The sequence below is a fragment of the Paenibacillus jepli genome (assembly GCF_047238105.1).
Lineage (GTDB): Bacteria > Bacillota > Bacilli > Paenibacillales > Paenibacillaceae > Paenibacillus_D.
The window spans coordinates 2,276,716-2,392,058 of the sequence record NZ_JBDFMD010000001.1 but is presented as its reverse complement, the minus strand read 5'-3'; the positions used below and the strand labels follow the sequence as shown (position 1 = coordinate 2,392,058).

The window sequence follows — 115,343 nt, the reverse complement described above, 5'->3', positions numbered from 1 at the left end:
ACGGCAAGGTGATGGAGGCGGCAGGTACGAGCGACGGAGCGGTGGTCAGGAAGTCCACGTACACCGGCTCGGCCAATCAGCACTGGAACGTGACGCACCTGGGGGGAGGCCAATATAGTGTCCGCAATGCGCAGAGCGGCCGGGCGCTCGATGTCGCAAGCGCTTCTCACCTGCACAGCGCCAGCTTCATCATCTGGAATTATAGCGGCGCGGACAACCAGCGTTTTGCCTTTCTGCCGACGGGGGGAGGATACTACCGGATCACGCCGGCGCATTCCAATAAACCCGTTGACGTGCCGGGCAGCTCTACAGCGGAAGGTGTAGCGCTCAAGCAGTGGAGATATATATTGGGCAGCAACCAGCAGTGGCAGTTGGTCCCTGTGCCTTAAACGGGGGAGTAAGCGTGCGCATGGAAATTCCGGTTGCAATCCGGCATAAGGGTTATTAAACTTAGACGACAAGAGACTGTAGCAAAGCGGGGCGAGAACAAGTGGTGCGATTGCTGATTGCAGACGATGATGATTATACGCGGGAGGGGCTCGTGGAGACCCTTCCGTGGGCCAGTCTCGGCATCTCCGAGGTGCTGCAGGCCCGGGACGGGATGGAAGCGATCCGGATCGCTGCAAGCGAGCGGCCGGAAGTCGTCCTGACTGACATCCGGATGCCCCGGTTGAACGGAATCGCATTCGCGGAGAAGCTGGTCCGGCTCTGTCCGGACAGCCGGCTGCTGTTCATGAGCGGGTACATGGACGTCGACTATCTCCGGAGCGCGATCAAGCTCTCGGCTGTCGACTTCATCGAGAAGCCGCTCAAGCTGCAGGAGGTGGAGCAGGCGATCGTCAAGGCGATCCACCAGTTGGAGACGCATCAGCAGCAGGACAGCATCAAGGAGGAGAAGGTAGCGCTGCAGCGGCGGCAGCTGGCGGCGCTGCTGCTGCGGGGCGCTGAGCGCGAGCGTATGGCAAAGCTCTGCAGGGAGACGGGTTTTCCAGCCGATCAGGCGTATACAGTTGTTGTACTGCGGGAGCTTTTCCCCTTCAACGGGGAAGCCGGCAAGCATGATCTGGCAGCCGGATTTTGGAGAGAGCACGGCTGCGAGGTCATCATGCATGATGAAGAAAATGGACAAACGGAGCTTATCGTCGCTTACGATGCCAAGGCTGGGCGGCGGATCGATTATCTGATGTCCGCCTTTGCCGTCGAGTTCCTTGACGCAGTGACAGGCATCGGTCAGACCGCAAGCGACCTGGAGGGCGTATCCCGGAGCGGCGAGACCGCACGTCAGGCAGCGGCGCTCGCTTTCTACGCACCGGAGCAGCGCTGCTTTCGCTATGACGATGGCGAGAGGGTGGAGGATGAGCGGCTGCCCAGCCTGCTGCCTGAGCTCTACCGGCTTATTCGCGATCATCAGGAGCAGTTGCCGCACTGGTTCGGGGAGCTGTGCGACGGGTTTGCCAAGCGGCGGTCGCCGATGCCGGACCGGGTCGCCGATAGCTGCGCATCGCTGGCGGAGGCGCTGCTGGAGGGATGCGTCCTGCTGCGCGAGCAGCCGGAATACAGCGATCCGTACACGTCGCTGCGCGCCTGCATGACGCTGGCGGACGTGCGCAGCTACATGTGTCAGCTGGCTGAGCGGTATGTGGCGGAAGCGGAGCGGCTGTCCGGCTATTCCCGGCTCGTGCAGGAAGTGATCCGGTATGTGGCGCTGCATTACAGCCGGGCAGACCTGGAGCTGGCCGAGATTGCCGGGGTCGTGCATCTGTCGTCGGCGCATCTGAGCGTATTGTTCAAGCAGGAGACCGGGCATACGATCAAGCAGTACATCAGCGACTACCGGATCGAGGCGGCCAGGAAGCTGATCGCGAGCGGGCACTGCCGGATGCAGGAGGTTGCCGGCCGTTGCGGCTATGCGAGTGCCAGCTACTTTGCCAAGGCGTTCAAGGCGGCGACCGGGTACTCGCCTGTCGAATACAAGAAGGCGCAGGAGTCATGAGAGCGCCTTCCTGGCTGCGCGATCTGTCGCTCAAGCGCAAGCTGATCGTCCTCTTCGCGGCGATCGGCATCGTGCCGCTCGTCATCACCTTCTTCATCTCCTACAACGAGATCCACAAGTCGCTGACCGAAGGTCAGAGCTACTCGGCGAACCGCAATTATGAGCAGACGCTGACTGCGCTCTCCAGCACCTTCTCGCATATCGAGGAGATCTCGTCGATGATTATCGTCAACAAGGACATTCAGACGGTGCTCTCGCGCAAGCCGGACGAGATGCGCGTGCCGGAGCAGCTGGCTGTCTTCGACAACATCTACTCCTATACCCGCATCCTCGAATCCAACACCGAGCTGGACAAGATCATCTACTTCGTCAACGACGAGTTCGTGGTGACGGGAGCAGATGCGCTGTTCCGACCGTATACGGCGATCGCCGATAAGTCGTGGGCGCACCACATCCATGCCAATCGCGGCAAACCGACCTGGGTGCTGTACGAAGAGACGAGGTGGGGCGGGGCGTCCAGCTATCTGACGTTGGGGCGGCTGCTATGGAATCCCAACAACTATACCGAATCCGTGGGAATCGTGGCGATCAGTATCGACCGCGGGCAGCTGAGCCGGACGATGAGCAAGTCGGTGCCGGAGCAGGTGGTCTATCTGGAGACGGAGACGCGCGAGGTGGTGGCCAGCAGCGGCGATGCCGAGCTGGCGCGGATGCGGCTGCCGGAGCGGCTGGACAGCGGCGGCCGGTTCGTCGAGGTGCGGCTTGCGAGCGGCACCTATCTGGCCCGGGAACAGCAGCTGGGCACGACGGGGCTCTACCTGGTGTCGGTCATGTCCCAGCGCTCGGCGATGGAGGCTGTTACCCATGTCCGGATGCAACTGATCGCGATCTATGCGGGCATCTGTATCGCCTTGCTGGCGTTGATCGTCATGATTGCCCGGTCGGTGACGAGGCGCGTCTTCCTGCTGATGAACAAGATGAGTCAGGTGCGCCAGGGCAGACTTAATCTGCTGGATATCGAGCCGCGCGAGGATGAGATCGGCCAGCTGGTATCCAGTTACAATTACATGATCCACAGCGTGCAGGAGCTGATGGACGAGCAGTTCCGGCTCGGTCAGGAGAAGACCGGGGCCGAGCTAAAGGCACTGCAGTCGCAGATAAATCCGCATTTCTTGTACAACACGCTGGACATGCTGAACTGGATGGCGCTCCGGGACGAACGCAGCAATATCCAGCAGGTCGTCTATGCGCTGTCGGATTACTACAAGCTCATCCTGAACAAAGGCGAGGACTTCGTCACGCTGCGGGACGAACTGCGGCTATGCAGCATCTACATGGAGATCCAGAACAAGCGTTTTAAGAACCGGATCCGTCTGGAGATCGATGTGGATGAGAATGCCATGATCTGCATGCTGCCGAAGATCACGCTGCAGCCGCTGGTGGAGAACGCCATCGTCCACGGGATTCTCGAGAAGCCGGAAGGCAGCGGCGTCATCGCGATCCGGGGCGGGATCTATCATGGGCGTCTTAAGCTGCAAGTGGCGGATGACGGCGTCGGCTTTGGATCAGGGGGGAGCGGGAGGCCGGGCGCGGCCCGCAAGGGCAGCGGGTATGGCTTGTCCAACATCGGCAAGCGGCTGGAGCTGTATTATGGCGAGAGCCAGTCCCTGCGGTTCGAGAGCAAGGCAGGCCAGGGCGCAAGCGTCTTGATCGATGTACCTGTCGTTCTTGACGAGCGGGAGAAGCGGGGATGAGGGATCCCCGCTTTTTTGTGTTTTCCGGGCGTGTTTTATCGCGCATTTCCTCAGTAAGTACAAGAAATCTTGGAATATTGCGATAGTCTCGCGGACGGACCAGCCGTAAAATAAGGATAGCGGAAAAACTTAGAGGAGAGGGGGAGTTACGATGGCGGAACCAACTGTGACCGTATCCGAGAAAGCGCTTCACCGCAGAGGACGGCTGTTAGCCGATCTGCGAGCGCACAAGACCTATTACATCATGCTGGTGCCGCTGCTGCTGTTTTTTACGCTGTTCAGCTATTTTCCGATGGTGGGCTTGTATAATGCATTTACCGATTATGATTTCAGCAAAGGGCTGTTCAGTCCGTTCGTCGGGCTCAAAAACTTCGAGTTTTTGTTCCGCGGCGGCATGGACTCGATCATATGGAAGCTGACGCGCAACACGATACTGTATAATGTCGCTTTTATCGTCCTCAGCAATGTATGCCAGATCGCGCTCGCCGTGCTGCTGCGGGAGCTGACCTATCGCAAGTTCGTAAGGGTCAGCCAGACGATGATGTTCATGCCCTACTTCGTCTCGATGGTCGTCGTCGGCTCGATTGCGTACAATCTGTTCAACTTCAACTATGGCGTGATGAATAATCTGATTACGACGCTCGGCTTCGAGAGGTTCGATTTCTACAAGACACCCGAGGTGTGGCCGTTCATCATCGTATTAGTCGAGGTATGGAAAGGGCTGGGCTACGGAACGGTCATCTATCTTGCGGCGATCATGGGGATCGACGAGAGCATCTATGAGGCGGCCTACGTAGACGGCGCCTCCAAATGGAAGCGGATACGCTACATCACGCTGCCGCTGCTCAAGCCGACGCTGATCATCCTGGTCCTGTTCGCGGTAGGAGGGATCATGCGCGGGCAGTTCGACCTGTTCTGGAATCTGGTCGGCAACAACGGGCTGCTGCTCAATGTGACCGATATTATCGATACGTATGTATACCGTTCCCTGACGGTGAACTTCAGTATGGGCCTCGGGACGGCGGCCGGCCTCTATCAATCGGTCTTCGGACTGATCCTGATCCTGACCGTCAATGGCATCGTCCGCAAGGTCGACAGAGACAACGCGTTATTCTGAATATACCGGAAAGAGTGGATCAACCATGGCACGATACTCAACCAACCGAAGCAATACGATCCGGATGGATGCGGGGACCAAAGTGTTCGACGCCGCCGCCATCCTGATCGTCTCCGTGGCCGCCATCTTGCGTGCTGCCATTCCTGCTCATGCTGTCGGGGTCGTTCAGCAGCGAGTCGGAGGTCGTCCTGAAGGGATACTCGCTCTGGCCGCAGCTGTTCACGCTGGATGCGTACCGGATCGTCTTCTCGACGCTGGGAGGTACGATTGCCAACGCCTACCTGGTGACGATCTATGTGACTGTCACCGGTACGGTGCTGGGCCTCTTGACGACCTCGATGAGCGGCTATATCCTGTCCCGGCCAGACTTCAAGCATCGCGATAAGGTGGCGTTCTACGTCTACTTCACGACGCTTTTCAGCGGGGGCATGATCCCGACGTATCTCGTCGTGGCCAATGTGCTGCAGCTGAACCACACGCTATGGGCGATTATCCTGCCGGGTCTGATGACGCCGTTCAACGTCTTCCTGTTCCGCAACTTCATCAAAGGGATCCCGCATTCGCTGATCGAATCGGCACGGATCGACGGCGCGGGCGACTTCCGGATCTACTGGCAGCTGATCGTACCGCTCTCCAAGCCGGCGATGGCGACGATCGGCCTGTTCCTCGCGCTGGGCTACTGGAACAACTGGTTCGGCTACTCGCTCTATCTGATCTCCGACAAGGATAAGTGGGGGCTGCAGTATCTGCTGTACCGGATGCTCTCGCGGGTGACCGACGCGGTCAGGGATTCGCAGGTCATCGTCGAGCAACTGCCGAGCGAGACGATGAAGCTAGCGACGGCGATGCTGGCGACGGGACCCGTGTTGTTGTTCTACCCGTTCGCGCAGCGTTACTTTGTCAGCGGACTGGTCATGGGCAGTGTCAAGGGTTAAGCGTCGGGGCGCGCGCCGCTCCGGCTGAGACGGATGTTTATCCCGCAGCGTCGTCCATCGGCGCCGAGCGGGCTACTCATAGATGAATAGAAGCGAATACGGAGGGGATTGTGTTGAAAGCAAAGAGAGGCAGCAGATGGATGTTGACCGCTGTGCTGGCTGCAGCGGTAGGGGTAACAGGCGCTTGCTCCACCGACGGCAATAACGGCGGCACGACGCCGGGAACCGACACCGGAGGAGATAAGCCGGCGCCGCCAGCGCAGATCGTCGAATTGAAAGCGATCACAATGGGGACCGAGCCGGCGAGCGGCATGGACAATTTCTACAAGCTGCTGGATGAGATGACGATCCGGGATCTTAATGCCAAAGTGAGGTTTGACTTCGTCCCGTGGGGGGACGAGAAGAACCAGATCAGCCGCGCCATCGTAGCCAAGGAGTACGACCTGTATGTCGGCGGAGCCTGGTCCGACTTCAGCTCCTTCGCAGCCAAAAACGCCTTTGCCGATCTGACGCCGCTGCTGGAGCAGACGCCGGATCTGGTCGCGCACTACAAAGGCTCGCTGGATCGCGTGCAAATCGACGGCAAAGTATATGGCATCCCGCAATACGGCAAGCCCGGGGCGGGCGGCGAAGGCATGCTGTACCGCGAGGACCTGCGCAAGGAGTGGGGGCTGCCGGAGATCAAGGACCTGGATACGCTGGAGCAATACCTGTACAAGGCCAAGGAGGCGTATCCGAACGTACCGATGCTCAACGACAAGCGGTTCGCCGACAACCTGTGGACGCTGATCGCTGGAGGTACGTACCATACGGTCACCCAATATTATGGCGTAGCGCCGATCGACGATCCTTACAATGTTGTCAGTATGTACGATACGCCGGAGTACAAGGAGGTCGTGCTGAAGGCGAAGCAATGGTACGAGGACGGCATCGTCGACCATGATATCCTGGCTGCGCAAGGCAATGAAACGAGCAAAACGCTGGAGCTGATGAAAGCGGACCAGAAGCCGCTGGAGTTCAACAATCACTTCGGTGCGGTGAGCAACGGGTACATCGGCGCGCTCAAAGCGACGTATCCGGATTTTGAATATGGCTGGTTCGATTATGTATTCGATATGTACCCGCAAAAGGTGTTCCTGCCGAAGATGTCGGCGGGTACGACGACGATGATCTCCGTCGGCTCGCACTCCGCGCATGCGGAAACGGCGCTGAAGCTGATCGAGCTGGCGCATACGGACCAGACGTATTACAATCTGCTGCAATTCGGCGTAGAGGGCGAGAATTACAGCTTCAAAGACGGCGCCGTTACCTTCGAGGGCATCGACGACAAGAACCGCAAGCCGGGCTGGACAGGACTTCATGACGGTTACATGCAGCCACAGGAGAGGTACCCCGGCGAGTGGCAGGCGATCTACAACAAGCTCGTCAACGAAGAAGGTCCCCCGCTTGCCGAGAGCAACGGCACCGACCCGTATGAGGGCTTCGTGTTCAATACGGCGAGCCTGGCCGCCGAGACGTCGAGTCTGGAGACCGTCAGAACCCAGTACATCCAGCCGCTCGCTTCCGGGATCAGCAACGATATCGACAAGGATCTGGAGGAAGTGCGAAAACAGCTGAAGTCGGCGGGCATGGATCAATACCTGGCCGAGCTGCAAACCCAATTGCAAGCGTTCCAGGCAGCACGGTAGAGCAAGGATCACCCGGCGCACGGCCGCAACGCGCCGTGCGCCGCTTATAAGGAGGGGAACGATGGCATCGCAAGCACTGCAAGTCTATGCCGTACCGCCGGGACTGCCGGTCAGTCCGGACTATACCGTGCGCGTGCGGAGTGCCGGGGGGTCATGGAGGGAAGCGGAAGCGATGAACGTCAAGGTGGACATGCACGACGTCCGTGAAGCCGCACTGGCTCGCTTTGACTTCGCCGGGGAGGTGGAGATCGAGATTGTCTGTCATCGGGACCGCCCCGCCACGGTCGAGGTGCGGCCCGCTGCCCGGGGCATCCGGCCGCATCTCGGCGAGGATGGCGTGATCCGTTTCCGGATGGTCCGTCCCGCGAAGCTCTCGGTGGAGATCGATGGGGACAGGTTCCACAATCTGCACTTGATCGCCAAGGCGATCGATGAAGATCAGCCGGATCCGACCGACCCTGCTGTCGTCCTCATCGAGCCTGGCATCCATCGGACGGACGAGCTGCTCGGACGGTTGTCCGGCGTACGGAAGATGCTGTACTTTGCCCCCGGGACGCACCATATCGAGGAGGTGCTGCTGCGGCTCCCGTCCGGTACCTCTGCCTATGTAGCGGGCGGTGCGGCGGTCGCCGGATCTTTCGTGTGCGACCGGGTCACAGACGTGTCGATACGCGGCCGGGGGATGATCTATCTGGCGGACTTCGGCCGCTATTCCGCGTTCCGCGGCATCCGGCTGATCGCAGCCGAGTCGATCTCCATCGGCGGCATCACCGTCGTCGATCCGCCGCATTACAGCATCTATCTCGGCGGGTGCAGAGGCGTGCGGATCTCGGACTTCGAGTCGTTCAGCACGCGCGGCTGGTCGGACGGCATCGATATGATGGCGTGCGAGGATATCGAGATCGAGGATATCTTCATGCGCAACAGCGATGACTGTATCGCCATCTATGCGGACCGCTGGGACTATCGCGGCGATACCCGCCGGATTACAGTGCGCGACGCGGTGCTGTGGGCTGATGTCGCGCATCCGGTCAATATCGGCACGCACGGGGATCATACGGGCGAGGGGGCCGTCATCGAACAGATCCGCTTCGAGAACGTGGACATCCTGGAGCATCACGAGCCGCAGGAGGATTATCGCGGCTGTCTGGCGATCAATGCAGGCGACAATAACCTGGTCCGGGATATTGTCTGCAGCGATATCCGCATCGAGCCGTTCGAACTGGGCCGCTTGCTGGATCTGCGTGTCGTCCGCAATCCGGCCTACAACCCGGTACCGGGCAGAGGCATCCGCGGTATCCGTTTCTCCGGCATCCGCTGCCGCGCCAACGGCATCGTGCCGTCGCTTATCGCCGGATACGATGCGGAGCGGCGGGTGGAGGATATCGAGATCGAGGACCTGTTCGTCAATGGCGTCAAGGTGACGGACCCGGCAACCGGCCATATCGAGATCGGACCCTGGACAGACAGCATTGCCATGAAATGAAGACAGCACATCAATCAGCCGCAAGTCCTAGCCGTCCAGGCAGGGCTTGCAGGCAAGAGAAGAGGGGAAACTGCGTGGAGCATCCAATTCGACAGTGGCTTATTCAGACTGGCGGCGGACGGCGGCTGGTACAGCAAGGCGGGATCGTCTTGCTGGCATTAGCACTGCTGCTGCAACCTTTCAGCGCGACACTGGCAGGGCAAGAGGAGCACGGGGATCGGGGGGCGTCCGTGAATCGTGCCATGGATGAGAACGGGCTGCTGGATAAGATCGATTTTGGCAATGAGCATTCTGAAAACGCTCACAATTTTCGGGGCGAATATACGACCGTCACGACAGGGCTGCTGGGGGAGCGGGCCCGCGTGTCTCATCCGCGCGAGCCTGCAGGCCCGCATGGGGGCGATCTGATCTTCACGATGCAGGTCGATCCCCATCAGCGTAATTACTTCACCGTCAAATTTGCGGGAGAAGCTGCTTCCGTCAAGACGATGCTGCTTATCAACGGGGAGCAGATCGGATTTATCTCCTACGGCGATCATACGGAGCTGATCAATGCGCAACTGCCGAACCGGTTCTATTATCATACCTCCCTGCTGCCCTTGCATGCGACCTCAGGCAAGGAGACGATCGAGCTGACGATCCGGCCGCTCAATCCGTCGGGCAATCTCACCGCCAGCACAAGGGGGTTCTACCAAGCCTATACCCATACCCAGGCCTACCTTGACGTGACAGGCGAGCCGCAGGGCTACAAGCTCACGCCCGAGCAGACGCCGGAACGGCTGCTCCGTCCGGACCCGACGACAGAGGCGGAGAAGCAGGCGCTGGTCGACGGATATATCCAGGAGCAGATCGACAAGTTCCTGGCGCTCTCGAGCAAGGTCGACGCGGGTCCGGGCGGCAAGCTGTCGATCATCCGATATCAGGATGAGTTGAAGTTCTATGCCAATGTATTGAAATATGATTGGTCGCCCGCCCAGTCGGCGGCGGAGAAGCGGGCTGCGCTGGAGCGGATCTTCAAAACGATCGACAATCATGTCAAGGATTACTACAACAATTACCGGCTGGTGCTGCGGGGCGGCCACCAGGGCGACTGGGGCGGCTATTACGGCGCGCTGGGCGAAGCGCTGTATATTGCGGAGAAGCTGATCTTCGATGAGGACGTGTACGGCCGGGAAGCGTTTGAAGCTTATCTGGACGAGCCGTTCGACGCCGGGACAGGCAGCGAGGATATCGACGGTGCGGGCGGCCGTCACGTACTGGCCAGCCTGGACTGGGAAGGCGGCGAGCTGACCCGGCGCGAGGCCTGGGAGCGGACGCTCAAGGCCAACTTCGATTTTGCCCGCACCCGTCTCTCCTACATCTACAATCAGATGCTCTACACCTATGAAGGGGCGTGGGAAGCCCATGTCGGGCTGGGCATCATCGGCTCCGACTTCTATGAGGGGCCGGAGCGCAGCCGCCAGATCCTGCTGGAATCGCTCGGCATCGAGCCGTTCCTGGGCGAGGAGGTGCTGGTCGGTCCGGCGGGCGAAGAGCTGGATCTGTATCATTCCTTGTTCCTTCACGACGGCACGGCGGAGTTCACGGACGATTATGTATACAAGATCGGCAAGGGACTGGCGCAGAGCAAGCTGGACGACGATGGCGAGGTGGTGAGAAGAAAGCCGTACGGCGAGCACTACTACGGTCTGACAGAGGGCGGGTTGACCCGTGAGAACGGCTTTGTCGCCAACTATGGCGAAGCGGTCAACTATCTGGTGTCCTACTTCTACAAAACCTGGAATAAGCCGGACGAGGAGGAGACGAATGACCGCATCCTGAAGGCGATCCTGAGATCTGCCCATGCGCGAGGGTACGTCCGGTACACCTCGCTGCAGGACGGATACCGAATAGCGGTTACCGAGCAAATGACGGACGAGCGCGGACCTTCCCTGGCGGGCTTCGCTGCATACAGCGCCAGAGTCGGGTCAGGCATAACCTTGCAAATGGCGTATCTGGAGAAGCTGATGGCCGATCACGAGGAACGTTACAGCGGACCAGAGTGGGAAGTGTACTGGGATTATGCCAGGGAGGCCGTCGGTTATGCGCAGCAGCAGATGGCGGATCGGCAGCTGATCCCGAGGAGGGACTTCGGCAGTACAGCTACGATGAGCGGCATCAACTATCTGCTCAGAGAGAGCTACCATTATATTACCGGCGGACGGGCCGACTACCCGCGCTTTGCAGGGCAGGCGCAAGCCGGCGTCGTGCTGCCGCATACGGATTTCGACTACTATGCAGCGGGGGAGCTCGTTGCACTCGGGGTGGAGTCCGCAGATTACGAACAATTCGCCTGGACGGATATCGACAACCTCTACGTCTCGATGCGGGACGGCGATGTACGGATCTTAGGCGCCTTGAACTTCCGCAATCGCGGAGGTTTAAGCAATGGCCGGCTCCATGTGGTCACCTCCGCGTATGATCGGATCGTGCAGGTAGCGACCAACAACAAGTTCCGATACGAAGATTATTCGATCCGGCCGCATAATGTCGATTGGGATTTCCAGATCGACAGAGCAGCCCATACGACCGGGGCGCAGCAGGCGCTGGTCGGCGAGGAGGTGCCGATCACCTATCAACCTGGCGTAGGCACTGTCGTGCGGGATAATCTGGAGGTCGATACGCCTTACTCCGGCTATCCCGATCTGCTCACGGCCCGCTACGGCGAGTACTTCTTCATCTTCAATACGACACGCGACACCTATGGCAATGAGGATGACTTCGAGGTCGAGCTGCCGTCTGATTTTGCGGGGAGCTCGGTGCTGGATCTTGTGTCTGAGCAGCTGGTTCCGGTGGCGGACGGCAAGGTGACGATCGGCCCCCGATCGACACTGGTGCTGAAGCTGGGAAGTACGTATGAAGCCGAACCCAAGCCGTCTCATGTCGACGTCGTCAACGCGCTGGCAGGCAACGGCTATGCCGGCCTGTCGTGGAAGATCGCGGCAGGAGCAGAGACGTATACCATCAAGCGGTCTGAGTCGGAGCAGGGGCCTTATACGACGATCGCCACGGGTGTGGAAGGTTTCTATTATAAAGACACCACAGCTCAAAACGGCAAAACTTACTATTATAAGGTGGCCGGGGTGAACCGGCATGGCGAGGGCTGGGAGTCGTGGCGCGCCAAGGCGGATCTGACGCAGCCGGCTTCCGGGGCGGTGCCGACAGGGTGGCGCGATGACCGGATCGGGACGACAGCAGGCAGTGCTGCTGTCCGTGACGGCGGATCGATGATCGTGATCACGGGCGCCGATGGCGACGGTCTGGCCCAGGGAGAGCAGTACGATGACTACCACCTGTTCAAGCGGGATATCCGCGACTCCCTGCATTATGTGAGTCAGGTAGCAGGCGGCAACAGCTCGATCAGCGCCAGGATCGACAGCGCCGACGGGGCGGCCAGCGGTCTGCTGCTGCGAGACCGTCTGACGACAGACCAGTCCCGCTACGTGTACTTCGGAGCCGATGAGGAGGGCCGGCTGGTGCTGCAGAACCGGACGCGCAACTCGTTCGTCACCTGGGCGGCTGGTACCATCAGTCCGTACGATGCCGGGCTGCAGGGGTATACTGTCGCAGACTATCCGCACCTCAAGCTCGCCTACGACTACGATACGCAGATGGCCCACGCCTTCGTGTCGGCCGACGGGGCGGAGTGGCAGTACGTCACCGGGCTGCCTACATTATTGACGCGAGCGCATTATATCGGCTTGGCGGCTGCGGGGTCTGCGAGCTTCAGCGAGGTGGAGACGGACGCCCCTCCTGCAGGCGGCATCACGCTGTTCTTTGCCAAGGAGCAGGATCGGGTCACGCTGCACTGGAACAAGCCGAAGCAAGCCTCACGGTTCCATTTGTACCGTACGGCGGACCCCGAGGCAAGCCTGCTCGACCCCGAGCTGACGCCGGGCAGCGCCGAGCCGGTGGAGGGCTCGCCATGGACACTTATTGCCCAAGATCTTCGCGACACGACCTACCAGGATGTCTTGCGTCACGGCACTGCCTACTACAAGCTGCTCCCCGTTCATGCGGACGGATCGGCCCAGCCGTTCTATGCCGCGGCGGTAGGCGCAGATACGCTGGAGGAGGTGCTCGCAAGAGCGGAGAGCTACCGGCAGAGGGATTACACCCGGCTCAGCTTCTATCTCTACCGGACCGAGCTGGCGCGGATCAAGACGGAGCTGGACGCACCCGGGCCTGATGTCCCGGCATTGGTGGAGCAGCTGTACAGGATCGCCGGGCTGCTGGTGCCGCTGGAGCAGACCTATCTGACCGAGCGCGATGATGCGGGGGAGGCAACCTTATTCGAGAAGCTGGCCATCAGCAGGGACATGGTCATCGCCTCTGCGAATATCTGGTCCAATCCCCCGGGCTCTGCGGATACAAGAGTAGAGAACGGCTGGCGTGTCTTCGACGGGGATCTGGCCACCGGAGCGGATACACAAACCAGCACCGGCTGGGTGAGAGCCGATCTGGGCAGCCCGCAGGCGATTCGCTATGTTCGCTTCCATCCGCGCAGCAATACGGTGAACCGCATCAACGGCGGTATCATTCAAGGCTCGTTAGACGGGAATAGCTGGACGAATCTGCACACCATCAGCGGTGTCACGCTCTCGCAGTGGTACGCCGAACCGGTGGAGGGTTCGACTGCCTACCGCTATTACCGCTATTATGATGGGCACGGAGGCCATACTAATATTGCCGAGCTGGAGCTTCATGCGGAGACGTACGACACGACGCTGCTCGGCTATCTGCTGGAGCAAGCGGAGGCGGCCGTGGAAGCAGGCGTATATACCGAAGCATCCTATGTCCGGCTTGCTCAGCAGGTGGAGGAAGCACAGGCAGCCCAACCGGCAAGCCAGGCCGAGGTGGATGAGCTGGCCGGCGCGCTGCAGGACGTGCTGGAGGATCTGGAGATTATCGAGGGCATGCCGGTCATCAAGCCCGTTCCGGATCGGAGCATTGTCGCCGGAGAGCCGTTTGCCTTGGCGCTGGAATTAGTCCATGCGGCGGGCGATGTCGAGTATCGCGCAGCGAACCTGCCAGAGGGCGCGGTGTTCGATGGAGCGAGGGGGACGCTGAGCTGGACACCTGGGTATCGTCAGGGCGGGATATATCCGATCACCTTCACTGCCCAGTCGGGAGAGCTGCTTTCGACAAGGACCTTCGTCCTGACGGTCGTCGGTGAGCCGGCGGTCGCGCCTCAAGAGACGAGGGAGCTAACGGCCAGACAGTCGTTCACCTACACGGTAGAAGCGTCCGACGGGGCCGGCAAGGCACTGGTCATGAAGGCGATCCAGCTGCCGGTCGGAGCGCAGTTCAGTCCAGTATCGCAGCGTCTGACCTGGACGCCGGGACAAGCGGACTACGGCAGTCACCAAGCCGTGTTCGAGATATCGAACGGCGTGTTCACAGTGACGCATACGCTGGATCTGCATGTGGCGCTGGATGTCCGGCGGGCTGCGGACTTCACCCAAGGCAGCTATCACCGTTATGCGCAGGAACTGCAGCGTATCGAGACAGCGATGCAGGCGCCCGGCGCCGACAAGCAGTCGCTTGCAGCCGAGCTTGCCGTGGCGGAGGGCGCGCTTACGCCGTGGGATACGCTCTATACCGATGAGAACAAGCTGACGATTACCAAAGCGATGGTAACCGCATCTTCGCGGAAGTGGGGTACGGGCGAGTCTGAGAATGACAATGCCTGGGCTGCCTTCGACGGCGATCCGGGAACCTCGCCCGACACGACCAATGCAGGCAATGGCTGGGTTCGGGTCGATCTTGGCGAAGGCCAGACAGCCCAGGTGGATGTCATCAAGTTCCTGCCGCGCAGCGGCAATCATGCCCGGATGAACGGCGGGATGCTGAAAGGATCTCTTGATGGCGTTAATTATACGACGCTCTACAGCTTCAGCGGTATTGACAGCGCGGTCTGGCATGCCGTCCGGGTAGCCGACAGTGCCCCTTACCGTTTCTTGCGGTATGAAGGACAAAATGCCAATGTGGCGGAGCTGCAATTTTTCAGCACCGTCACGGACAAAACGCTGCTGGAGCTGCTCATCGGCAAAGCCTCGGCCATCGACCCGCTCCGTTACACTGCAGCTTCGACAGCAGCAGTGGAGGCAGCACTGGCGCAGGCGCAGGCTGTCTACGCCGACCTGGCAGCGGGACAGGACGCTGTCGACACCGGGACCGGCTTGCTCCTCGACGCCCTCGAGCAGCTGGAGCGGCGGGGATTCCTTCTCCAGGGGCCAGAGCAGGCGGATCGGGGAGAGACGGTGGAGCTGTCCGTCAGTCTGCTGCATGTGACGGAGGATATCTTCGGCCAATCCTTTACTCTGACATTTGACCCCGGACAACTAAGCTATGTGGACTCGGAACTGACGACTGAGGCGTGGCCGGAGATGCGGGAGGATACCGAAGATGCCGCTGTGGGCAAGGTTGCTTTCGTATTCGGGACACGCGCCTGGTCGCAGCCGGAGCAGGCGCAGAACCAGCAGCACGTGCCCGTGGATGACGGGGCGGAAACGTCTGAGACGTCAGAGGACGTAACCGATCCAGAGGAGAGCGAGGAACATCACGCTGAAGCGGTTGCCGAGGCTGAGGCTGAGCAGCCTGCTGGTGAAACCGAAGTGTCCGATGCTGACGATGCGTCCGATGCTGCAGAGTCAGCTGCAAGCCCCGCTTATCTGCCAGGCGCGGATGGCGAGCATACGATCCTCAAGCTGCGGCTGCAGGCCAACGTCGATCTGACCGAGGATACCGCTAGCGTGATCCGTCTTGAGGATATCGTGGCGACGGGTGAGGACGGCAGCGTCATCCCGCTTTATGGCAGCGCGTCCTATGAATTGCAGATTCGCGCTGTCGGCATCGCCGTCACCGGCGTCTCGCTTAGTAGGGAGCAGCTGAAGCTGGAGGAGGGCGAAGCGGTGAGGCTCTCTGCCATCGTGCTGCCGGCAGGCGCGGCCGACAAGCAAGTCGTCTGGCATTCCAGTGATCCGGACATCGCGTCGGTCGACGCGGCGGGGCTGGTCACGGCCCATAAGGCTGGGGATGCAACCATCACCGCAACGACGGTCGACGGCGGTTACACAGCGCAAAGCACGGTCAACGTAACCGCTCGTCCGGTCGACCCGCCGGTGGATCCACCTGTACATCCGCCAACAGGTCCACCGACATGGATGCCGCCAGGGCCGGTCACGCCGCCGACAGAGCCGCAAGTTGAGGTTAGTGCTGTGATCCGAGTGGAGATTGTCCCAGGTGCGGATGGCGTCCCGGAGGCGACTGTAATGGAGCAAGATCTGCAGGAGGCGATCACGGCAGCAGCCGATGGTGTGGTGACGGTCAGCGTGGACTTCGGACTTGATCAAGCCGGCCTCCGCCTGCGGCTGGCTGTCGGTCCCGGTGTAGATCCGGAGGAACGTCTGCATAAGCTCTTGATTCAGACCGATGACCTGACGCTTGCTTTGGACGGAGCGGCGGTGCGGCAGTCAGCAGACAATGTCATGGTTATTCGTCTCGGCATTGTCGATCCTGACGCATTGCCGGGAGAGATGCAGCAGCTGCTGGGGGCGAGCAGCGCCTATCGTGTCGATGCAGCGCTGCAAGACGAGAGCAAGGGATCGTTGACCGACGGGCTGGTCCGTCTGCAGCTGCCGTATGTACTGGGGTCCGGGGAGGCGCCGGTTCAGGTTGTGCTCTATGCGGTGGCAGACGACGGCACGGCGACTGTCGTCAAAAACGCCTGGTATGATGCGGATCAAGGCTATATCGAGCTTCATGGCATGCGTAAGGGCACCTTCGCGGCGGTCCACCGCCCGGCGGCATTCGCCGATATGGAGCGCCTGAGCTGGGCCCAGGAGGCAGTGTCGGCTCTAGCCGCCAGAGATATCGTCCAGGGGATCGGCGACCGGCGCTTTGACCCGCATGGATCGGTCACGCGAGCCGAATTTGCGGCTATGCTTGTCCGTGCGTTTGATTTGCTGGATCTGGAAGCTGAGGCATCCTATGCGGATTCTCGCGAGGGGGACTGGCATTACCGGGCGATTGCTTCCGCAGCGAGGCTGGGACTCGTAAACGGGCAGAGGGACGGTTATTTTGGAGCCCAGGCGACGATCACCCGGCAAGATATGGCCGTTATGGTCGACAGAGCACTCACTTTACTGAACTTGCAGACCGGAACAGAACAGCATGCAGGCGACTTCACGGATGAGTCGGCGATTGCCGCCTATGCAGTCGACGCCGTGGCACGGCTGCGGCGGGAGGGGCTTGTGAACGGCATGGAAGACGGCAGCTTCTCGCCTTACGGGGAGACTACGCGAGCCCAGGCTGCTGCCCTCGTGTACCGTTTGCTGGCCTCAGCGTTCAGAGCGTAAAACCGCGTCTTTAGCGGTTCATGTACCGGCCGCGAAATGCGCCCGGCGTCATCCCTTCGGCTTCCATAAACTTCTTGTTAAAGTAGCTTAATCCGGGATAGCCGGAGGTGATGGCGACTTCTTTGATCGGGATGAGCGGTTGCTTGACGAGCAGATGCTTGCTCAGTTGGATCCGACACTTGGTCATATAGGCGACAGGCGTCATTCTCGTCACTTTTTTGAACAGCGTGCAAAAATAATTAGGCGTGTATCCGGCGCTCTTGGCCCATTCGTCCAGTACAAACGGCAGATGGGCTTTTTTTTGCATTTGCGGCAGCAAGGCAATAATCTTCTCGACATTATCGACGCTGCGATAGTGGGAAAAGGGGATAGAGTTGGTCAGAAACTCGATGAATACGCCATACGCGAGAGCGGCGATGCGGGAGGGGCGAAGGAAGCTGTGCTGATCAATCTCATCGAGCAGCTCGTCGAAGGCATGACGCAACAGCTCTCCGTCTTTGGTTATCCAGATGCTGGAGTGGTGAAAGCCGTTCTCCGCTGCAAACGTCGGCAGCATGCTGCCGTACAACTGCATCCAGTAGATGTTCCAGGGGTCATCGTCAGAGCTGTAGTAACGCATGGGCTCGTGCGGCACATGCCAGAAGGCGTCACCAGCCCTGAGCGGATAGACCTCCCCGTCAAGCTCCAGTGTGCCGCTGCCTTCCGCTATATAATGAAGACTGTAATCGCGCACGCCCTCAGGCCGGTTGACATCATGTTCCCGCTTGTCAGGCCGGTTGAAGTTGCCGACGGAATCCGGAAAGCAGAAAAACCGAAATTCGGAGAAGTTGGCCAGATAAAACTCGCGTTTCACAAACAAATGAACCACTCCACAATAAGAATATTGTTGTAATCAGTATAGCATGGAAAGGGGGATGGGAGATGTATCGATGTCGAAGATGTGCATGGGCATTCTAACCTGGTTCAAAAGTCCTATTTTTCAGATTTTGTATAGAATTTTTCCGGAATTTACTGGTAAAATGTAGCTATGTGCAAGATGAAATTGTACATGCAGGAAAGCACAGGGGGTACCGAGGTTGATAACCGGGCGCGAACCGCTCAACGAGCAGAAAGGAGAGGCTGTGTCCAACCGAATCGAGCTGCGCGATGCGACAGCAAGCGACAAGACGTTCCTGTACGAGCTGTACGCCGATTCCCGGCAAGCGGAGATGGAGCTGTGGGGCTGGACGATGGAGCAGGCCGAGCCGTTCCTGCGCATGCAGTGGGAAGCGCGTCGGGGTTCCTATGCGTCGGAGTTCCCAGGCGCTTCCGACCAGATCATCCTCTTCGCCGAGAAGGCTGTCGGACGCTGTCTCATCTACACGGCGGCGGATCATAAACGGATCGTTGACTTGGCGTTAGTCGAGGCAAGCCGCGGTCAAGGAATTGGAACCGCTATATTAAGGCGTGTACAGCAGGATGCCGCTTCAGAGCGTCTCAATCTGAAGCTGAGCGTCAGCAAGGACAATCCTGCCCGCCGTCTCTATGAGCGGATGGGATTTAGACTTACCGGAAGCAACGAGATGTATGGCTTTATGGAATGGGTGCCGGACGAGATGGACGATCCAAAGGAAGGGGAATATTGATGAGCGACCAGTATGTAGGAGAGATTCGGATGTTTGCCGGCAATTATGCGCCGCAAGGCTGGGCGATCTGCGATGGCAGCATAGTGAATATTTATGACAATGAAGCCTTATATTCGCTGATTGGCACAACTTATGGCGGCGATGGCCGGACGAATTTTGCTTTGCCGGATCTGCGGGGCCGGGTGCCCATTCATATAGGAACAGGGTATGCAATGGGTCAGAAGGCAGGCACAGAAAAGGTAACGCTGACCCAGAACCAGCTTCCGCAGCATACGCATGTTGTCCATGCCAGCAAGACGGCAGCCACCAGCAATTCACCTGAGAATGCATATTGGGGGTTGTCGACGGGAGTGACGAATTACCAGACTAACGTCGAACCCAATACGACGATGCATGCGTCCACCGTCTCTGCAGTGGGGGGCAACCAGGCGCATGATAACATGATGCCGACATTTGCAGTTAGTTTTATTATCGCCACCGAGGGGAACTATCCGTCGCAAGGATAGTTGAAACTTAATAAGGAGGGTTTTTGATGGCTGAACCGTTTGTAGGCGAAATTCGCCTTTTCTCATTTGGGGTTATCCCCAGTGGCTGGGCACCGTGCAACGGGCAGATTTTGCAGGTTAACCAGAACCAAGCCTTGTTTTCGTTGCTGGGGAACCGGTACGGGGGTAACGGTCAGACGACATTTGCACTGCCCAATCTGAATGGCCGGGCGCCGCTTCACCGTTCTTCCTCGATCCCGGTAGCAACGTCGGCTGGAGAAGCCGCACATACGTTGACGCTCAATGAGATGCCTCAGCATAATCATACGGCCAGCGGGAGTACGGATTCCGCGAATCAGCCCGTCCCTACGGGCAATACATGGGGGACGATGGCATCAAATCGTCAGATTTATGCTAGTACTGCCGACACGACGATGTCCCCAGCTGCTTTAGCAACTGCCGGAGGCAGCCAGGCGCATGACAACATGCAGCCCTACACGGTCGTTTCATTTTGTATTGCCTTGAACGGAATTTATCCCACTCAACATTAGGAGGTACCCACATGGATCCGTATGTAGGCGAGATTCGCTTGTTTGCCGGCAATTTTGCACCGACCGGCTGGGCGTTCTGCGATGGTGCGCAGCTGTTTGTGCAGCAGTATCCGGCTTTGTTCGCCGTTATTGGCAACCAATATGGAGGAGACGGCAGATCCACATTTCATCTCCCCAACCTTATGGGCCGGGTTCCGGTAGGGACGGGTACAGGTCCCGGTCTGACCCCGAGAGTCATCGCTCAAACGTTCGGCGAAGCCGCCGTAACGTTGGAGGAGACGCAGATCCCGAGTCATACCCATACGCCCCAAGGCACTACCGTTACCGCAAACGGCGTGGCGGACCCGACGAGTGCGATCTGGGGGAGTGAGGCGAATTCGGCGTTTTCCGTTAAACCGTATTCAGCTACGCCGAATACGCAGATGAACTCGCTTGCGGTCAATGCTGCCGGGGGTTCTCAGCTGCACAACAACATGCAGCCGTTTGTCGCACTTTCCTTCATTATTGCATTCGAAGGGGTATTCCCGCCCAAGCAGTGATCATAATTCAGGCTTATCTGTAACTAGTCGGTAAGCCTTCTTTTGAGGGAACAGGGAGGTGTTAAAGTGTGAGGAAGCGAATTTCCGGTTCAATGGTGTTTTTTATTTGCGCCCTATGGCTGCAATTGGTTGTGCCTCAGCAAGTTGCGGCCTTGGGTGTCAAGAGTCCTGCTTCACAGGAGATGGTTTGGGATACAGTTTCGGGGAGTGTACAGCCGCAGACTGATGGATTTAACTTAATTGGTTCTAATCAGAATCATAATATGATAACGGTCTTAAAATTCCCAGTTGACTCGACTCGTACCATTAATTCAGCGCAGTTGGTCGTCAGTTTTTATGAGCCGACGTTTAACCAAAATTTAATGATTCAAGTAACTGCTAAAGATGACTGGGTACCATTTCCAGAAATAAACAATGGGTTAGTTGTAAACCGGATCCTTGACAATAATTATGTAATCTCCCCATATACAGATCTAACACAATATTCAATTGATGTAACTAGTTTGTTGCAGATAAACTTTGATAATCCGAGTTATGCCTCGTTATTGCTTAGCAGCATGGGGGGATATTTAAATAGCGCCTCAATAATGTTAGCCGAACAAGGGTGCGCCGGGAACGCAGACTGCCAACTCGATGCTACGCCCCATCTCGTTATCGACTACGGCCCTGCAAATAATTCACCTACCGATATTTCGCTAAGCAACAACACGATTAATCAAAGCTCGGCTGATTTGGTTGTAGGTATCTTGACAACGACTGACCCGGACGCCGGAGATGAGCATGAATATTCCTTGGTATACGGGACAGGTGATACGGATAACAGCAGATTTTCCATCGTGGGGAATCAGCTCCGGGCCGTTCTGGCAGCGGAAATACCGGCGGGTACATATTCCGTGCGGATTCGTACGACGGACCAACTGGGCGAGACTTTCGAAAAACCCTTTACAGTTACGGTAATCGATGACGTCGCGCCGAACGCGCCGGTCATCACGACGCCATTAAATGGCAGTTATACGTCGGAAACGCCAACGATTAGTGGTACCGCGGAGGCGGGCAGTACGGTGCTGATCAGCATTGACGGCGCAGCGCAGGTAAACGCAACGGTGAACGGCAGCGGCTTCTGGTCGCACACGCCGGTCTCGCAGCTGAGTCAAGGGCCGCACGCGGTTAGCGCAACTGCGAGGGATGCTGCAGGCAATGTCAGCATTCCTTCGGCGACGGTGAATTTCATCGTTGATACGGTTCCACCAGCGACACCGGTCATTACCTCACCTGCGGACGGCACAACCGTGACGGAGAAACGGCCGGTCATCACCGGTACGACTGAAGCCGGCAGCACGGTCATGGTGTCGGTCGGCGGCGCGAGCGAAGCGGCCACAGTGCAGCCGAACGGCAGTTGGAGCTACACGCCGACCGCCGATCTGGACGAAGGCCCGCACACGGTGAGCGTCACGGCAACGGATGCGGCAGGCAACGAAAGCACGCCGCCAGCGACCGCAAGCTTCACGGTCGACACGATCCCGCCAGCCGCGCCGACGATCTTGGCTCCGGCCAACGGCACGGTTACCTCGGATGCGACGCCGACGGTCACGATCAGTGCGGACAGTGATGCCGTTAAGGTGACGGTGCTCCTCAATGAGATCGAAGTGGGAGATGCCGAATTTGTGGCTGGCGAGTGGACGTACACCCCATCTGCTCTGACAGACGGAACGTATGAAGTGACGGCAGTCGCTGCGGATGCGGCTGGCAATACGAGCGAGCCATCGCAGCCGGTCAGCTTCACGGTAGATACCGAAACGCCGGAAGCGCCGGTCATCACGTATCCGGCGAGCGGCGGCTACACGACGGCATCGCCGACGATCACTGGTACAGCGGAGCCGGACAGCACGGTGTTGATCAGCATCGACGGCGCAGCGCCAGCCAGCGCAACGGTGAACGGCAGCGGTGACTGGTCGTACACGCCAGCCTCGCCGCTGAGTCAAGGGCCACATTCGGTTAGCGCAACTGCGAGGGATGAGGCAGGTAACGAAAGCATTCCTTCGACGACGGTGAACTTCACCGTGGATACGGAGCCACCGGCGACGCCGGTCATTACCTCCCCTGCGGCCGGCACAACCGTGACGGAGAAACGGCCGGTCATCACAGGCATGACTGAAGTCGGCAGTACGGTTAGGGTGACGGTCGGTGGCGCGAGTGGAGCGGCCTCAGTACAGCAGGACGGCAACTGGAGCTACACGCCGACCGCTGATCTGAGCGAAGGGCCGCACACGGTGAGCGTCACGGCAACGGATGCGGCAGGCAACGAAAGCACGCCGCCGGCGACCGCCAGCTTCACGGTCGACACGATCCCGCCGGGCGTGCCGACGATCTTGGCTCCGGCCAACGGCACGGTTACCTCGGATGCGACGCCGACGATCACGCTCACTGCGGACGCCGATGCCGTTAAGGTGACGGTATTCCTCAACGGGAGTGAGGCAGGGGAAGCGACGTTAGAGGCTGGCGAGTGGAGCTATACACTGTCAGCATTGACAGACGGAACGTATGAGGCAACGGCTACCGCCTCAGACCTGCATGGCAATACGAGCGAGTCATCGCAGCCGGTCAGCTTCACGGTAGATACTGAATCGCCGGAAGCGCCGGTCATCACGTATCCGGCGAGCGGCGGCTACACGACAGCGGAGCCGACGATTACCGGCACGGCAGAGCCGGACAGCACGGTGCTGATCAGCATCGACGGCGCAGCGCCGGTCAGCGCAACGGTGAACGGTACTGGCATGTGGAGTTACGCGCCAACGACCGCTCTTGATGAAGGCTCGCACACTGTGAGCGCGATTGCGCGGGATGCGGCAGGTAACGAAAGCATTCCTTCGACGACGGTGAACTTCACCGTGGATACGATACCACCGGCGGCGCCGGTCATTACCGCCCCTGAGGACGGCTCTACTGTGACCGAGAAGCGGCCGGTCATCACCGGCATGACTGAAATCGGCAGCACCGTCATGGTGACGGTCGGCGGCGCGAGTGGCGCGGCCTCAGTACAGCAGGACGGCAGCTGGAGCTACACGCCTACCGCCGATCTGAGCGAAGGCCCGCACACGGTAAGCGTCACGGCAACGGACGCGGCAGGCAACGAAAGCACGCCGCCGGCGACCGCCAGCTTCACGGTCGACACGATCCCGCCAGCCGCGCCGACGATCTTGGCTCCGGCCAACGGCACGGTTACCTCGGATGCGACGCCGACGGTCACGATCAGTGCGGATGCCGATGCAGACAGCGTGACCGTATTCATCAACGGGACGGCGTTAGGGGAAGCGACGCAAGTGGCTGGCGAGTGGTCGTACACCCCATCCGCTCTGACAGACGGACCGTATGAAGTGACGGTAGTCGCTGCCGATGCGGCTGGCAATACGAGCGAGCCATCGCAGCCGGTCAGCTTCACGGTAGATACCGAAGCGCCGGAAGCGCCGGTCATCACCTATCCGGCGAACGGCGGCTACACGACGGCATCGCCGACGATCACTGGTACGGCGGAGCCGGACAGCACGGTGCTGATCAGCATCGACGGCGCAGCGCCGGTAAACGCAACGGTGAACGGCAGCGGCCACTGGTCGTACACGCCGACTACAGCGCTGAGTCAAGGGGCGCATTCGGTTAGCGCAATTGCAAGGGATGCGGCAGGTAACGAAAGCGTTCCTTCGACGACGGTGAACTTCACCGTGGATACGGAAGCGCCCGATAGTCCGACGATTCTGTCTCCGGCGAACGGTTCGACGGTTACGGTGAAGCGGCCAGTCATTACAGGCACGACTGAAGTCGGCAGCACGGTCATCGTGACGATCGGAGCCCATAGCGGTGAAGCCGATGTCGAGAACGATGGCAGCTGGAGCTACACGCCGACCGCTGATCTGAGCGAAGGCCCGCACACGGTGAGCGCGACGGCTACGGATGCGGCAGGCAATGAAAGTGCCGCTCCAGCCATGTCGACCTTTACAGTAGACACGATACCGCCTGTATTGACGCTTATCGGCGAGCCAGAGGTGGAGCTGCTGCTGGGCGATAGCTACACCGATCCCGGCGCCACGGCGGAGGATGCCCTTGACGGCGATCTGACAGACGAGATCACGGTGAATGGCTCGGTGGATACTTCCATTCCAGGCATATATATCATCTCCTACGACGTTGTTGACCAGGCCGGCAATGCCGCAACGGCGATCCAGCGGACAGTAACGGTCTTGCCTCCGGCGGTCACGGTTACAGGAGGCGTCAATCTCGTACGCGTCACGGATGCGCTGCCTGGAGCCGTGCTCACGTTGTACAATGCCATCGGCGAAGTTGTAGGAGAGACAGCCGCAGCTAGTGCGCAAGGCACCTACACCTTCAACAGCGTAACGGCGGGCAGTGGCTATACCGTGACGCAGACCGTGAACGGGGCCCGGAGCGCGGCATCGACAGCTGTCCAAGTCACGCAACGCGTCAATGAGCAGCCGATCTATCCCGGCAATCCTTGGCCGTCTCCGGTCACTCCGGGCAATGTGCGCGTAGTTGACGTAGCACTCGGGGACAGCACGGAGGCAGCCGAACGAGTCGAGATTGCACGCACGGTGGATGCAGCCGGTAAGAAGGTGGATGCCGTCGTCTTTGATACAGCCAAAGCGGCAAGCGTCGTAGCCAAGGCGCAAGCGCAAGGCCAGTCCAAAGCGATCATCCTGATCGACGACCTGCCCGGTGACCCGGCTGATGAGGTGACGACCTCGCTTCCGGCTTCCTCGCTCAAGCTCCTGGCGGATAACGACATTTCGCTGGAGCTTCGTACAGAGGGTGCCCGGATCGAGCTGCCGCTGAGCACCTTGACAGCGATGCAGGAAGCGGGCTTGCGGGATCTGTTTTTCCGTATCGTGCCGGTGCGAGGCGAGGAGAGGCAGACGGTTGTGACACGGACTGTAACTTCAGAGCAGGTGGAAGAAGCTGCTGGCGGCGGCCGGGCACAGGTGCTCGGGACTCCGATGGTCATCGAGACCAACTACACCGCCTTTGCGACCAAGATGATATTCCCGCTCCCGCAGCTGGAGCTGCCGCAACAGTCGGCTGCGCTGCAGCGGCTGATCGACTCGCTGGCCGTCTATATCGAGCACAGCGATGGCGAGAAGAAGCTGCAGCGGGGCGTAATCGTATACGATGCCAACGGTGTGCCCGAAGGCATCGAGATCGAGATCGACAAGTTCAGTACCTTCAGCATCGTCAGCATCACCGACGATGAAGCCCATATGGCTTACATCAAGGGCTACCCGGATGGCCGCTTCGGACCGGAACGGATCGTTACGCGGGCGGAGCTGGCAGCGATGCTGTCCCGGCTGCTCGGAGATCAGGTGCAGGCACGTCCGGCCACAGATTACAGCGATCTGTCCGATGCCCATTGGGCTGCAGCGTATATCGCGGATATGCAGGCGCTAGGTCTGATGCAGGGCTACCCGGACGGCAGCTTCCGTCCCGATCAGACGATCAGACGCGCTGAGCTGGCGACGGTTGCGAGCCGTCTGCTGCCGGCAGAGGCGCCAAGTGCGGCCGCATTGGCACCGGATGCATCCCGGCACTGGGCAAGCGATGCGATCCGCCGTGCTGCAGCAGCGGGGCTGATGTCCGGTTACGCAGACGGGCTGTTCCGTCCCGATCAAGGACTTACCCGCGCCGAGGCGGTCACTGTGCTCAATCGAGCATTCGGCCGCACACCTCTGCAAGGCGCAGACAATCCGTATTCGGATGTAACAGCTTCACACTGGGCGTATGGAGATATCCTGGAGGCATCCATTGCCCATACAGCCGACGAGCACAGATAGCAAAGGACACCTCACGATACATGAATAACAGGGAGCAGACTGCTGCGGCAGCTGCTCCCTGTTTGTATAGATGCGTTAGTCTACACGCTGGCCGCCAGCAACTGCCCAAGCTGTTCATCGATAAACCGGTTGTCCTCCGGGTTCAGCCCGCGGCCGGCCAGGTGGCCCCAGACCGACGCGATGGGACGACAGACCGCATGGGGTATCAGGCTCGCTTCATACTCAATATCCTCGGCGGTGAAGTAAAGGTCCGTGCTGCCCGGCATCACGACCGCCTGTGCGGTGATGCTGCGCAGCGCCAGCTCGAAGTCGCCGTTGTACGTTGCGTTGTCGCTGATATCTGCGTGCTGTCCCGTCCAGAGCATCGCCAGCAGGTTATAGGGATCATGAGCAGTGAAGCTGCGTTCCCAGAAGTCGGTCAGGAAGGCCTCCATCGTCTCGGAGCCCCACTGTGTATAGCCTGACTCCCGGTAGAAAGACTGCGAGAAGCCCCATCCGGCATAGACTCGTCCAACGGCGCGCAGCGCGGTTGTGGCCCGCTCGCCTTCGAGCCCGCCCGTCCTTAGCACTGCATGCAGCGGCGCTTTGACTCCTTCGAGAAATACGTGGGTATGCGGCCATACTTTGGCCGTCCCGGCGAACGGTGCGATCCGCTCCACCATATCCGGGTAGCCCGCTGCCCACGCATACACCTGGACGGCCCCCAGCGACCATCCCGTCACCAGAGCAAGCTTGGTGATCCCATAACGCGCTGTGAGCAGCCGGTGCTGGAACCGGACATTGTCGCTGATCGTCACCTGCGGGAAGTTGTCCCGATCATATGGCGCAGGCGTATTGCTTGGGGAAGAGGACAGCCCATTGCCCAGCAGATTCGGAACGATAATGAAGTAGTGCTCTGGATCAAGCGCCATGCCTTCGCCGATGAGCCATTCGTTATCCCTATGCTGGTCGCCAAAAGCCGTCGGATAGAGGATGACATTGCTTTTGTCTGCATTCAGCGTGCCATAGGTTTTGTAAGCGAGGAACGCATCCGGCAGGATGGCTCCAGACTGCAGAGTTACATCGCCAAGCTTGAACACGTTGTAGTCCATCGTTGTATCGACCTCCGGAAGTGTGATGAAGAGACTTACTGCGCGCGAAGCGCTTGACTTCACTTTATAACGAAGCTAAGATCAAGTAAATTAATCAAACTTGATGTTTGACTTCAATAATATTGAATGATGGAGGGATAAACTTGGAATTGCGTCAGCTGATTACATTCCGTACTGTCGCGATCACGCTCAGCTTCAGCCGGGCAGCAGCGGCTTTGAACTATGTGCCTTCGAACGTGACGATGCAGATGCAGGCGCTCGAGGGAGAGCTCGGCGTGCGGCTGTTTGACAGGCTGGGCAAGCAGCTGACCTTGACCGATGAGGGTACTCGGTTTTTGCACTATGTCAACCATATGCTCAATACGCTGGATGAGGCGCGTGACAATCTGAGCGGCGACGGGGAGCTGACAGGAACGGTTACGATCAGTGCCAACGAGGTGCTCTGCGCTTATCGGCTGCCGGACGTCTTTCGCAGCTTCCGGGAACGTTATCCCGGTGTTCGGATCATCTTTCGGCCTTTGTCGAATGAGCAGCTGAAGCCGAGTCTGTACGAGGGTAAAACGGATGTAGTCTTTTGTCTGGAGGAACCGGTTCATGCCGTCCCTTTGCGGGCGGAGTCGCTGGTCGATGAGTCTTTCCGGCTTCTGGTTGCCCCGGATCACCCGCTGCTCCAGAGAAAAGAGCTGCTCCCGGAAGATATGGTGGGGGAGATGTTCTTGCTCAACGAGAAAGGCTGTCCCTACCGCACGATGTTCGAGCGCTCCCTAGTGATGCGGGGCATGGATAGCGGCGACAATCTGGAATTCAGCAGTGCCGAGGCGATCAAGCAATGTGCGATGTCCGGGATCGGGATTGCCTTCCTGCCGGAGATCGCGGTGGCTTCCGAGCTGGAGCGAGGTCAGTTGGCTGCCCTGCCCTTGGACTTCAGCGATCTGCAGGTAACTACGCAAATGCTGTGGCACAAGGAGAAATGGCTTTCACCGGCCATTGAAGCGTTTATGCAGACGGCGCGGACGATATTGACTGGAAGCGAAGGTGAAGCCATTGGCCAAATGGGATAATATGCTCTCGATGCTCTGGATGCTGCGCTCGGGAAGAAAACTCACCGCCGCTCAAATGGCAGACAGTCTGGAGATCAGCGTCCGTACCGTTTACCGGTATATTGATGCGTTATGCGCGAGCGGGGTGCCGGTCATTGCGGAATCGGGGCATGACGGCGGCATACGCATCATGGAGAGCTTCAAGGAAACACCGTTGTTCTTCAATCCCGTAGAGCTGAAGGCGCTTGTCGATGCGTATAAATTTGCGCAAGGCGCAGGTTATCCGTATACAGAGGAGCTGGAGAGCGCATTGAAGAAGGTGGAAAATGGGCTGCACGAAGATCAGCGCCACGATCTGTCCCGACAGACCAGCGGCTTGGATGTGATCTCTCCGGTTCGTCATCCTGCCGTCGTGCCGTTGCTTCGCGACTTGGAACAGGCAGCGAAAGACGGGGTGACGGTAAGGATCACCTACCACAAAGCGGATGCGGAGCAGACGGACGAGCGGGAGGTCAATCCGTACGGACTCGCCTATAACCGGAACGAATGGTATGCCGTAGCTTACTGCCACCGGGCACAGGCGGTGCGGACGTTCCGCGTGGACCGCATCACTCGGCTGGAGCTGACCGAAGCACAGTTCGATAAGCCAAAGCAGTTCTCCGCTGCTGCCTATTTCCGCGACAAGTCGGAGCAGGGACGCGAATCCGGGGGGCCGCTGACGGTTATCCGCATCGAGGGAGAGCCTGACACGCTGAGCGCTATCTGCGCCCACTGGCATATGCGCCATTATGTGACGGAACGAACCGACCGCGACGTCTGTTTCCTGCTCGACGTTCCGACGATGAACAAGTACCTGCCGGTCTATCTGATGACGTTTGGCACAGCTATCCGCATCCGGGAGCCGCAGGAGCTGAAGGAGCGGATCCGGGAGCTGGCTGCCGATATCGCCAGGCATTATGAGGGTTGAAGTTCGCTGACAGCGGTTGTCAGTGAACCTGGTGAGTCTTGTGCTTGGGCTCCTAAGGTGCGGCCCGGGGAGATGGAGCAAAGCTTAAATACTGTTTATATCCTTGAAAAGTGTTGCTATCCCCGACCATCGTCTGTATGGTACCGTTGCATAGAGCGGGGTACAGCAGTTGTGCCATAAGAAGGACATTCCCCGCTACATGTTAACGAGGGGGCGATCGTCATGCATCCTGGAACCCCAGTCCAATTGATGCGCAATCGGGTATGGCGTACCTATAAGGGCGGACAAGTCTTGAGCCAATGGTACAACGAAGCCATGGCCGCAGATACACATTATCCCGAAGAATGGGTTGCTTCTACTGTAGCAGCGAGGCAAGGTGCGTCTGCGACCGGTGAGCATGAAGGACAATGCCGATTCGAGGGCCCCGATGGCAGGCCTGTTCTGTTAACGGATTGGATCCACACTCATGCTGAAGCGGTATTGGGTACAAGACATCTGGCTCGTTATGGAACGGACACGGGCGTGCTGGTCAAGCTGCTTGATGCGGCGGAGCGGCTAGCGATCCAGGTGCACCCATCCAGCGAGAAGGCGCAGATGTTGTTCGGCTCGCCTTACGGCAAGACGGAGGCTTGGTATGTCCTGGAGGGGAGAGAGGTTGGCGGGGAACCACCGCATATCTTCGCGGGATTCAAGCCTGGAACGACAAGAGACAAGATCGTCACAGCGTTTCACAAGCAAGATATCTCCGGAATGCTGGATTGTCTGCACAAAATTCCGGTCACTCCGGGGGAGGTATATCTGATACGGGGCGGCTTGCCGCATGCGATCGGGCCCGGCTGTCTCCTTCTGGAAATTCAGGAGGCGACCGATTATACGATCCGGATCGAGCGGACAAGTCCCAGCGGCTTCAAGATCGAGGATGAGCTGTGTCATCAAGGACTGGGCTTCGAGCGGATGTTCGACTGTTTTGGGTGGGAGACCCGGGATGCAGCAGACACGCTGCGCCATATTCGACTGCAGGACAGCGAGATTCAGGAGGCCGGCGAGCATGGACTCATTTCGTATGACGATACGCCATGCTTTGCTTTGTCGAAGATTAATGTACTTCCGCGCCATCAGCATCGCTTGGCTGACGCTCCGAGCTTCTCGGTGCTGGTTGTGACCGAGGGGTCAGGAACGCTGCGGTGGGAGAATCAGGCTCTCTCGCTCCAACGGGGAGCGAAGGTGTTCCTGCCAGCCTCTTGCAGCGGGGTTACTGTGGAAGGGGAGGCGGGCCTGCTTGCCCTCCTCAGGTGTTATCCGCCGCAAGCATGAGGAGCCCGAATAGTGTGAAGGGACCACCCCGCAAGAGGTGGTTGATGCCTAAAAGCCGAGTGTTGTCAGAAGATGTCTCTGATAACATTCGGCTTTTTGAGGTTAGTATTTAACCGAGTCGCTGACGCGCAATAAGCTAATATGCATTATAATATAGAAGAAACACTATTTTTAGAAGAGGAAGAGAGTCTGATGCCCAAAAAACGACGTGAGCGTGTAGAATCCTCCTTGCCCCATGCCGAGAAGCTGGCCATCCTGCGGGCTGCAGATGAGATTATCGCTCAAGGCGGCAGGACGCTGCTGACCAAGATCCTAAAAGGCTCCAAAGAGAAAAAGCTGCTGGAGCTCGAACTGAATCTCACCCCCGCCTACGGATACTTCAACCACCTTACGATGGACCAGATCCTGGAGAAGGTGGATGATATGATCGATGCGGGATATTTGGAGACGGAGCTGTCCGGCAAGCTGCCCATGATCGTATTCAGCCCGCTGGGCTGGGTGATCGAGAGGGACCAACGGGCGACGGAGTTCGTGCGTCAGTTTGATGCGCTGCTGGATAGCAATGTTCTCCCCATCGACCTGAATGACCTCAAAGATCGCAACCGGGGGATGATATATCTGTTATTGTATAAGATCCTGAACTCCCGCAACGCAAAGTACATTCCACTCTTGAAGATATGGGAGAGAACCGAGTATAAGAAGGTGCAAGCGATGATCCGGCAAGTCATTCAGGATCTGACGAACAGCAGCAAGCTGTCGGATGCACAGTGGCAGGAGCTGGTGAGAGAACGTGCGCGCTCGCTGATCGTACCCTCAAAGCTCCGATCTGGTTGTTTTGCCAATCATGCCAAAGTCCCTTCATCATGCGCGACGCCGACCCGGCGTATTATGCCAGCGGCAGTCTGGTCTTGCCGGAAGCATGTTCGGATCATGCGTGATGTACGCTCAACACTTGCAGCAGCCCTACCAAGGTATCGAGAACCGGTAACGCCGGTTCTTCCCGGGTAACATCCCCGCAACGAGCAGAGCAAGCAGGTAGAGCAGCAGCGCGCAGACGACGGAGACGGCGACGCTCCAGGCCGACGGCAGGCTGTGGCTGGTGACGAGATACGCATACGCTGAGCGTCCGCCGATCGCCATCAGCACCGTGCAGATGCCGACCTTGATGAGGGGGCGGATGCTCCAGTAGAAGCCGATCGAGCCGGAGATGGATAAGAAATTGAGCGCCGTCTGCACCGCGATGCCGATCCCGATGCCATAGGCGACGCCGGTGATGCCGAAATGGCTGCCGAGCACGAAGATCGAGACAGCCCGGAACACGGTGGCGATCACGTAGTTCAACAGCATGGCGTTGGCCTGGCCGAGACCGAGCAGGATCGCGTGCAGCGGCGCATCGAGATAATGCAGGAAGAAGATCGGGGCCAGGATCGCCAGCAGTATACCTGCCTCTGGGGCGTTATAGATTAATGTCGTTAAGGGCGTGGCCCACTCGTACAGGATCATCGTCGCCGGGGCGCCGATTAATAGCCCGAGCTTGACCGCCTGACTCATCCGCTGATGGATGAGCAGGCTATTTCGGTTCGCGGCAGCTTCGCCAATCGCTGGTATAAGTGCTGTGGACAAGGATTGGGTAATGAAGCTCGGCATAAACAGCAGGGGGAAAACATAGCCCGCCAGCAGGCCGAACTGCTTGGTCGCTAGTTCCGTCCCGATCCCGGCGAGCGCCAGACTGGTCGTGATCAGGAGCGGCTGGAAGGCGCTGTATAACGAATGAACAACACCATGCCCGGTCGTCGGCAGTCCGATCTGCAGCAGTTCGCCCAGTGTGCGTCTGCCATGCCGCAGATGACTTGCCCATGTCTCGCCCGGGAGCTTCGCTTCGCCGTGCAGCTTGTAGCTGATCAGCAGGAAGGAGAGGCTGATCGCTTCGCTGACGACCGATGCGGCCATCGCGCCGGCAGCCGCATAAGCGATGCCATAGGGTAGCAATAGGTGGACCAGTGCAAGCACGATGGCGATCTGCACCGTATGCTCCAGCACATCGGACGCTGCGATTGTCTTCATCCGCTGCATGCCGCGGAAATAGCCCTTCAGCACGGCGGAGACGGCGATGATCGGCGCGATCGGCGTGATCGCCAGCATCGCATAATACGCGCGTTGATCGCTCAGCAGGATGGAGGCGATCCACTCCGAGGCGAGCAGCGACAAGGTAGTGAGCGTGACGCTCAGCAAGCCCGTGACGGCAAGGGAAACATGCAGGATGCGTCTGACCTTCTCCCGTTCGCCACGGGCGTTGGCCTCTGCTACGAGCTTGGAAATGGCAACTGGCAATCCCAGCTCGGTAATGGTAATGACGAGCGGGACGAGCGGATGGGCCATCATCAGGATGCCGATGCCCTCCGCGCCCAGGACGCGGGCGATATACATCCCGCTGATAAAGCCAAGAATCCGGTTGATGAAGGCGGCGGCCGACAAGACCAGCGTCCCTCTCATGAACGATTGCCCGGGTTGTGACATGTATGGCCCTCCTGTAATACGGAATACTTATGTGTATTCAAGAATAGCAATTCCATGCGAACAAGCCGGGGGTTCCTTATCCCAGGGCGATTACAAAGTGTATTGCGATCCCGTAGTTCATCCTACTCCTTCACAGCCCCCAGCACGATCCCCTTCACAAAATACTTCTGTAAAAACGGGTATACCATCAAAATCGGGATTGCGCCTATGAAGATCTGCGCGGCTTTGACGGTCCGCTGCGAGATATTCTCCAAGACAGCCGGGTCCCGGCTGATCTGCGTCAGATCGTTCTGAACAATGACCGTTTGCAGAAAGGTAGCCAGCGGATACTTGGTCCGGTCCGACATGTAGATCAGTCCCGTAAACCACTCATTCCAGTTAAAGACCATCGCGAACAGAGCCAGGGTGGCGATGGCCGGCATGGATAGCGGCAGGTAGATAATCGCCATGGTCTTGAGCTGACCGGCGCCGTCGATAAAGGCCGCTTCCTCCAGCTCCTTGGGGATGGTGCGGAAGAAGTTCAGCATCAGAATAATCAGCCAGACATTCAGCGCCATCGGCAGCACGAGCGCCCAGATCGTATTCATAATCCCCAGATTCTGGACCAGAATATAGGTAGGCACCAGGCCGCCGTTGAACAGCATGGTGAACACGAAAAACCAGGCATAGAAGGAACGGCCTTTGAAGCTTCGTTCCGCCTTGGACAGTGGATAAGCGGTAAGGAACACCAGAGCCATCGTAATGGCGGTTCCCAGCACCGTGCGAAGCACAGCGATGCCGAGCGACCTTAGGAAATACTCGTTGGTCAATGTTTTCTCATAGGCTTCCAAGGTGAAATCGACGGGCCACAGCGTCACGAGGTTGGCGGTCGCTGCCGCTTTGCCGCTGAACGAGACCGCGAGGATGTGAATCATCGGGAAGATGCAGGTCAGAGCAAGCAGACTCAAGCCGATATAATTGAAGATCGTAAAGATGCGGTAGGCTCTATTATTGTGGGACATGGTATACCTCCTGTCGGAACGTAGTAAACGGAGTTTAAAAAATCCGGTACCCGGCGAGTTTGTAAGCCAGACGATAAGAGAAGATAATCAGGATCAGACCGACGACCGATTTGAACACGCCGACTGCGGTGCCGAAGCTGAACTTGCCGCCAAGCAGCGCCTCGCGATAGACAAACGTATCAATAATGTCGCCTTTGTCGTAAACCAGGGGGTTATACAGATTGAAGATCTGATCGAAGCCGGCATTCAGAATCTGGCCCAGGGACAGTGTGCCCACGACAATCGTAATCGGGATAAGTGCAGGAATCGTAATATGCAAGGTTTGCTTCCATCTGCCGGCGCCGTCGATTTCGGCCGCTTCATAGAGCGATGGGTTAATGCCGGCAAGGGAGGCGAGAAAGACGATCGTCCCGAAGCCGAATTCTTTCCAGATGTCGCTGATCACCACGGTGAACCGGAACCAGTCGCCATCCCCGAGGAAGAAGATCGGACCGATGCCGAAGAGGCTGCCCAGCACCCGGTTGACCAATCCACCGTCCACGGACAGCAGATCCAGCAGAATACCGCCGAGAATAACCCACGACATGAAATGAGGCAGATAGACCAGAGTCTGAATGGTACGCTTGAATACCATCTTCCGGACTTCGTTCAGAAACAGCGCAAAGGTGAACGGCGCCAGCAGCCCGAAGAAGATCTTCAGGGAAGCGATGATGAACGTATTCCAGATGACCTGGATGCTGTCCGGTCGGTTGAATAGCTGGCGGAAATGCTTCAAGCCGACCCATGGCGACTCGGAGATGCCGAACCAGGGCTTGAAATCCTGAAACGCCATGATGACGCCGGCCATGGGGATATATTGAAATATCAAGGCGAAGGCAAGACCGGGGACCAGCATCAAGTGAAGCGGCCAGGTGCTTGAAAAATTCCATTTTGTTTTGTTGCGCATGCGCGAATCCTCCGTTTCTATGATGAATGTATCAAAAGTATACCCGGACCCTTTTCGCTCTCGACAGAGCATTATCGAAAGATGGATAGCACAATATAAACCTGTTTTGCGGATAGGCCAGAATGGTTCTTATCTTGCTATCGATATTGCTTTTTTGATCTGTGAACAGGAAACGGAAGCGTCTACAATAAAGCCAAGAAAGGCCATCATTGATTCATAGGGGGAGAACATATGAACACGAAAAGCAAAGCTTGGCTCATGGGCATCGTACTGCTGGTCGTCATCCTGGCTGTAACCGCATGCTCTTCATCGAATGATCCAGGCAACGAGCCACAGGTTAACGAAGTCGACCGGTCGGAAGGCTTGACGATCGTCGACGGGAAGTTCGATCCGCCCGTTACCCTGACCACGGTCAAAGCGCTCGGTCCGAATCTGAAGTTCCGGGAAGGCGAGACGATCGAGGATAATATCTACACTCGTATTGTTAAGGAACAACTCGGCATCGACATCGAATATCTTTGGACGACCTCCGTGCTGGAGAACGCCTACGAAACGAAGCTGATGCTGTCATTGTCCTCCGGCGAGCAACTGCCCGATGTGATGAATGTGCCTTCCGGCGTGGCGCAGCAGTTGATTGATTCCGGCAAGTTTCGGGCAGTGGACGATCTGTTCGAGCAGTATGCGGGGGAGAAGTGGAAGGAAGCGGCCAGACAGTCCGAGGTTGATTGGTACCCGTACCTGCGCGATGGCCGGAGCTATGCGATTCCTTCTTATAATTACAAGTATGAAAATGAACCGTTGATGTTTATCCGTCAGGATTGGCTGGACAACCTGGGTCTCCAGGCCCCGACTAACATCTCGGAGCTGGAGGCGGTCATGGAAGCATTCGTGCATGACGACCCGGACGGCAACGGTCTGGACGATACGATCGGTCTGGCAGTGAAGATGGATGAGCCTGCCCTGACGGTCGATGCCAAGAGCTGGATCCGGAGCAATTGGGTCTATGGCTCGCAAGGCGCACTCCCTGGTCAATGGGATGTCAACGACCAAGGCGAGGTCATCTACGGATCAATCAAGCCCGAGATCAAGGACGGTCTGGCGCTCTATCGGGACTGGTTCAACAAAGGATACCTGCACCGGGAATTCGGTCTGCATGACGAGATGAAAGCTTCCGAGCTGTTCATCAATGAGCAGGCAGGTATCATAATTGGCGTCGGCTGGGTATGGGCATGGCCGCTGAACGCGCTGCAAGAGTTGAACCCGGATGCCGTCGTGCAATCGTACCCGGTGCCGACCGGGGATGACGGGATGCTGCAGATTCATGGTTCGGTCAATCATTACAATGTTACGCTGATCAACAAAGATATGGAGCATCCAGAGATCTATTTTGCCTTGCAAAACTTCTTCTACGAAGAATATGCGGACCCGAAGGAAGGCGGCATCTTCGAGCATGGTCTGGCCGAAGGCTACGATTGGGCCAACGTGAACGGCGAGATCGTAACGACCGATGCGGAAGTGCCAGGCGGCGCGATCTCGGGCAAAGACTATTCCCTGGACCCCCAGATCGCCCGGATTCCGGAACTGCAGTTTGAGAGCTTGCGCAAGCTGGCCGAGGGCCACGAGCCTGAGACGCCATTTGAAAGACGGTTGGCTCAAGGGGCGGGCGGACAGCAGATGACGCTGCGCAATGCCGTGTTAACCATAGATCAGGAGAAGTATGTTGTGCCTAACGCGTTTCTTGGCGCCCCGACTGAGACGATGATTGAGCACGCCGATTATCTTATCAAGCTGGAACAGGAAACCTTCAACAAGATTATTTACGGCGAGCTCCCGCTCGAGGCGTTTGACGAATATGTAGAGAACTTCCTGCGAACGGGCGGAGAGAAGATCACGCAGGAAGTGAAGGCATGGTACGACGCTAACATGCAATAATGTGAAGGGAGTCGGACATGGGATGAATAAGGAAGGGCTGCAGACACATCATGGGCTCGTAACAGTCGGCGGGGACCAGGCCGATATCCGTGGTCTTACGGGCAAAGCGATTCAATTGGCCGTGGATGCATTGGCGCATCGCGGCGGGGGGACGGTGAAGCTGATGCCGGGCGTGTTCGAGATCGATGCTCCGGTCCGACTGGCCAGTCATATCACCCTCGCGGGCAGCGGGGAAGCCACACTATTACGCAAAACGGACGGAGTGCAGTCGCGCCTGGCTATCGACCCCGGATTCGGACAGCTATGGGTCGATGTGGAGGACGGGAGCTTGTTTCGGCCCGGCATGGGGCTCCTGGTGCGAGACAATCTCCGTCCCTACGGGTGGGAAGAATCAACTGCTGTGATCACGAGGGTGGAGCGCAACCGGCTGTATCTGGATCGGCGGTTGGCAAATAACTATGAGCGGGGGCAGGAAGGGCTTGCTCTGAGTGCCTGTTCGATGATCGAGGCCGTCGATGCGGAGCAAGTGACCATCTGCGACCTGGTCCTGGATGGAAACCGGGAGAATAACGGCTATATCGGCGGCTGCCGCGGCGGCGGCGTGTATCTCTTCGGTGTGAAGAAGGCCCGAATCGCCAATGTGACAGTCCGGGCCTTCGGCGGGGATGGGATCAGTTGGCAGGCGACGGAAAACGTCGACGTGGTGGACTGCGAAGTGACGGGCTGCGCAGGCTCCGGTCTGCACCCCGGTTCCCGGTCGACAGGCAGCCGCATCTTGACTTGCACATGCAGGGACAATACGGAGGACGGCTTGTTCGTGTGCTGGATGGTGCAGGAAGCCACCATCCAGGGCAACAAATTCCTTGGCAATGCCAGACACGGCATCTCGATCGGTCATCAGGATACGGACAATCTGTTTGCGGAGAATCTGGTGAGTGGCAATGGCGGCCACGGGATCTACGCGCGACCGGAGACGGAGGGGAACGGGGCCCATCGCAACCGGTTCCTGTCCAATACGGTGGAGGACAACGGGCGCGGTGAAGGCGCCGGATTTTATATGGAGGGTGTCACCAGGGACTGGGAGATCGTCGGCAATACGATACGGAGTACCAAGCCGCAGGGTCAAGCCTATGCCATCGTGCTGCAATCGGGCGCTTCTTGCCATCACACCGGCAATCGGATGGAAGGGCATCGGCAGGATGTCTATTCTGTTGCGGGGGAACATGAAGGAGGCATTCATAATGATCGATAATCAACCGATACCGAGCCTGGATCGCACCGGACCGGCTGTCCGGCTGCTGGTGGACGGCAAGCCGTTCATCGCACTTGCTGGAGAAGTGCATAACTCGAGCTCCTCCTCGCTTGCATATATGGAGCCCATCTGGGGAAAGCTGAGTGATCTTCATTGCAATACAGCTATCATGCCTGTATGCTGGGAGCTAGTAGAGCCGGTGGAAGGGGCTTTTGATTTTTCTTTGGTGGACGGCTTGTTGGACGGTGCGCGAAGGCACGGACTGCGCCTGGTGCTCCTCTGGTTCGGAACGTGGAAGAATGGATCTTCTACGTATGTGCCGGCATGGGTGAAGACCGATCCGGTCCGGTTCCCGAGGATGCAGCTGCAGAACGGTACGATCACCCGGACGGTGTCCTGCTTCTCGGAAGCAGCGCGCCAGGCCGACGCCAAAGCATTTGCCGCGCTGATGGCGCATGTGCGACAGGCGGACAGCCGGCATCGTACGGTCATCCTTGTACAGGTCGAGAATGAAGTCGGCTTGCTCGGTTCTCCGCGGGACTACAGCGAGGCGGCCGAGCAGGCATTTCGCAGCGAGGTTCCGACAGAGCTGGTGAAGGCTCTCGAGAAGGGCAGACCTGCGCTCAGTCCGGAACTGAGCGAGGCCTGGGCACGTGCGGGAGACAAGACGGAAGGAGATTGGAAGACGGTATTCGGTGAGCGGGCTGAGGAAGTGTTCATGTGCTGGCATATGGCCGGATATATTGAACAGGTCGCGGCTGCAGGCATCGCGGCGTATCCCTTGCCGATGTTTGTCAACGCCTGGGGGGTGCAGAGTGAAGGAGAGGCGCCTGGCAATTATCCGAGCGGAGGACCAGCCTCGCATATGTTCGAGGTGTGGCGGGCGGCTGCGCCAAGCATCGCTTTTTTTGCTCCGGATATCTACCTCTCGGACTTCCCGGCGGAGTGCGCGTCCTATACACGCTGCGGCAATCCGCTGTTCATCCCGGAGGCGCGGCGCGACCGGTGGGCGGCGGCCAACGTCTTCTATGCGATCGGCAAGCATGATGCACTCGGATTCGCTCCCTTCGGGATCGAGAGTATCGGTTCCAGGGAGCAGCCGCCGGTTGGAGAGATCGTGCAGGATGTGCTGAAGCAGCACGCCGAAGCGGTGCTCGGCGAGGATGTGGGGGACATGCTCGCCCCCAGCTACCGGATGCTTGAACGCATGACGCCGCTGATTGCCCGATACGCCGGCACGGGGCAGATGACGGGGATTGTGCAGCAGCACGGAAAAGACGGTCAAACCGTAGCGCTCGGCGGCTATTTATTAAACGTCAGCTTCCTGAATGACTTGGCGAAGCCGGAAGCTTATCCGGGAGCAGGGATTCTGATTGCTGAGTCGCCGTATGAATATATCATCGCCGGCCATGGCTTCCGAGTGACATTCCAGTCTAGACCAGGCGATCCGCCGCATGTGGATTATCTGGCGATCGACGAGGGCCGGTACGAAGCAGATGGCTCCTGGACCAAGGGAAGGCGCATGAACGGAGATGAGGGCATCGTGCATCTGGGAACGACACCGACTGTCCTCAAAGTGTCGGTATACAGCTTCGGCGGCAGCTAGCAGCGCGAATTGGGAGGTTCGGGTATGACTCATTTTCAAAACAATGTGTTTTCAAAAGTGGTGGCGATTATTATGATGCTTTTGATTCCGGTTGTCTTGATGTATACGTACTCGAACCGTGTCTCGGTCAATGTGCTGCAAGAAAAGATTGAAGAAGCGCAATTCAGCAAATTTGATTTTTTCCTTAATCAGTTGACGGCTAAAATTGACGAGCTTGCGCAAAGCGGTTTTATCCTGAGCAATGACCAGTCCATCCGCGAACTTGCCTATCTGTCGAACTATGAGAGCGAATACAGCCGGGTAGAGTCGAAAAAGTCGATCATGAACAAGCTGGTCATGCAGGCAGCGACTCTGGATTGGATCGATCACCTGTCGGTATATGCCCCTTCCGAGGGGCATGCGGTTTCCTTTCGTCCGGGTCTGACCGGCATGCCCACACTTGCTGAAGGGCCGCTTGAACCGGGATGGCAATACGAGCAGAGAGAGGGGCTGCCCAATCGCTTTGTGCGCTACACAGTTTATCCGATTACCGGCTATGCGAATGTGGACCGTGCCAATGTCGTAGTAGAAACCGGATTCAACGAAGGCACGCTGATTTCGTATCTGGACAATTACAAGCGAAGCGGGGAGGGCGATCCCTTTTTGTATCATCCCGAGCATGGCATCATTGCCAACCGGACAGCGGATATGGAACGGGTGTCGGGAATTGCCGGCTACATCCAGGATCATCGCGCCACCTATTCAAGCCGCAGCTCCATCTTTCACCTCGATGAGGACCTGGTTATGACGATGCGCTCGGATTGGATGGGCTGGGTCGTAGTAGACTATCTTTCCCTGGAGCAGTTGCTGCTGCCGATCAAGCAGACAAACCGGAACTTCTACCTCTCGACAACACTTCTGTTGGTACTCGGCCTGGTTGCCTCTTATTTGCTGTACCTCCACATCCGATTGCCTTTGAAGGAATTGGTGTCAAGCCTGCAGCGCTTGAAGCGGGGAGATTTCTCGGTTCACATCCAGATGAAGCCCCGCAATGAATTCGGCTTCGTCATGGAGCGGTTCAATGACATGGTCGCCCAGATCCGGCAATTGATCCAGAAGGTCTATGTGGAGGAGCTGCGGGCCAAGGAAGCGGAGCTGAAGCAGCTGCAATCCCAGATCAATCCGCACTTTCTGTACAATTGCCTTCATTTCATCCGCAATATGACGATCCTCGGCGACGACAAGGCGGTGATCTCCATGGCGGTCAGTCTGGGCACGTATTACCGGTACGTGACACGGGTGGACAATCCGATCGCGCCCTTGCGCGAGGAGATGGAGCTGGTGAGAAATTATCTGCACATCCAGTCGATGCGGATGAGCCGGATCCGCTTCCAGATCGACGTGCCCGAAGAGATGCTGGACACGGAAGTGCCGCGGCTCATCGTGCAGCCGATTGTGGAGAATGCCTTGATCCACGGTCTGGAGAAGCAGAAGAAAGAAGGGGTGCTGCGGGTGAAAGGCGAGGTGGGCCCGGAGCGGTTCCGGTTGCTCGTCGAGGACAATGGAGGCGGCATGGACGACGAGCGGCTGCGGCAATTCGAGGCTTCGCTGAACCGGCCGCTTCGGGAGGATATGGGCTATGGCGTATGGAATGTGCATCAGCGGCTGGTGAACCTGTTTGGCGAAGGGGCGGGATTGCAGATCGCCAAAGCGGATGGAGGAGGCCTTCGGGTCACGCTGGAATGGAGCAGGAGGCAGGCAGATGTTTAATTTGTTAATTGTAGACGACGAGGAAGCGGCGGTGGAGGCCTTGTCGCTCTCCATCGCCGAGGCGAATCTGGAGATCGACGCGATCCATAAGGCCTTCTCTTGTGAGGAGGCGCTGCATATCCTGAAGCGCCAATCGATCGACCTGGTCATAACGGATATCCAGATGCCGGAAGAGGACGGCCTGGTGCTGGTGCAGGCGATCGAGGACCGGTGGAAGCATGTCAAATGCGTGCTGATCTCGGGGCATGCGCAGTTCGAATACGCCAAAGATGCGATCCGCTTCGGAATCGAGGACTACCTGCTCAAGCCGGTGGATGACCAGGATCTCTTCCGCGTGATCCGGCGGGTCCAGCAGAAGCTGCGGACGGAATGGGAGGAGCATCTGTCGCGCCGCCGGATCGAAAAAACGCTGGAGGAGAATCTCCCGCTCCTGCGCAACGAATTGCTGCTGGAGCTGCTGGAAGGACGTTGGCAGGAGGAATCCGGACTGGAGGAAAAGTTGACTGCCCTCCGCATCCCGTTCGTGTCCGGCGAACCGGCGGCCCTCATGCTGATCCGGCTCGAGGAAGGGTTCTCCGCTTACGGCGTGCAGAGCCTCTCTCTGTTTGAGTTTGCCGTCGGCAATATCGCCGAGGAGCTTGCACAGGGGGAGTTTCATCTGTGGTCGTGCAAAGACCGGCATGATTACCTGATCATCGCGCTCAGTCCGCTCGAGCCGGCGGCGGAGGACGGTCAGATGAGGCTGGAGCGATTGTCGCTGCAGCTGCAGCAAAATGTGCAGACCTATCTGAAAGGACAGATCTCGATTGCTGTCGGGAGGTGGGGACGTTTTCCCGTTGAGCTTCGGGGAATCTACGAGCAGCTGCTCGTATCGGTCCGCAAGCAAGCGGGGGGCGATCAGGGGTTCTATCTTACGGTGGACGGTCTTCGAAATGACGGGCCGATCTACTCGATTGCCACGCTGTACGAGCCTCCGCTCCTCATCACCTTGCTGGAGTCGGGCCGGTGGAGGGCGGCATCAGACAAGCTGGAGGGCATATTCGATGAGCTGGGACGGAATTTCCCGGAGTCGCAAGAGCATCTTCGCGAGGTCATGTATGTCATCTATGCGGCCTATTCCCAGCTGGCCCACAAAAACGGCAAAGCGCTGCACGATGTCATCCGTCCCGACTACGAGCATTTATTTTTTGGCAAGCATCTGCGGCCGATCGGCCAGTGCAAGACATGGGCGCTGCAGACGCTGGAGCGGATGCGCGCGGATATGGAGGATGACACCAAGCTGGATCGGCATTCGATCGTCGAGGCCGTCCGGGAGATTGTCGAGCAACGCATCTCGGGCAATGTTACGCTGGCGGCGATCGCTGAGCACGTGTATCTGCACCCGGTCTACATGGCCAAGGTGTACAAGTCCCAGACCGGCGAATCGGTCAGCGATTATTTGTACCGGCTGCGCATGGACAAAGCCGCCCATCGTTTGAAGACGAGCCACAGCAAGGTTTATGAGATCGCCGCCTCACTTGGCTACCGGAGCGCACCTTATTTTATCAAGGTGTTCAAGGAGCACTACGGCATGTCCCCCCAGGAATACCGCGAGGCGTATGCGGACAAACACCGGGAGCGGGAGGAGTGAAGCCTCGCATCAAGGCTGCGGATGCTGTCCAAGTCTGTGGTCGGACGACAAGGCTGCTGCCCGGTAAGCGGTGGGGCTGCGGCCTTCTTTATTTTTGAACGCGCGGCTGAAGGCATGGATGCTGGGGAAGCCAAGCGCATCCGAGATTTCCTGAACTGAGAGCTGCGTGAACTTCAACATGTTTTTGCCGCGCTCGAGCCGCATCTTCTGATGATAATGAATCGGTGTACTGCCATAAACGGACTTGAAGAGCTGGATGAGTCGGTGCTTGCTCAGATGGAATCTCCCGGCAAGCTCATCAAGCGTCATCTCGCGATTGGCATGGGTGTTCATGTAGTGTTGAATCTCCGTCAATTGATCGATACTGTTGTCTGCACCCAAGGGCATAGGGGTGTATGAATCCCTCAGCAGGAAGACAAGCATCTCCAGCATCAGCCCTTTCAATCGCGCATGATAGAACGGAAGCTGCATCTCATACTCGCGTATGATTCGAAACAAACGGTCCTCGAATGGCGTTATCGATCGCAGGTTTATACGCCACGGCAGCTCCATGTCGGGACCGGACAGCAGATCCTCGCGAAACCAGCCTTTTTCTTCATGGCTCATCTCCCGCGCATGCCGGAAGGAGATAGGCACCGTGGCGCTGTCAGGCTGCTCGATCAGGTCAAAATGAATGTGGGGCTGGTCTACCGGCGTCTCGCCAAGGACCCGGATGGCATGGCGCTGTCCGGGCTTGAACAGCATCACATCGCCTGCGGTGGCTTCGTAAGTCGTATGCTCCAGCTCGATCTCCAGGGTACCCTGCTTCACATACAGCAGCTCGTAATCCCAGATCATCCGCTCGGCAATCATCGTTCCCGGCTGCAGCCGATGATTCATAGCCACGCGCACATAGGGCGATAATCTATGCATGGTTGTTAAGCTCATGAATGGTTCATCTCCTAAGTTCATCGTACAGAAGCCTGGTCATCATTTATTGTAAAGCATGGAAGCGCCTTCGTACATGTTCCTGTCTATGAAATTCCTCTTTGGCAGTATCGCCAGCTGCTAAATAATTGATAAAAGAAACCGGACAATTGCTAAAGCTATCCCGCTCTGCTGCAAGCTATAATGACGTTGTACAAGCTAAGTCGAGACCTGAGGGCGCTCAACGAAAATGAATAAATGGAGGTTGTAAATTATGACAAGCGAATTTAATGGAATCGGCATGGGGCTGGGCAATCTGGCCCGGTTATCAAACGCCGTATCGCGTTCGATATCGCCGGAGAACTTCACAGGCGAGAAGGGCAAGGGCGGCATGGCCCTCGAAGGTGAGGGCCTGGCGCCTTCCGGCACGCTGGGTCAAGGCTGGAAGATATCGCCATGTGTGCAGGTTGAACCGGGCACGACGTTTACGATGGCAGAGATGGACGGCCCGGGCGTTATCCAGCATCTGTGGCTGACCTGTCCGGTGGAGAACTGGCGGAGCCTGATCTTGAACATCTACTGGGACGATGAGACGGAGCCTTCGGTCAAGGTGCCAGTGGGCGACTTCTTCTGCAACGGGTGGTGCGAACGCAGTCTGGTCAACTCGCTGCCGGTCTCTGTGAATCCGGCCAATGGCTTCAACAGCTACTGGGAGATGCCGTTCCGCAAGAAAGCGAAGATTACGATGGAGAACGTGGGGCTTGTCCGAAGCGTTCTGTATTACCAAGTAAACTATACGTTGACCGAGGTGCCGGAGGATATGGCTTACTTCCATGCACAGTGGCGGCGCAGCAACCCATTGGCCTATATGGATGTGCATACGATCATCGACGGCATCAAAGGCAAAGGCCATTATGTAGGCACCTATCTGGCCTGGCAGGTGAACAGCAATAATTGGTGGGGAGAAGGCGAGGTCAAGTGTTATATGGATGGCGACACGGACTTCCCGACGATCTGCGGCACGGGACTGGAGGATTATTTTGGCGGGGCCTGGAACTGGGATATGGATGGCAAGTATGTAACCTATTCGACGCCGTACCTGGGCATGCATCAGCATATTAAGTCGGATGGACTCTACCGCGCGAACCAGCGTTTTGGCATGTACCGCTGGCATGTGATGGATCCGATCCGGTTCGAAACAGACTTCCGTGTGACAGTGCAGGCGCTGGGCTGGCGTTCGCACGGCGGCAAATATCTGCCCCTGCAGGATGATATCGCGTCCGTCGCATTCTGGTACCAGACGGAGCCGCATCAGCCGCACCCGGAACTCCCGCACCGGGAGCAGCTTGACGTGATCTGAGCGGAGCGGTAATCCTCATCAACTTCGCTTATCTTTCTCCGGAATGAAACGCGCTGTGCCGCGTGCTTGCGAAGCTAGTTTTGCTTTGCAAAACTGTTAGGCGACAGCCGTTTCACCGTGCTCTGCAGAAAAGTTTGCTGATCTACATGTGTCTCGGTAAGTGAGGAGCTGCCTCGCATTGTCGCTATGGAGGGTAGCGGCGGCGATGTAGCTCCAAATTGCTGTTCATAGAGACAAAAGTACAACTAACAACAGTAGAAAAAGCTTAAAAGGTGGGTTTAAAGACAAAAGTGCAGTTAATTCTCGGGAAAGTGGATAATAAAGGAAATTTTTGATTAATTAACTGTACTTTTGACGTTGAGAGCCTCATCATCCGTGAAACTTGGAAATTTAGTTGTACTTTTGACTTTAGTTAATGGGCGTTCAGCGAGCGTTCGTATATTCTTTGCCGAACCGGCTTCTTCGAAATGAAATGCGCTGCGCCGTGTGCATACGAAGCTAGTTTTGCTTTGCGAAACTGTTAGGCGACAGCCGTCTCACCTTGCTGAGAGAGGCAGTTGACAGGAGATAACAAACCATATATTATGACCATATACCCTACGGGGTATATAATTTTCTTGAAATAATACCCCTATGGGTATATATCTTGATTACAGGAGGGAATTAACCATGGCATCCCCTACGATCCAAGCTATGACAGCACAACAATTGACGAAGAAGATTCTCGCAAGTGACGAGCTTTTTATCCTGGATGTCCGCAACGAAGCAGAATACGGCAACTGGAGAATCGAAGGCGGACAGACGGAGAGCTTGAACATCCCTTACTTTGATCTGCTGGACGGGGTGGGAGAGGCGCTGGATCGTATCCCGAATGACAAGGACGTACTCGTTGTATGCGCCAAGGAAGGTTCATCCATCTTCGTGGCAGAGCAGCTTGTTGAAGCAGGCAGCAGCCGCGTCCACTATTTGCAAGGCGGTATGCGAGCCTGGAGCGAGCATCTGGAGCCTGTCAAGATCGGCGATCTGCGGGATGGCGGCGAGCTTTACCAGTTCGTCCGCATCGGCAAGGGCTGCCTGTCCTACATGGTGCTCTCGGGCGGGGAAGCGGCGATGATCGACACCTTGCGCATGACTGACGTGTTCGAGCAGTTCGCCCGCGAGAAGGGTGCGAGGATCGTGCACACGCTGGACACGCATCTGCACGCCGATCATATCTCGGGGGGACGGGTGCTGGCAGAGAAGGCTGGCGCGACCTACTGGCTGCCGCCGAAGGACGCAACCGAAGTCGCGTTTGACTACGCGCCTCTAGAAGAAGGCAAGGAGATCAGGGTCGGAAGCTCGCACATTCACATTCAGCCGGTTTACTCGCCAGGGCACACGATCGGCAGTACGTCCCTTATTGTTGATGATCAGTATTTGCTTAGCGGGGACATACTATTCGTCGCTTCCATCGGACGACCGGACCTGGCCGGGAAGGCGGAGGATTGGGTGGCAGATCTTCGAACGACACTGTATAAGACGTACCGTAGCTTGTCGGAGGATCTGATCGTCTTGCCCGCCCATTTCGGCCAGACGGGGGAGCTGGGCGAGGCTGGCCGGGTCGCGGCTCGCCTGGGCGATTTGTACGCCAGCAATCCGGGTCTGAGCATAGGGAGCGAGACAGCGTTCCGGGCAGAGGTGACGGGGAAGCTGCCGCCGCAGCCGAACGCCTATCAGGAGATCCGTCGGACGAATATGGGGCTCTTGGAGCCGGAAGCTGAGGAGCAGCAGGCGATGGAGCTGGGACCGAATCGCTGTGCCGTGCATGACAAGTAAAGTTTATTATCTTTAAGTGCTTTTTTTTGCACAGCTTAATACCCCGGTGGGTATAAAGCGGGAGGAGGCAGTATGGATATAGATATGATGTGGACCAGGGGAGGAGTGCTTCAGATGACAGCAGACATTCAAACGAATCGGATCGTGGATTGCGAGGGCCTGGCTTGCCCGATGCCGATCGTGAAGACGAAGAAAGCGATGGAAGAGATGAAAGGCGGCGAGGTGCTGGAGGTGCGGGCCACGGACAAGGGATCGGTGGCTGATCTGCAGAGCTGGGCGGGCCGGACAGGCCATCACTATCTTGGCTTGAAGGAAGAGGCAGGCATCCTCCGTCACTTCCTGCGCAAAGCCTCGGACCCGGAGAAGGGGTCCGAGACACGGCAGCATCCGGCAGTCATTAGCAATGATCAGCTGAATCAAAAGCTGCAGGCGGGCGAAGCGTTTCGTCTGCTGGATGTCAGGGAACCGGCGGAATACAACTTCCAGCGGATCCCCGGCGCGATCTCGGTACCGCTCGGCACCCTTGAGGAGCAGCTGGTTACCCTGCCGAAGGAGGAAACGTATGTGGTCGTGTGCCGGACGGGAAGCCGGAGCGATCTCGCCTGTCAGTTAATGGCCGAACGGGGTTATGCGAAGGTGATCAATGTGGTGCCGGGCATGTCGTCGTGGGAAGGGCCTGTGGAGCGGGACGAGTAACCGGGGTGCGTTTCCATGCAGAGAATCATTCACACACGAACGAACACATTTCAAAGGAGGCCAACAATGATGGCAGATATCATTGTAGATGCAAAAGGACTGGCATGTCCCATGCCGATTGTGAAGGCGAAAAAAGGAATCGACGCTCTGCAAAGCGGACAGACGATGGAGCTGCACACGACGGATAAAGGGGCAATGAGCGATTTCAAAGCGTGGGTTCATCAGTCCAGGCATGAGCTCATTGCAGCCAAAGAAGAGAATGGGATCTTTATCTTTCTAGTGAAGAAGGGGTGAGAAAGAGGATGGAGAAGGAAAAATCGACGATTGTTTTGTTCAGCGGAGAGCTGGACAAAGCGATTGCAGCATTTATTATTGCCAACGGTGCGGCGGCCTATGATCATGAGGTGACGATCTTCTTCACGTTCTGGGGACTCAATACGCTGCGTAAAGACGAGCTGGTGCAAGTGAAAAAGGGCTTGCTGGAGAAGATGTTCGGCTGGATGATGCCTCGCGGCGCAAACAAGCTGGGCCTCTCCAGGATGAATTTTGCGGGCATGGGTCCGAAGATGATCAAGCATGTGATGAAGAAGCACAATGCCCTCACGCTGCCGCAGCTGATCGAGCTCGCCCGCGAGCAAGGCGTGAAGCTGGTGGCCTGTACGATGACGATGGATCTGCTGGGGCTCCAGCAGGAAGAGCTGCTGGATGGACTGGAGTATGCTGGCGTGGCGGCGTATCTGGGGGATGCGTCGGATGCAAAGGTGAATTTATTTATTTGATCCCGGCCCCCCCTCCCGGGTTATACTATACCTATCCAGGTATCGGGGGAGAGAAGACTTATGATGACGTATGATGATGATATGAAGCGGCGCTTGCGCCGGGTAGAAGGCCAGGTCCGCGGGGTCCTGAAAATGATGGAAGAGAGAAAAGATTGCAAGGACGTCGTCAGCCAGCTCTCTGCCGTGCGCAGCGCCGTCGATAAGACGATGGCGCTCGTGGTAGCGGTCAATCTGGAGCAGTGTATCCGCGAGGAGCAGGAGAATGGCGGCGATACTAGCAAGATGGTGCAGGAAGCCGTAGGGTTGCTGATCAAGAGCAGGTAGGCAAGGATGCAGGAGAGGAGGGGGGAAAATGATAAGAGGGAAACAGTGCTGATTGTGGAAACCATCCTCAGAAGAGCCGCCAATCGTTGCAGCAAGATCAGCTACAGGGGTTTGACCTTGAAGCCGATCAAGTGGAGATCTCATACGTTTGGAATGGATCGAGCCCCCGGCTTTTGGCACGGTCCAGTCCATGGTTGTTTTTGGCCTCTGCAAATACATGCTCGCAGCGTCCCCGCTGTTTCTGGACATGACGGTAACCGCCGCCAGGCTGCTCGGCCAGCTTCTCCTTGGAGATGAACGTCTTGATGATACCGCCGGCCAGGGCTACTACGCGAAGCTCGAGTCTTGGTGTGGTCCCGATATGCACACAAGGGTCGACGCCGATTCAAGTTTGATTCGTATAATAAATGATACCTTCTGTTTTTGTGTCAAGGCATTCATGCTCACTAATGCACATGTGTCAATTTATCGGGGTTTGCAACAATGTAGAGATTAACAAGTTGGCCATCCAGAACCTTGAATGAAATGACAGTCAACGTTTTTTCATCTATATATACGACGATTCCAGGCAGGCCATTTACCAAAGTGTTACGGTAAGTATAGCTCCAAGGGTGTTTTTTAAAATAAACCGCCATAATGTTGGAGATTCGTAAATTCCCATGAAGGGGTTGCGGTAGTACTTTTACTTTGCCACCCCCATCTGTGAAGAGTACCGCGTCAGTCGATAGGCATTTCATGATTTGCGCCGCGTCACCTGAAGTAAGAGCAGACATGAATTGCTCCACCAAGTTGGTGGTTTGCTCACGATCTAAGTGATCCAGATGATCCGGATCATATTTTGCATTAAGACTGCGTTTAGCTCGATGAAATAGTTGCCGGCAGTTAGCACTGCTCTTGCCAACGATGTCGGCAATTTCTTCATAATCGTACTGCATTGCCTCGCGCAGCAAGAATACGGCTCGCTCCATATAAGATAATTGCTGCAACAACAGCAAGTAAGCAGTCGATAGCGATTCCTTCTGCAAGTAGGATTGCATCGGATCCGTTTCATCACTCGCATTTGTCACGAGCGGTTCAGGCAGCCAGGTCCCGATATAGACTTCCCGTTGTTTGCTTGTAGTACGAAGCAGTTCGAGACAGCGGTTCGTTACGATTTTGCACATGTATGCTTTCATATTTTGAATGTGGTCTAAACCAGATTTATATACTGTTAAAAAGGTTTCCTGGACAATATCTTCTGCATCCATAACACTGCCCAGCATACGGTAAGCAAGGGAGAACAATAGTGGTTTGTACTCGGAATATAATTGTTCTGTTTCGATGTTTTCCAAGATGTTTAACACCTGCTTTCTTCCTGTTACTCACACTACAATTGCTTCCCTGCCAGACTTACGGCCTGCCTCCATATCCATTAACACACACCGAGCAGCACGTCTTCCGCTTGCCGCGGCAGCATCTGACAACAGCTCTCCGTGGCTGGCCCACTCTCCCGCCACATAAAGCCCAGCAATCTCAGGTACGGCTGGACCCGGAAATCGATCTTCCCTGCCTATGTGCATATAGTCGTGGGCTACAACCATACTGGGGAGGTACTGCCTTGCGATGACTTCCTTCTTCCAGTCCGGTTGGATCAAGTCCATCATCTGTTCGAGGAATCGTTCGTCAGCCTTTGCATCCGTTCCACCAGTGCCATTATGTTTAATAATGCTCACCACCGGAGTGCCATCTTCACTTAGTCGAGTGAATTTCGATTGATTAACGAAGTATATGGGTTGATCAACACCCAAAACTGCAAATCGATTTGATACGGGAAGCCGCTTCAAAGAAAGATCCAAACAAGCCGCCACAATCACACGAGCCTGTTCTTTCCAACGTAAAACCGACTTACATCCCACATCTCCCAAGAGCCGAGAGGTAACTGTGGGTGGGGTGGCGGAAATCACATGCGTGATGTCCATCTCCTTGCCGTCTGCAAACCTTATTTTACGAACAGTCCCATCATGCTCAATTTTCGTTACGTTTGTTCCTGTCATCATGGAGACGCCTGCCCGATCTGCTTTTTCGTAAAGCTGATCAACGATGGTTTGCCAGCCTCCCTGCACATAGACAATGCTATTCTTTTTAGACGTGCGTGCTACATGACCTAGGACGGGGCCGGCCAATTGGTGATCCGGGTCTTTTGTGAACGATCCTACCCTGAGCATTGCGTAAACGATATGACGAACCATCGGATCCCGAAGCTCTTGTTCAATCCAACTCCGCAGACTGATAGCCGGCACTGAATCGGCATTGATTTTTACAAACTTGCTAAAGAACTTTAACAATTCCATTTTACCCGACCAGCTCAGGTTTTGAGAGAAAATAAATTTAAAAATAGGGGTTACCTTATTGTTCCATAGAACTGATATGTTTGCCGAAGGGGATCCCCCTTCAATTCTTATCCCTAAATCTTGAAAGATTTCATCCGCTGACCCTCCCTTGACAATTGCATGACCGCCAAGATTGAAACTGGCCCCGTTTTTATTGACAGATATTGCCCGACCACCAAGTTGGCTTGCCTTCTCCAAAAGGACAACAGACTTACCTGCCTGAGCCAACTCAATTGCTGCCACCAAACCTGCAATACCTCCACCAACGATTGCCACATCAAATTGTTTCATCCACCATACCTTCCTTCGCTATTTAATCTTTCATAAACTAAGATGGAGAAAGTTGTGGATCTGTGACATGATTCGTTGATCTTTTTTGAGAAGCCTTCTAACTCCGGATATACATCGTTAAGTAAAGAGACTATTGACTGAAGGTGAACGTCATATATGCCCTGCCCGAGCATCCGCAGGTGACAGTGCATGTGACGAAGGCGGATGCGATGGCAGCGCATGAGTAGGATGGAGGGTGTTTTTCTGGTCAGATAGCAAGAGGGTGGTGAAGGGAGGGGAGCCTCGACAGCTAGCATCGGAGCTTCAGCCAGCTAAAAGCCAAGTCCACCCAGCGGGCGGCATGGGCATTGATGTGCTCGGGACCCCTCGCCGATGTTTCGTCGCCCAGCGCCAGCCCGTGATCGCCTTGCTCGAAAATATGCAGGTCAAAAGGCACGCCGTGCTTGGCCAGCTCGCCGGCAAACCGCAGCGAGTTCTCCACATACACCAGCCCGTCTGCTTGGGTGTGCCAGAGGAAAGTGGGCGGTGTGCTCGGCGAAACATAGCGGGCGGGACTCAAGTTCTCGTATTCTTCCGGTGTCGGATCGGGCTTGCCGAAGACGGCCAGGTTAGCCAGCTCAGTCAGCCGGGCGTTGCCGGGATCCGGCGCCTGGTCGTGTTTCGGGGTCATCGCAGCGTAGTCCAACAGCGCATAACCCAGGATGAGTGCATTGGGTTTGAACCAACGGCTCTCGCAACCTAAGGTGTCGCGCAGCAGCTCGGACTCCCAGTGCACGCCCAGACTGGCCGCCAGATGGCCGCCGGCGGAGAAGCCGCACAGGGCGATGCGGTCCGGGTCCACGCCGAGCTCCCCGGCATGCTGCCGGACGTAGAGCATTGCCTTGGCCAAGTCTAGCAGCGGCTGGGGATACGCACTGGCCGGATTGCCGGGCGGCGCGTCCGCGAGGCTGGTCAGCCGCTCCTGATAATACGTCGTGTATCGCAGGACGAAGGCGTGCATCCCGTTGACATTGAATCGATTGGCTACCGGCTCGGCTTCCCGGTCTGAAGTGCCGAGGAAGGCGCCGCCTGGACAGATGATGACGGCGGGCCTTTTTGGCCCGGGTTGAATCGTCTGCGCATCAGGATGCGGATAACATTGCAGCTTTACATAGGGCGCTTCTTCCCACAGTTGGATCGTTTTTGAGATCATATTTTTGTTCCTCCATGACTGTGTTATTGGATGATGATGACTCCAACCATGCTATCCACCGCTGAACATCAGTCGTACCGCCACGATGATGAGGAAGACTGCCAGTATCTTCAGCAGCAGCTGACCCGGCAAGCGTCTCGCCAGCCGGGAGCCGAGCTGGCCGCCGAGGATGGCGCCGGGCGCCAGGCAGAGCACCATCATCCAGTCGATATTGCCCACCGCCGCATGCGTGCCCGTACTGACGATTGCGGACAGGAAGATCTGCAGCATCGAGGTCGCAACCGCGATATGGGCAGGAAAGCTGAGCAGCAGCGTCATCGTCGGGATCATCAGGCTGCCGCCGCCGACGCCGAACAGGCTGGCCAGGAAGCCGACCAGGAAGCTGACGATGACGCCGGTAGGCATGTGATAGGCATAATCGAACTTCACTCCGCTCTGATCGATGAAGCTGCGCTGCACCGTGGGGCGGAACGGCCACGGGATCGACCGGCGCGGCTTGAAGAGCAGCAGCAGCGCCACCAGGATAAGGAAGAATCCGAAGCTGATGAAGAAGGCTTTGCCTGTAATCAACGTCGCCAGGATTGCTCCCATGATCGAGCCCGGGATCGCCGCCAGCGCGAACCGGATCGCGGCTGGATAGTCGATCCGCTTCTGCTTGCTGTATACGTAGGTACTGGAGATGGAGTTGAACAGCAGCATCGCCATCGACGTCCCGGCCAGCTGGGACGGCGGCAGCTCCGGGAACAGGAAGGCGAGAGCGGGGACCACGATGAAGCCGCCCCCCAGGCCGACCAGTGAGCCGGACATCCCCGCCACCAGTCCGATGCCGATTAAGAGTAGGATTGTAGTTAGCACAGGACCGATCCTTTCCGTATGGACTGGTTCACATTCATCTTTTTGTCCAAAAGAACCGCCCCGCAAACAGCTCCGCACGCAGCCCCTGGAGCCGATCCGGCTGCAACCGTTCGTCGGCTTCCAGCCTTGCAAGAATGTCCTCGCGCACCAGCTTCTTGTCCATATGTACAACTGCTTCGCGTGCTGTCGCATCGAGCCTGAGGATACGGGCCGTCCCGCGGTCGCCGCTCCAGGGTGTCCAGGGAGGCAGCGCCTCGCCATTCGGATCCCCCGTATGCAGGAAATGTCTCAAGTAGCCCCTCATGCAAGAAATGAGCGCCATCCGTCCGGGCTCGTTGGCTGCCGTGATGACCGCTCCCGGGAAGCTCTGCATCACCTCTGAGAAATCTCCCGTGTAGAAGGGAAGATCTGCGCCGTGGGCGGCACCCAACAGAAACCGGTAATGCAACTCAGTCACGCCGTCCCGCAACCCCCAGCTGAACCGGTAACCGAAGATCGCCATGTCGGGGTTCGCACGGAGGAAGCGCTCGGCGACCTCCTCCACATTGAAAGCGGCATAGAGCTCGCTCCCGTATTGAACTGCAGCTTCATATGCCCGCCGCTGTTGCTCCTCGGGGGAGTCGCTGCCCTGAGCAAGCGTTGCGAAGCGGGGAGCGGCCAGCGCAAAGCCGGAGAACTCCGTCGCTGTGCTGCCGAGTACGATGGGCAGCGGCGGCCCGCTATCGCCAAGAGCAGCGAATCCGCCGGAAGGGATGACGACGCCGTCCTCGAACAGGTGCGGAAAGGCCGACATCCGCAGCCCCGTATCCGGGATCGCTTCCACAAAGTCGGCGGCTTCCTGCCGGTACAGCCACTCGGCGAGCACCTCGGCGGATTGCTCCGACTGCCAGTCTTGGGCTTCCGCAGCTGCAGCACCGGCTTTGATCGCCAAGTCAGTCACGATCACTCGGGCTTTTGCCTCGCCGAGCTCGCAGTCCGCGGTTGTCATGCCGCCGCTCAGGATGAACAGCTGCTGGAACAGTCCGCGGCCCAAAGGCGAGAGATAAGCGGCGAGTGCATTCCTGCCGCCAGCCGACTGACCGCCCAGGGTAACCTTGCCCGGGTCACCGCCGAACGCTGCGATATTAGCCTGTACCCAGCGCAGTGCCTGGATCACGTCGAGCAGCCCGTAGTTGCCTGAGTCGTCCAGCGGATCGCCGGTGCGGAGTGCGGGATGCCGGAAGAACCCCATGACGCCGAGCCGGTAATTCACCGTCACGATGATACTGTTGGTCGCACGCGCCAGCCCGGCGCCCTGGAAGTCCCGTCCCGAGCCGCCGATATTGCCGCCGCCATGCAGATAGACGAGGACAGGGAGGCCGGACTGCTCATGATCCGGACGCCATAGATTTATGTATAAGCAGTCCTCGCTGCCGAGGATGCCCTCCGGACCACGCTGCATGCTGCTGGGGCCATACTCCCGTGCGGATCTGATGCCGCGCCAAGGATCTGCATCTCGCGGCGCTTTCCAACGCAGCTCGCCCACCGGCGGCTTCGCATAAGGCACACCCAGCCAGGCGATCGCGCCCGCCTCTGGCAGGCGGGTGCCCCGGAGTTGACCTTGCGAGACGGTAACCGTCTCCGACAACGTACTTTTATCCATATGCTCCGTATCCCCTTTGCAAGTCTGTCTCTCTATTATAGTCCTCTGACCAGAGGAAGAAAAATGCGGGCGCTAGACCCTTGCAGCGCTAGACCGACCCTTGCGCCTGCCGTCTGTACTCTCTTGGCGTCATGCCGCGATGCTTTTTGAAGATTTTGTTGAAGAAGCTGATGTCGCCAAACCCGACGGTATAGGCGATATCCGTCATTTTCCGGTCTGTTTCCATCAGCAGTCTGCAGGCATCCCGGATCTGGATCTGATGTTTATAATCGACAAGGCTGCTCCCTGTCGCCGCCCGGAACTTGGCCGTGAATGCAGAAACGCTCATCCCGCACAGCCGGCTCATCTGCTCCAGCGTGAGCGGCTGGTTGGCATGCTGTTCGATGAAATGGCGGATCGAGGCGATCCAGTTCCCGTCATCGATCAGGGGCGCGGTCTCCCTGTGCGGCTTGTCCTTCAGAAACCGGCTCAGCAAGACGAGACACTCGATCCACCGGGTCTTGACCAGCAGCTGCCACCCTTCGTGTTGACTGACGTATTCCTGATGAATGGCGGCCAGATGCTGGAGGATCACGGCGTACTGTTCGTTATGCAAGGGCTGGTAAGGCACAAAAGAGGCGTTCCGCCGCAGAAACGGAAGCAGGTAAAAGAATTGGACAAACGCAGGCAAATGAAGGAGTGAAGCGAGATCGCCGCGCAGGAAGTCAGGGTCGAACAAGACGTTATACAGGACCGTCTCCTCGCCGCTCCCGGTGTAGCTGTGGAACACGTCCGGCTCAATGACGAACACATCGCCTTCCTGCAGCGTGTAACGGTGATCCGCCATCTCGTGCAGCGCGCTCCCGGATTCGATGAACACCAGTTCGACGAAATCGTGAGTGTGCGGGGAGACATGTTCTTCCGGCTTAATGCAGTATCGGTCGATGTGGAACGGAAAGCGCTCCTCTTTGAAATAAAACGCGCCAGTAACAATCGTCACAGATACCCCTCCTTCGGATGTGCAAGGTTTGGCGGATCGCCCGCTTTTTTTAGTCAATAGGCCAAGATAGAAACGCCAATCACCCGTATAGTAAGGCATAGATTCACAATATAATCAAAAAGGGTGATGGCAATGCTCGACACGACGATTAAGCTTACGGATGAACAGGTGCAGTATTACAGGGAAAACGGCTTCGTCCAGGTCAATGATATCCTCTCTGCGGAAGAGCTCCAGGAATTGCGCGAGCATCTGGAAGAAGCAATGGGCGTCGAAAGCGGCCGCAGCATCAAGACATCGGGTGCTGGCGACCTTTATTATAACGTGCTGAATCAACGGGTCAATACCTGGCGCGATCATGGAGGAATGGCCCGATTCGTGCTCTCCCGCCGGTTCGCCGATGCGGCCAAGCAATTGACGGGCTACGCCGGCATCCGGTTATTCCATGACCATGCGCTGTTCAAGATGCCTCAGGATTCCAAGCCGACGCCTTGGCACCAGGATTATCCTTACTGGCCGATGACCCAGACCGGCGCCTTGTCGATCTGGATCGCGCTTGACGACGTGGATGAGACGAACGGCTGCATGATGTTCGTGCCGAAATCGCAGAAGATCAAGAACCTCAAAGGCGTCGACCTGGTCAACCCGGAAGATATCTTCAGCGACGAAGGCGCAGCGGGGCTGGACCGCAACACGGCGGCGATCGTCCGGATGAAAGCCGGCAGCTGCACCTTCCATGACGGATTGACGTTCCATTATGCGCACGCCAATGCAACCGACCGACCGCGCCGGGCGCTGGCGATCATCTATATGGAGGACGGAACGACGTTTAACGGCAAAGGCCATGCTTGCACCGACGGCCAGGCATTCGAGCCAGGCGACGTCATCCGCAGCGGGCTGTTTCCAAAGCTGGCATAGCGGCTACACGAATGTCCTGCGGGACTGCTCTACTAGAAATAATACGTGGGGATTGCGACGAAGACAAGGGGCAGGGAGACGAACAAGACTTGCGGGAGATCATCAGAAATGACTTGCTATCGAAGGAGAACACGAGATGAAGAACAAGCTGCCAGAATGGATATGGAGCCGTCGCCTTAGCGATGATCGGGAAGTGGAGCTGATCAAGACCTTTACGCTAGACCGACCTGTGACCAAGGCGACCTTTCACCTCGCGCTGACTGGGGGAGCGGTCGTCTACCTGGATGGACAATTGGCGGGGACGATGACAGAGCAGGCTGCCAATGTGTGCGCATTTACGAGCGTGGCAGGGTTCCCGGATATGCTCACTGCGGGAGAACATACGATACGTATGGCGATTCGTTGCGAGAAGAGCATGCCGATCGCCTCTGTCAATGTGCATCTTGCACAACGGACCGTAGGCTGTATCGCATTTCTGCAAGGGGAAGATTACTGGCTGGGCACGGACGAGACTTGGCGCACGGAGGAAGGCGAGGCTGCCGTTCGGGTATGTCGGCTGGGAGAGGAGCCATACGGGGATGTGGAAGGAGGGCCGGAATGGTTTGTCGCGGGCGGCTTCGGCGATCTCAGGACTGCGGAGCTTGCGGGAGCGGTCGTAATGGATGCTAGCGGGATGCATGTACTGGGGCGTGAGAACGGTATGCGGATGGAAGGTACCGCAGGCGGCGACTTCGCTATCCCGGAGCCTCGGCGCGAAGAGCTGCATCTGTTCTACCACGTCCGCAAGCAGACGGAATGGCGGGAGCGGGCAGCGGCTGTCCGTGAGTTGCCGTTGTCTGGCATCCCCACTTGCATACTGGACCTGGGTTGCGTAACCAATGTCCGTTTCCGGCTGCGGAATGCGTCCGACTCACCGGTGACGATCCTCTGGCACGGCTCCGAATCGCTGCCCGAACTGGAGCACTATGAAGGCGTAATCACAGAAGTGGTTCAGCTGGAGGGGCGGGGAGAACAGTTCACCCTTCCGCAGGGAATGCGTTATGTACGTATACGCATGTTGGCTGAGCAGGCTCAGCCGTTCGCCGTCGAATGGCTGCCTGAAGAAGTCGTCGTGCCGCTCTCGCGCGTCGGGGAGCTGACCACCGGACTGCAAGAGCTTGAGCGGATCTATGAGATGTCGGTGCATACCAACCGCATCTGCCACCAGATCGGTTTATGGGACGGCATCAAGCGAGACCGGCTGAATTGGGCGTACGACTTTTACCTGGCTGCCAAAGCGGATTACTTGTTATGGGACGATCTGTCTGTGCTGCGGCGATCGATCGTGGAGCTCGGCTCAGGCACGCCCGGCGACCGCTGGATGAATGGCATTCCTGCTTATACCCTTTGGTGGATCAATAATCTGTGGGAGTATTACCTGCATACCGGGGACCGGTCCTTTATCCTGTCGGTCAAGGAGGACCTCAGGAAGCATGCGCTTTTGGTGACACGGCATATTGACGACCAGACCCGAGCGTTTGCCAGCGAGGAGGCCGGTCTTATCGAGTGGGTGCCTATGTCGCAAGAAGAGACCCGGCTGTGCATGCAAGCTCTGCTGCGGTTGACCGGAGAGAACATGGCTCGGCTCAGAGCCTATCTGCCGGAACTGGCGGACATGCCGGCATGGGGATGGCCGGATATCGGGGCGGAGGCATTTCTGGGCGGCGAGCAGCTCATTACCAAGCTGCTGGGGATCATGTCCGGTTACGTAGGGGAGAGGGAAGCCCGCGCATGCTTGGAGCAGGTGGTCCTGGCAGATCCGATCACGCCGCTGTCGGCCTATTGGCTAGCCGATTGTTATTCGGCATTCGGGATGCAGGAGCAGGCCTGGCAGACGATTCGCACCGTGTGGGGCAGGATGCTCGCTGAAGGCGCAACAGCCTGCTGGGAGAGCGTGACCTTGTCGCATGCGGGCGATTTTCACGAGGCGCTGACGACCTATACGGCTTACGGTTCCTACCGGATCAGTCTGTGTCACAGCTGGGCAAGCACGCCGGTGCACTGGGTGATGTCTCGCGTGCTGGGCATAAGGCCGGCTGAGCCTGGATACGAAGTCGTCTCATACGATCCCCAGCCTTTCGCGGGACTCGACCATATCCGCGGCAAGGTGCCTACCCCGTACGGAACCATCGAATCGGGCTGGGAGAAGGGGCAAGCGCCTTATCTGAAACTGCCGGCGGGCATACGGATGAAGTAGGAGCGGGGGGAAGGGATTAGGAGGCAAAACGCAGGAAGGGTATCCAAGACCGGATGTAGAATGATGGTCCGGGAGGTCCCGGTGTGGGGGAGGAGGATGCGGCGACTGATGGCAAAGGGGCGTAACGTCCAAAGCATCCGACCACCAGCCGAAACATTATAAGTATCCATTGCGTCTAGAGGTTATCCAATATAAGGGAGGTGCCGTAATCGTACCCAATCGTTGGAGACCCATGTCTCTTCTCTTCCTTCTGATCCTGCTGGCCGGATGCAGTGCTCAGACCCAGCCGGCTGAGCCTGCGGATATCGATGGGATTGTCCTGGAGAAGGATGCCTCATCCCTCACCGTCGTGACGGGATTAACGGAAGAAGACGTGACAGGGAAGACCGTTCGGCAAATCCTGCAGCAATATGACCCTCCGATGTATCGCGTATCAACCAATCAGTTGGAGGTTGATGTAGAAGCTGGCGATCAGGTGTGGATATGGACGAACGGGATGTATAATGACAGTCGGATCGTTCAAACGGCTGCAACTAAAATAGAGAAAGCAGGTTGAACGATTAGGGGGATTTGTCCGCAGGGGCAAATCCTTTTTTTGAATTCTAAAGTATAAGTTTCACATTCATACTCAGCTTAGAATTCTATGGAATGAAACGCGCTGCACCGCCAAAGACGGCGATAGCCGTTTGACCCTGTCCGGGCAGAAATAGAGGGCTTACCACTACGATAGGACACAGTAGACTCTGTTTCGAGCATTGACGTGTTATTAGCTGTACTTGCGGACAGAGGGTACGTTAATGAGGTCAAATTATTGCTTAATAGGCTTAATATCAGCAAATAACGGATCGTAAGTCCGCTCGCCATTCGCTAAGCAGGGTTTTGTTTCGAATAGGCGCTGTTCTGTCCGAACCGTTTGTTGAAGGTTGCCAGTTGCTGGAGCTGAGTCTGCCCAACCCCGCCCAACCCCGCCAACCCCGCCAACCCCCATCAAGCAGGGGGTTTTTTACGTCGTCAAAACAAGCGGCGGCCACTTTACCTTGGTCTATTTTTAACTCCAGAGAATAAAATTCAATAAAGTTGTTGTAAATTCTACTAAGTTGAATTAGAATAACCCTATATTCATCTTACGACACTGACACGTGATACATGCCAAGGTGAATCAATGACACCCGAAGGAGGAACAGCATGGTAAAACCATCTGACTTGAATGAGGAACAGCATGTCGTAGATATGGGTTGGGGCAAGATATCCTGGCTCTATGGACAAGAGATCGATCCGGATGGCGAGATGACGTTTGGGATGGTCTACATCAATGCCGGAGATGAGAATACGCGGCACATCCACCCGAACTGCGAGGAAGTGATCTTCGTCCTCTCGGGAGAATGCGAGCATTCGCTCGGAGACGAGACGTTTCACCTCAAGCCGGGGATGGCACTCCGCATCCCGCAGGGCGTCCCGCATCATGCCAAGGTCACCAGCTGGGAGCCATGCCGGATGATCATTGCCTATTCGGCTGTCGATCGAGAGACGATCGGCGAGTAATGGAATCGGGAGGTCGATACCTATGCATCCATCCAAGCAACTGCTGCTCATCGGCACATTGGATACGAAAGGTGAAGACTATGGGTATGTTCGTGAACTGGTATTGAGCCGCGGCCATCAGGTCGTTACGGTAGACATCGGCGTAGCGGGCGAGCCCAGGGGCATCCATCCGGACTGGGGTGCGGATGAAGTGGCTCGGCGCGCAGGCACGAGCAGGCAGGCACTGCGAGAGGCGGGGGACCGCGGCCGGGCGCTTGCCGCGATGGCGCAAGGCGCTGCGGAGCTTGTAATGGAGCTATCCCGAGAAGGTCGCATCGACGGTATCCTGGGCATGGGCGGCACCGGAGGCACATCGGTGATCTCTGCCGTCATGCGGAAGCTGCCGGTCGGCTTCCCCAAGGTGCTGGTATCTACAGCGGCCAGCGGCGACACGAAGCCGATCGCGGGGACAAGGGATATCGTGATGATCCCTTCCGTCGTTGATGTAGCCGGATTGAACAGCGTCAGCAAGCTGATCTACCGTCAGGCTGCAGCAGCAGTAGGCGGGATGATGGAGCAGCCGCTGTCCCGGCAGCAGGAAGAGAAACCGATCATTGCGATTACGATGTTCGGCAATACGACGGCAGCGGTGGAACGCTGCAAGCAGCAGCTGGAGGCGAAGGGGTACGAATGTCTGGTCTTCCACTGTACCGGTGTCGGCGGCGAGACGATGGAAGGGCTGGTCGAGGACGGCCGGATCGCGGCGGTGCTGGATATGACGACGACGGAGTGGGCGGATCAGCTATGCGGCGGCGTATTCGCGGCAGGCGATGCCCGGCTCGAAGCGCCGGGGCGTCGAGGCATCCCGCATGTCGTCGTGCCGGGCTGCATCGATATGGTGAACTTCGGGGCGGCTTCCACGGTTCCCGAGCGATACCGCGACCGGTTGTTGTACGTCTGGAATGCCAATGTTACACTGATGCGGACCAATGTGGAGGAAAACGAACAGCTGGGAGAGATTTTCGCCGGCAAGCTGAATGCGGCAAAGGATCGTACCGCAGTACTCATCCCGGCCCTCGGCTACTCCTTGCTTGGCGCATCTGGAGAGCGCTTCCACCAGCCGGAAGCGGACGCGGCTTTTGTACGATCGCTGCAGACCCGTCTGCGTCCGCACATCCGGTTAGAGAAGCTAGAGCTAGCGATAAATGACGAGGCATTCGCCGATTATGCGGTGACAACTCTTCTGGACCTGATCGACGCGAATGCCCCAATAGACAGGAGTTGATTCAGCACTTATGACGATAAAGTATGCATTTTCACGACCTACGGCAGACGACCAGGAGACTTCCCAGCTGTTTGACGGGTACGAGCGGGCAGGATATGACGGGCTGCAGCTCAAGTGGGGGCAGTACGAGCCGTACTTGCAGGATCCGCAAGCGTTCCTGGGGCGCTACCAAGGCAAAAAGGGCGTGGCGTCCGCCCTTATCGCCGGTGGAGCCCTGCCGCACGGGGACAGTAAAGAGCAGCTTCGGAGACTGTACGCCTTTGCGGCCAAGATCGGCGTGGAGCGGATCGTCTACTGCCACGGCGTGCGCCGCGAAGGATTGTCCGACCAGGAGATCGCAGGTTTTGCACCCGCGTTTGAGGAGATGGGCAAAGAAGCGCAGCAGCATGGTCTGCGGCTATCGGTGCATCACCATCACGGCCAGCCGATCATGCATCGGCGCGACTTCGACCTGTTCTTCGGGGCCGTGAAGGATCCCTCACTGGTCGGCCTGACCGTGGACACGGCACATCTCGTGAAGTCCGGCATCGACGAAGTAGCGGAGATCATCACGAGCTTCGCCCCGTTCATCGACAACTTCCATATGAAGGACTTCGCGGATGGCGACTTTCAGATCCTGGGCCGCGGAGCGATTGACTTTGGGCCCATCTTCGCCGCGATCCGGCAGATCGGCTACACCGGCTGGATGTCGGCGGACGAGGAGAGCGGCGGCGGTGTCGAGGAAGGGCTGCATGAATGTATTGACTTCATGAAGGCGGGTATGGCTAACAGGGTCAAGCAGGGAGGAGGGTGACGACATGCATGAGAAGAAACAACAGATCATCGGACGGCTGAGCGAGAAGATTGCCGCGCGCCGGCCCATCGTCGGCGCCGGGGCAGGCACAGGCATCTCGGCGATGTGCGAGGAGCAGGGCGGCGCAGATCTGATCATCATCTACAATTCCGGACGATTCCGGATGGCGGGCCGGGGCTCGCTGGCCGGGCTGATGCCTTACGGCGACGCCAATGCGATCGTCATGGAGATGGCCGGCGAAGTGCTGACTGCCGTCAAGGAAACGCCAGTCCTTGCCGGCGTGTGCGGGACGGATCCGTTCCGCGACATGGAGCGTTTCCTCTCCCAAGTCGAAGCAGCCGGGTTCTCCGGCGTCCAGAACTTCCCGACCGTCGGTCTGTGCGACGGGCTGTTCCGCGCCAATCTCGAAGAGACAGGCATGGGGTATGACAAGGAGATCGAGATGATCCGGCTGGCCGCGCGCCGCGACCTGCTGACGACGCCGTATGCATTTAATGAAGAGGAAGGCCGGCGGATGGCGGAGGCGGGAGCGGATGTCATCGTCGCCCACCTGGGCTTGACGACCAAGGGCAAGATCGGCGCCCACACGTCGATCCCGCTGGAGGAAGCGCCGGCTGCCGTGCAGCGGATCGCCGACGGCGCCCGGGCGGAGAATCCGGATGTGATCGTGCTCTGCCATGGCGGACCGATCTCCGAGCCGGAGGATGCGGCTTATGTGCTGCAGCGGACACAGGAGGTACACGGCTTCTACGGCGCGTCGAGCATGGAGCGGTTGCCGGTGGAGCAGGCCATTACCGAACAGATTCGCCGGTTCGCGGCGATTACTATGAACTAAGGGAGATGGGGAAGGTTGAAAACGTATAAGGTTGGTATCATCGGCGGCGGCGGTGTCAGTGAATTGCATTTCGAAGGCTACAAGGAGCATCCGGAGCGGGTGCAGGTAACCGCACTCTGCGATCCGAACCCGGACACCTTGAAGGCCCGGGCTGACAAATATGGCGTGGCGGAACGCTACACCTCGCTGGAGGAATTCATCGCTAAGAGCGGTGTTGATGTCGCGGTCGTCTGTACGCCGTCGCCGCTGCGCAAGAGTATTATCGAGCCTTTGCTGGCGGCCGGTCTGCCCGTATTCGTGGAGAAGCCGTTCTCGGATACGCTTGCCGAAGCGCAGCAGATTGTGGATTTGTCGGATCGACACGGCGTTCCGGTCTCGGTCAATCAGAACTTCAGACGCCACTTTCCATTTGAGGTGACCCGCGATATCGTCGCCGAAGGGACGATCGGCAAGGTGACCTCGGTGCTCTTCACCAATCTCTTCTTCCGGCAGGATAGCGGCTGGCGGGTAGACTGCGAGCGCCACGCGCTGTCGGTCATGGGCATCCACTGGTTCGACGGCGTGCGGCTGCTGCTCGGGGCTGACGCCAAGTCCGTGCACGGCCTGAACCGCTCCTCCGCCGCCGTGGATTGCAAAGGGGAGACGGATGCCACGGTGCAGGTGACCTTTAGCAATGATGCGGTCATGACCTATGTCCAGAGCTTCTCGTCGATCTTTAACCGGACGGAGATGATCGTCATCGGCGAGGAGGGGACGCTTCACGTCGAGCATGGCACGATCAAGCTGCTGAAGCGCGGGCAGCAGAATCCCGTCCAATCGTGGCAAAATGCCGTCTCCCGAGAGACCGCTACCTATGAGGGACTGAACCAGCTGCTCGCGGCGGTCGAGAGCGGCAAGGAGGCGCCCAACAGCGCCCAGGATAATCTCAAGACCATCCAGATGCTGGACGCCGCTTATGTATCTGCAAGTGAAGGCCGCATCGTTCAGATCTGATACGTACACGCATGACCGCCCTCATCCGATACGTGAAGGGAGCGGCGGAGGCCGCTTCCTCATTCCTGGTGTGCCACGCATGGCCGGTCATGACCTTGATTTGTCCCATGCAGGAGGGAAACCATGCTCAAAAAAATCGTCAAAAGCTATGAGCTTTACCTGCTCATGCTACCGACACTGATCTATTTCGCCATCTTTCAGTACGGTCCGATCTACGGAGTGCAGATCGCCTTCAAGCAATATACGATCTCCAGAGGGATCACCGGCAGCCCCTGGGTCGGCTTCGAGCAATTCGAACGGTTTTTCTCGTCTTATCAATTCTGGAATCTGCTGCAGAACACGCTGTTAATCAGCCTCTATGAACTCGCCTTATTCCCAATTCCTATCATCCTGGCATTGCTGCTCAACCAACTCACCAGCCAGCGATTCCGCAAGCTGATCCAGACCGTGACATACGCGCCTCATTTTATCTCGGTTGTAGTTATGGTAGGTATGTTATATCTGTTTTTGTCGCCAGGCAAAGGCATTCTCAACCAGGTGCTGATGCTGCTCGGGCTGGAGCCTGTCTTCTTTCTGGCTGCGCCGGAGTGGTTCAAGACGGTATTCGTCTTCTCAGGCGTGTGGCAAAATGCCGGCTTCAGCATGATCATCTACATCGCCGCTCTCGCTGGCGTCAGTCCCGATCTTCATGAAGCTGCTGTCATGGATGGAGCGTCCAAGGCGCGGCGTATCTGGCATATCGACTTGCCCGGCATCATGCCGACCGTGATGATCCTGCTCATATTGAACGTCGGCCAGTTCATGAGCATCGGCTTCGAGAAGGTGTATCTGATGCAAAATGCCGTGAATATCTCCTCCTCGGAGATCATTCAGACTTATGTGTACAAAGCAGGCCTGCTCAATGCGCAGTACAGCTATTCCACCGCGATCGGCTTGTTCAATTCATTGATCAGCTTTATCTTGCTGCTGGCGGTTAATATTACGGCCAAAAAGCTGAATCAGACCAGCTTATGGTAGAGGAGGTGCCCCGCGGATGCTCAAAAACCGGAGCAAGGGCGACAGGGTGTTCGATACGCTCAATGTGACGTTTTTTCTGGTCGTGCTGGCCATCGTTTTGTATCCGCTTTATTTTATCATCATCGCTTCCATCAGCGATCCTGTCAAAGTCAATACCGGGGCAGTCTGGTTCTGGCCGGTCGATATGACACTGGAGGGCTATCGCAAAATCTTTCAACACGAAGCGCTGTGGAACGGTTACCGCAATTCGGCCCTCTACACAGTGGTAGGTACAAGTATCAATGTCGCTCTGCTGATGACCGGCGGATACGCCTTGTCCAGGAAGGACGTCCCCGGGCGCAATATCATCACGCTGCTGATCGTCTTCACCATGTTCTTCCAGGGCGGGATCATCCCGACCTACCTGATCGTCCGCGATCTGGGGATGCTGAACACGATGTGGGCGCTCATCATTCCCAATGCCGTCAGCGTCTATCATCTGATCGTGGTCCGAACCTATTTCGAGTCGACGATCCCGATCGAGATGCTCGAGGCGAGCAAGGTGGACGGCTGCAATAATACCCGGTTTTTCCTACGGATTGTACTGCCGCTTTCCCTGCCGATTATTGCCGTCATGGTGCTGTTCAGTGCGGTGGTGCATTGGAATTCCTACTTCTCAGCCCTGATCTATCTGCGCGACGAGTCGAAATATCCGCTGCAGATGGTGCTCCGAGAGATCCTGGTGCGCAATTCTGCACAAGAGCTGATGAACGTCGAGGATGCGGCGGCTCAGCAGGATTTCTCCGAACTCATCAAGTATGGAGTCGTCATCGTGTCCAGTCTGCCGGTGCTCATCCTCTACCCGTTCGTGCAGCGGTTCTTTATAAAAGGGGTTATGATCGGCTCTATCAAAGGCTAGAGCTAGGCCAAAACTTAACGTGAGGAGACAAATACATGCGCAAGCAACCCATGGTATTGACAGGCATGGCTTTATTGCTCGGACTTACTGCCTGCTCGTCGGACAACGTCCGGTCGGGACCGGATGTAGATGCAGGAAGCGCCTTTCCGCTTGAAGAGACGATTGAACTGGAGTTTTTCGCCCAAGGCAATGCGAATGCGGTCAAGCCGTTTGGCGAGATGCAGGTATTCAAAGACTTGCAGGACAAAACCAACATGACGATCCAATGGACGACAGCGACGGGGCCGGACTTTACCGAGAAGAAAAATCTCATCTTCGCCAGCGGCGAACTGCCGGATGCCTTCTATGGTACTGGTGTGCTCACCAACAATGAAGTTGTACAGTATGGTACAGAAGGGCTGATCATCCCGCTGGAGGATCTGATCGCCGAGTATGCGCCGACGCTGCATGCGTTTCTGGAGGAACGGCCGGATATCAAAGCCCTGATCACGGCGCCCAACGGTCACATCTACTCCCTGCCGCATGTCAATGAATTCGATCCGGCTGCAGAGGCAAGCGCGGCCATGTTTGTCAATAAGGAATGGCTGGACCAGGTCGGGCTGGATGTTCCGGAGACTACGGATGAGCTGTATGAGGTACTGAAAGCGTTTAAAGGCCAGGATCTGAACGGCAACGGCCAAGCCGATGAGATCCCCATGAGCTTTAGGACGCGTGACTCCATCAGCGGCGTCGAAGCGTTGACCGGTGCATTCGGCAAGCTGATCACAGGCTCCAACCGGTTCCATGTCGAAGACGGCACGGTATACTTCACGCCGATGGAGCCGGAGTACAAAGCTTACGTCAGTTACTTGCACCAGCTGTATGCGGAAGGACTGATCGATCCGGAGGTCTTCTCGCAGGAAGGGACGGTTTATGATGCCAAAATAAGAGCCGAAGAGCGCACGGTAGGCGTATTGTTCGGGTGGAGCCGCTCTGTGCTGTGGGGCCAGGAACGGGAGAACTGGGACTATGTGCCGATACCGGCGCTCAAGGGTCCGGAGGGGCATCAGCTATGGCCCAGACAACCGGGTGGAACGACAGTGGGGTCATTTGCCATCACGAACCAGAATCCGTACCCGGAGCTGACGATGCGCTGGATCGATCATGTCTATGAAGAGCGGACCAGCGTAGAGCATGCCTTCGGCCCGTTCGGCAGTCACCTGTACGATACAGACGATGGCAAGATTGGTCTGCATTGGCCGCCGGACGGTACGGCGGAGGCGGCCTTCCGGGTCCAGGAGACGCCAGGACCGGGAGCGGTCTATATCATCGGCGACCTGATCCAGCGCCGCCCATCCCAGCAGGAGAAGCGGGAGCTGGTGGAGATGTATGATCCGTTTACGCCGGAGGAGGTATACCCGAGACTGATGATGGAAGAGGAAGACGTGAACCGGCTGGCGGTTCTCGAGCCGGAGCTGTTGCAGGAGAATGGTTATATCGACAGCCAGTTCACCCAGTGGGTGATGAGAGGCAACATCGAAGCCGAATGGGATGCCTATGTCGAGCAGCTGAAGCGGATGAATATCGAAGAAATTGTCGAGATCTATCAAACCAATTATGACCGGTTGATGGACGCTCAATAACACCGGAGGGGATGTCCCGGCGAACCTGATGCAGGTTGGCTGGCGGCATCCTTTTATGCAGGGCGGTTCGGAGGCGGCGAGCGGACTTAGTAGGCACCGGCATAGGAAGATGGTCTCAAAAGTGGCAGTAATCTGGTTTCTTTCGTCTGAGACGGGTAAGTGGAATATAGTTGCCAAGTGAGGCTTCCATTCCAACGCAAAGGTGATGACTGATGAAAAAACAATTCTTCGTCGTACTTCTGGCCGGGATGCTCGTGGCCGGATGCGGGAATAGCATGGATGAAAATAACGCGCCGGATCCAACGCCTCCGGCAAATACGGGAATGAACACGCCGCCACCGCCGGAGGAGGAGACGCCGCCGATTGAAGACCCCGCGCCGGACAATACAGCGGGAGAGAACGGCGCTAACGGAACCGGAGCTGCCGGCGATCAGGCTGAATACCGGGCGATGCTGGACGAGATCGAAGCGAACATGGGTGACATCGAAGAAAAGTATGAAGAAGGTACGACCGCTTCCATGCGCGAAGCGGCTGCGGAAGAATATGAGCGCTGGGACGACGCTCTCAATGAGATCTATAGTGATCTCGAAGAGCAGCTGAGCGAGAACGAGATGGAGCAGCTGCGCGAGGAGCAGCGGGCTTGGCTCGAAGAGCGCGATGCGGCTGCCGAGGACGCGGCGGCGGATTCAGAGGGCGGCACACTTGCGCCGCTGGAGCAGATGATGGCGATGGCCAGCATGACCAAGGACCGTTGCTATGAGCTGGTAGACACGTATATGTCCTAACTGGAAGCGCAAATGCGGATAAGCCTAACACAGCCCCGGCTGCCTATACAGGATGCAAAGGAGAGATAAAATGACTTTTATCAGTGAAATCCCCAAAGAGAAAACCCTGGATGCGTCAGCTGCTTTGCTGAAGGAAGGATACTTGTTTGCTCAGAACCGCTGCCGGACGTTTGATTCCAATGTCGTGCAGACGCGGCTGCTGGGCAAGAAAGCGATCCTCATCAGCGGCAAGGAAGCGGCGGAGGTATTCTACGATACGGAGAAGTTCCAGCGCAAAGGAGCCGTACCGGGACGCATCCAGAAATCGTTGTTCGGCGTGAACGCCATCCAGACGATGGACGGCGCGCCGCATGAACATCGCAAGCTGCTGTTCCTCTCGCTGATGACGCCGCCCAGACTGGAGCGGATCATCGAGCTCACCCGCCGTTATTGGGAGGAAGCCGCTGCCCGCTGGGAAGGGATGGAGCAGGTCGTCTTGTTCGACGAGGCCCAGGAGGTGCTGTGCCGGGCGGCTTCCGAGTGGGCCGGTGTGCCGCTGCGGGAGGAAGACGTCTCGGCGACGGCTAAGGATTATGGCGATATGGTCGAAGCTTTTGGCGCCATAGGCGACAGGCATGCCCAGGGCCGGCTGGCCCGCATGCACATGGAACGGAAGATCGAGGCGCTGATCGAAGAGATCCGGGCCGGCAAGCATGACGTACCGGAGGAGACGGCGGCGCACGCGATGGCGTTCCACAAGGATCATGAGGGACAGCTGCTTCCTGCACGGATGGCCGCGATCGAGCTGATCAATGTCGTGCGTCCGATCGTCGCCATCGGCAGATATGTCATGTTCAGCGCCATCGCTCTGCACCGCTACCCCGAGTATGCGGACAAGGTGCGCGGTGGTGTCGGAGAATGGCGGCGCTGGTTTGTCCAGGAGGTGAGGCGGTATTATCCGTTTACGCCGCTGCTCGGAGCCGAGGTCAAGCAGAGCTTCGTTTGGGACGGTTATTTCTTTAAAGAAGGCGCTACGGTCCTGCTGGACGTCTACGGCACGCTCCACAGCCCGAGCCTGTGGGAGGAGCCGGATGCGTTCCGGCCGGAGAGGTTCGAGGATTGGGAAGGCAGTGCCTTCGACCTTATCCCGCAAGGCGGCGGCGATGACCGCAAGGGTCACCGCTGTCCGGGTGAGGAACTGACGATCCGGGTGATGGATGCCAGTCTGGCGTTCCTGACGGGCGGCATCAGCTATCAGGTGCCGGAGCAGGATCTGGAGATTGATCTGTCCCGGATGCCGGCGCTGCCGGAGAGTCGTTTCGTGATGACGGCTGTGCGGCGCAGGCAGGAGGCGCTGACGACGTGATGTGAGGAATTAGGCTTGCCGAAAAAGCCCGTTCAACCGCTATGAGTACTATGCGGATGGACGGGCTTTTCGTGCGCTTGGCAGCGCAACCGACTAGGGAGTGAAAGTCTCCTGTACACCGAAATGGCGGAAGTACTAGCTGACCCGTAGTGCCTCGTCCGTGAGGAGTGGTGCGGAGGACGGGAAGGCAAAACCCGGAACAGGCGGCAAAGAACCACGTTGGCTGACGGAGCCGGATGACCCTGCGAAAAAAGGGGATGTCCCATACCATTGTAAGGTTCCGGAAGTTCGGAGGACTGGATTCGGGGGAAAGACGGTTGACGTGACCCAAGGAGAGCTTATCGTCCCCAGAAACCATGGTAAACCCGGCTCAAGATCGCTAAGATCAAGAGAGGGGCTAAGGATGGTAAGCAGTCAGAAGAAGGGATAGTAGTGAAGAAGTTTGCCGGAAAGGCCGCAAAGGCAAACGAATCGGTACCTGGTTGCCGATGCGAGCGACGACCCAAAAGGCGACGACTCGGCGCGAAGCCCGAACTGGTGGAAGACGAGAGATGAAAGGGAAGCCATGTGCCAGACAGGAGCCGGCGAGCTACGATGTGCGAAGACCCGGGGACTGAACAAAAGGAGAAGCCGTCTGGGGCGAGTACCGACAGAGACATGAAGATTGCCGCAAGGTTACGAGCCATGGAGCTGAAAGGGAAGGAGAACGAGCATGGACGAACAGAGGAAAGATCATCCCTCGCGTGAAGGAGGAAGAGCAAGAGAACGCAGGTGGTACAGCCTCATCGACAAGGTGTGGGCGAAGCCAAACCTGAAGGAAGCCTTCAAGGAGGTGAAACGGAACCGTGGGGCAGCAGGGATCGATCGAATGACCATCCAGGCGTTTGAATCGGAGTTGGAGAACCATCTAGAAGTGCTCCAGCAGACGTTAAAGAACAAAACGTACCGGCCTAAACCGGTGCGCCGCGTCTACATCCCCAAGGCCGACGGAACCCAGCGCCCCCTAGGCATCCCAACCGTGGGAGACCGAGTAGCCCAAGCGGCAGCAAAACGAATATTGGAGCCCATCTTTGAAGCCAGATTCATGGACTGCAGCTATGGATTTCGACCCGGACGAAGCGCGCACATGGCGTTGGCGCAGATCCGGAAGGATCTAAGCGACGGGTATCGCTACGTCATCGATGCAGACCTGAAGTCGTACTTTGACACGATCCCGCATGAGAAGCTCATCGAACGCGTGCAAGAAACCGTAGTGGACGGAAGCGTGCTAAACCTCCTGCGAAAGTTCCTGCAAGCCGGAGTAATGGATGGCGGGAGTTTCCATCTGAATGAGCAGGGGACCCCGCAAGGTGGGGTCATCAGCCCACTCTTGGCTAACATATACTTGCATCCACTGGATCAAACGATGACCGAGCGAGGGCATCGACTGACGCGTTACGCAGACGACTTTGTGATCTGTTGCAGGACGCAAAAAGGAGCGGAGCGTGTACTAAGGTCGGTGGTGAGGCTGCTGGAGCGAGAGCTGGGATTGACCATTCATCCTGAGAAGACGAAAATCGTGAACAACACGAAGGAGAGCTTCGAATTTCTGGGCCATGTCTTTCGGTCGGGAAAATGGATGCGCCCTTCAGACAAAGCGATGACGAAATTCAAAACACGGGTGAAGGAGATCACGCGTCGAAACCAGACGGTGGATGTCGAGCAATTGGTGAAGAAGAAACTGAACCCGTACCTAAGAGGGTGGGGCAACTACTTTGGAACCGGAGACGTCAAGGGTCAATTTCGTGTGTTCGATAGCTGGATTAGGCGAAGGTTGCGATCCGTGCAGCTACGCAGCTGGAAGAAAGTAAGGAAGCTACACCGAGAAATGCGCAGAAGAGGATGGGACAGTCGGGAGATGCCCGGTCTACGCATGACAGCTTGGCGAAGCTCCCGCTCAACCTATGCCCAATATGCGATGCCAAACGCTTGGTTTAAAGAAATCGGTCTATGCAGTCTCTATGATCTTTGCAAGGAAATTCGCCCCCAAAGGGGATAAGCACTGGAGGAGCCGGATGCGTCGACCCGCACGTCCGGATCTGTGAGAGGCCTATGCGCATGCGCATAGGCCTACTCGATGCATAGCCCCGTATGGCTTGGTAGGTGAAGGTGTTCAGGTTCGGACTACTAGGGCGTACCGGACGGGATGGGGGTAAAATCAAACGTCACTTCTGTGCGAGCCTCGGAGATCTCCCAAAGTCGCCGGGCAATGTCCTCATCGTAAGCCAGCTGCACGGGAGACTCCAGCACGGGATAGCCTTTCATCTGCATCCGGCCGCCGGGGCCCAGGTACTCGCCGCCCTGCAGCTGCGGATCGACTGCCGCGCGCAGCGTCGGCAGCGCCCCCATGACGGCATCCTGGCCGAACAGCCGGAAGAATAGCTTGACGCCGCCGGAGGTGCGATCCAGCTCGGTCTTGGCCAGACCGGGATGGGCGGCGGTTGTGACAAGGGAGAGGCCGCTGCTCTTAATCCGGCGATCCAGCTCCAGCGTGAAGTACAGATTGGCCAGCTTGCTGTCGCCGTAAGCTTGCCATGGTTTATATTTGCGCTGCTGCCAGTCCAGATCGTCCAGATTCAGCTTGCCCATGCGGTGGGCGGAACTTGCGACATTGACGATGCGCGCGCTTGGCGTGCGTTTGAGCAGCGGGAACAACCGGGCCGTCAGTGCGTAGTGGCCGAAATGATTGGTGCCCATCTGCAGCTCAAAGCCTTGCTTCGTCTGGCTGTAGGGCGGGATCATCACGCCTGCGTTATTGATAAGCAAGTCCAGGGACGTGTACGATGAGGCGAAGCTCTCGGCAAAGGAGTGGACACTGTCCAGGTCGGACAGATCCAGCTGCATCACCCGAACGTCCGCGTCCGGGAAGCCGTTCAATATCGCTGCTTTGGCCTTGCCGCCCTTCTCCGCACTCCGCACGGCGAGGATGACTGTGGCCTCTTTGCGGGCCAGTGCTTGCGCCGTCTCCAGACCCAGTCCGCCGCTGGCCCCTGTGATGATGGCCACTTTTCCCCGCTGGCTCGGTATATGCTGTTCGTCCCATTTCTCCGTGTGCGCCGCCATGCCGATCTCCTCCTTTGGTCTGTGCTATCAATACTATTATCATATCTCAAACAAAACGCAGTGTACCAGGCGGCGATGATATGGCGAAACTTTTATCCGGTGATTAACGTCGATAATAACAGATTAACATTTAAGGGGGTAAATGGTTATGGCTGTGAAATGGCTCGGCATCTTGAGCTTGAGTGTAATGCTTGGTGTGACCGGTTGTTCCTCCGCTGCGAAACCTATGCCTCATCAACGGGTCGAAGCTACAGGGAGCTTGGCGTTTAGTTATGAGACTTTTGGTTCGTTGGCGGAACATTCGAATCTGGTCGTGGAAGTGGAAATCCATGGTGTGAGTCATGTGGAGGTGGCGACAGATAGCACGTATTATGAGGCGGAGATTATAGATGTGCTGCTCACCCATGACGATGCTCCAGTCGGAGACCGTATATTGGTAAAGTCGCATGGAATCGCAGAGCGAGGGGGCGCATCAGGTGACATCATCGTCAGTAGTATGGATACCTTGATGCACGCGGACGAGCAGTATATCCTCTTCCTGTCCAGTCACGATACAATCGAGGATGCCTACTGGCTAACTGGCGGTTACCAGAGTGTATATAAGCTTGTGGAGCAGCGTGTCCACTCCCTGGATGGCGATGCGAGCAAATCCATCTACGCGAAGGATGAGCCTGAGGTGGCGTTCAAAGAGAAGCTTCGGATGGAGTTGGAAGGGGACACTGTGCAGTAAATACGACTTGGCCGGGGCCGCAGCAGCGCCGCCGCCGGCGTTCCCGCCTGCTGTAGCGCACTTTTCTTCCCTTAAAGCGTCGCTGTCCGCGTTCCCGCCTCCTGTAGCGCACTTTTCTTCCCTTACAGCGCCGCCGTCGGCGGTTCCGCCCGCTGTAGCGCACTTTTCTTCCCTTACAGCGCCGCCGCCGGCGGTTCCGCCTGCTGTAACGCACTTTTCTTCCCTTACAGCGCCACCGCCGGCGGTTCCGCCTGCTGTAACGCACTTTTCTTCCCTTACAGCGCCACCGCCGGCGGTTCCGCCTGCTGTAACGCACTTTTCTTCCCTTACAGCGCCACCGCCGGCGGTTCCGCCTGCTGTAGCGCACTTTTCTTCCCTTAGAGCGTCGCCGTCGGCGGTTCCGCCTGCTGTAGCGCACTTTTCTTCCCTTACAGCGTCGCCGCCGGCGACCCAGCCCGGAGCGCAGTAGCGCAAGCAGCGCCGACGTTGGCGTCCCGCACACGTCGCAGCGAATCACCTAGACACGACTCTAAGTGATCACCTGCTTAATTACTTTTATTGGCAGGGGTTATCGCGCTGCTTATTCTCCGACATGTACTTTACCGGGTCATAGCCGGCTCCCGGATTAGCCAGATAAGCATCGTAAAAGCCGATTTTTAAATCGACCAGATTCAAGTTCTTTTTAAAGTCATCGATCTGCTTCAGGATGGCCTTGCGGTGGTTCACCATCAGCTGTCTCCGCTCAGGGGCGGTCTCTTTGCCCTGCATGCATAGATCGATATAGTGCTTGATATCCTTGACTTGCATCCCCGAATTTTTTAGGCAGCAGATTAGCTTGATTACTTCCAAGTCGGCTTCGCTAAACTGCCGGTTGCCGGTGCTGTTTCTGGTGACGAAGGGCAGCAGTCCTTCTTTGTCATAAAAGCGGATAGTATGAACGGAAATATGACAGATCTCTGCGATTTCATTAATGGTATACATGACCTCAATCCCCCTTCAACATCATAGTAGCAAACCCGCTTGACCTCGATAGAACTCGAAGTGCTACCATGAGTATAGAGCACAGCCGAAGTACGTTCAAGACGCGATTCAACAGAATTACATAGTGGTGCGAAGGGGAGAACAGATGATGGCAGAGAAGATGAGTCGTAAGTGGACGGCAGGCGATATTCCCGCTCAGAAAGGCCGTTCGGTTGTGATCACAGGTACCGGCGGCATCGGTTATGAGACCGCATTGGCGTTGACCCGGGCAGGAGCCGAGGTCATCATGGCTGGCCGTAATCAGGAAAAAGGGGAAGAAGCGTTAAAACGAATCCGAAGCATGAAGCCTGCCGGAGAGATCCGATTCGAACGACTTGACCTGGCAGACCTGGATTCCATTCAAGCGTTTGGCGAACGGATCAGAGCACAACGCCAAAGCCTGGATGTCTTGATCAACAACGCAGCGGTCATGAATCCGCCTCAGCGCAGAGTAACCAAGGACGGATTTGAACTGCAGATGGGCACGAATTACTTGGGTCACTTTGCGTTGACGGCCGGGCTGCTGCCGCTCCTTTTAAAAGCAAGCAAGCCGCGGGTGGTGACTTTGAGCAGCATAGCCCATCGTTCGGGTGCGATACATTTCGATGATCTGCAGTGGGAACACAGCTATAAGCCTATGCCCGCCTATGCTCAGTCCAAGCTCGCTTGCCTGATGTTTGCGCTGGAGCTGCAACGGCGAAGCGACGCAGCCGGCTGGGGGATTACCAGCATGGGTGCGCATCCAGGGATTTCGAGGACCGAATTGATCCCGAACGGAGCGGGTTGGAATAGCCCGGCGGGTATCGTTCGGCGCGTGTTGGGGCCAGTTTTTTTCCAGCCGGCAGCCCACGGGGCATGGCCGTCTCTCTACGCCGCGACAGCGGAGGAAGCCACGGGCGGCACTTATTACGGACCCTCCAGGATCAATGAAATGCGAGGATATCCAACAGTAGCTAAAATGGCCCCGCAGGCCACGGATGTGAAGGCGGCCGCCCGACTCTGGAGAGCATCAGAAAAGCTGACGAACGTAAAGTTCATTGAAGCCTAGTAAAAAAACAGCCAGCAACCGGCGCATGACCGGATAGCTGGCTGTTTGGCTTAGTGGCCTGCGCTTTCCTCGTCGTTGGAGACGCACAGCACCTGGAAGAGCTTGAACAGCAGACTGAACAGAATGGCTACGATGGTGGCCAGGGCCATGCCCTTAAGCGCGAAATCGCCGAACTTGACCTCGACATGGCTGAGTCCGGTGACGAGCACGATCGTCGTCAGGAACAGGTTGGTCGGCTTGCTGTAGTCGACCTTGGCCTCGATCAGCATCCGCAGTCCGGATGCGGCGATGACGCCGAACAGCAGCAGCGAGACGCCGCCCATGACCGCTTCCGGGATCGCAGCGACCAGTGCCGAGAACTTGCCCGAGAACGACAGCAGGATCGCGATCACGGCTGCGCCGCCGATGACGAAGGTTGAGTACACCCGGGTGATCGCCAGCACGCCGATATTCTCGCCGTATGTCGTGTTAGGCGTAGCTCCGACGAAGCCCGACACCATGGTCGAGAGGCCGTTGCCCAGCATCGAGCGGTGCAGGCCGGGATCCTTCGACAGATCCTTCTTGACGATATTGCCGGTGACGACGAGGTGGCCGATATGCTCGGCGATGACGACGAGGGCGGCCGGTGCGATGGCGATGATCGCCGCCAGCTCGAACACCGGCATCGTAAAGGTCGGCGCCTGGATGAGACCGGCCTCGCCGACTTTTTCGAAATTGGTTAGTCCGAGCGGGATGGCGATCAGGTAGCCGGAGATGATCCCGATCAGGATCGGGATGATCTTCATGAAGCCGCGGAACAGCACAGAGCCGAACACAGTGATGAGCAGCGTGATGGTGGAAAGGAAGACTACCGTACCATCCATCGTCCAGGTGTCGGGGTTGTCATCGCTCTTGGGAATCCATCCCGCCATCTGCGCGGCGACCGGCACCAGCTCCAGTCCGATGATGGCGACGATGGCGCCCATCGCGGCCGGCGGAAACACGACATCGATCCACTTGGTGCCGGCGACTTGGACGATCAGCGCGACGAGCGTGAAGATCGCCCCGGCGACGATAAATCCGCCGAGCGCAGCCGCATAACCGCCGCCTGTCGCGCTGCCGACGACTGCTCCGGCAGGCGCCAGGAAGGCGAAGCTGGAGCCCAGATAGGCGGGGATTTTGCCCTGGCACAGCCACAGGTAGAACAGGGTGCCGACGCCGTTCATAAGCAGACAGATGGCCGGATCGACGCCGAGCAGATTAGGGACCAGCACCGTCGAGCCAAACATCGCAAATAAATGCTGAAAGCTGAGCGGCAGGCTCTGCCGGAGGGGCGGTCGTTCATGAACCCCGATTTCTTTTCTAATCATGCTAAGATTCTCCTTCGAATAGGGTGCTAATGTTCATTATGCCCATTCGAATTCTACCGAGTTCGGGGCAGCTTGGCAAGGACATATTGCACAGCTTCATATCATTATTTTTATTGCAGAGATGATAGCGCAGCTTGGGCATATGTTCAAACATCGGTGCGCGTTTTTGGTATACTAATCTGGTAACCTAATCTAGTACGGAATTCAAGGTGATACGATGAGTCGGATAACGATAGGCCTGTTCGCCCATGTCGATGCGGGGAAGACGACATTTGCCGAGCAGCTGCTGTACCATACGCACAGCATCAGGGCACGGGGCCGGGTCGACCACAAGGACGCTTACCTCGACAGCCATGAGATCGAACGTGCAAGAGGGATCACCGTCTTCGCCGATCAAGCGGCAATTACATATAAGGGATCAGGCTATGATCTGATCGATACGCCCGGACACGTCGATTTCTCGCCGGAGATGGAGCGGGCCGTGCAGGTGATGGACGCGGCGATCCTCATCGTCAGCGCGGTGGAGGGTGTCCAGGGCCACACCGAGACTGTCTGGCAGCTGCTGCACAGGCAGCGGATCCCGACCTTTTTCTTCATCAATAAGATCGACCGCACCGGCGCGGACCCGGACCGCGTGATCGAGGAGATCCGCGCGCAGCTGACGGAGGATGCCGTGGCGCTGACAGGCCAGTATGCCGGCGGCGAAGCGGGAGCGGCTCTGATCGAGAGCATCGCGGAGCGGGACGAAGCGGCGCTGGAGGCTTTTCTATCGGGAGAGACTGATCCGGCGTACTGGCGACAGTGGCTGCGACAGATGATCATGGGCCATCGCCTGTTCCCGTGTGCGAGCGGCTCCGCCCTGCAGGATCTAGGCGTGACGGAGTTCCTGGAGCAGCTGCACGAGCTAGTGTCGGCGAATTACGATCCGAGCGCACCGTTCGGAGGACGCATCTACAAGATCCGTCACGATGACAACGGCGTGCGGATGACGTATATCAAGGTGCTCAGCGGGACGCTCAAGGTGCGGGATGAGCTGTGTTATCCGCAAGGGGAGGAGCAGGTGGGCGAGAAAGTCACACGGCTGCTCCGCATCAATGGCAGCCGGTCGCAGCCCATCGACGAGGCGTGCGCGGGCGAGCTTGTCGCTGTCGTCGGCCTGTCCGCCGCCGGGGCGGGCCAAGGTCTGGGGGCGTGCGCCGACCGGTTGAGCTACGAGCTGGTGCCGACATTGACGTCGAAGGTCGTCTTCGACCAGACGCTGCCGGTCAAGGAGGTGCTGCAGGCGTTCCGGACCCTGGAGGCGGAGGACCCGTCGCTGGGCGTCGTCTGGGAGGAGGAGCTCCAGGAGCTTCAGATCCGCGTCATGGGTCTGATCCAGCTGGAGGTGCTGCAGCAGCTCGTGCGCGAGCGGTTCGGCCTTGCTGTCAGCTTCGGCAAGCCAGAGGTGCTCTACAAGGAGACGATTGCCTCCAGCGCGCTTGGTTACGGTCATTTCGAGCCGCTCCGCCACTACGCCGAGGTCCATCTGCGGCTGGAGCCGGGGCAGCGGGGCAGCGGCATCACCTTCCATAATGAATGCCATGTGCATGACTTGAATCCGGGGCATCAGCGGACCATTGAGACCCATCTGCACGAGCGAGACCATCACGGGCTGCTGACCGGCGTGCCGTTGACCGACGTGAGAGTAACCCTGCTGCGGGGCGCCGCGCACAACGAGTATACACATGGCGGCGATTTCCGCGAGGCGACGTTCCGGGCTTTGCGGCAGGGGCTGGAGAAGGCGGATAATCTGCTGCTGGAGCCTTACTATCATTTCAAGATTCGTGTCGAGCTGGATCACCTGGGCAAGGTCATGTCGGACATCCAGCGGGCGGCAGGAAGCTTCGATCCGCCGGAGACGACGGCTACGCATGCGGTGATCCGGGGGACGGTGCCGGTAGCCACCTTTATGGACTACAGTACGGAGCTGGCTTCGTATTCGCACGGCAAGGGCACGCTGCAGCTCGTCTTCGCGGGTTATGACCGATGTCATAATGCGCCAGAGGTCATCGAACGCAAGGCGTACCGCAAGGATGCCGATCCGCTGTACAGCTCCTCCTCGATCTTCCTGGCCAAAGGCGTCGGCTACGCGGTGCCCTGGGACGAGGCGGAGGCAAAGATGCATTTGTTGTAAGCGATGCAGGCATTTGGCGAAAAATCCCCGCTGGGAGTGACTAGCTCCCGTGTTCTTTGGTTAAGGTGGAGGAAAGGAAGCAAAAGGGACAGCCCTAGATCAGGAAGCCTTCAACCGTTTGCCAGGCGGCAAGCGCCAACACATTACGACTACCCTTGGAGGGATGCAGATGAGTTTTCACCAAGTGCCACAAACCTTTGTCCGTCAAGTCAATCTGAAAGTACAAGACCTGGAGCGCTCGCTGACCTTTTATCAGGAGCAGATCGGGCTGCGTGTCCTGGAGCAGACGGAGACGACGGCTGCGCTGACCGCTGACGGCAAGACCGCACTGCTGACGCTGGAGGCGCCGGCGGATGCCGAGCCGAAGGCGGGCCGGACGACCGGCTTGTACCACTATGCGCTGCTGCTGCCGACGCGCCGCGATCTGGCGCGCACCGTCAGGCACCTCACCTCGCTCGGGATGCGGCTCGGCACTTCGGATCATACGGTGAGCGAGGCGCTCTACCTGTCCGACCCGGACGGCAACGGCATCGAGATCTACCGGGACCGCGAAGCCTCGTCCTGGACCTGGAGCGAAGGTGAGGTCGCGATGGCGGTGGATCCGCTGGATTTCCACGGTCTGCTGGCCGAGGACCAAGGGACGCCTTGGACGGGACTGTCGGAGGGGACGATCATGGGGCATATCCACCTCCATGTCGCCGAGCTCGGCGAGGCAGAGCGGTTTTATTGCCAGGGCCTCGGCTTTGACGTCGTCGCTCGCTACGGCAACCAGGCCGCATTTATCTCGACGGGCGGCTATCATCATCATATCGGACTGAATACGTGGAACGGCGTAGGTGCCCCGAGACCGTCGGAGCAGACGGTAGGTCTGGTGTCTTACGAGCTTATCTATCCGAGTGCAGAGGCCCGTTCGCAGGCGGTGGAGCGGTTGCGGGGGCTGGGCAGCGAGGTGGCGGAGGAAGCGGGGGCATTCGTCGCTGCCGATCCGTCGGGGAACCGGGCGGTCCTTGTTGTCGGTTAGTGCGATGAAGAATGACTCGTAGTGTCGTATACGGAAACTAGCCAGCCCATGGGCTAATGTCACAAGTTAATTTAACTTGATGACATTGGCCCGCGGGCTGGCTTTTTTTATACTTAATAGTGTATATGTTTCCGAGGCCCCCGCAAAGTACCTGAGTACGCTTCGAAGCCAAGCCGCACCATCCACTAGTCGGTGAAACAGTAAAAATAACGGCATAGCCGATCAAAATAGTGTTACGGTCAGAAACGCATCGCTCCCTATACTTACTACTATGAACTACGTTGCGAGGTGAGTACGATGCAGACACAAACGCCGGCTCCGGCGCCCGCCGCCCGGCCGGGGCGCAAGACCAGTGCGCTCCAGAGAAAAGAAACCTTGTCCGGCTTTTTGTTCATTGGCCCCATGCTGATTGGCGTGACGGTGCTGACCCTGATTCCGATTCTGACGACCTTTTTTCTCTCCTTGGCCGACTGGAATTTTGTAGCAGGATTGAAGGATATCCGATGGGTAGGACTCGACAATTTTAACCGGCTGTTCCAGGACGAGGCCTTCCTGAAGTCGCTGCGCAACAATGCGCTTTTCCTGTTTGCCGTGCCGATTTACCTGGCGATCTCGATGCTGCTGGCGATCCTGATCGACAAGCACGTCTACATGAAGAGTTATTTCAAAGTCGCCTATTTCATGCCCTACATCTCCAGCATCGTCGCCGTGGCGATCGTCTGGCAGGTGCTGTTTCACCCGTCGGCTGGACCGGTCAATCAGCTGCTCCTGTCATTGGGCTGGGACGATCCTCCCAAATGGATCGCGGATCCGCAGTACGCGCTCGTGTCGCTGATGATGATCTCGATCTGGATCTCCATTGGCTTCAATATGATCGTCTATATCGCGGGGCTGCAGTCGATCCCCCGGGATTTGTACGAAGCGGCAGAGATCGATGGCGCGGGCACCTGGGCCAAATTTAAAAGCATCACCTTCCCGCAGCTGTCGTCCACGACGTTTTTCCTGCTTATTACCGGCATCATCTCGACCTTCAAGGTGTTCGATCTGATCGCCGTCCTGACGAAGGGCGGACCGCTTAACTCGACGACCATGATTGTGTGGCATCTCTACGATACAGCCTTCATCAATCTGCGAATCGGCTACGCTTCATCCATGGCAGTCGTCTTGTTCTTCTGTGTCCTCTTCATCACCCTGCTGCAGTGGATCGGTCAGAAAAAATGGGTGAACTACTAGCCATCATGAAAGGAGGGGTACGGCATGACCGCCCTGCGCACCTTGAACGTACGCAAAGCCATCATCACCCTGCTCATGCTAGCGATGAGTATCCTGTTCCTGATGCCCTTCATCTGGATGCTGTCCACCTCATTCAAGATCGAAGCCGAGGTGTTCATCTATCCGATTCAGTGGCTGCCCGCGCAATGGAATATCATTCACAACTACAAAGAAGTCTGGGTGGGCCAATTCCCGTTCTACCTGTACTATTGGAATACAGTCAAAGTGACTGTGCTGACGACGCTGATCTCAGCAGGCGTGTCGGCACTGGCGGCGTACGGGTTTTCCAAAATCCAGTTCAAAGCAAGCGGGTACTTGTTTTTGATCGTTCTCGCCACATACATGATCCCGCAGCAGGCCATTCTGGTGCCGCAGTTCATTCTCTACCGGTTCATCGGGCTGTTCGATAGTCATACGGGGCTGATTCTGTTGAGCTGCTTCAGTGTATTGGGGACGTTCATGCTGCGGCAGTTCTTCATGGGAATCCATACGGAGTTCATTGAATCTGCCAAAATCGACGGGGCTGGCCATGCCCGGATCTTCTGGCAGATTGCCTTCCCGCTGGTGCGGCCGGCCATTGCCACGTATGCGATTCTGCGTTTCATCTGGACCTGGAATGATTATCAGAATCCGCTTATTTTCCTGCGAACGGATGGTCTGTATACGATTCAATTAGCGATGCAGAAGTTCACAACCATAAACGGTGAATTTTATTCGCTGATGATGGCGGCTGCGGTTTCGGCCATTCTGCCACTGCTGATCGTCTTTGTTATTGGTCAAAAGAGTGTCATTGAGGGGATTGCCCTCGGCGGTGTCAAAGGATAGCGCAAAAGTCAAAAATACAGCAAAGGAAGTAAAGATTGCGGCATGAACAAAAAATAAAGCTTGGTACAATAGAAAACAAGAAAGCGGATTCAACCGCAGCCGGCGGTTCGTTGTCCGGGGTTCTCGCCGATACAATGAGGAGGGGTTAGGAATGGTAAAACGTACACACGTACTGGTTATGCTGGCCTTGGCGCTGATCCTGGTGCTAAGTGCTTGCTCCAGCGGCACCAACAATCAAAACAGGACAGGGGGAGCGGACACACCAGCCAACACCGGTACGAACAACAATACACCAGACGCAGCTCCCGAGGAGGAGGAGGCAGAGGTTACGATTCAACTCCATACGTTCGGCAATGAAGCCAACTATAACTGGCAGAAGACGATCGCGGCGTTCCGCGAGCAATATCCGCTGATTAACGTCAACGTCAACATTCTAAGCGAAAAAGGAGATAGCCAGGAAGCCTTGCAAAAGCTGGACCTGGCGGCCTCCTCCAGCGAGGCGATGGACGTTCTCATGTTCAGTGACCCGGCCAGTTATGCGCAGCGCGTCGGGCTGGGTATGGTAGCTCCGTTGGATGAGTTCATCCAGGATGAAGGCTACACGCTGACGGAAGAGTACAAGGTCGACACAACGCTCGACGGTCAAATCTATGCCCTGCCGGGCAAGTTCAACCCGTGGTATGTGCTGCTCAACAAAACTCATCTGGATGAGGCTGGACTCGACGTGCCTACCGACTGGACCTGGGACGACTTCACCAACTACGCTGCAGCGTTGACGAGCGGTGAAGGCGCAGGCAAGCGGTATGGTACCTACTTCCACGGGCCGCAGAACGGCGGCTGGATGGAATACATGAAGCTGGCGCTGGCCAATCAGGCCGATGACACCGAATTTCTGAAGGCGGACGGATCGATGAACTTCAGCAACCCGGGCTTCCGCAAGACGCTAGAGCTGCGGATGCAGATGGAGAAGGAAGACCAGTCGGCGACACCTTACACCGACATGATGTCGCAGAAGCTGCACTACCGCAACCAGTTCTTCAATCAGTCGGTCAGCATGATCATGATTGGCAGCTGGATGAATACCGAAATCGGCGGCACCGAGCAGTTCCCGCTTCACTTCGAAGTTGCTGTGGCCCCAATTCCAAAAAACAACGCCAGCGATGAAGGCGGCTATACGATGGTGACGACAGACTATGTATCGGTTGCACAAGCTTCCAGAAACAAGGAAGCGGCTTACACGTTCGTACGTTGGTATACGACAGAGGGACAAATCGCCCAGGCGAAGAACGTCCCAGCCTGGAATGGCGTGGAGGATTCCCAGCTGGAAGAGCTGATCGATATCATCCTCGGCGGCACGCAGGCCCCAGAGAAGGTCGACAAGGCTTCTCTGGTCCGTACGCTGGCAGGCGCCAAATCATCTCGCATCATCCCTCCGGTGACGTACCAATCGGAGATTTACAAGGTCATTAATGAAGAGTACGAGAAGCTGATTTTTGGCCAGCAGGACGTAGATGCGACCATCTCGTCACTGGAAGAGCGGGTCCAAAAGATCATTGATGCTAATCCATAATAAGCTATACTAGAGAAAAGAATAATGGCAAGAGGTGCGGATATGACTGCACCTCTTTGCGTTCCCACGGCCCAGCCGAATTCCGAAGCGGGAGGGCAGCTATGTCTGTGAAGCCTTGGCACTGGTCCCGGTCCTTCCGATTCCGGCTGATGATCACTTCGGTGATCTGTCTGCTTGTACCCGCTTTCATTACCTTGGCGCTCTACAATATGATGACCAAGGATGCCGTCAAAGAGGAAGCCATGACCCAATCCCGGCAGAAGCTCCAACTGGTGGAGGGCTATGTATCTAATTTGCTGGACTATATGCTGTATATCGTCAACACGGTCCAGCATGACTCGGAGATGAGCAGGGTGCTCAAGGAGATCGCCGCCGGCAAGGTCTATGAGGGACCGAATGCCGAATATGAGAAGTATACCGACTGGATGCGGATTATTAACAAGATCGAGCATATGACGGTTTACGGCGATAAGGCGTATGTGACGATTCTGCTGACGGACGGCAGCACCTTTACCAATTATTCAACCGATGAGTACTCACCGAATCTTTTGCGGCAGGAGCCGTGGTTCGACGAGCTTATTCAGCTCAAAGGGGTACAGTCGTTATGGGTCGGCACGTCACCGACAGTTTTTCCCAATGACCGGCGAAGCAGTCCATATCAGATCACGATGGCGCGTACACTCCGCTCCGGCATCAGCCCTTACGGCTATGTGGTTGTGACCATCATGGAGAGACAAGTGAGCAGCATCTTTAACCGCCTGGCAGAAGGGCAGGAGACCATGCTGCTCGACGGCGAGGGCCGGATCCTCTCCCATCTGGACGGGAGCAGGATTGGCGAGAGGTTTGCTTATCCGGGGTCGGGCACGCCGGATTCCGAGATTATCGGCTCCGGGGAGGGCAGCGCGATTCTGACCCGTCAGCTGCACCGGGTAACGGGTTGGGAGCTGGTGTCGCTGACACCGTACAAAGCGGCCGTGTATCAGCTGAATGCGATTTTTAACCGGATCGCGGTCCTGCAGCTCGTCTCGTTCGTGGTATTCCTGCTGCTGTTCCTCTACCTGCTGAGGAGCTTCACGCGGCCGCTTGTGCGGCTGGGCAAGGTAGCCGAAACCGTGCAGCGGGGCAACCTGGAGGTGCGCTCCCATATTCGCGGCCATGACGAGATCGGCTACCTTGGCTCTTCCTTCGATCTAATGCTGGAGCATATCAAGGAGATGCTCGCCGAGGTCATGCGGACCCAGAGCCGCAAGCGCAAGGCTGAGCTGGCCATGCTGCAGGCGCAGATCAATCCGCATTTTCTGTTCAACGTCCTGAACTCGATCCGGATGAAAGTGATGCGCAGGGGGGACATGGACAGCGCCGAGATGATCAGCTCCTTGTCCAAGCTGCTGCGGATGACGATTATTCAGGACAAGGGCATGATTCCGCTGCATGAGGAGCTGTCCATGGCAGAGGCGTACGTGAAGCTGATGAATATGCGGCAGAAGGAGGAGACGGAGCTTGCACTCGACATCTCGCCGGAGGTGCTGATGCTGCCCGTACCACGTTTCTTCCTGCAGCCGCTGATTGAAAATGCTATTATTCATGGCCTGCATCAGCGGGTCGGCCGCATTGCCATTACAGCGACGCCCGGGGAGGGGGGATGTATCATAGCTGTCAGGGACAACGGGCAAGGCATGGATGAGCCCGCGCTCCAGGCGCTGCGGGAGAAGCTGGTTTGGCGCGGCGAGCGGCCGGAGCCCCAGGATCAGGAGGGCGGACGCTTTTCCGGGATAGGTGTGACCAATGTATGTGAGCGGATGTGTCTGGCGTACGGGGAGGGGGTTGCCATACAGGCGATCAGTCGCCCAGGCGAGGGTACCACCATTACGATGACTATTCCCAAGGTGGAGGTGGAGGAAACCGATGTATACCGTCATGCTGGTGGATGATGATTATCCCGTGCTGGATTTCATTCAGTATGCCATTGATTGGGAGCGTCTGGGACTGCAGATCATCGGCATGCATCAGAACGGGGCGGATGCGCTGGAGGCGGCCTGCCAGCGGATGCCGGATATTCTCGTCACGGATATCGGGATGCCTCAGATGGATGGTCTGGAGCTGATTGCTCGGCTCAGGCAGCTGCAGCCGGAGCTGTGTGTCGCCATTCTGTCCTGTCACGATGAGTTCGATTATGCGCGCAAGGCGGTCAAGCTGCAAGTACAGGACTATCTGCTGAAGGATACGCTGGATCCCGGAGATTTGACGAAACTGCTGACAGCCTTTATTGCCGGCCTGGACAAGAAGGAGGCGATGCGTTGCCGGCAGTTGCGGATGGAATGGCTGATGGACCGCAATCGCGCCATGATGAAGGAGAAGTTCATCCGGACGACGCTGGAGCAGCCCTTGCTGGATGGCGCCAAATGGGTGCAGGAGCTGGAAGGCTTCGGACTGCCGCTTCCGCATAGCTCGACGGTTATTCCGATTCTGGGGATGGTAGACGACGCCAAGACTGCCAAGCTGCGGTTCCAATCGGATGAAGTGCTGCGGTTTGCAGTGGACAATGTACTGGAGGAAACGCTTGGGGCATCTGCGGTGCAAGCGGTCCATTTTCCCTATGATGCGAGGGAGTTTGTGGTGCTGGCGGCGTTCCAGGGGGGGCTCAAGGTAAATGGGTATGATGCGGCCGCCAGCATGCTGAGGGGACTGCAGGCGGCGGTAGGCAGCTTGAAGTTGTCCGTTTCGTTTATGATGGGCAGGAGCTGCACCGACCCGGCGGGCATCAAGGCAGCGATATCCGAGGTTAAGCAGGATACACGCGCACGGTTTTACCGATCATACGGTTCGATTCTGTCACATAAGGCACATCAGGGGAAGGCGTATGATGTGTTCGAGAGTTTCGGTCAGGCGGGGGATGAGCTGCGGCAGCTCATCCTGGGGAAGCGGGCGGCCGAGCTGCCGCTGGCCATTCGCAGCTGGCTGGAGGGGGCCCGGCAGCATCGGGCGGATCCCGCCATAGTCCGGGACTGGGTACTGAAGGTGCTGCTGGATCTGCGGCTGAAGCTCCAATCCGTCTTGAACTACCGGCCCGCTGCCGAGCTCGATCTCATGCCCAATGAGGCGCTGACTCACGATACACTCCTTGAATTGCAGGAATGGATGATTGCCCATTGCTTGTCAATCATTGCGGCGGACCACTACGCAGGCACCACCACCAAGCGCGTCGAGATAGCTGAAGCCTGCGCGTATGTGTCCCGGCACCTCGATCGCAAGATCACCCTGGAGGAAGTTGCAGAATCACTTTTCATGAATCCGAGTTATTTTAGCCGCTTGTTCAAGAAAGAGACAGGCGAGACCTTCATCGAATACGTCACCCGTATGAAAATGCACCGGGCCAGAGAGCTGCTCAAGGGAACCGGCACGCCAGTGGGCAGGATCTGCGAAACGCTGGGCTACGACAACCAAAGCTATTTCATCAAGCTGTTCAAATCGGCTGTCGGCATGACCCCTGCCGAATACCGGGCGCACGCCCAGTAGTCTTGGGGTCGCGAAGTAGAGCATGAAATCCCCCTTCCAAAAAATAACACCCAAACAAACGTTCTCTGGCAGCCTATTGTCAGAGAACGTTTGCTATAATAGGGTCATAGATTCGATATGAAATGGCACGACTAGATACAAAGATAGAGAGGACGGGTACCGATGAAAATCATACATACGGCGGACTGGCATCTCGGCAAGCTGGTCCAGGGCGTCTATATGACGGCCGATCAGGAATTCATCCTGGAGCAGCTGCTCCGCGATATCGAGGAGGAACGCCCGGACGTCCTCATCATCGCCGGCGACCTCTATGACCGCGCCGTGCCGCCGGCGGAGGCGGTGCAGCTGCTGGACCGCACGCTGGAGCAGCTGGTGCTGCGTCTGGGCGTGCCGGTGCTGGCGGTGGCGGGCAACCATGACAGCCCGAGCAGACTGGACTTCGGCAGCCGCATCATGCGGGCGGCCGGACTGCATATCGCAGGCGAGTTGACGCTGCCGCTGTCGCCGGTCGTGCTCGCCGACGAGGCGGGCGAGGTACACTTCCACCTCGTCCCGTACGCCGAGCCGGGCAAGGTCCGGCATCTGCTCGGCGACGAGGAGATCCGCACCCATGACGACGCGATGCGGCAGCTGGTCGCCGCCATCACAGCGGAGATGGACCCGCAGGCCCGTCATGTGTTCGTCGGCCACGCCTTCGTGACGCCGCGCGGCGAGCCGCAGGAAGGGACGAGCGACTCGGAGCGGCCGCTCGCCATCGGCGGGGCCGAGCATGTGAACAGCGCGCACTTCGGCGCTTTTCACTATACAGCGCTCGGCCATCTGCATCAGGCGCATCATGTCGGCGACGAACGGATCCGCTATGCCGGATCGCCGCTCAAGTATTCGATCTCGGAGGAGCATCACAAGAAAGGTTATCTCGTCGTTGAGCTGGACGCGGCAGGCCACGCAGCCATCGAGAAGCGTTATCTGGCGCCGCTGCGGGACATGCGGACGGTCGAGGGACGGATCGCCGAGATCGAGCAGCATCCGGTCGACGAGGATTATGTGTTCGTCCGGCTGCTGGACGAGTCGGTGGTGCTGTCGGCGATGGAGCGGATCCGCGCCGTGTACCCCAATGCGATGCATGTCGAGCGCAAGCTGGCGTTGTCGGGTACCACTCGTCAGGCTGCTCCGGTGGACGGCCGCGCGAAGATGGACGGCTTGTCGCTATTTAAGGAATTTTACGAGAAGTACGGCGGGACTGCCTTGATGCCGGAGACGGAACGGCTGTTTGTCGAGACGCTGCAGGAGATCTACAGGGAAGAAGGTGAGCGCGATGCGTCCGTTACAGCTGACGATGACCGCGTTCGGTCCGTATAAAGACCGGGAAGTGATCGATTTCACCGAGCTGCGGCACCACCGGCTGTTCGTCGTCTCGGGCAACACGGGAGCGGGCAAGACGTCGATCTTCGACGCCATCTGCTTTGCGCTCTACGGCGGCGCCAGCGGCGAGGACCGCAGCGACAGCCGGATGCTCCGCAGCCAATTCGCTGACGATCATATACATACCGCAGTAGACTTTTCGTTCGAGATCAAGGGTCAGGCGTACCGGGTGTTCCGTCAGCTCTCCCACGTGAAGGAGGGCAATAAAAGCGCCACCGGCGAGCGTTACGAGCTGTATGCGCTGGATGGCGGTGAAGAGCGTCCGCTCACAGACCGCTTCATCGTCTCGCAGATCGACGGCAAGCTCCGTGAGCTGATTGGTCTGACGAAGGACCAGTTCAGCCAGATCGTCATGCTGCCGCAGGGCGAGTTCCGCAAGCTGCTCACTTCAGAGACGGAGGACAAGGAGGAGATCCTGCGGCGCATCTTCAAGACGGGCCTCTACAAGCTGCTCGCCGACCGGCTGGGCGACAAGCGCAAGACGGCCCAGCAGCGCTGCGCCGAGCTGACGGGACTGCGGGACTATCATATCGCCCAGGTCAAGGGATCGCTGGCCGGCCGCGAGGGCTCGGACCTGCACCGGGTGCTGCATGAGCAGGAGCACCATAACACGCATCAGGTGCTGGAGGCACTGGAGCGCGAACTGGCTTACGCGTCGGAGCTGCTGGAGGGACTGCAGGAGCGGCTTGCCCGGCAGGCGCAGACCTATCAGGCGCATACCGAGGCTTACCATCAGGCCAAGGCGCTCAATGAGCAGTTCGCGCAGCTGGATCGCAAGCTGGAGGAGCAGCGGCAGCTGGCCGCCCGGGAACAGGCGATGCTGGAGATGAAGTCGCAGCTCGCGCTTGCGGAGCGGGCCGTGCACCTGGAGGTGTACGAGCGGCAGGACGCCGAGTCGGTGGAGCTGCTGAATCGTCGGAGCGAGCAGCTGGAGCAGGCCGGGGTGGCGAAGGCCCGGGCTGAGCGTGCGCTGGCGGAGGCCGAGCAGCTGTACAAGCAGGAGGAAGCCAAGACCGAGGAGCGCGAGCGGACAGCGCGGGAGCTCGACCGGCTGCAGAGCTACCTGCCGACAGTGCGCGGCCTGGATGAGAAGCAGCGGCGTGTGGCGCAGCTCGCATCGGAGGCTGCCGCGCTCACGCAGCGGGTCGAGACTGCTCGAAGGCAGCGGGATGCGTTGGAAGCCGAACGTACGGAGAAGGCGGCCCAGATCAAGACGCTGGAGCAGCGCACCATGCGGCTGCCGGAGCTGACGGAGCGGGTGGCGGCGCTGCGCGAGCAGGCCACGACGGTGCGGGACTACGCGGTGCTGGGCGATCGTGCAGAGAAGGAAGCGGAGACGGCGCGGGGGCTGAAGCAGGCGTTTGAGAAGGCAGATCGGACGTATGCGGAGCTGGAGAGCCGCTGGATGGAAGGGCAGGCGGGCTGGCTGGCCAGCCACCTCCATGACGGCGAGTCCTGCCCGGTATGCGGCAGCGCCGAGCATCCGCGCAAAGCGGAGCTTACGGACAATGTGCCGACCAAGGAGGAGCTGGAGCAGCGGCGCAAGGACAAGTCCGCCGCGGAGCAGCGGTATCTGGAGGCGCAAGCGTCGCTCAAGGCAACGCGGCAGCAGCTGGAAGAGAAAGGCGGACAGCTGCACGAGCAGGGCTTCACTGCCGAGGGCATCCGGGAGACCTTTGCGGCGCTGGTCGAGCAGGGTAAGGCACTGGCCGAGGAAGAGAAAGCGCTGAAGGCGGATTATACCGGACTGGCGCAGCTCAAGCAGGAGCTCGAGACGGTGGAGAGCCGGCTTGCCGAGGCCCGGCGCCTGCTGGAGCAGCTGCAGCAGCAGCTGCACGAGCGGACGTCGGCTCATGCGACAGAGAAGGCGCTGTACGAGCAGGAGCTGGCGGCGCTGCCGGAGGAGATGCGGCAGCTGGCGGCGCTGGAGCGGCGGATCGCGGACACCGGGCAGAGCCGCCAGCGTCTGGAGGCAGCCTGGAAGCAAGCGCAGCAGAGGTATCAGCAGGCCAGCGAGCAGCGGGTGCAGGCGGCGACGGAGCTCGGGCATGCCGAGCGGCAGCGCGCCGAGGCCGAGGCAGCCAGAGAGAAGGCCCGGCAGAGCTATGCGGAGGCGCTGGACCAGGCTGGATTCGGCTCGGAGGCCGATTACCGGGCAGCCAAAAGGCCGGAAGATGAGCGCGCCCGTTGGCAGCGCGAGCTGGAGGCTTACGGCGCGGCGGTGCACAGCGTGGCCCGGCAGGTGGCAGAGATGCAAGAGGCCTTGTCGGGCAAGGAGCGGCTCGATCTGGAGGCGCTGCAGGCGCAGCTGCGCGAGCAGGAGCAAGCGCTGGAGGCGATCCGTGGCGAGGAGGGCCAGCTCAGGCAGACGCATGCCCGGGGGGCGGCGCTGCAGGCGGAGATTGTGGAGGCCGAGCGGCGCTGCCAGGAGGCCGAGCGCGAGCATCAGCTCGTCCGTGGACTGTACGATGTGGTGCGGGGGGACAACAGCGACAGGATGTCGTTTGAGCGGTACCTGCAGGTCGAGTTTCTGGAGAAGATCATCGCTCATGCTAACGAGCGGCTCTCCCATATCACAGGCGGGCAGTTCTATCTGGTGCGCAGCGAGCGGCTGGAAAGACGGGGACGTCAGAGCGGTCTGGGCTTCGATGTCTTCGACAACTACACGGGCCAGCTCCGGGACGTCAAGACGCTGTCGGGCGGCGAGAAGTTCAACGCTTCGCTCTGTCTGGCGCTAGGGATGGCCGATGTGATCCAGTCGTTCGAGGGAGGGATCTCCCTGGAGACGATGTTCATCGACGAGGGCTTCGGCTCCCTGGATGAAGAGTCGCTGACCAAGGCGATCGACACGCTCATCGATCTGCAGCAGACTGGCCGCATGATCGGCGTCATCTCCCACGTCCAGGAGCTGAAGCAGGCGATCCCGGCGATCCTCGAGGTGAAGAAAAGCAAGGATGGCTGCAGCTATACGCAGTTTCATGTGAGTTAGCAGATTGTCCGGGACGCCCCGGCGCCTATGCGTGCTTGAATGGCTGGGATTACGGCAACATAACCATGGGCTAACGACGACCTAACGGAACCTGAGACGCTATTGGTGCAAAAAACGATGTGTAAAAACTGAGCGTAACGGAACTCCACGCCCTTATGGATTCGGATGACGGCGGCAACGATCGATTTCCGTCAGATAAGGCATGTCAGTTCCGTAAGCATCGCAATCACGGGTAGATTAGGCGATATAGGGTCCCTGTGTTCCGTTAGCCTGCTTGTCTCAGGAGCGCGCGGCCAGAAGAAAGCGAGGGACGGCTATGCCATGGATACGGAAGCTGCGGCGAGGAATGGTGTTGGGCTTGGTCTGCTCTGTATTGGCCGGATGCAGTGCCAGCGAGCGGGCGGAGACCGGATTGGGTCGATGTGCTGAAAGTTAACGATATATTGTATGTGTCCTCCCACGGTCCGCCAGATCCGCAGCTTGAAGCTCGACAAGGCGGGCAAGTCGGGGAGGTCACGTACAGGATGGCAGGCCAGGCTTGCGGTGATCATACGATGCGGAACGGCGATGCGGCATTTCTGCAACTAGGTACCGAAGTGTACGAGATGAAAGGCTACAGGCCTGAATTTCGTGTCATTGCGAACAACAAGATGTATGAGGTAGACCGCAACCCGGAGGCTGCTACGATCGGCGAGCTATGGGATATCGAGGGCAAAGTAAAGCGTGTCAGTCTGAGCCAGGGCAAGGACGAGCCGGTAGGCGATTTTACGGAGGAAGCGGCAGCGGCTTTCATTAAAGGCTTGTTGAAGCTCCGCTTCGTTGGCTACGACGAGATCCAGGCGTTGCGAGGGGATGAAGCCGGGTTTTCCTTGCGTATAGAGCTGAACGATGGTACATCCGTTCTTGTACGCTACTATCCGGAAGCCAATGTGTTGATCCCCGGCGCTCATGGTACAGTGAAACTGAAGGAGCTGGTAACTACCGAGCGGTTGCGGATCAAAGACATCGTCGAAGGCAGAGCCGGTTAGCCGGAATGAAGTTATTGTTTACTGGCGATCGGTGGCGAGAGTCTCGTGATTCGGTCAATGAACTGCCGGATGCTGTATGGAGCGGACAGAGGATCCGTTATTTAAGCTAATCTATTGTTTTTGGCTTATCCTGAGGACACACGATCCGCTATTCCATCAAAATACCGGACTAACCAATGGTCTGCAGACCGATAACGAATCCTGTGTCCGTAAGAGAACTGAAAGGCCCGATTATTGCTGGAATAGCGTCTATTGTGTCCGAAAACCGGCCACTGGAGACCGGACAATGGGCTGCCGGGGGTGGCTGCGTGCGCCAAGTGCGCCGACACGCCAAGTGCGCCGAGTACGTAGATCCCTCTGCCCTGTTCGAGCACTCTATGTCCTACACGGCGCGTCTGAAATCAACCTTCCCGGCATACATATGGTGGGGAGGAGCGTGAGCGATGTGGATAAGAAAGTAAGCCGGTACTATCAACTCAAACAGAAGGTGAAGGTGCTCGAGCAGGAGGCGGCGGAGCTGCGCAGCGAGATCATGGCGCACTGTGCGGAGCAAGGGCTGACGGAGCTGGAGGTTGGCGGCTACCGGGTGAAGATCGTCCTCCAGGAGCGCAAGGAGTACGACGATACGAGGCTGTACGAAGCGCTGCCCGATCCCCAGGTCTGGCGAATGCTCTCCAAGACCGACCCTTCCAAGGTGGCCAGCCTGGTGAAGCTTAATGTCCTAAAAGAAGACGGGCTTCAGGACACCTACACCGTCAAGCAGGTCTCTCTGCTGCAAGTTGAGAAGAAGTGACGGGGTGAGTTCGTGGCTACCCCCTTCGCGGCAGCTCGCCGGAATAACTGCCAAACGGCAGTTGGATGCATCAGCAGCATTACGGCACGCCTCGCCGAGGCAAGCGTTTAAGGTATTGGCGCTGTCAATCGTTATGACGGTGACGGGAGGTCTGGCCCGGAGGGTACGGGTACGACTGGGGCGAGGCCAAGCAGTATGAAGTAACGCTGCTGACCCGGATGGAAGCCGGAAGCCTGGAGTGCCGATTGATTTGATCCAATAATCTTGCAATAAATCAACGCTTCCTGTACAATCATTGTCATTCCAAAGACGATGAGCATGGGGGCGACGAATCGAAATGCTGGAGCTGAGTTATCGCGATCCGGATGGGCTGGTATCCGTGGCGCATGCCCTATCCACCAGGGCCCGGGTAGATATGCTGCATCTGCTGAGCTCGCGCAGCCTGAACGTGATGGAGATCGCGGAGGAGCTGAAGCTGCCGGTGTCGACGGTGGCGCATAATGTCAAGGTGCTGGAGGCGGCCGGTCTGATCCGCACCGAGCTGCTGCCTGCTTCGCGCGGCGCGATGAAGATGTGCAGCAGCAACTATAGCGATATCCACATTGCCTTTCGCGATGTGAAGTCGCTGCCGGAGGGCGAGCGGGCGGTCTATGAGATCGAGATGCCGGTCGGGCACTACAGCGACTGTGAGGTGACGCCGACCTGCGGTATGGCTGGCAGCGACGGTATGCTCGTCCAGGAGGATGAGCCGGCCAGCTTCTATCATCCCAAGCATGTCGGCGCGCAGATTATCTGGCTCCGCAAGGGGTTTCTGGAGTATCTGCTGCCGCTGGCGATCCCGGGGAATGCGCGGATCGAAGCGCTGGAGGTGTCGATGGAGCTCTGCTCGGAGGCGCCCAGCTACGACCACAACTGGCCTTCTGATATTACCTTGTGGATGAACGGACAGGAGATCGGCACCTGGACGAGTCCCGGGGACTTCGGCGACCGGCGCGGCAGACTCAACCCCGATTGGTGGACGGACTGGTCCACGCAGTACGGGCTGCTCAAGACGTGGCGGATCGACGGGAAGCACGCCTCGCTGGACGGAGAGAGGCTCTCGGACATCACAGTCGGCGAGCTCAACCTGATGAGCCGCCCGAGCGTACGGATGCGGATCGGCGTCAAGCCGGATGCGGTGCACCAGGGCGGCATGAATCTGTTCGGGCGGCAGTTCGGCGACCACGAACAAGAGATCCGGTTGAAGATTGAATACACGGTGGACCCGGGGTGATACCGGGCAGTCAGACGCCTTTAGTTACAGAATCATTGTAGCTAAGGGCGATTTTTATTTATTAATTACATGAAATTAAGAATATAACGTTGACATTTTCACCTTATGCCCCTAAAATGGGGGTTATTAAAACAAAATACTTGAATCAAATGACGATGAGCATGCATTTTGGACTCATTCAACTATTTTATTTGTAAAGGACAGGTGAGCGATGTGAGTTTGACGCATTATAGAAAAGACTATCCGCGGCCGCAATTCGTCCGCGAGGCATGGACCAATCTGAACGGCGAGTGGGATTTTCGTTTTGATGATGATAATGCCGGCGAGGGTCAGAATTGGCATGAGGGCTTCGAGACGGATGTGAAGATCCAGGTGCCTTTCGTCTATGAGACGAAAGCGAGCGGCATCGAAGATCCGACGTTCCATCCTTATGTCTGGTACCAGCGCCGTCTGGCGATCCCGGCCGAGGGGGCGGGCAAGCAGGTGGTGCTCCATTTCCAAGCGGTCGATTATCTGGCCAAGCTGTGGGTTAACGGCCGTTTCGTAGGCAGCCATGCCGGCGGGTATGCGGCATTCTCTTTTGATATTACCCCGTATCTGCAGGAGGGCGGCGACAACCTGATCGTCCTCAAGGTCGAGGATAGCAACGACTGCACGCAGCCCCGCGGCAAGCAGCGTTGGCGGGATGAGAACTTCGGCTGCTGGTACGTGCAGACGACGGGCATCTGGCAGAGCGTATGGGTGGAATATGTGGAGGCACGCCATGTGAAGTCGGTCAAGATCACCCCGGATCTCGACGCCAACGCTGTGCGCTTCGACTATGCCGTAGCAGCCGGAGAAGCGCCTCAGGATCTGCAGCTGACGACACGGATCACGCTGGGCGGCAAGCTGATCAAGGAGACGGCAATCGGTATCGACCGTGCCGAGGTATCGGCGACTGTGGAGCTGATCAGCGACCAGCCGACCTGGCGCGTGGCGACCTGGAGTCCGAACAATCCCAATCTGTACGAAGTGACCTTCGAGCTGCGCAGCGGCGGCACGCTCGTCGATGAGGTGCATTCGTACTTCGGGCTGCGCAAGGTGTCGATCCAGAAGGGCAAGGTGCTGCTGAACAATATGCCGATCTATCAGCGCCTTATCCTCGACCAGGGCTATTGGCAGGACACGCATCTGACGCCGCCCTCGGAGGAAGCGCTGATCGCCGATATCGACGCCATCCTGGCGATGGGCTACAACGGGCTCCGCAAGCATCAGAAGACCGAGGACCCGCGTTTCTTGTATTGGTGCGACGTCAAAGGCGTGCTCGTCTGGTCCGAGATCGCTGCGACCTACGAATTCAACGACCGGGCGATGCGTCAGTTCACCGACGAGTGGCTCGACCTGGTGCAGCAGCAGTACAATCACCCGAGCATCATCACCTGGGTGCCGTTCAACGAATCGTGGGGAGTGGCCAACATTTTCTCCGACCGCAGGCAGCAGAAGTTTACGGAAGGCATCTACCATCTGACCAAAGCGATCGACCCGAACCGTCCGGTCATCGTCAACGACGGCTGGGAGCACACGATCTCCGACATTATCTCCTTGCATGATTATGAGGAGCGGGGCGAGGCGTTCCTGAAGCGGTACGTGGACAACAAGGATGCGATCACGAGCAACGAGATCTCGCATATGAACTCCAAGTACGCGATGGCCGAGGGTTACGCTTATCGCGGTCAGCCGATCATCATCAGCGAGTTCGGCGGCATCGCCTTCAAGAGCGAGGAGGGCTGGGGCTACGGCAATCAGGTGGACTCCGAGGAGTCGTTCCTGGAGCGCTTCCGCTCGATCACCCAGGCCATCAAGGACACGGATTACATCTGCGGCTACTGCTACACCCAGGTAAGCGACGTGCAGCAGGAGGTCAACGGTCTGCTCACCGAGGACCGCAAGCCGAAGATCGCGCTCGAGAAGATCAAGGAGATTAATCTGGCGTAAGCAAGCAGAACTTACTAAGTAAGCTGGACTCATACATGCATAAAGAACCGATCCCGACGATGCTGCTGGCATGGAGGATCGGTTCTTCTTTTGATTGTATCTTGAGGCTTTGGTGTGTTATCCTAAAAATTACCATGCACTACTGGGCGCAAAAGGAGGGATCGCGAATGGCCATACGATACTTGTGCCTCATGCTGCTGGCGGCAGGGCTCATCCTGGGCGGATGCGTGAGCGACGGTCATAGCGGGGACGAGCGCGTGCGGATATCTACATTGGAAGGCAAGCTATGGACAGCTGAGATTTCTGATGAAATCAAGGAACAGGGCGGACGCCGCCATTTTACGATCCACTACACCTATAAGGGAGAGCTGGAGCGGCTGCAGCAAATCGATAGGATTGTCTTCGGACAAGGCACCTCACTGGGCTCGCAGGTCATCACTCTCTATGATGAAGAGCACCGGCAGAGCAAGATAGAGGAGGGGCTGATCCAGGAGTCGGATCCGTCGGAGCAGCTGGCGGTACTCGTCGAGTCTCTTGGGGATCGGGAGTCGAAGACGTTTGCGATCGACTATGAGCTGTTCGTAGCGGATAACGGGGACACCAACCTGGACTACGCGTTGACGGACGGTACGTTGCTGATCATCGAGTGGGAAGCCGACGGTGCAGAGTTTGAAGAGAATTTGAGCAGCATAGGTGAAAATACGTAAAAGAGCGGCACAGACCATTCCTGTGTCGCCTTGTTTGTTATTCCGGAATTGCCCCAAAGCCCTCCGAAGCGCTAACCCAATGCAAAATGGCACTAACAATAGGAAAGCCCCCGATAAGTGCAAAAGTCAGGCTGTTGAAAAACTCCTATGAATTCAATGAATTAACGCGGTACTGTGGTATACTAATCGTAACTAGGAAAGCGGGGGATGCGCGATGAGTTCAGAGCATATGCACCAGGGAAGAAACCAAGTTGAATTGGTGAGTCTAGACATGCTGGTTCCGAAGGATCATTTGCTTCGGATGATTGATGAACACATCGATTTTTCTTTCATCACGGAGAAAACCAAACCCTATTACCCGAAGACGCAAGGCCGTCCCCCGATCCCTCCCGTCCGTCTCTTTAAAATGATGTTAATTGGTTATTTGTACGGCATTCGTTCCGAGCGCCAGTTGGAAAACGAAATCAACATGAACCTCGCATACCGTTGGTTCTTGGGGCTGGGCTTAAGCGAACGAGTACCTGATCATTCCACCATCAGTCATAATCGCAATGAGCGTTTTAAAGACAGCTCCATCTTCCAAGAGCTATTTGACGAGCTCGTCCATTTGGCCATCCACCATAATATGGTAGGAGGTCGCGTTTTATTGACCGATTCGACGCATGTTAGAGCGAATGCGAACAACAATCGATACGTCATGCAGACGGTTGAAGAGACGCCGCATGCGTATCTTCAAGAACTGGAAGAAGCCGTGCAAAAGGATCGGATCAACTCTGGAAAAAAGCCGCTGTCTCCTGCGAAGGAGACAGCGAAGGAAGAACAACGGAAAACCAGTCTGACTGACCCGGAGAGCGGCTTTATGACCCGTCCAGGCAAGCCCGAGGGCTTTCATTACTTGGATCACCGCACCGTAGATCACAAGTTCAACATCATCACCGATGTGTATATCACGCCTGGGAATGTCAACGATTCTGTCGTGTATATCGACCGACTCCGGCGGCAGATTGAAACCTTTGGCTTCCATAACTTAGAAGCCGTGGCGCTGGATTCTGGCTATATGACCCCCTACGTATGCAAACAAACACTGGAAGCGAAATTGTTTCCTGCGATTGTCACCCGAAACGCTGCGACCCGTGCCGGTACGCTTCCTAAAGCTAATTTTACGTATCATTCCAAAAACGATACCTATATTTGCCCTCAGGGCCAAGAGCTAACTTACAAACACACGAACCGGGAGGGGTACCGCGTTTACGGGTCGGATTCCTCGCAGTGCAGGACATGCCCGTTGTTGAATCAATGCACATCGGATAAATCCAAGCAGCGAAAAATTCAACGCCACATATGGGAAGGATTCCGTGAGCGGGTAGAAAAAAATGCGGGCAGCCGGACCGGGCAGTTGCTGCTGAGTTGGCGACAACGAAAGATCGAGCCGAGCTTTGGCGAAGCCAAAGAACTTCATGGTTACCGACGAAGCAAATTTAGAGGGAGAGCCAAAACGCAAGAACAGGCTCTCCTGACGGCGTTTGCCCAAAATCTGAAAAAGATCGCCTGTTATCTGGCCAAGAAGGCCAGAACTGGGTACCATCGTGAAAATTTCTGCCTGGCTTTCTTTATCTGGCTCCGTCAGCCTCTCCAACGTGCTTTTTCAACAGCCTGAAAAGTACATCTAAAAGTGCCGAAATCCTAATATTCACGGTGAAGTACAATAGTTTGTGTACCATGATTTGGAGTCTATCCAAAACATAAAAAAGTAGGGTATCCTCGGGATTGCTAAGATCACCAAGGAGGAACCCTACTCGATGAATACTATACCCGAAACCATGTACAGCAATCTACTTGAAAATTCTGTTACCCAGCTGCTGCAAGAGAAGCTGGAACTTCTCTTGCGAGAAGAAATTAAAAACCACCTGAGCGTCGAACAACCGCATGTACGCAATAGCCGGAACGGACACTACAAACGAAGCTTCCAGACCCAGCACGGAACAATTCGAGCCTTACGGGTTCCACGCGATCGAAAGGGTACGTTCCATACTCGTTTGTTTGAGCCGTACCAGCGGCGTGAGGGGTGGTTGGAGGAAACCATCATTCACATGTACAAAGGCGGCATGAGCACGCGGGAGGTCGCCAAGTTCATTGAGTCTATGTTCGGTACCCACTACTCGCCCACCACGATCAGCAACATCACGCAGACGGTCATGGAAGACATTGAGGCATGGCAGAATCGCCCTCTGGAGAAGCGGTACTCCGTCATCTATCTCGATGGACTTTACGTCAAACTCAAACGCAACTCGGTCAGCAGTGAAGCCGTGTACTTGGCCATGGGGATCGACGAGAGAGGCATTCGTGAAATTCTTGGTTTCTACGTCGGCGGTCACGAAAGCTCAAACGGCTGGCGTGAGGTCCTGAAAGACCTTCAGAAGCGTGGTGCGACCGAAGTGCTGCTCGGTGTGTTTGACGGCTTACCCGGCCTGGAGGAAGCCTTTCAGGAAATCTATCCGATGGCTGACGTCCAGCACTGTATCGTCCACAAAGTGCGGGCGACGTTCCCCAAAATCCGTGTCGCAGACAAAACCGAATTTCTCGCTGACCTCAAGCAAGTGTACTCGGCCATTGATGGCGATGTGGCACGCGCGGTCTTTGAAGGATTCAAGGAGAAGTGGCGCAAGCAATACCCAAAAGAGGTGAAGTCTTGGGAGGAACAGCTGTCAACACTTCTGACCTTTTACAAGTATCCCGCGCTCACCTGGCCTGCCATCTACACGACCAACCCGATTGAGCGAATGAACAAAGAACTCCGCAAACGCCTTAAGCCAATGAATAGCTTGACCAACATTGAAGCAGCCGAAAAGATTATTTACTTGCAGGCGACGGATTACAATGAAAAATGGTGCGGTAGAGCCATACGAGGCTTCGTTGATTCCGACACGAAAGCCGCGTTTGATACCATGTACCGTGAGCGGTATGCCAGAGGATCGAGCGACAAGCACTAGCCTCCCGCGCCTTCGCTTGGGCTACACTCGCCACCAGAACGACAACCTATATACCACCCATCGTCCCGATGGATAATCTTACTACACAAACTTCTTGACGCTACCATATTCACTTTGGGTAAGGGCAAAAGTACATCTAACCCGCTTGAAATTGCGATAATATGGACAATCCGCAAGGAATAGATGTATTTTTGCACTAATGGTCCGAGATTCGGGCCGAAGCAGGGACAATAGATGCACTTTTCAGGCTGTTGAAAAAAGAAAGCCTACAGTCACGGATCGATCTTCCGATCGCTGTTGTCCCCAGATTTCTTTGATTTTTACCCCTTTTAGGGGTGAAATCCGGGGACAAAGGCGAACGCTGCGCTTCTCCAGATTCGATTCCGTGCCTCTCCGGCCATTTTTCAACAGCCTGACTTTTGCTCTTATCATCCGGCCGGAGAGCGGGTGGGGCTGTACCAAGAAGCAGCGAACAGGTAGCCTCATGTCCAGCAGCGCTGATGCTTTGGTGCATCGCGCTCAGCAATCCTCGAAAGGCTCCAGCACCTTGGATCGGTCCCCGTAGACCTTATCCAGATGCTCCTCCCCCCAGCAACATAACTGATCCAAGGCAGGCTTTAGCCCCATGCCGTAAGGCGTGATCTCATACTCCACTCTCGGAGGAACTTCATTGTAGACCTTCCGGGTTACGATCTCGTCTTTTTCCAGGCCCCGGAGCTGAGTTGTCAGCATTTTCTGTGTAATGCCCGGGATTAACCGGCGCAGCTCGGACGTCCGTTTTCGTCCCGTCATCAGATGGTAGATGATCAAGGGCTTCCACTTTCCACCCATCACTTCCAAAGCTGCTTCCACGCCAACCTGGTACTTTTTTTGCACCGGATGGTTGATCTCTTCCGTCATCTCATATCCTCCCTGCATCAGGCTTATTTCAACTTGCACAACCACGGTACTTCCATGTTCCTATAGCACCTCATTCATCCTATAGCACATCAAAGTGCGTACTTACGCAGCCTTTCCCTACTGTTTATAATAGCATCATCCATGAAGAAAGGTAGTGAAATGCATGAATGTATTAACTGTTGTCTCCCATCCGAGAAAAGATTCCCTGACCTTTCAGGCGGCTGATCGTTTCGTTCAAGGTCTTGCCGATGCCGGTCACAGCTATAGCATCCTCGATTTGCACGGGATCGGTTTTGATCCGGTGCTGCGGGGAGTGGATGAGCCGGATATGGCTGCGGCAGAACAGACGTTTTCTCCGGAGGTAGAGACGGAAATGAGGCGCCTGAAGGAGCATGATGCGCTGGCGTTTATATTTCCCTTGTGGTGGTGGCACTTGCCGGCGATGCTGAAGGGGTATATTGACCGCGTTATGAACAACGGGTTCGCATACGGTTCGAACCACCTTCATCATCAGCATGTCCTATGGCTTAGCCTGGCTGGCGTCTCCAAGGCACAGATGGACAAGCGCAACTATGGCGAGACGATCTCGCATCTGCTGAATGTCGGCATTGCGGATTACTGCGGCCTTCGCAATTCCAAGGTGGAATTCCTGTATGAGACCGTGGGTGCTGAGCCGGGTCATTATGAGACGCTGCTGCAACAAGCGTACCGCTTGGGAGTGGACTATGCAAAATAAAGGCGGCACCGGTTGGATCCGGCACCGCCTTAGACTTTACTATAGGGTTAACTCAATGCTGATTCGTAAAATGAGCCAATGCCGCTCGCACCTCGTCCGGCGTATCCAGCTCCAATAGCCGGCCGGCCAGCTCGCGGCACTCGCCGCTGTCGAGCTGCGACAGCACTTGCTTGATGCGGGCGATCGCGCCGGCGTCCATACTCCACTCGTCGAGGCCGAGGCCGAGCAGCAGCGGCGCCGCCAGCGGATCGCCAGCCATGCCGCCGCACATGCCGGCCCACTTGCCAGCACGGTGGGCAGCGTCGATGACGCGCTGGATGAGCTGCAGCACTGCCGGATGGAAGTAGTCGTACAGATCGGCGACATGCTCGTTCATCCGGTCGACGGCCAGCGTGTACTGGACGAGATCGTTGGTGCCGATGCTGAAGAAGTCGACTTCCCGGGCGAACCGGTCGGCTTGCAGCGCGGCCGAGGGAATCTCGACCATGATGCCGACCTCCAGCTCCTCGGGGGCTGCGATATTCAGGCCTTCGTCCTCCAGCTGGGCGCGGGCCTGCTCGTAGAGCGCCTTGGCCTGCCGCCACTCGGCAAGGCCGGAGATCATCGGGAACATGATCTTGATCCGGCCATACTGACTGGCGCGGAGGATTGCCCGCAGCTGCGTCAGCAGCAGCTCCGGACGGTCCAGACCGATCCGGATCGCGCGGTAGCCGAGGAACGGATTCTCTTCTTTAGGCAGCTGCAGATAAGGCAGCGCCTTGTCGCCGCCGATGTCGAGCGTGCGGATGATGACCGGCTTGCCGGCCATCCGCTCCGCCACCGCCCGGTACGCCTGGGCCTGCTCGTCCTCTGAGGGGAGCTGCTTCGCATCCATGAACAGGAACTCGGTCCGGTATAGGCCGACGCCCTCCGCATGACGTTCGGCTGCCGCTTCGGCTTCCTGCAGGGAGCCGATATTGGCCGCCGTCTCCACCGCGACGCCATCGCGGGACACCGCCGGCCGCTCCCGGTAGATCTCCAGCTCGCGCTCCTCCTGCTCGGCCGTCTGCCTGCGCTGCCGGTAGTCGGCCAGTGTCGCTTCATCCGGGCTGACGATGCAGATGCCCTCCGAGCCATCGACGATCAGCAGCTCGCCATCCTTGATGCTGTCCACCGGATCACCCGCTCCGACAACGGCAGCGATACCGAGGGAGCGGGCGAGCAGCGATGTATGCGACGTCTTGCCGCCGGCCCGCGTCAGGAAGGCGAGCACGTAGTGTTTGTCCAACTGGACGGTATCTGACGGAGCGAGGTCGTGAGCGACCAAGATAACTTCTTCCCGGATCTCCGAGAGCCGCGTTCCTCCGCCATCCCCGGACAAGTGGGACAGCAGCCGCTGTCCGAGATCACGGATATCCGCCGCCCGCTCCTGCATGTAGGCGTTGTTCAGCGCTTCGAAGCGGCCGGCGGTCTGGGAGACCACCGCCTGTACCGCTTCCCGGGCGCTCGCGCCTTCCTCGCGGATCTTCTTCTCCATCGGCGGATAGAAGGCCGGATCGGTGAGGAACTTTGCTTGTCCGCTCAGGATACCGGCCTGCTCTTCGCCCAGTGTGGCTTTGGTCCGCTCGGCCAACGTCAGCAGCTCGGATTCGCTCTGCTGTCTGGCCTGCTGGAGCAGGGTCAGCTCGCCATCGGTATCTACAGCCCCAGTGGCTGAACCCTCATCTTCTGCGGCTGCAGGCGCATAGACCATGGCCCGGCCGATCCGAATACCAGGGGAGACGCCGATCCCCCGGATGATCTGATCAGCCATTACCCTTCACCGAATTTGCTCTCGATAAGGGCGGTCAGCTCCCGGACCGCTGCTTCGGCGTCGGCACCGTCCGCCTCCAGTATCACTTCGGCCCCCTTGGCCAGACCGAGGGTCATCAGCTCCAGCATGCTCTTGCCGTCGGCTTCGTCGCCGGCTGCGTTTTTGACCCGGATCGTGGACTCGTATTGACCGGCCTTCTCTACGAACAGCTGGGCGGGACGGACGTGGAAGCCCTGGTCGTTTTGAATAGTTAAAGTTGTTGTAGCGATGACAAACGCCTCCTTTATAGTGCGTGTTCAAAAAGGTCGGTGTTCAGCACGGCGGACTTTTTGAACAACCTCTTATAGGTGTTAGACCAGCAGCGGGATACGCGCTTTGTAGCGCTCAATGCAGGCTTGATTATGCGCGTCGGCGCCGTCGATATTGCCGCTCAGGAAGACAGGCGGCTCATAGCCGGCCTCCGCCATGATCGCGATCGCGCGGGCGAAGATGCTGTTGACGATCACCGCGCCGATCACGGTCGAAGTCGGAGTGAAGGGCACCGCGACCTTCGGGTGCCGCAGCACCGCATCGCCGGGCACCGCTTGATTGTCGATGACGATATCGACGCTGTTGTACAGATGCTTGCCGCTCGTATGGCGCGAGGTCTGGCTCCTCGAGTAGGCCAGCGAGGTGATGCCGACCGTGACGGCGCCTTTGGACTTGGCGATCTGCGCCGCGTCGACCGGCACGGGATTGCGCCCGGAGGTCGACAGCACGATCATTACCTCGCCCGCCCGGATATCCTGCTCCTCCATGAAGGTGGCACCAAGTCCGTTCTCACGCTCCAGCTCGGAAGAACGCACCGCTCCTTCGTGCAGCATCAGCTTCTCGACGAAGATGGGCCGGATCGGCACGAGGCCGCCCGCCCGGTAGAACACTTCCTCGGTCAGGATATGGGAGTGCCCGCAGCCGAACAAGTGGACGATGCCGCCCTCCATGATCGATGCCGCGATCCGCTCGGCCGCCTGCTCCATGGCTGGCGTCTGAGAGGTCTCCACAGCATCCAGCATCATCCGGATTTCCTTGAAGTACGTGTCGATCATCGCTGTTCCTCCTCCTTGCTATTGCTGCCTTCCGCCAGCTCCGTCTTGGCGCGCAGCACGATGTCAGTCATCGTACGGAGACTGGCTTCGATGATCCGCTCGCCCTTCTCCCACGTCGCCAGCGTCGCATCCCCCAGCACCGCTGTCGAGGTGAACTGCTCCCACGGGGTAGGCGTGCAGTCGTCCTCCACGGTGATCCGGGGGATATCGCTGATCGCTTTGGACATATCGACGTGTTCCTCGGCAAGATACAGCATGTAGGACGTCTCCAGCTCGCAGGCGTGGAAGTAGGTGCCGTGCGCCGATGGCGTCTCCCGCACCTCCGCGATCGCTTCCTTGGACCCGGGGTAGAAGAAATAGTAGACCTTCAGCGCCGGATAATCGCGATACAGGAGACGGGCGGCATCCTTCAGGCAGGCCGCGTTGCCCAGATGGCCGTTCAGCATCACGTAGATGCCGAAGCCCTGCTGGTACAGACTCTCGCCGATATCATAGAGCATCTGGATGAGCGCCTGGTTGGAGACATTCAGACTGCCGGGAAAATTTTTCAGGCTCCACACCTGCCCGTAGGGCAGAGTAGGGAGCACGACGCTGTCCGTCTTCTCGGCCAGCCGCTGGGCCAGCCGCTCCGCCAGCAGATTGTCCGTGCCGAGCGGCAAGTGGGGCCCGTGGGCTTCGACGGCGCCGATCGGCAGGATGGCGCAGCGGGTGCGCTCGATCTCGGCAGCGACGGTATAACTGGTCTGATCCGCATAATGCATAAGCTCACTCCTCAAAGTTTTCTGAAGGAAAACTAACTTCGTAAGCATAAGCTAGCGCTTGAACGAGAAGCAGGCCGCCGGATTATGGATGAAAAACTTCTCGATCAGCTTCTGGCCGTCAAACCCGGCCCGGTTGGCTTCCTCGATGAATCGGGGCACCCAGGTGCCGATGATATATTCCAGGCCGAGCCCGTGGTCGTAATATTTGTAATACGTCTTGCGGGCGGTGTCGCCGCTGACGAGGATCTGATCCTCGTAGCCTTTGCGTACCAGCGAGAGGATCAGCTCGATCCGCGTGCTCTCCGGCGCGTACTTGATCTTGCCGATCCCGTCGAAGCTTAAGTAAGCGCCGGTGCGGGCGATCTGATCGTGATAGTAGGGATCGGGATTGCGATCCATGTGACCGAGACTGAGGTAATGCAGATCGACCTTCTCGCGCCGCAGCAGCTCGAGCTGCTCCAGCCCCATCGTACCGACCTCCGTGTGCGAATGGACCGGCGCTTTGGTCTCATGATGGGCGCGGGCGACCGCCTGCAGCGTCTTGATCTCCAGCGGCGAGATGCGGTTGTACCCCGTGCCGAATTTGACCTGACCTGCCTTGAATGGCGTACCCTCCAGCCCTTCCTCGACCTCGCGGATGACGAAGTCGGCGAGCTGGTTAACCGTACTCTCGTCGATCCACTGCGCATACGTCTCGTAGTTGCCGATCAGCGGCTTCAGCTCTTCCTTGATCTTGGCATCCCATAGGAAGCTCTTGTTGAAGCCGGCCGTGCCGACGATCTTGACGCCTGTATTCTTGTAGATCTGGTAGACCGCGGGCACGTCGCGGCCGTAGTCGACCGCCGTCGCATCGACGATCGCCTGGCCGCCATGCGATTGGAACGCCCGTACATCCAGCTCGGACTTGGCCGGATCGTCCAGCAGCAGATCATCCGCATCGCGCTCCGCCCAGTAGGCGGGACGGCACACAATATGCTCATGCGAATAAGTAAACCCCAGCTCCGACGGATCGATGTCCCCATCCAGCGTACGTATAAAGCTCATGAATTTCCCTCCTTACTTCTCCATCCCTATATGAGTATTTTGTCTTGCAACTGGTATTGAGATTCGGCAAAGGGACGAAGAGGAGAGGGAGCCTGGAGAAACGAAGTGCCCGCCTTTGTCTCCGGATTTCAACCACATCGGTGGTTAAAAATCAAGAAATCTGGAGACAACAGCGGTCGCAAGGCCCCTCTCCTCGTAGTCCTGACGCCCTTAATCTCAAAAAAGCAGCTGCGACAAAAACCGAATTATAGGTCCAATTATGAACATATCCGAATCCGCCGCCCACATCGCCGTATCCGGCACCGTGGACGAGATCAGGAAGCGGACCATGACATACTGGCCCCAAGCGACCACAGTCGCTGTGATGAAGCCGCCGAGCAGCGCGCCGCGCACGCCCCCGGTCGAGTTGCCGAACACGCCGGCTGTCGCGCCGTGGAAGAACAGGACGATCATCGTCGGCACGAAGATGTAGGACACGGTACCACCAAGTACCACCAGCCAGATCAGCGCGCCGCCGAAGGCGCCCAGGAAACCGAGGATGACGGCATTGGGCGCATACGGATAGACGACCGGCGAGTCGAGCGCCGGGATGGCGCCGGGGACGAGCCGCGTGGCGATCCCGTTGAAGGCCGGTACCAGCTCGCCGATGAACATCCGCACGCCCATCAGGACGATGGCGATGCCGCCGGCAAAGGTCAGCGACTGGATGATCGAGTAGATGATGAAGTTCTGATCGCCTGAGAGGGCGACGAGCTCAGCTGCGGCGGGCGTATTTTTCAGGGAGATGATGATCGCGCCGATCAGGAACAGCGTCCCCATGCTGAGCGCCGTGATGACGTTGGGGTCGCGCAGGAACTCCAGTCCCTTGGGCACCTTGATCTTCTCCGAATCATTCTCCTTATTGCCCAGCAGCTTGCCTAGCCATGCGCCCAGCAAGGCGACCGAAGCCGAAGTGTGGCCGAGCGCGATATTGTTGTTGCCGGTGATCTTGCGCATATAAGGTTGTGTGACAGCCGGCTGGAACGTCCAATAGAGGCCGAGGACGACCGAGAGCAGGATCAGCAGCTTCCAGAAGGCCGCTTCGCCGCCTGCCGTGTGCACCGCGATGCCGGCAAAGATCGTCGAGGTCCAGAACATCATATGTCCCGTGAGATAGATGTACTTGAAGCGCGTGAAGCGAGCCAGCAGCACGTTGATCAGGAAGCCGAGGAACATCGCCAGCGTCACTGCGCTGCCGAACCGCGAGTTGAAGGCCTCTTGTCCCATGAACTGTCCCAGCGAGGAAGCCTCCAGACCGAAGACCTCCTGCCACATCGGCTCGAACACGGTCAAGGCGCCGACGATGACGTCGGCACCGGCACCGATGATCAGGAAGCCGATGATCGCTTTGAAGGTGCCGCTGATGATCTGGCTGGTCGTTTTTTTCTGCAGCAGCAGGCCGAGCAATACAATGAAGCCCAGCAGTATCGCCGGGGTCCCAAAGATATTCGTCGCTATCCAAAAAATCACATCCACGTTGGGTTCCTCCTTTTGGTAAGCCGCGTGGGCCATCGATCCGGCCTGCTGCAGCAGCTATTGCCATACAGAACTATAGTGCAGCCTGCAGGTTTTCCTTGATTTCGTTCAGGTCAAAATAGTTGTTGACGATGATGATCTTGGCGGCATGGCCTTCCAGGCTCTGCGCCAGCTCGTTGTTGGTGACGATGTAATCCGCTTGCGTGCCCGAGGCGGTCGAGACGTCCATATGATCGACATCGGCTGTCACGTCCAGCTCTTTCAATACATTCTCGACATTCATCCTCAGGATCAGGCTGGTGCCTTGTCCGAGGCCGCATACGCAAATAATTTTCATGATTAATACCCTCCTATTGATTCGATTCGTGGAGCAGGTGTTGAATATCTTCCGGCGATGCGGCTTCCTTGAGCTGCTGTACATGCGCCGGGTTGTTCAGCAGTGTGGTCAGCTTGCGGAGCATCTGGATATGCTCCTCGCTGGAGGATGCACCAAGCGCAAACACCAGCTCGACCGGATCGTTCTTCGGATGGCCGAACGCGACAGGCTGCTGCAGCCGGACGAGCGACAGGGAAGCCTCATATACGCCGTCCTCCGGCTTGGCATGGGGCAGCGCGATGTGCGGAGCCAGGACGAAGTAGGGGCCTTTCTCTTCATAGGAAGCGACCATCGCTTCGACATAGCGGCTCTCGACCGCACCCGCCTCGGCGAGCAGCTGGCCGGCGGCGCGGATCGCCGAGGCGGCGTCAGATGCCGCTTCATCCAGAGCGATCAGCTCAGATGTGAGAAATTTCATCGGTCGTTCTCCTCTCCTCGCAAGGATCGCCTCATCCAGAGGCCGCTTGCTTCACAAATTTCAATACATCTTCAATAGCGTTAGTATTTTCCAAAGCCTCGCGTTTATGCGGATCTCCCAAAAGTAGGGACAGCTGCGACAACGGCTTGAGATGAGACTGGCCATCGGCGCTGGCTAACACAAACAGCACGCGCACCTGGTGTCTGGGCGCCTCGCCGAAGGCGACAGGCCGGGCCAGCTTGAGCAGGGCGATGGCCGTGCGGGCAGCGCCGTCCTCCGGTCTGGCGTGAGCGATCGCTACCCCGGGGGCAAGCACGATATACGGGCCGTGCTCCTCCACCTTCTGGATCATCGCCTCCACATAACGAGGCTCGATCGCCCCCTCATCCAGCAAAGGCCAGGCGGCTGCCCGGATCGCCGTCCGCCAGTCCGCCGCCGTCTCCAGCAGCCGGATCCGCTCCTGCGTCAGCAGGCGGTCCAGCGACAAAGCCGGCGGGTGCTCCGCTGCCTGCTGGCCGCGCAGCAGGTAACGGCTCACCTCCTCATAGAGCGCGGCTTCGTCGTGGATATCGGCATGCTTCCTGACCAGCTCGAGGATCGCTCCCGCCGCCCCGTGGGGCATCGTGCTGCCGCCCGGGGCTGCCGCTGAGCGGCCAATCTGCTGGAGCAGCGCCGACTTGTCCGCATCCGAGAGGATCGGCGAGACGACGAATACCGGGGCGCGGCTGCCAGGCAGCGGCACCGTCGAGAAGATCAGATCGACAGGCTGTGCATACTTCTCGTACTCGCGGTACGAGAGGACATCCTGCCAGTCGATCGCGGGAAACAGCTGCTCCAGCTGCAGCTTCAGCATCCGGGAAGCGGACTGGCCGTTGACGCAGACGATGACGGCGCGGCTGCGCCGCTGGGGCTGCGCCTGCTCGCGGCGCAGCCAGCCGCCGAAGTGCATGGCCAGGTAGGCCAGCTCGCTCTCGCCGATCGGCCGCCGCAGCAGCGCTTGCAGCGGAGCGGCCGCTTTTTCGGTGAGCTGGTACACCTCCGCATACTTGGTCTGTACGGCTTCTGCGAGCGGATTGTCCTGGTAGAGCCCATACTTGATGCGATAGTAAGCCGGCTTCACATGCCGGAACAGCTGGGCTTCCATCTCCTGCCGATGCTGGAAGTAGACGCAGCCGATCCGCTCGAAGGCATCGATCATCTCCCGGGTAGCGGTGAGGATCCGTCTGGCCTCGCCATCGGGATCGCGTGCCTTCGTATGGTTGACGCTTGCGCCGAGCAGGTGGACGGTCAGGTAACAGATCTCGTCCTCCGGGAACGTGATGTGCATCAAGCCGCCGAGCTGCTCCGCGAGCTCGGCGGCCAGCGGGTAGAAGTCCGATTGCCGCAGCGCCTGCTTCTCGTCCTCGTCCATGCGTACCGTCTGGCCTTCGCCGAGCCGCTGGGCAAACAGCAGCAGCCGGGAAGCCAGGCTGAGCACGGTTTCATCTGTCAGCTCAATATTGGCCCGTTCTTCGAGATTGCCGATCAGGGCGTAGATATCGTCCAAATGACCCAGCGCATGCAACGGCAGGCGGGAGGAGAACAGCTGATGGTGCACTTTGTCCTGGATGGCCTCGGGGGTAGAGGCTAGGCCCAGCTGGGGCAGGACAGCGGAGAGATAGTGGGACAAGGCTTGCCGCTTGGCCGCTTCGTCGCCGCTGACCGTATAGCCCAGCTTGCGGTCGTAGCGTACGTGCAGGCCGAAGCCTTCCAGCTCGGCAGTGAGCTTCTTCAGCTCCTTGTGCGCCGTCCCGCGGCTCACATCGAGTAGCTGCTGCAGATCGTGCAGGAACACGGGCTCAGTGCGGCTGATCAGGTACATCGCCGTCCAGACCGCGCGTTCCCGGCGGGATAGATAATAGTCAGATGCACGGGCGTGGCCGGCCAGTGCGGGGAGTTGGTGTCTGGTAGACTCGGGCAGCAGGTAGCCGAGTTCGCGGACATAGTGAACCGGCGCCAGACCGTGTGTGCTGAGCCAATGATTGATCTTGTCCATATCGTAGTACACGGTCCGCTTCGAGATATGCAGCTGCTGCATCAACTGCTGGAGCGGGATATAGTCGGGCGCTTCCTGCAGCATCGCAAGTATGGCTGTGTTGCGCTCGGTTAAGATGACAATCCCCCCTTTGTCTACCCTTACCCTCATTATAGAAGCGGCCTGCAGCCGCTTTACAGCCCAATCATTGTACCCGGGTGTTTGCAAAGTTATACGGTGGGGGGAGGGACAAAATTCATCGGGATAAAAAAGAGGGGTTTGGATGAGATACGACAAAAAAAGCTCTATAAAAAACGTCTCATTTCATCGATAATTAATGAAGTTAGTAACTTCTTACGCTGAAAAGGGGTAGCCAATGGATCGTGATAATCGAATGAAAACATTCATTTTCCCAAACCCATCAATTATCATATTTTACATGCTTTATTTTGGGTTCATCATATTTGCCTTTACGATGACATTGTTAGTTTTAAGTGATACTCCAATGAATACTGGATTGTCTATTGTGGGTGGGATTACTTTGCTCTCAGGGATAAGTTGCTATTTTTTAATATTTGACAGAAAAATATCTATTGATAGTACAGGTGTGCACCATAAGTCATTGCGGAGAGTACTATTTCTGAGATGGGAAGATATTAAAGAGGTAGGCTTCGTAGAGTTAAGGGCATCGTCTAGATCACAAGGATATAAATTTGTGTGTTTTTCTACCTTTGAAAATGGAACAGGAAAACAGGTCAGCGAACTGTCTAAAGATAATATTTATCTCCGCGATCGAAGAGGGCTAATCAACTTTATAAAAGAGTACTGGAAGAAAGACATTATACCTTTTGATCAAAAAGATTATGATAAATATGTTCGGTACTAGAGGAGAAACTTGTAATGACTCTTTTTTGAGAGTGCTTTAAGCGCTTAAGGCTTTGGACGATTCTACACCGTCAAAAGGCTTGAAATATGTCATGTATAACTATTGCTCAGGGGGAGGAGAATTTGGTGAATAATTATCCAATAATGAAACCTCCTTTTGAGGTAATTGACTTTTCAGAAAGGAATAAAGATCAAGCGTATGAGTACTTTCACTGGTTTATAAATGAAATTCCGAATCGGTTGGTAATATTGATTGATGCAATTGAAGTAAATAGTATTAATAAAAAGGAGTTTTTTGATTTTAAACCGGAGTCTCTTAGTCCGCTTTGGATATGGTTGAAAGAAAGACTGAATACAGTACCTAAATCTATTGAGGAAATGAATACTTTAAGAGTTACCCTCCCGGATTGGATTGTTAAAGAAGTAGTGGATTGGAAGATTGATACACCATTCCTTTCAATGGCCATTGATGTGTCACTATATTTTGCTGAAGCAGTCCAATATCAACGATAAGTGAATTATTGAAAAATTACCAAAATGGAGAAAGATTCCCGGGATATTATATCGAATACTTCTAGAACATTTAAGGATGTGAAAGTATAATCTCGGTGATGCCTCGAGACAATAGCGGAACTACGAAGGAGCGCCAATGAGCACATTTTATGATAGTCTTTCCTTACCAGCTTTTCTTGCGTTGACATTTGGTTTTCCTTTCGTGATGATGCATTATTTTTGGAAGAACAGAAGAAGCTACCCGATTGAATATTTGATAGGAATCATGTTTGTGTGCCTCACCGGCTTTGTCTCGGGGACGATCAGGCTATTGGAGGTATACAAGGAAGCATCCGAGCTGCCATCTTGGTTAAGAGGGACTCCGATTCCCTTTGTCATATTGGCATCCGTGTTTATGTATGTTGGCGCATATAAGAAAGCGGAGGATCCGGCTAAAAAAAGGACGATTTTATTTTTGTTTATGACCTTGTTGTCGATCTATTTATTTGTGGCTTTAATGGCCATTTTTAAACCTTGGAAGTAGTGGAGATCCGACTACTCAACTAAAAGACGATACGGCTGGTCAAGTTGATCATATCCCCGGCAAGTAGACAATAAGAAAAGAGCATTATTATAAGCGGCGACCGCTTCTCTGTATTTAACCGGAGAGAGGTCGCCGATTTTTTTCTGGAAATGCTCTTAGTTGTAGTAGGTAATATATAGAAATAAGACGTTTGCTGTCGACATATCGTTTGGTTTTCGCAGATACAGCTGTTCATCATTCAAATGAGAGAAGAATGATTCCAAGCAGGCATTGTCAAAGCAGTTCCCGCGTCTGGAATGGCTGCCTTTCAGATGCTGTGCTTGTAGCTGTTTGGCGCAGGATTTATGAGTGTATGGAATCCCTGGTCGGAGCGAAGAACCGTCTCATTACTTTCCCCAAGCTTCTCTACGGTACCCAGAACAAGCTGCAGGTCAATGAATGGAGCATCAGCCTGAAAATCTCGTTTGAGTTCATTGGCAAACACCACGGATGGTTTACGCCCGGCATTCGGACGTTTCTTGCGAATCACAGACCGTATACCGAGCTACCGCATACAGCAAATGATGGACCCTTCTATGGTCCCCGGCGGCGCTGAAGGGCCAAATATGCTGGCGCATTGGTCTGATCATAGTGCCGTTGCACCTTGGGCTAAGACGGCCATGACTGCGGTAAACGAACAGGGCATCTTGGTTGGGGATCCTTCGGGTACGGTAGCTGCCGCGCGCGCCTGCATGATGCCGGTCTGCGCGACCGCACGGACGGCATCGGCGGCATAAGCCGCATGGACGTCGCCGAAGGCGGCGCATCATCCGACGCCGTGAGGCCGAAGGCGCGGGCAACGATATAACGGCCGCGTCCTGACGGGTGATCTCGGCTTCGGGACGGAAGGTGACGTCGGCATAGCCGTTGATCAGCCCTTGCGCCTTCGCCGCGCTGACATAGCCGGCATACCAAGCAGTGGCAGATACATCGGCGAAATCGGCGGTCAGCTCGGAGGTGGCATCGTCCAGTACGAGCGTGACGAGGATTTTGGTGAACTCGGCGCGCGTGAATAGCTTGTTCCATCGAAAGGAGC

90 protein-coding genes and 3 pseudogenes (1 of these 93 running past the window's edge) are annotated in these 115,343 nt (G+C 57.4%); 66 read left to right on the top strand and 27 right to left on the bottom strand.

The features are described 5' to 3' along the window. The 8 genes from ABC336_RS10515 to ABC336_RS10480 all read left to right on the top strand — a co-directional run. Positions 1-389: the 3' end of an RICIN domain-containing protein gene (locus ABC336_RS10515; protein WP_413238623.1), read on the top strand. It extends 1,288 nt beyond the left edge of the window; 389 of the gene's 1,677 nt are visible here — the last part of the coding sequence; the start codon falls outside the window, past its left edge; the stop codon is at positions 387-389. A 101-nt stretch (positions 390-490) separates the two neighbouring features. Further along, positions 491-1,993 carry a helix-turn-helix domain-containing protein gene (locus tag ABC336_RS10510; RefSeq protein WP_413238622.1) on the top strand — a complete coding sequence of 501 codons (1,503 nt, stop codon included), beginning with the start codon at positions 491-493 and terminating at the stop codon, positions 1,991-1,993. Beyond that, on the top strand, positions 1,990-3,747 hold the full coding sequence (locus ABC336_RS10505) for a cache domain-containing sensor histidine kinase (RefSeq protein ID WP_413238621.1): 1,758 nt from the start codon (positions 1,990-1,992) through the stop codon (positions 3,745-3,747). The genes ABC336_RS10510 and ABC336_RS10505 overlap by 4 nt, the downstream gene beginning before the upstream one ends. A gap of 151 nt (positions 3,748-3,898) precedes the next feature. Then, on the top strand, positions 3,899-4,864 hold the full coding sequence (locus ABC336_RS10500) for an ABC transporter permease (protein WP_413238620.1): 966 nt from the start codon (positions 3,899-3,901) through the stop codon (positions 4,862-4,864). Between the two features lie 131 nt (positions 4,865-4,995). Next, positions 4,996-5,799, top strand: a complete 804-nt coding sequence (locus ABC336_RS10495) for a carbohydrate ABC transporter permease (RefSeq protein ID WP_413238619.1) — start codon at positions 4,996-4,998, stop codon at positions 5,797-5,799. A 113-nt stretch (positions 5,800-5,912) separates the two neighbouring features. Then, the gene (locus ABC336_RS10490) at positions 5,913-7,487 is read left to right on the top strand and encodes an extracellular solute-binding protein (protein WP_413238618.1); all 1,575 of its coding nucleotides are present in this window, start codon (positions 5,913-5,915) and stop codon (positions 7,485-7,487) included. Between the two features lie 61 nt (positions 7,488-7,548). After that, entirely contained in the window at positions 7,549-8,973 is a 1,425-nt protein-coding gene (locus tag ABC336_RS10485; RefSeq protein WP_413238617.1) for a glycosyl hydrolase family 28 protein, read from the top strand. Positions 8,974-9,047: 74 nt separating this feature from the next. Further along, positions 9,048-17,372: an S-layer homology domain-containing protein gene (locus ABC336_RS10480; RefSeq protein WP_413238616.1), complete on the top strand. Its 8,325-nt coding sequence runs from the start codon at positions 9,048-9,050 to the stop codon at positions 17,370-17,372. Between the two features lie 10 nt (positions 17,373-17,382). On the opposite strand, the gene ABC336_RS10475 is transcribed toward ABC336_RS10480, so the two are convergent. Continuing rightward, the gene (locus ABC336_RS10475; RefSeq protein WP_413242483.1) at positions 17,383-18,225 is read right to left on the bottom strand and encodes a helix-turn-helix transcriptional regulator; all 843 of its coding nucleotides are present in this window, start codon (positions 18,223-18,225) and stop codon (positions 17,383-17,385) included. 223 nt (positions 18,226-18,448) lie between these two features. Here ABC336_RS10475 and ABC336_RS10470 point away from each other — a divergent pair, with 223 nt between their 5' ends. The 5 genes from ABC336_RS10470 (at position 18,449) to ABC336_RS10450 (ending at position 26,406) form a co-directional block, all read left to right on the top strand. Next, positions 18,449-18,997 (top strand): GNAT family N-acetyltransferase, encoded by a 549-nt coding sequence (locus ABC336_RS10470; RefSeq protein ID WP_413238615.1) that lies wholly within the window; start codon positions 18,449-18,451, stop codon positions 18,995-18,997. After that, complete coding sequence (locus ABC336_RS10465; RefSeq protein WP_413238614.1) at positions 18,997-19,503, top strand: phage tail protein; 507 nt, start codon at positions 18,997-18,999, stop codon at positions 19,501-19,503. Before ABC336_RS10470 ends, ABC336_RS10465 begins: the two co-directional genes overlap by 1 nt. Positions 19,504-19,529: 26 nt before the next feature. Beyond that, a complete protein-coding gene (locus ABC336_RS10460; RefSeq protein ID WP_413238613.1) occupies positions 19,530-20,033 on the top strand; it encodes a phage tail protein in 504 nt (167 codons plus the stop codon). A gap of 11 nt (positions 20,034-20,044) precedes the next feature. After that, entirely contained in the window at positions 20,045-20,572 is a 528-nt protein-coding gene (locus ABC336_RS10455; protein WP_413238612.1) for a phage tail protein, read from the top strand. A 746-nt stretch (positions 20,573-21,318) separates the two neighbouring features. Continuing rightward, on the top strand, positions 21,319-26,406 hold the full coding sequence (locus ABC336_RS10450; RefSeq protein WP_413238611.1) for an Ig-like domain-containing protein: 5,088 nt from the start codon (positions 21,319-21,321) through the stop codon (positions 26,404-26,406). Between the two features lie 80 nt (positions 26,407-26,486). On the opposite strand, the gene ABC336_RS10445 is transcribed toward ABC336_RS10450, so the two are convergent. Then, positions 26,487-27,497: an alpha/beta fold hydrolase gene (locus tag ABC336_RS10445; RefSeq protein WP_413238610.1), complete on the bottom strand. Its 1,011-nt coding sequence runs from the start codon at positions 27,495-27,497 to the stop codon at positions 26,487-26,489. A gap of 143 nt (positions 27,498-27,640) precedes the next feature. Here ABC336_RS10445 and ABC336_RS10440 point away from each other — a divergent pair, with 143 nt between their 5' ends. The 4 genes from ABC336_RS10440 to ABC336_RS10425 all read left to right on the top strand — a co-directional run bounded on the left by ABC336_RS10440 (position 27,641) and on the right by ABC336_RS10425 (position 31,826). Further along, complete coding sequence (locus ABC336_RS10440) at positions 27,641-28,558, top strand: LysR family transcriptional regulator (protein ID WP_413238609.1); 918 nt, start codon at positions 27,641-27,643, stop codon at positions 28,556-28,558. Further along, on the top strand, positions 28,542-29,504 hold the full coding sequence (locus ABC336_RS10435; RefSeq protein ID WP_413238608.1) for a helix-turn-helix transcriptional regulator: 963 nt from the start codon (positions 28,542-28,544) through the stop codon (positions 29,502-29,504). Before ABC336_RS10440 ends, ABC336_RS10435 begins: the two co-directional genes overlap by 17 nt. A gap of 222 nt (positions 29,505-29,726) precedes the next feature. After that, a complete protein-coding gene (locus ABC336_RS10430) occupies positions 29,727-30,818 on the top strand; it encodes a class I mannose-6-phosphate isomerase (protein WP_413238607.1) in 1,092 nt (363 codons plus the stop codon). Between the two features lie 192 nt (positions 30,819-31,010). Next, positions 31,011-31,826 carry an RQC-minor-1 family DNA-binding protein gene (locus ABC336_RS10425; protein ID WP_413238606.1) on the top strand — a complete coding sequence of 272 codons (816 nt, stop codon included), beginning with the start codon at positions 31,011-31,013 and terminating at the stop codon, positions 31,824-31,826. Here the strand turns inward: ABC336_RS10425 and spoVB are convergent. The 3 genes from spoVB to ABC336_RS10410 all read right to left on the bottom strand — a co-directional run bounded on the left by spoVB (position 31,782) and on the right by ABC336_RS10410 (position 35,282). Next, positions 31,782-33,335 (bottom strand): stage V sporulation protein B, encoded by a 1,554-nt coding sequence (gene spoVB / locus ABC336_RS10420; protein WP_413238605.1) that lies wholly within the window; start codon positions 33,333-33,335, stop codon positions 31,782-31,784. The two genes, ABC336_RS10425 and spoVB, sit on opposite strands and share 45 nt — an antisense overlap. A 122-nt stretch (positions 33,336-33,457) precedes the next feature. Next, positions 33,458-34,336 carry a carbohydrate ABC transporter permease gene (locus ABC336_RS10415; protein ID WP_413238604.1) on the bottom strand — a complete coding sequence of 293 codons (879 nt, stop codon included), beginning with the start codon at positions 34,334-34,336 and terminating at the stop codon, positions 33,458-33,460. A 34-nt stretch (positions 34,337-34,370) separates the two neighbouring features. Then, positions 34,371-35,282 carry an ABC transporter permease gene (locus tag ABC336_RS10410; protein WP_413238603.1) on the bottom strand — a complete coding sequence of 304 codons (912 nt, stop codon included), beginning with the start codon at positions 35,280-35,282 and terminating at the stop codon, positions 34,371-34,373. A gap of 231 nt (positions 35,283-35,513) precedes the next feature. On the opposite strand from ABC336_RS10410, the gene ABC336_RS10405 reads away from it, so the two are divergent. The 5 genes from ABC336_RS10405 to ABC336_RS10385 are packed head-to-tail and all read left to right on the top strand — an operon-like array spanning position 35,514 to position 43,451. Then, entirely contained in the window at positions 35,514-37,214 is a 1,701-nt protein-coding gene (locus ABC336_RS10405) for an extracellular solute-binding protein (protein WP_413238602.1), read from the top strand. Between the two features lie 22 nt (positions 37,215-37,236). Further along, complete coding sequence (locus tag ABC336_RS10400; protein WP_413238601.1) at positions 37,237-38,466, top strand: right-handed parallel beta-helix repeat-containing protein; 1,230 nt, start codon at positions 37,237-37,239, stop codon at positions 38,464-38,466. After that, positions 38,456-40,072 (top strand): GH35 family beta-galactosidase, encoded by a 1,617-nt coding sequence (locus ABC336_RS10395; protein ID WP_413238600.1) that lies wholly within the window; start codon positions 38,456-38,458, stop codon positions 40,070-40,072. The genes ABC336_RS10400 and ABC336_RS10395 overlap by 11 nt, the downstream gene beginning before the upstream one ends. 24 nt (positions 40,073-40,096) lie before the next feature. Next, on the top strand, positions 40,097-41,821 hold the full coding sequence (locus tag ABC336_RS10390; protein ID WP_413238599.1) for a sensor histidine kinase: 1,725 nt from the start codon (positions 40,097-40,099) through the stop codon (positions 41,819-41,821). Further along, positions 41,814-43,451: a response regulator gene (locus ABC336_RS10385; RefSeq protein WP_413238598.1), complete on the top strand. Its 1,638-nt coding sequence runs from the start codon at positions 41,814-41,816 to the stop codon at positions 43,449-43,451. The genes ABC336_RS10390 and ABC336_RS10385 overlap by 8 nt, the downstream gene beginning before the upstream one ends. Before the next feature lie 9 nt (positions 43,452-43,460). On the opposite strand, the gene ABC336_RS10380 is transcribed toward ABC336_RS10385, so the two are convergent. Next, positions 43,461-44,378, bottom strand: a complete 918-nt coding sequence (locus tag ABC336_RS10380; protein ID WP_413238597.1) for a helix-turn-helix domain-containing protein — start codon at positions 44,376-44,378, stop codon at positions 43,461-43,463. 253 nt (positions 44,379-44,631) lie between these two features. On the opposite strand from ABC336_RS10380, the gene ABC336_RS10375 reads away from it, so the two are divergent. From ABC336_RS10375 to ABC336_RS10350, 6 genes are all read left to right on the top strand, one after another. Continuing rightward, positions 44,632-45,717 carry a glycoside hydrolase family 172 protein gene (locus ABC336_RS10375; protein WP_413238596.1) on the top strand — a complete coding sequence of 362 codons (1,086 nt, stop codon included), beginning with the start codon at positions 44,632-44,634 and terminating at the stop codon, positions 45,715-45,717. 669 nt (positions 45,718-46,386) lie between these two features. Continuing rightward, positions 46,387-47,532 (top strand): MBL fold metallo-hydrolase, encoded by a 1,146-nt coding sequence (locus tag ABC336_RS10370; protein WP_413238595.1) that lies wholly within the window; start codon positions 46,387-46,389, stop codon positions 47,530-47,532. A gap of 114 nt (positions 47,533-47,646) precedes the next feature. Beyond that, complete coding sequence (locus ABC336_RS10365) at positions 47,647-48,228, top strand: sulfurtransferase TusA family protein (protein ID WP_413238594.1); 582 nt, start codon at positions 47,647-47,649, stop codon at positions 48,226-48,228. A 69-nt stretch (positions 48,229-48,297) separates the two neighbouring features. Beyond that, complete coding sequence (locus ABC336_RS10360; protein WP_413242482.1) at positions 48,298-48,522, top strand: sulfurtransferase TusA family protein; 225 nt, start codon at positions 48,298-48,300, stop codon at positions 48,520-48,522. A gap of 8 nt (positions 48,523-48,530) precedes the next feature. Further along, entirely contained in the window at positions 48,531-49,007 is a 477-nt protein-coding gene (locus tag ABC336_RS10355) for a DsrE/DsrF/DrsH-like family protein (RefSeq protein ID WP_413238593.1), read from the top strand. A 63-nt stretch (positions 49,008-49,070) separates the two neighbouring features. Next, complete coding sequence (locus ABC336_RS10350) at positions 49,071-49,331, top strand: metal-sensitive transcriptional regulator (RefSeq protein ID WP_413242481.1); 261 nt, start codon at positions 49,071-49,073, stop codon at positions 49,329-49,331. Positions 49,332-49,458: 127 nt separating this feature from the next. Here ABC336_RS10350 and ABC336_RS10345 read toward each other — a convergent pair whose 3' ends face one another. The 3 genes from ABC336_RS10345 to ABC336_RS10335 all read right to left on the bottom strand — a co-directional run bounded on the left by ABC336_RS10345 (position 49,459) and on the right by ABC336_RS10335 (position 51,991). Further along, positions 49,459-49,698 (bottom strand): hypothetical protein, encoded by a 240-nt coding sequence (locus ABC336_RS10345; RefSeq protein WP_413242662.1) that lies wholly within the window; start codon positions 49,696-49,698, stop codon positions 49,459-49,461. Positions 49,699-49,777: 79 nt separating this feature from the next. Continuing rightward, the gene (locus ABC336_RS10340) at positions 49,778-50,662 is read right to left on the bottom strand and encodes an RNA polymerase sigma-70 factor (protein ID WP_413238592.1); all 885 of its coding nucleotides are present in this window, start codon (positions 50,660-50,662) and stop codon (positions 49,778-49,780) included. A 30-nt stretch (positions 50,663-50,692) separates the two neighbouring features. Continuing rightward, positions 50,693-51,991 carry a phytoene desaturase family protein gene (locus tag ABC336_RS10335; protein WP_413238591.1) on the bottom strand — a complete coding sequence of 433 codons (1,299 nt, stop codon included), beginning with the start codon at positions 51,989-51,991 and terminating at the stop codon, positions 50,693-50,695. A gap of 137 nt (positions 51,992-52,128) precedes the next feature. Here ABC336_RS10335 and ABC336_RS10330 point away from each other — a divergent pair. Beyond that, a pseudogene (locus tag ABC336_RS10330) lies at positions 52,129-52,218 on the top strand (cupin domain-containing protein); the annotation flags it as partial. A 62-nt stretch (positions 52,219-52,280) separates the two neighbouring features. Here the strand turns inward: ABC336_RS10330 and ABC336_RS10325 are convergent. The 4 genes from ABC336_RS10325 to ABC336_RS10310 all read right to left on the bottom strand — a co-directional run bounded on the left by ABC336_RS10325 (position 52,281) and on the right by ABC336_RS10310 (position 56,659). Then, entirely contained in the window at positions 52,281-53,183 is a 903-nt protein-coding gene (locus tag ABC336_RS10325) for an alpha/beta hydrolase (RefSeq protein WP_413238590.1), read from the bottom strand. 51 nt (positions 53,184-53,234) lie between these two features. Next, positions 53,235-54,038 carry a sulfite exporter TauE/SafE family protein gene (locus tag ABC336_RS10320; RefSeq protein ID WP_413238589.1) on the bottom strand — a complete coding sequence of 268 codons (804 nt, stop codon included), beginning with the start codon at positions 54,036-54,038 and terminating at the stop codon, positions 53,235-53,237. A 34-nt stretch (positions 54,039-54,072) separates the two neighbouring features. Then, on the bottom strand, positions 54,073-55,680 hold the full coding sequence (locus ABC336_RS10315; protein ID WP_413238588.1) for a carboxylesterase family protein: 1,608 nt from the start codon (positions 55,678-55,680) through the stop codon (positions 54,073-54,075). 88 nt (positions 55,681-55,768) lie between these two features. Continuing rightward, positions 55,769-56,659 (bottom strand): helix-turn-helix domain-containing protein, encoded by an 891-nt coding sequence (locus ABC336_RS10310; RefSeq protein WP_413238587.1) that lies wholly within the window; start codon positions 56,657-56,659, stop codon positions 55,769-55,771. A 126-nt stretch (positions 56,660-56,785) separates the two neighbouring features. Here ABC336_RS10310 and ABC336_RS10305 point away from each other — a divergent pair, with 126 nt between their 5' ends. The 14 genes from ABC336_RS10305 (at position 56,786) to ltrA (ending at position 72,942) form a co-directional block, all read left to right on the top strand. Continuing rightward, entirely contained in the window at positions 56,786-57,574 is a 789-nt protein-coding gene (locus tag ABC336_RS10305; protein WP_413238586.1) for a phytanoyl-CoA dioxygenase family protein, read from the top strand. Between the two features lie 136 nt (positions 57,575-57,710). Further along, positions 57,711-59,810: an alpha-L-rhamnosidase C-terminal domain-containing protein gene (locus ABC336_RS10300; protein ID WP_413238585.1), complete on the top strand. Its 2,100-nt coding sequence runs from the start codon at positions 57,711-57,713 to the stop codon at positions 59,808-59,810. A 232-nt stretch (positions 59,811-60,042) separates the two neighbouring features. Next, positions 60,043-60,366 carry a DUF3221 domain-containing protein gene (locus ABC336_RS10295; RefSeq protein WP_413238584.1) on the top strand — a complete coding sequence of 108 codons (324 nt, stop codon included), beginning with the start codon at positions 60,043-60,045 and terminating at the stop codon, positions 60,364-60,366. 629 nt (positions 60,367-60,995) lie between these two features. Next, on the top strand, positions 60,996-61,352 hold the full coding sequence (locus ABC336_RS10290) for a cupin domain-containing protein (RefSeq protein WP_413238583.1): 357 nt from the start codon (positions 60,996-60,998) through the stop codon (positions 61,350-61,352). A gap of 22 nt (positions 61,353-61,374) precedes the next feature. Then, entirely contained in the window at positions 61,375-62,616 is a 1,242-nt protein-coding gene (locus tag ABC336_RS10285) for a Tm-1-like ATP-binding domain-containing protein (RefSeq protein WP_413238582.1), read from the top strand. 10 nt (positions 62,617-62,626) lie between these two features. After that, complete coding sequence (locus ABC336_RS10280; protein WP_413238581.1) at positions 62,627-63,409, top strand: sugar phosphate isomerase/epimerase family protein; 783 nt, start codon at positions 62,627-62,629, stop codon at positions 63,407-63,409. A 4-nt stretch (positions 63,410-63,413) separates the two neighbouring features. Continuing rightward, positions 63,414-64,244 carry a phosphoenolpyruvate hydrolase family protein gene (locus ABC336_RS10275; RefSeq protein ID WP_413238580.1) on the top strand — a complete coding sequence of 277 codons (831 nt, stop codon included), beginning with the start codon at positions 63,414-63,416 and terminating at the stop codon, positions 64,242-64,244. A gap of 15 nt (positions 64,245-64,259) precedes the next feature. Then, entirely contained in the window at positions 64,260-65,237 is a 978-nt protein-coding gene (locus ABC336_RS10270; RefSeq protein WP_413238579.1) for a Gfo/Idh/MocA family protein, read from the top strand. Positions 65,238-65,360: 123 nt separating this feature from the next. Continuing rightward, positions 65,361-66,254 carry an ABC transporter permease gene (locus ABC336_RS10265; protein WP_413238578.1) on the top strand — a complete coding sequence of 298 codons (894 nt, stop codon included), beginning with the start codon at positions 65,361-65,363 and terminating at the stop codon, positions 66,252-66,254. Positions 66,255-66,270: 16 nt separating this feature from the next. After that, the gene (locus ABC336_RS10260; protein ID WP_413238577.1) at positions 66,271-67,152 is read left to right on the top strand and encodes a carbohydrate ABC transporter permease; all 882 of its coding nucleotides are present in this window, start codon (positions 66,271-66,273) and stop codon (positions 67,150-67,152) included. 35 nt (positions 67,153-67,187) lie between these two features. Further along, positions 67,188-68,774, top strand: a complete 1,587-nt coding sequence (locus ABC336_RS10255; RefSeq protein ID WP_413238576.1) for an extracellular solute-binding protein — start codon at positions 67,188-67,190, stop codon at positions 68,772-68,774. Positions 68,775-68,986: 212 nt separating this feature from the next. Continuing rightward, positions 68,987-69,559: a lysozyme inhibitor LprI family protein gene (locus ABC336_RS10250; protein WP_413238575.1), complete on the top strand. Its 573-nt coding sequence runs from the start codon at positions 68,987-68,989 to the stop codon at positions 69,557-69,559. A 70-nt stretch (positions 69,560-69,629) separates the two neighbouring features. Beyond that, positions 69,630-70,904 (top strand): CYP152 family fatty-acid peroxygenase CypC, encoded by a 1,275-nt coding sequence (gene cypC, locus ABC336_RS10245; RefSeq protein WP_413238574.1) that lies wholly within the window; start codon positions 69,630-69,632, stop codon positions 70,902-70,904. 712 nt (positions 70,905-71,616) lie between these two features. Then, positions 71,617-72,942 carry a group II intron reverse transcriptase/maturase gene (ltrA, locus tag ABC336_RS10240; RefSeq protein ID WP_413238573.1) on the top strand — a complete coding sequence of 442 codons (1,326 nt, stop codon included), beginning with the start codon at positions 71,617-71,619 and terminating at the stop codon, positions 72,940-72,942. 128 nt (positions 72,943-73,070) lie between these two features. Here the strand turns inward: ltrA and ABC336_RS10235 are convergent, their stop codons facing one another. Next, entirely contained in the window at positions 73,071-74,006 is a 936-nt protein-coding gene (locus ABC336_RS10235; RefSeq protein ID WP_413238572.1) for an oxidoreductase, read from the bottom strand. Between the two features lie 148 nt (positions 74,007-74,154). On the opposite strand from ABC336_RS10235, the gene ABC336_RS10230 reads away from it, so the two are divergent. Beyond that, positions 74,155-74,736 (top strand): hypothetical protein, encoded by a 582-nt coding sequence (locus ABC336_RS10230; RefSeq protein ID WP_413238571.1) that lies wholly within the window; start codon positions 74,155-74,157, stop codon positions 74,734-74,736. A gap of 555 nt (positions 74,737-75,291) precedes the next feature. Here ABC336_RS10230 and ABC336_RS10225 read toward each other — a convergent pair. Continuing rightward, positions 75,292-75,717 carry a MerR family transcriptional regulator gene (locus ABC336_RS10225; protein ID WP_413238570.1) on the bottom strand — a complete coding sequence of 142 codons (426 nt, stop codon included), beginning with the start codon at positions 75,715-75,717 and terminating at the stop codon, positions 75,292-75,294. Positions 75,718-75,862: 145 nt separating this feature from the next. On the opposite strand from ABC336_RS10225, the gene ABC336_RS10220 reads away from it, so the two are divergent. Beyond that, on the top strand, positions 75,863-76,804 hold the full coding sequence (locus ABC336_RS10220) for an oxidoreductase (protein WP_413238569.1): 942 nt from the start codon (positions 75,863-75,865) through the stop codon (positions 76,802-76,804). Positions 76,805-76,854: 50 nt separating this feature from the next. Here ABC336_RS10220 and uraA read toward each other — a convergent pair whose 3' ends face one another. Further along, entirely contained in the window at positions 76,855-78,153 is a 1,299-nt protein-coding gene (uraA, locus tag ABC336_RS10215) for a uracil permease (protein WP_413238568.1), read from the bottom strand. Positions 78,154-78,370: 217 nt separating this feature from the next. Between uraA and ABC336_RS10210 the strand changes: the two genes are divergently transcribed. The 16 genes and pseudogenes from ABC336_RS10210 (at position 78,371) to ABC336_RS10135 (ending at position 101,706) form a co-directional block, all read left to right on the top strand. Then, positions 78,371-80,326, top strand: a complete 1,956-nt coding sequence (locus ABC336_RS10210; protein ID WP_413238567.1) for a GTP-binding protein — start codon at positions 78,371-78,373, stop codon at positions 80,324-80,326. A gap of 169 nt (positions 80,327-80,495) precedes the next feature. After that, the gene (locus ABC336_RS10205) at positions 80,496-81,347 is read left to right on the top strand and encodes a VOC family protein (protein WP_413238566.1); all 852 of its coding nucleotides are present in this window, start codon (positions 80,496-80,498) and stop codon (positions 81,345-81,347) included. Between the two features lie 297 nt (positions 81,348-81,644). After that, entirely contained in the window at positions 81,645-82,580 is a 936-nt protein-coding gene (locus ABC336_RS10200) for a carbohydrate ABC transporter permease (protein ID WP_413238565.1), read from the top strand. 24 nt (positions 82,581-82,604) lie between these two features. Then, positions 82,605-83,444 (top strand): carbohydrate ABC transporter permease, encoded by an 840-nt coding sequence (locus tag ABC336_RS10195; protein ID WP_413238564.1) that lies wholly within the window; start codon positions 82,605-82,607, stop codon positions 83,442-83,444. Between the two features lie 151 nt (positions 83,445-83,595). Next, on the top strand, positions 83,596-85,014 hold the full coding sequence (locus tag ABC336_RS10190; protein WP_413238563.1) for an ABC transporter substrate-binding protein: 1,419 nt from the start codon (positions 83,596-83,598) through the stop codon (positions 85,012-85,014). A 101-nt stretch (positions 85,015-85,115) separates the two neighbouring features. Then, entirely contained in the window at positions 85,116-86,945 is a 1,830-nt protein-coding gene (locus tag ABC336_RS10185) for a cache domain-containing sensor histidine kinase (protein ID WP_413238562.1), read from the top strand. Next, positions 86,920-88,530 carry a helix-turn-helix domain-containing protein gene (locus tag ABC336_RS10180; protein WP_413238561.1) on the top strand — a complete coding sequence of 537 codons (1,611 nt, stop codon included), beginning with the start codon at positions 86,920-86,922 and terminating at the stop codon, positions 88,528-88,530. Before ABC336_RS10185 ends, ABC336_RS10180 begins: the two co-directional genes overlap by 26 nt. A gap of 162 nt (positions 88,531-88,692) precedes the next feature. Next, on the top strand, positions 88,693-89,889 hold the full coding sequence (locus ABC336_RS10175; protein WP_413238560.1) for an exonuclease SbcCD subunit D: 1,197 nt from the start codon (positions 88,693-88,695) through the stop codon (positions 89,887-89,889). Then, positions 89,846-92,941: an AAA family ATPase gene (locus tag ABC336_RS10170; protein ID WP_413238559.1), complete on the top strand. Its 3,096-nt coding sequence runs from the start codon at positions 89,846-89,848 to the stop codon at positions 92,939-92,941. Before ABC336_RS10175 ends, ABC336_RS10170 begins: the two co-directional genes overlap by 44 nt. 524 nt (positions 92,942-93,465) lie before the next feature. Then, positions 93,466-93,969: a hypothetical protein gene (locus tag ABC336_RS10165; RefSeq protein ID WP_413238558.1), complete on the top strand. Its 504-nt coding sequence runs from the start codon at positions 93,466-93,468 to the stop codon at positions 93,967-93,969. Positions 93,970-94,414: 445 nt separating this feature from the next. Further along, positions 94,415-94,762, top strand: a complete 348-nt coding sequence (locus ABC336_RS10160; protein ID WP_413238557.1) for a hypothetical protein — start codon at positions 94,415-94,417, stop codon at positions 94,760-94,762. Between the two features lie 337 nt (positions 94,763-95,099). Further along, positions 95,100-96,035: an ArsR/SmtB family transcription factor gene (locus tag ABC336_RS10155; RefSeq protein ID WP_413238556.1), complete on the top strand. Its 936-nt coding sequence runs from the start codon at positions 95,100-95,102 to the stop codon at positions 96,033-96,035. 213 nt (positions 96,036-96,248) lie between these two features. Then, on the top strand, positions 96,249-98,009 hold the full coding sequence (locus ABC336_RS10150) for a glycoside hydrolase family 2 protein (protein WP_413238555.1): 1,761 nt from the start codon (positions 96,249-96,251) through the stop codon (positions 98,007-98,009). Between the two features lie 167 nt (positions 98,010-98,176). Further along, a complete protein-coding gene (locus tag ABC336_RS10145) occupies positions 98,177-98,716 on the top strand; it encodes a hypothetical protein (protein ID WP_413238554.1) in 540 nt (179 codons plus the stop codon). 214 nt (positions 98,717-98,930) lie between these two features. After that, positions 98,931-100,283: pseudogene (locus tag ABC336_RS10140) on the top strand (IS1182 family transposase); the annotation flags it as partial. A gap of 232 nt (positions 100,284-100,515) precedes the next feature. Then, the gene (locus tag ABC336_RS10135) at positions 100,516-101,706 is read left to right on the top strand and encodes an IS256 family transposase (RefSeq protein WP_413237562.1); all 1,191 of its coding nucleotides are present in this window, start codon (positions 100,516-100,518) and stop codon (positions 101,704-101,706) included. A 519-nt stretch (positions 101,707-102,225) separates the two neighbouring features. Here the strand turns inward: ABC336_RS10135 and ABC336_RS10130 are convergent. Next, positions 102,226-102,606, bottom strand: a complete 381-nt coding sequence (locus ABC336_RS10130) for a winged helix-turn-helix transcriptional regulator (protein WP_413238553.1) — start codon at positions 102,604-102,606, stop codon at positions 102,226-102,228. A 163-nt stretch (positions 102,607-102,769) separates the two neighbouring features. Here ABC336_RS10130 and ABC336_RS10125 point away from each other — a divergent pair, with 163 nt between their 5' ends. Further along, positions 102,770-103,342, top strand: a complete 573-nt coding sequence (locus ABC336_RS10125; RefSeq protein ID WP_413238552.1) for an NAD(P)H oxidoreductase — start codon at positions 102,770-102,772, stop codon at positions 103,340-103,342. Between the two features lie 52 nt (positions 103,343-103,394). Here the strand turns inward: ABC336_RS10125 and ptsP are convergent, their stop codons facing one another. The 9 genes from ptsP to ABC336_RS10080 all read right to left on the bottom strand — a co-directional run bounded on the left by ptsP (position 103,395) and on the right by ABC336_RS10080 (position 112,518). Continuing rightward, a complete protein-coding gene (gene ptsP, locus ABC336_RS10120; RefSeq protein ID WP_413238551.1) occupies positions 103,395-105,134 on the bottom strand; it encodes a phosphoenolpyruvate--protein phosphotransferase in 1,740 nt (579 codons plus the stop codon). Continuing rightward, positions 105,134-105,403, bottom strand: a complete 270-nt coding sequence (locus ABC336_RS10115) for an HPr family phosphocarrier protein (RefSeq protein WP_413242480.1) — start codon at positions 105,401-105,403, stop codon at positions 105,134-105,136. The genes ptsP and ABC336_RS10115 overlap by 1 nt, the downstream gene beginning before the upstream one ends. Positions 105,404-105,484: 81 nt before the next feature. After that, complete coding sequence (locus ABC336_RS10110) at positions 105,485-106,219, bottom strand: SIS domain-containing protein (RefSeq protein ID WP_413238550.1); 735 nt, start codon at positions 106,217-106,219, stop codon at positions 105,485-105,487. Further along, positions 106,216-106,980, bottom strand: a complete 765-nt coding sequence (locus ABC336_RS10105; RefSeq protein WP_413238549.1) for a creatininase family protein — start codon at positions 106,978-106,980, stop codon at positions 106,216-106,218. The genes ABC336_RS10110 and ABC336_RS10105 overlap by 4 nt, the downstream gene beginning before the upstream one ends. 51 nt (positions 106,981-107,031) lie before the next feature. After that, the gene (locus tag ABC336_RS10100) at positions 107,032-108,024 is read right to left on the bottom strand and encodes a phosphotriesterase family protein (RefSeq protein ID WP_413238548.1); all 993 of its coding nucleotides are present in this window, start codon (positions 108,022-108,024) and stop codon (positions 107,032-107,034) included. Positions 108,025-108,240: 216 nt separating this feature from the next. Beyond that, positions 108,241-109,539: a PTS ascorbate transporter subunit IIC gene (ulaA, locus tag ABC336_RS10095; RefSeq protein ID WP_413238547.1), complete on the bottom strand. Its 1,299-nt coding sequence runs from the start codon at positions 109,537-109,539 to the stop codon at positions 108,241-108,243. Between the two features lie 73 nt (positions 109,540-109,612). After that, positions 109,613-109,876: a PTS sugar transporter subunit IIB gene (locus ABC336_RS10090; protein WP_413238546.1), complete on the bottom strand. Its 264-nt coding sequence runs from the start codon at positions 109,874-109,876 to the stop codon at positions 109,613-109,615. Between the two features lie 13 nt (positions 109,877-109,889). Next, the gene (locus ABC336_RS10085) at positions 109,890-110,333 is read right to left on the bottom strand and encodes a PTS sugar transporter subunit IIA (protein ID WP_413238545.1); all 444 of its coding nucleotides are present in this window, start codon (positions 110,331-110,333) and stop codon (positions 109,890-109,892) included. A 31-nt stretch (positions 110,334-110,364) separates the two neighbouring features. Further along, positions 110,365-112,518 (bottom strand): BglG family transcription antiterminator, encoded by a 2,154-nt coding sequence (locus tag ABC336_RS10080; RefSeq protein WP_413238544.1) that lies wholly within the window; start codon positions 112,516-112,518, stop codon positions 110,365-110,367. 205 nt (positions 112,519-112,723) lie between these two features. Between ABC336_RS10080 and ABC336_RS10075 the strand changes: the two genes are divergently transcribed. The 4 genes from ABC336_RS10075 to ABC336_RS10060 all read left to right on the top strand — a co-directional run bounded on the left by ABC336_RS10075 (position 112,724) and on the right by ABC336_RS10060 (position 115,044). Next, on the top strand, positions 112,724-113,233 hold the full coding sequence (locus ABC336_RS10075; protein WP_413238543.1) for a hypothetical protein: 510 nt from the start codon (positions 112,724-112,726) through the stop codon (positions 113,231-113,233). A gap of 125 nt (positions 113,234-113,358) precedes the next feature. Then, complete coding sequence (locus ABC336_RS10070) at positions 113,359-113,745, top strand: hypothetical protein (RefSeq protein WP_413238542.1); 387 nt, start codon at positions 113,359-113,361, stop codon at positions 113,743-113,745. 136 nt (positions 113,746-113,881) lie between these two features. Then, positions 113,882-114,268 (top strand): hypothetical protein, encoded by a 387-nt coding sequence (locus tag ABC336_RS10065; RefSeq protein ID WP_413238541.1) that lies wholly within the window; start codon positions 113,882-113,884, stop codon positions 114,266-114,268. Between the two features lie 605 nt (positions 114,269-114,873). Further along, entirely contained in the window at positions 114,874-115,044 is a 171-nt protein-coding gene (locus ABC336_RS10060; protein ID WP_413238540.1) for a hypothetical protein, read from the top strand. 84 nt (positions 115,045-115,128) lie between these two features. Here the strand turns inward: ABC336_RS10060 and ABC336_RS10055 are convergent. After that, positions 115,129-115,257: pseudogene (locus ABC336_RS10055) on the bottom strand (S-layer homology domain-containing protein); the annotation flags it as partial. Positions 115,258-115,343 lie beyond the last annotated feature (86 nt).

Bases quoted from the DNA above. Each gene is read 5' to 3' on its own strand.
- ABC336_RS10505 (WP_413238621.1), top strand. From the start codon at position 1,990: ATGAGAGCGCCTTCCTGGCTGCGCGATCTGTCGCTCAAGCGCAAGCTG.
- ABC336_RS10500 (WP_413238620.1), top strand. From the start codon at position 3,899: ATGGCGGAACCAACTGTGACCGTATCCGAGAAAGCGCTTCACCGCAGA.
- ABC336_RS10485 (WP_413238617.1), top strand. From the start codon at position 7,549: ATGGCATCGCAAGCACTGCAAGTCTATGCCGTACCGCCGGGACTGCCG.
- ABC336_RS10465 (WP_413238614.1), top strand. From the start codon at position 18,997: ATGAGCGACCAGTATGTAGGAGAGATTCGGATGTTTGCCGGCAATTAT.
- ABC336_RS10460 (WP_413238613.1), top strand. From the start codon at position 19,530: ATGGCTGAACCGTTTGTAGGCGAAATTCGCCTTTTCTCATTTGGGGTT.
- ABC336_RS10455 (WP_413238612.1), top strand. From the start codon at position 20,045: ATGGATCCGTATGTAGGCGAGATTCGCTTGTTTGCCGGCAATTTTGCA.
- ABC336_RS10445 (WP_413238610.1), bottom strand. From the start codon at position 27,497: ATGGACTACAACGTGTTCAAGCTTGGCGATGTAACTCTGCAGTCTGGA.
- ABC336_RS10430 (WP_413238607.1), top strand. From the start codon at position 29,727: ATGCATCCTGGAACCCCAGTCCAATTGATGCGCAATCGGGTATGGCGT.
- ABC336_RS10425 (WP_413238606.1), top strand. From the start codon at position 31,011: ATGCCCAAAAAACGACGTGAGCGTGTAGAATCCTCCTTGCCCCATGCC.
- spoVB (WP_413238605.1), bottom strand. From the start codon at position 33,335: ATGTCACAACCCGGGCAATCGTTCATGAGAGGGACGCTGGTCTTGTCG.
- ABC336_RS10415 (WP_413238604.1), bottom strand. From the start codon at position 34,336: ATGTCCCACAATAATAGAGCCTACCGCATCTTTACGATCTTCAATTAT.
- ABC336_RS10410 (WP_413238603.1), bottom strand. From the start codon at position 35,282: ATGCGCAACAAAACAAAATGGAATTTTTCAAGCACCTGGCCGCTTCAC.
- ABC336_RS10405 (WP_413238602.1), top strand. From the start codon at position 35,514: ATGAACACGAAAAGCAAAGCTTGGCTCATGGGCATCGTACTGCTGGTC.
- ABC336_RS10400 (WP_413238601.1), top strand. From the start codon at position 37,237: ATGAATAAGGAAGGGCTGCAGACACATCATGGGCTCGTAACAGTCGGC.
- ABC336_RS10395 (WP_413238600.1), top strand. From the start codon at position 38,456: ATGATCGATAATCAACCGATACCGAGCCTGGATCGCACCGGACCGGCT.
- ABC336_RS10390 (WP_413238599.1), top strand. From the start codon at position 40,097: ATGACTCATTTTCAAAACAATGTGTTTTCAAAAGTGGTGGCGATTATT.
- ABC336_RS10385 (WP_413238598.1), top strand. From the start codon at position 41,814: ATGTTTAATTTGTTAATTGTAGACGACGAGGAAGCGGCGGTGGAGGCC.
- ABC336_RS10380 (WP_413238597.1), bottom strand. From the start codon at position 44,378: ATGAGCTTAACAACCATGCATAGATTATCGCCCTATGTGCGCGTGGCT.
- ABC336_RS10375 (WP_413238596.1), top strand. From the start codon at position 44,632: ATGACAAGCGAATTTAATGGAATCGGCATGGGGCTGGGCAATCTGGCC.
- ABC336_RS10370 (WP_413238595.1), top strand. From the start codon at position 46,387: ATGGCATCCCCTACGATCCAAGCTATGACAGCACAACAATTGACGAAG.
- ABC336_RS10365 (WP_413238594.1), top strand. From the start codon at position 47,647: ATGACAGCAGACATTCAAACGAATCGGATCGTGGATTGCGAGGGCCTG.
- ABC336_RS10360 (WP_413242482.1), top strand. From the start codon at position 48,298: ATGGCAGATATCATTGTAGATGCAAAAGGACTGGCATGTCCCATGCCG.
- ABC336_RS10355 (WP_413238593.1), top strand. From the start codon at position 48,531: ATGGAGAAGGAAAAATCGACGATTGTTTTGTTCAGCGGAGAGCTGGAC.
- ABC336_RS10350 (WP_413242481.1), top strand. From the start codon at position 49,071: ATGACGTATGATGATGATATGAAGCGGCGCTTGCGCCGGGTAGAAGGC.
- ABC336_RS10335 (WP_413238591.1), bottom strand. From the start codon at position 51,991: ATGAAACAATTTGATGTGGCAATCGTTGGTGGAGGTATTGCAGGTTTG.
- ABC336_RS10325 (WP_413238590.1), bottom strand. From the start codon at position 53,183: ATGATCTCAAAAACGATCCAACTGTGGGAAGAAGCGCCCTATGTAAAG.
- ABC336_RS10315 (WP_413238588.1), bottom strand. From the start codon at position 55,680: ATGGATAAAAGTACGTTGTCGGAGACGGTTACCGTCTCGCAAGGTCAA.
- ABC336_RS10305 (WP_413238586.1), top strand. From the start codon at position 56,786: ATGGCAATGCTCGACACGACGATTAAGCTTACGGATGAACAGGTGCAG.
- ABC336_RS10300 (WP_413238585.1), top strand. From the start codon at position 57,711: ATGAAGAACAAGCTGCCAGAATGGATATGGAGCCGTCGCCTTAGCGAT.
- ABC336_RS10295 (WP_413238584.1), top strand. From the start codon at position 60,043: ATGTCTCTTCTCTTCCTTCTGATCCTGCTGGCCGGATGCAGTGCTCAG.
- ABC336_RS10290 (WP_413238583.1), top strand. From the start codon at position 60,996: ATGGTAAAACCATCTGACTTGAATGAGGAACAGCATGTCGTAGATATG.
- ABC336_RS10285 (WP_413238582.1), top strand. From the start codon at position 61,375: ATGCATCCATCCAAGCAACTGCTGCTCATCGGCACATTGGATACGAAA.
- ABC336_RS10280 (WP_413238581.1), top strand. From the start codon at position 62,627: ATGACGATAAAGTATGCATTTTCACGACCTACGGCAGACGACCAGGAG.
- ABC336_RS10275 (WP_413238580.1), top strand. From the start codon at position 63,414: ATGCATGAGAAGAAACAACAGATCATCGGACGGCTGAGCGAGAAGATT.
- ABC336_RS10265 (WP_413238578.1), top strand. From the start codon at position 65,361: ATGCTCAAAAAAATCGTCAAAAGCTATGAGCTTTACCTGCTCATGCTA.
- ABC336_RS10260 (WP_413238577.1), top strand. From the start codon at position 66,271: ATGCTCAAAAACCGGAGCAAGGGCGACAGGGTGTTCGATACGCTCAAT.
- ABC336_RS10255 (WP_413238576.1), top strand. From the start codon at position 67,188: ATGCGCAAGCAACCCATGGTATTGACAGGCATGGCTTTATTGCTCGGA.
- ABC336_RS10250 (WP_413238575.1), top strand. From the start codon at position 68,987: ATGAAAAAACAATTCTTCGTCGTACTTCTGGCCGGGATGCTCGTGGCC.
- cypC (WP_413238574.1), top strand. From the start codon at position 69,630: ATGACTTTTATCAGTGAAATCCCCAAAGAGAAAACCCTGGATGCGTCA.
- ltrA (WP_413238573.1), top strand. From the start codon at position 71,617: ATGGACGAACAGAGGAAAGATCATCCCTCGCGTGAAGGAGGAAGAGCA.
- ABC336_RS10235 (WP_413238572.1), bottom strand. From the start codon at position 74,006: ATGGCGGCGCACACGGAGAAATGGGACGAACAGCATATACCGAGCCAG.
- ABC336_RS10230 (WP_413238571.1), top strand. From the start codon at position 74,155: ATGGCTGTGAAATGGCTCGGCATCTTGAGCTTGAGTGTAATGCTTGGT.
- ABC336_RS10225 (WP_413238570.1), bottom strand. From the start codon at position 75,717: ATGTATACCATTAATGAAATCGCAGAGATCTGTCATATTTCCGTTCAT.
- ABC336_RS10220 (WP_413238569.1), top strand. From the start codon at position 75,863: ATGATGGCAGAGAAGATGAGTCGTAAGTGGACGGCAGGCGATATTCCC.
- uraA (WP_413238568.1), bottom strand. From the start codon at position 78,153: ATGATTAGAAAAGAAATCGGGGTTCATGAACGACCGCCCCTCCGGCAG.
- ABC336_RS10210 (WP_413238567.1), top strand. From the start codon at position 78,371: ATGAGTCGGATAACGATAGGCCTGTTCGCCCATGTCGATGCGGGGAAG.
- ABC336_RS10205 (WP_413238566.1), top strand. From the start codon at position 80,496: ATGAGTTTTCACCAAGTGCCACAAACCTTTGTCCGTCAAGTCAATCTG.
- ABC336_RS10200 (WP_413238565.1), top strand. From the start codon at position 81,645: ATGCAGACACAAACGCCGGCTCCGGCGCCCGCCGCCCGGCCGGGGCGC.
- ABC336_RS10195 (WP_413238564.1), top strand. From the start codon at position 82,605: ATGACCGCCCTGCGCACCTTGAACGTACGCAAAGCCATCATCACCCTG.
- ABC336_RS10190 (WP_413238563.1), top strand. From the start codon at position 83,596: ATGGTAAAACGTACACACGTACTGGTTATGCTGGCCTTGGCGCTGATC.
- ABC336_RS10185 (WP_413238562.1), top strand. From the start codon at position 85,116: ATGTCTGTGAAGCCTTGGCACTGGTCCCGGTCCTTCCGATTCCGGCTG.
- ABC336_RS10180 (WP_413238561.1), top strand. From the start codon at position 86,920: ATGTATACCGTCATGCTGGTGGATGATGATTATCCCGTGCTGGATTTC.
- ABC336_RS10175 (WP_413238560.1), top strand. From the start codon at position 88,693: ATGAAAATCATACATACGGCGGACTGGCATCTCGGCAAGCTGGTCCAG.
- ABC336_RS10170 (WP_413238559.1), top strand. From the start codon at position 89,846: ATGCGTCCGTTACAGCTGACGATGACCGCGTTCGGTCCGTATAAAGAC.
- ABC336_RS10165 (WP_413238558.1), top strand. From the start codon at position 93,466: ATGGCAGGCCAGGCTTGCGGTGATCATACGATGCGGAACGGCGATGCG.
- ABC336_RS10155 (WP_413238556.1), top strand. From the start codon at position 95,100: ATGCTGGAGCTGAGTTATCGCGATCCGGATGGGCTGGTATCCGTGGCG.
- ABC336_RS10145 (WP_413238554.1), top strand. From the start codon at position 98,177: ATGGCCATACGATACTTGTGCCTCATGCTGCTGGCGGCAGGGCTCATC.
- ABC336_RS10135 (WP_413237562.1), top strand. From the start codon at position 100,516: ATGAATACTATACCCGAAACCATGTACAGCAATCTACTTGAAAATTCT.
- ABC336_RS10130 (WP_413238553.1), bottom strand. From the start codon at position 102,606: ATGACGGAAGAGATCAACCATCCGGTGCAAAAAAAGTACCAGGTTGGC.
- ABC336_RS10125 (WP_413238552.1), top strand. From the start codon at position 102,770: ATGAATGTATTAACTGTTGTCTCCCATCCGAGAAAAGATTCCCTGACC.
- ptsP (WP_413238551.1), bottom strand. From the start codon at position 105,134: ATGGCTGATCAGATCATCCGGGGGATCGGCGTCTCCCCTGGTATTCGG.
- ABC336_RS10110 (WP_413238550.1), bottom strand. From the start codon at position 106,219: ATGATCGACACGTACTTCAAGGAAATCCGGATGATGCTGGATGCTGTG.
- ABC336_RS10105 (WP_413238549.1), bottom strand. From the start codon at position 106,980: ATGCATTATGCGGATCAGACCAGTTATACCGTCGCTGCCGAGATCGAG.
- ABC336_RS10100 (WP_413238548.1), bottom strand. From the start codon at position 108,024: ATGAGCTTTATACGTACGCTGGATGGGGACATCGATCCGTCGGAGCTG.
- ABC336_RS10090 (WP_413238546.1), bottom strand. From the start codon at position 109,876: ATGAAAATTATTTGCGTATGCGGCCTCGGACAAGGCACCAGCCTGATC.
- ABC336_RS10085 (WP_413238545.1), bottom strand. From the start codon at position 110,333: ATGAAATTTCTCACATCTGAGCTGATCGCTCTGGATGAAGCGGCATCT.
- ABC336_RS10080 (WP_413238544.1), bottom strand. From the start codon at position 112,518: ATGAGGGTAAGGGTAGACAAAGGGGGGATTGTCATCTTAACCGAGCGC.
- ABC336_RS10075 (WP_413238543.1), top strand. From the start codon at position 112,724: ATGGATCGTGATAATCGAATGAAAACATTCATTTTCCCAAACCCATCA.
- ABC336_RS10065 (WP_413238541.1), top strand. From the start codon at position 113,882: ATGAGCACATTTTATGATAGTCTTTCCTTACCAGCTTTTCTTGCGTTG.
- ABC336_RS10060 (WP_413238540.1), top strand. From the start codon at position 114,874: ATGCTGGCGCATTGGTCTGATCATAGTGCCGTTGCACCTTGGGCTAAG.